104 protein-coding genes and 5 tRNA genes (2 of these 109 running past the window's edge) are annotated in these 115343 nt (G+C 33.9%); 50 read left to right on the top strand and 59 right to left on the bottom strand.

What is annotated here, in order from left to right:
• Together ASM33_RS04745 and ASM33_RS04740 are read right to left on the bottom strand one after the other, a co-directional pair.
• Positions 1–14, bottom strand: the beginning of a protein-coding gene (locus tag ASM33_RS04745; RefSeq protein ID WP_110410156.1) for a hypothetical protein. Its footprint begins 631 nt before the window's first position; 14 of the gene's 645 nt are visible here — the first part of the coding sequence; its start codon is at positions 12–14; its stop codon lies off the left edge, out of view.
• Between the two features lie 219 nt (positions 15–233).
• A complete protein-coding gene (locus tag ASM33_RS04740) occupies positions 234–1613 on the bottom strand; it encodes a hypothetical protein (RefSeq protein ID WP_110410157.1) in 1380 nt (459 codons plus the stop codon).
• A 238-nt stretch (positions 1614–1851) separates the two neighbouring features.
• Here ASM33_RS04740 and nuoE point away from each other — a divergent pair, with 238 nt between their 5' ends.
• The 5 genes from nuoE to ASM33_RS04720 all read left to right on the top strand — a co-directional run bounded on the left by nuoE (position 1852) and on the right by ASM33_RS04720 (position 5510).
• Entirely contained in the window at positions 1852–2352 is a 501-nt protein-coding gene (nuoE, locus tag ASM33_RS04735) for an NADH-quinone oxidoreductase subunit NuoE (RefSeq protein ID WP_110410158.1), read from the top strand.
• Positions 2345–2611 carry a hypothetical protein gene (locus ASM33_RS04730; RefSeq protein ID WP_237342878.1) on the top strand — a complete coding sequence of 89 codons (267 nt, stop codon included), beginning with the start codon at positions 2345–2347 and terminating at the stop codon, positions 2609–2611. Before nuoE ends, ASM33_RS04730 begins: the two co-directional genes overlap by 8 nt.
• The gene (locus ASM33_RS08825) at positions 2608–2736 is read left to right on the top strand and encodes a hypothetical protein (RefSeq protein ID WP_257790990.1); all 129 of its coding nucleotides are present in this window, start codon (positions 2608–2610) and stop codon (positions 2734–2736) included. The genes ASM33_RS04730 and ASM33_RS08825 overlap by 4 nt, the downstream gene beginning before the upstream one ends.
• Complete coding sequence (gene tgt / locus ASM33_RS04725; protein ID WP_110410159.1) at positions 2733–3944, top strand: tRNA guanosine(34) transglycosylase Tgt; 1212 nt, start codon at positions 2733–2735, stop codon at positions 3942–3944. Before ASM33_RS08825 ends, tgt begins: the two co-directional genes overlap by 4 nt.
• A 99-nt stretch (positions 3945–4043) precedes the next feature.
• The gene (locus tag ASM33_RS04720) at positions 4044–5510 is read left to right on the top strand and encodes an ankyrin repeat domain-containing protein (RefSeq protein WP_110410160.1); all 1467 of its coding nucleotides are present in this window, start codon (positions 4044–4046) and stop codon (positions 5508–5510) included.
• Positions 5511–5559: 49 nt separating this feature from the next.
• Here ASM33_RS04720 and ASM33_RS04715 read toward each other — a convergent pair whose 3' ends face one another.
• The gene (locus ASM33_RS04715) at positions 5560–8625 is read right to left on the bottom strand and encodes an efflux RND transporter permease subunit (RefSeq protein WP_110410161.1); all 3066 of its coding nucleotides are present in this window, start codon (positions 8623–8625) and stop codon (positions 5560–5562) included.
• Positions 8626–8805: 180 nt separating this feature from the next.
• Here ASM33_RS04715 and ASM33_RS04710 point away from each other — a divergent pair, with 180 nt between their 5' ends.
• A complete protein-coding gene (locus ASM33_RS04710; RefSeq protein WP_112477220.1) occupies positions 8806–9396 on the top strand; it encodes a hypothetical protein in 591 nt (196 codons plus the stop codon).
• Positions 9397–9468: 72 nt separating this feature from the next.
• Here ASM33_RS04710 and ASM33_RS04705 read toward each other — a convergent pair whose 3' ends face one another.
• The 4 genes from ASM33_RS04705 to ASM33_RS08715 form a co-directional block, all read right to left on the bottom strand.
• On the bottom strand, positions 9469–9744 hold the full coding sequence (locus tag ASM33_RS04705; protein WP_237342877.1) for an FtsB family cell division protein: 276 nt from the start codon (positions 9742–9744) through the stop codon (positions 9469–9471).
• An 88-nt stretch (positions 9745–9832) separates the two neighbouring features.
• Positions 9833–9961 (bottom strand): type B 50S ribosomal protein L36, encoded by a 129-nt coding sequence (gene ykgO, locus ASM33_RS04700; protein ID WP_006279631.1) that lies wholly within the window; start codon positions 9959–9961, stop codon positions 9833–9835.
• Between the two features lie 77 nt (positions 9962–10038).
• On the bottom strand, positions 10039–10857 hold the full coding sequence (locus tag ASM33_RS04695; RefSeq protein WP_110410163.1) for a pyruvate, water dikinase regulatory protein: 819 nt from the start codon (positions 10855–10857) through the stop codon (positions 10039–10041).
• 189 nt (positions 10858–11046) lie between these two features.
• Complete coding sequence (locus ASM33_RS08715) at positions 11047–12627, bottom strand: sugar phosphate nucleotidyltransferase (protein ID WP_237342876.1); 1581 nt, start codon at positions 12625–12627, stop codon at positions 11047–11049.
• 208 nt (positions 12628–12835) lie between these two features.
• Here ASM33_RS08715 and ASM33_RS04685 point away from each other — a divergent pair, with 208 nt between their 5' ends.
• Positions 12836–13558 carry a P44/Msp2 family outer membrane protein gene (locus ASM33_RS04685; protein WP_110410164.1) on the top strand — a complete coding sequence of 241 codons (723 nt, stop codon included), beginning with the start codon at positions 12836–12838 and terminating at the stop codon, positions 13556–13558.
• Between the two features lie 28 nt (positions 13559–13586).
• Here ASM33_RS04685 and pdxH read toward each other — a convergent pair whose 3' ends face one another.
• Entirely contained in the window at positions 13587–14180 is a 594-nt protein-coding gene (gene pdxH, locus ASM33_RS04680) for a pyridoxamine 5'-phosphate oxidase (protein WP_110410165.1), read from the bottom strand.
• Between the two features lie 166 nt (positions 14181–14346).
• On the opposite strand from pdxH, the gene ASM33_RS04675 reads away from it, so the two are divergent.
• Positions 14347–15510 carry a SurA N-terminal domain-containing protein gene (locus ASM33_RS04675; RefSeq protein WP_110410166.1) on the top strand — a complete coding sequence of 388 codons (1164 nt, stop codon included), beginning with the start codon at positions 14347–14349 and terminating at the stop codon, positions 15508–15510.
• A gap of 87 nt (positions 15511–15597) precedes the next feature.
• Positions 15598–16155 (top strand): methylated-DNA--[protein]-cysteine S-methyltransferase, encoded by a 558-nt coding sequence (locus ASM33_RS04670; RefSeq protein ID WP_110410167.1) that lies wholly within the window; start codon positions 15598–15600, stop codon positions 16153–16155.
• Positions 16156–16217: 62 nt separating this feature from the next.
• On the opposite strand, the gene ASM33_RS04665 is transcribed toward ASM33_RS04670, so the two are convergent.
• Together ASM33_RS04665 and ASM33_RS04660 are read right to left on the bottom strand one after the other, a co-directional pair.
• Positions 16218–17081 carry a hypothetical protein gene (locus ASM33_RS04665; RefSeq protein WP_157956381.1) on the bottom strand — a complete coding sequence of 288 codons (864 nt, stop codon included), beginning with the start codon at positions 17079–17081 and terminating at the stop codon, positions 16218–16220.
• A 206-nt stretch (positions 17082–17287) separates the two neighbouring features.
• The gene (locus ASM33_RS04660) at positions 17288–17803 is read right to left on the bottom strand and encodes a pyrimidine dimer DNA glycosylase/endonuclease V (protein WP_110410169.1); all 516 of its coding nucleotides are present in this window, start codon (positions 17801–17803) and stop codon (positions 17288–17290) included.
• A gap of 250 nt (positions 17804–18053) precedes the next feature.
• Between ASM33_RS04660 and ASM33_RS04655 the strand changes: the two genes are divergently transcribed.
• On the top strand, positions 18054–22271 hold the full coding sequence (locus ASM33_RS04655) for a DEAD/DEAH box helicase family protein (RefSeq protein ID WP_110410170.1): 4218 nt from the start codon (positions 18054–18056) through the stop codon (positions 22269–22271).
• Between the two features lie 85 nt (positions 22272–22356).
• On the opposite strand, the gene ASM33_RS04650 is transcribed toward ASM33_RS04655, so the two are convergent.
• The 8 genes from ASM33_RS04650 to ASM33_RS04615 form a co-directional block, all read right to left on the bottom strand.
• Positions 22357–22429: transfer RNA gene (locus tag ASM33_RS04650), tRNA-Val, on the bottom strand.
• 105 nt (positions 22430–22534) lie between these two features.
• Complete coding sequence (locus ASM33_RS04645) at positions 22535–23542, bottom strand: NAD(P)/FAD-dependent oxidoreductase (RefSeq protein WP_110410171.1); 1008 nt, start codon at positions 23540–23542, stop codon at positions 22535–22537.
• A 76-nt stretch (positions 23543–23618) separates the two neighbouring features.
• Positions 23619–24173: a hypothetical protein gene (locus ASM33_RS04640; protein ID WP_162297607.1), complete on the bottom strand. Its 555-nt coding sequence runs from the start codon at positions 24171–24173 to the stop codon at positions 23619–23621.
• Between the two features lie 19 nt (positions 24174–24192).
• Complete coding sequence (locus tag ASM33_RS04635; protein WP_110409534.1) at positions 24193–24921, bottom strand: IS4 family transposase; 729 nt, start codon at positions 24919–24921, stop codon at positions 24193–24195.
• Positions 24915–25316: a hypothetical protein gene (locus ASM33_RS04630; protein WP_110409715.1), complete on the bottom strand. Its 402-nt coding sequence runs from the start codon at positions 25314–25316 to the stop codon at positions 24915–24917. Before ASM33_RS04630 ends, ASM33_RS04635 begins: the two co-directional genes overlap by 7 nt.
• Before the next feature lie 33 nt (positions 25317–25349).
• Positions 25350–27638, bottom strand: a complete 2289-nt coding sequence (locus ASM33_RS04625; protein WP_110410173.1) for a hypothetical protein — start codon at positions 27636–27638, stop codon at positions 25350–25352.
• Positions 27639–27756: 118 nt separating this feature from the next.
• On the bottom strand, positions 27757–29019 hold the full coding sequence (gene nuoF / locus ASM33_RS04620) for an NADH-quinone oxidoreductase subunit NuoF (RefSeq protein ID WP_110410174.1): 1263 nt from the start codon (positions 29017–29019) through the stop codon (positions 27757–27759).
• Between the two features lie 19 nt (positions 29020–29038).
• Positions 29039–29111: transfer RNA gene (locus ASM33_RS04615), tRNA-Lys, on the bottom strand.
• A gap of 175 nt (positions 29112–29286) precedes the next feature.
• Here ASM33_RS04615 and ASM33_RS04610 point away from each other — a divergent pair.
• From ASM33_RS04610 to ASM33_RS04595, 4 genes are all read left to right on the top strand, one after another.
• Entirely contained in the window at positions 29287–29577 is a 291-nt protein-coding gene (locus ASM33_RS04610) for a hypothetical protein (protein WP_110410175.1), read from the top strand.
• A 65-nt stretch (positions 29578–29642) separates the two neighbouring features.
• A complete protein-coding gene (locus ASM33_RS04605) occupies positions 29643–29927 on the top strand; it encodes a hypothetical protein (RefSeq protein ID WP_110410176.1) in 285 nt (94 codons plus the stop codon).
• 182 nt (positions 29928–30109) lie between these two features.
• Positions 30110–30400: a hypothetical protein gene (locus ASM33_RS04600; RefSeq protein WP_110410177.1), complete on the top strand. Its 291-nt coding sequence runs from the start codon at positions 30110–30112 to the stop codon at positions 30398–30400.
• Between the two features lie 117 nt (positions 30401–30517).
• Positions 30518–30790 (top strand): hypothetical protein, encoded by a 273-nt coding sequence (locus tag ASM33_RS04595; RefSeq protein ID WP_110410178.1) that lies wholly within the window; start codon positions 30518–30520, stop codon positions 30788–30790.
• Positions 30791–30931: 141 nt separating this feature from the next.
• Here the strand turns inward: ASM33_RS04595 and ASM33_RS04590 are convergent.
• The 13 genes from ASM33_RS04590 to yihA all read right to left on the bottom strand — a co-directional run bounded on the left by ASM33_RS04590 (position 30932) and on the right by yihA (position 39650).
• Positions 30932–31003: transfer RNA gene (locus ASM33_RS04590), tRNA-Cys, on the bottom strand.
• Between the two features lie 10 nt (positions 31004–31013).
• Positions 31014–31916, bottom strand: coding sequence for a class I fructose-bisphosphate aldolase (locus tag ASM33_RS04585; RefSeq protein WP_110410179.1), 903 nt, complete (start codon positions 31914–31916; stop codon positions 31014–31016).
• Positions 31917–31976: 60 nt separating this feature from the next.
• Positions 31977–33104: an ankyrin repeat domain-containing protein gene (locus tag ASM33_RS04580; RefSeq protein WP_110410180.1), complete on the bottom strand. Its 1128-nt coding sequence runs from the start codon at positions 33102–33104 to the stop codon at positions 31977–31979.
• 148 nt (positions 33105–33252) lie between these two features.
• Positions 33253–34203: a malate dehydrogenase gene (gene mdh, locus ASM33_RS04575; RefSeq protein ID WP_110410181.1), complete on the bottom strand. Its 951-nt coding sequence runs from the start codon at positions 34201–34203 to the stop codon at positions 33253–33255.
• A 214-nt stretch (positions 34204–34417) separates the two neighbouring features.
• Positions 34418–34612: a hypothetical protein gene (locus ASM33_RS08470; protein WP_162297593.1), complete on the bottom strand. Its 195-nt coding sequence runs from the start codon at positions 34610–34612 to the stop codon at positions 34418–34420.
• Between the two features lie 61 nt (positions 34613–34673).
• The gene (locus ASM33_RS04570) at positions 34674–35225 is read right to left on the bottom strand and encodes an NADH-quinone oxidoreductase subunit C (RefSeq protein WP_110410182.1); all 552 of its coding nucleotides are present in this window, start codon (positions 35223–35225) and stop codon (positions 34674–34676) included.
• Positions 35218–35733, bottom strand: coding sequence for a NuoB/complex I 20 kDa subunit family protein (locus ASM33_RS04565; protein WP_110410183.1), 516 nt, complete (start codon positions 35731–35733; stop codon positions 35218–35220). Before ASM33_RS04565 ends, ASM33_RS04570 begins: the two co-directional genes overlap by 8 nt.
• Before the next feature lie 4 nt (positions 35734–35737).
• Positions 35738–36091: an NADH-quinone oxidoreductase subunit A gene (locus ASM33_RS04560; RefSeq protein ID WP_110410184.1), complete on the bottom strand. Its 354-nt coding sequence runs from the start codon at positions 36089–36091 to the stop codon at positions 35738–35740.
• 20 nt (positions 36092–36111) lie between these two features.
• Entirely contained in the window at positions 36112–36471 is a 360-nt protein-coding gene (locus ASM33_RS04555) for an HIT domain-containing protein (protein ID WP_110410185.1), read from the bottom strand.
• Between the two features lie 19 nt (positions 36472–36490).
• Positions 36491–36844, bottom strand: coding sequence for a hypothetical protein (locus ASM33_RS04550; RefSeq protein WP_110410186.1), 354 nt, complete (start codon positions 36842–36844; stop codon positions 36491–36493).
• A gap of 16 nt (positions 36845–36860) precedes the next feature.
• Positions 36861–38021 carry a hypothetical protein gene (locus tag ASM33_RS04545; RefSeq protein WP_110410187.1) on the bottom strand — a complete coding sequence of 387 codons (1161 nt, stop codon included), beginning with the start codon at positions 38019–38021 and terminating at the stop codon, positions 36861–36863.
• Between the two features lie 116 nt (positions 38022–38137).
• Positions 38138–39052, bottom strand: coding sequence for an acetylglutamate kinase (gene argB, locus ASM33_RS04540; RefSeq protein ID WP_110410587.1), 915 nt, complete (start codon positions 39050–39052; stop codon positions 38138–38140).
• Between the two features lie 4 nt (positions 39053–39056).
• Positions 39057–39650: a ribosome biogenesis GTP-binding protein YihA/YsxC gene (gene yihA, locus ASM33_RS04535; RefSeq protein ID WP_110410188.1), complete on the bottom strand. Its 594-nt coding sequence runs from the start codon at positions 39648–39650 to the stop codon at positions 39057–39059.
• Between the two features lie 127 nt (positions 39651–39777).
• Between yihA and prfA the strand changes: the two genes are divergently transcribed.
• The gene (gene prfA / locus ASM33_RS04530) at positions 39778–40857 is read left to right on the top strand and encodes a peptide chain release factor 1 (protein WP_110410189.1); all 1080 of its coding nucleotides are present in this window, start codon (positions 39778–39780) and stop codon (positions 40855–40857) included.
• A 41-nt stretch (positions 40858–40898) separates the two neighbouring features.
• Here the strand turns inward: prfA and ASM33_RS04525 are convergent, their stop codons facing one another.
• Positions 40899–41786, bottom strand: coding sequence for a hypothetical protein (locus ASM33_RS04525; protein WP_110410190.1), 888 nt, complete (start codon positions 41784–41786; stop codon positions 40899–40901).
• A 131-nt stretch (positions 41787–41917) separates the two neighbouring features.
• Positions 41918–42928 (bottom strand): phosphoribosylformylglycinamidine cyclo-ligase, encoded by a 1011-nt coding sequence (gene purM, locus ASM33_RS04520; protein ID WP_110410191.1) that lies wholly within the window; start codon positions 42926–42928, stop codon positions 41918–41920.
• Between the two features lie 133 nt (positions 42929–43061).
• Between purM and ASM33_RS04515 the strand changes: the two genes are divergently transcribed.
• The 5 genes from ASM33_RS04515 (at position 43062) to ASM33_RS04495 (ending at position 45695) form a co-directional block, all read left to right on the top strand.
• A complete protein-coding gene (locus ASM33_RS04515) occupies positions 43062–43352 on the top strand; it encodes a hypothetical protein (RefSeq protein WP_110410192.1) in 291 nt (96 codons plus the stop codon).
• Between the two features lie 32 nt (positions 43353–43384).
• Complete coding sequence (locus ASM33_RS04510; protein ID WP_157956380.1) at positions 43385–43714, top strand: histidine phosphotransferase family protein; 330 nt, start codon at positions 43385–43387, stop codon at positions 43712–43714.
• A 59-nt stretch (positions 43715–43773) separates the two neighbouring features.
• Positions 43774–44583, top strand: coding sequence for an enoyl-ACP reductase FabI (locus ASM33_RS04505; protein ID WP_110410193.1), 810 nt, complete (start codon positions 43774–43776; stop codon positions 44581–44583).
• Between the two features lie 331 nt (positions 44584–44914).
• Complete coding sequence (locus ASM33_RS04500) at positions 44915–45274, top strand: IS630 transposase-related protein (RefSeq protein ID WP_157956363.1); 360 nt, start codon at positions 44915–44917, stop codon at positions 45272–45274.
• Entirely contained in the window at positions 45228–45695 is a 468-nt protein-coding gene (locus ASM33_RS04495) for an IS630 family transposase (RefSeq protein WP_110409220.1), read from the top strand. The genes ASM33_RS04500 and ASM33_RS04495 overlap by 47 nt, the downstream gene beginning before the upstream one ends.
• On the opposite strand, the gene ASM33_RS04490 is transcribed toward ASM33_RS04495, so the two are convergent.
• Positions 45686–47161, bottom strand: coding sequence for an IS4 family transposase (locus tag ASM33_RS04490; RefSeq protein WP_157956338.1), 1476 nt, complete (start codon positions 47159–47161; stop codon positions 45686–45688). The two genes, ASM33_RS04495 and ASM33_RS04490, sit on opposite strands and share 10 nt — an antisense overlap.
• Positions 47162–47526: 365 nt before the next feature.
• Here ASM33_RS04490 and ASM33_RS04485 point away from each other — a divergent pair, with 365 nt between their 5' ends.
• Both ASM33_RS04485 and ASM33_RS04480 read left to right on the top strand, forming a co-directional pair.
• Positions 47527–48513, top strand: a complete 987-nt coding sequence (locus tag ASM33_RS04485; protein WP_157956349.1) for an integrase core domain-containing protein — start codon at positions 47527–47529, stop codon at positions 48511–48513.
• A gap of 176 nt (positions 48514–48689) precedes the next feature.
• Positions 48690–49010, top strand: coding sequence for a hypothetical protein (locus ASM33_RS04480; protein WP_110410194.1), 321 nt, complete (start codon positions 48690–48692; stop codon positions 49008–49010).
• Here ASM33_RS04480 and ASM33_RS08710 read toward each other — a convergent pair.
• The 6 genes from ASM33_RS08710 to ASM33_RS08380 form a co-directional block, all read right to left on the bottom strand.
• The gene (locus ASM33_RS08710; RefSeq protein ID WP_237342874.1) at positions 49004–49240 is read right to left on the bottom strand and encodes a hypothetical protein; all 237 of its coding nucleotides are present in this window, start codon (positions 49238–49240) and stop codon (positions 49004–49006) included. The genes ASM33_RS04480 and ASM33_RS08710 overlap by 7 nt on opposite strands.
• A 331-nt stretch (positions 49241–49571) precedes the next feature.
• A tRNA-Gln gene (locus tag ASM33_RS04470) sits at positions 49572–49646 on the bottom strand.
• A gap of 4 nt (positions 49647–49650) precedes the next feature.
• A complete protein-coding gene (cutA, locus tag ASM33_RS04465) occupies positions 49651–49980 on the bottom strand; it encodes a divalent-cation tolerance protein CutA (protein ID WP_110410196.1) in 330 nt (109 codons plus the stop codon).
• Between the two features lie 103 nt (positions 49981–50083).
• Positions 50084–50389, bottom strand: a complete 306-nt coding sequence (gene ftsL, locus ASM33_RS04460) for a cell division protein FtsL (RefSeq protein WP_110410197.1) — start codon at positions 50387–50389, stop codon at positions 50084–50086.
• Positions 50386–51315, bottom strand: coding sequence for a 16S rRNA (cytosine(1402)-N(4))-methyltransferase RsmH (gene rsmH, locus ASM33_RS04455; RefSeq protein ID WP_110410198.1), 930 nt, complete (start codon positions 51313–51315; stop codon positions 50386–50388). The genes ftsL and rsmH overlap by 4 nt, the downstream gene beginning before the upstream one ends.
• A complete protein-coding gene (locus ASM33_RS08380) occupies positions 51312–51575 on the bottom strand; it encodes a hypothetical protein (RefSeq protein WP_157956379.1) in 264 nt (87 codons plus the stop codon). The genes rsmH and ASM33_RS08380 overlap by 4 nt, the downstream gene beginning before the upstream one ends.
• Positions 51576–51736: 161 nt before the next feature.
• On the opposite strand from ASM33_RS08380, the gene ASM33_RS04450 reads away from it, so the two are divergent.
• The 4 genes from ASM33_RS04450 to ASM33_RS04435 all read left to right on the top strand — a co-directional run bounded on the left by ASM33_RS04450 (position 51737) and on the right by ASM33_RS04435 (position 55955).
• Complete coding sequence (locus tag ASM33_RS04450; protein WP_110410199.1) at positions 51737–53032, top strand: MFS transporter; 1296 nt, start codon at positions 51737–51739, stop codon at positions 53030–53032.
• Positions 53033–53177: 145 nt separating this feature from the next.
• Positions 53178–54383 (top strand): succinyl-diaminopimelate desuccinylase, encoded by a 1206-nt coding sequence (dapE, locus tag ASM33_RS04445; RefSeq protein WP_110410200.1) that lies wholly within the window; start codon positions 53178–53180, stop codon positions 54381–54383.
• A gap of 113 nt (positions 54384–54496) precedes the next feature.
• Positions 54497–55123 (top strand): L-threonylcarbamoyladenylate synthase, encoded by a 627-nt coding sequence (locus tag ASM33_RS04440; protein WP_110410201.1) that lies wholly within the window; start codon positions 54497–54499, stop codon positions 55121–55123.
• On the top strand, positions 55101–55955 hold the full coding sequence (locus tag ASM33_RS04435; RefSeq protein ID WP_110410202.1) for a DNA polymerase III subunit delta': 855 nt from the start codon (positions 55101–55103) through the stop codon (positions 55953–55955). Before ASM33_RS04440 ends, ASM33_RS04435 begins: the two co-directional genes overlap by 23 nt.
• Positions 55956–56001: 46 nt before the next feature.
• Here ASM33_RS04435 and prmC read toward each other — a convergent pair whose 3' ends face one another.
• The 3 genes from prmC to surE all read right to left on the bottom strand — a co-directional run bounded on the left by prmC (position 56002) and on the right by surE (position 59060).
• Positions 56002–56841, bottom strand: a complete 840-nt coding sequence (prmC, locus tag ASM33_RS04430) for a peptide chain release factor N(5)-glutamine methyltransferase (RefSeq protein ID WP_110410203.1) — start codon at positions 56839–56841, stop codon at positions 56002–56004.
• Between the two features lie 59 nt (positions 56842–56900).
• On the bottom strand, positions 56901–58163 hold the full coding sequence (locus ASM33_RS04425) for an MFS transporter (protein ID WP_110410204.1): 1263 nt from the start codon (positions 58161–58163) through the stop codon (positions 56901–56903).
• A 144-nt stretch (positions 58164–58307) separates the two neighbouring features.
• A complete protein-coding gene (gene surE / locus ASM33_RS04420) occupies positions 58308–59060 on the bottom strand; it encodes a 5'/3'-nucleotidase SurE (protein ID WP_110410589.1) in 753 nt (250 codons plus the stop codon).
• Positions 59061–59267: 207 nt separating this feature from the next.
• Here surE and lepA point away from each other — a divergent pair, with 207 nt between their 5' ends.
• Together lepA and ASM33_RS04410 are read left to right on the top strand one after the other, a co-directional pair.
• Positions 59268–61064, top strand: a complete 1797-nt coding sequence (gene lepA, locus ASM33_RS04415; RefSeq protein ID WP_110410205.1) for a translation elongation factor 4 — start codon at positions 59268–59270, stop codon at positions 61062–61064.
• 100 nt (positions 61065–61164) lie between these two features.
• On the top strand, positions 61165–61587 hold the full coding sequence (locus ASM33_RS04410) for a hypothetical protein (RefSeq protein ID WP_110410206.1): 423 nt from the start codon (positions 61165–61167) through the stop codon (positions 61585–61587).
• Positions 61588–61780: 193 nt separating this feature from the next.
• Here ASM33_RS04410 and trhO read toward each other — a convergent pair whose 3' ends face one another.
• The 3 genes from trhO to def all read right to left on the bottom strand — a co-directional run bounded on the left by trhO (position 61781) and on the right by def (position 64087).
• The gene (gene trhO, locus ASM33_RS04405) at positions 61781–62593 is read right to left on the bottom strand and encodes an oxygen-dependent tRNA uridine(34) hydroxylase TrhO (protein WP_110410207.1); all 813 of its coding nucleotides are present in this window, start codon (positions 62591–62593) and stop codon (positions 61781–61783) included.
• Positions 62594–62700: 107 nt separating this feature from the next.
• The gene (locus ASM33_RS04400; RefSeq protein WP_110410208.1) at positions 62701–63561 is read right to left on the bottom strand and encodes a uracil-DNA glycosylase; all 861 of its coding nucleotides are present in this window, start codon (positions 63559–63561) and stop codon (positions 62701–62703) included.
• On the bottom strand, positions 63554–64087 hold the full coding sequence (gene def, locus ASM33_RS04395) for a peptide deformylase (RefSeq protein WP_110410209.1): 534 nt from the start codon (positions 64085–64087) through the stop codon (positions 63554–63556). The genes ASM33_RS04400 and def overlap by 8 nt, the downstream gene beginning before the upstream one ends.
• Before the next feature lie 146 nt (positions 64088–64233).
• Between def and ftsA the strand changes: the two genes are divergently transcribed.
• The 3 genes from ftsA (at position 64234) to map (ending at position 68874) form a co-directional block, all read left to right on the top strand.
• On the top strand, positions 64234–65472 hold the full coding sequence (gene ftsA, locus ASM33_RS04390) for a cell division protein FtsA (protein WP_110410210.1): 1239 nt from the start codon (positions 64234–64236) through the stop codon (positions 65470–65472).
• Positions 65473–65597: 125 nt separating this feature from the next.
• Positions 65598–67931: a hypothetical protein gene (locus ASM33_RS04385; protein WP_110410211.1), complete on the top strand. Its 2334-nt coding sequence runs from the start codon at positions 65598–65600 to the stop codon at positions 67929–67931.
• A 163-nt stretch (positions 67932–68094) separates the two neighbouring features.
• Positions 68095–68874, top strand: coding sequence for a type I methionyl aminopeptidase (gene map / locus ASM33_RS04380; protein WP_110410212.1), 780 nt, complete (start codon positions 68095–68097; stop codon positions 68872–68874).
• Here the strand turns inward: map and tkt are convergent.
• A complete protein-coding gene (gene tkt / locus ASM33_RS04375; RefSeq protein WP_110410213.1) occupies positions 68846–70840 on the bottom strand; it encodes a transketolase in 1995 nt (664 codons plus the stop codon). The two genes, map and tkt, sit on opposite strands and share 29 nt — an antisense overlap.
• A 114-nt stretch (positions 70841–70954) precedes the next feature.
• Between tkt and rpsD the strand changes: the two genes are divergently transcribed.
• The 3 genes from rpsD to iscX all read left to right on the top strand — a co-directional run bounded on the left by rpsD (position 70955) and on the right by iscX (position 71891).
• Positions 70955–71569, top strand: coding sequence for a 30S ribosomal protein S4 (gene rpsD, locus ASM33_RS04370; RefSeq protein ID WP_110410590.1), 615 nt, complete (start codon positions 70955–70957; stop codon positions 71567–71569).
• Positions 71570–71578: 9 nt separating this feature from the next.
• Positions 71579–71665 (top strand) — tRNA-Leu (locus ASM33_RS04365).
• Between the two features lie 31 nt (positions 71666–71696).
• Positions 71697–71891, top strand: coding sequence for a Fe-S cluster assembly protein IscX (gene iscX / locus ASM33_RS04360; RefSeq protein WP_110410214.1), 195 nt, complete (start codon positions 71697–71699; stop codon positions 71889–71891).
• Between the two features lie 31 nt (positions 71892–71922).
• On the opposite strand, the gene ASM33_RS04355 is transcribed toward iscX, so the two are convergent.
• On the bottom strand, positions 71923–72225 hold the full coding sequence (locus ASM33_RS04355; protein ID WP_157956378.1) for a hypothetical protein: 303 nt from the start codon (positions 72223–72225) through the stop codon (positions 71923–71925).
• Between the two features lie 396 nt (positions 72226–72621).
• On the opposite strand from ASM33_RS04355, the gene ASM33_RS04350 reads away from it, so the two are divergent.
• Complete coding sequence (locus ASM33_RS04350) at positions 72622–73581, top strand: IS5 family transposase (protein ID WP_110410216.1); 960 nt, start codon at positions 72622–72624, stop codon at positions 73579–73581.
• On the opposite strand, the gene ASM33_RS04345 is transcribed toward ASM33_RS04350, so the two are convergent.
• Together ASM33_RS04345 and ASM33_RS04340 are read right to left on the bottom strand one after the other, a co-directional pair.
• Complete coding sequence (locus tag ASM33_RS04345) at positions 73559–74065, bottom strand: hypothetical protein (RefSeq protein WP_110410217.1); 507 nt, start codon at positions 74063–74065, stop codon at positions 73559–73561. The two genes, ASM33_RS04350 and ASM33_RS04345, sit on opposite strands and share 23 nt — an antisense overlap.
• A gap of 158 nt (positions 74066–74223) precedes the next feature.
• Positions 74224–75273 (bottom strand): OTU domain-containing protein, encoded by a 1050-nt coding sequence (locus ASM33_RS04340; protein ID WP_110410218.1) that lies wholly within the window; start codon positions 75271–75273, stop codon positions 74224–74226.
• Positions 75274–75417: 144 nt separating this feature from the next.
• Between ASM33_RS04340 and ychF the strand changes: the two genes are divergently transcribed.
• The 7 genes from ychF (at position 75418) to ASM33_RS04305 (ending at position 82084) form a co-directional block, all read left to right on the top strand.
• Positions 75418–76512, top strand: a complete 1095-nt coding sequence (gene ychF, locus ASM33_RS04335; protein ID WP_110410219.1) for a redox-regulated ATPase YchF — start codon at positions 75418–75420, stop codon at positions 76510–76512.
• A gap of 80 nt (positions 76513–76592) precedes the next feature.
• The gene (locus ASM33_RS04330; protein WP_110410220.1) at positions 76593–77798 is read left to right on the top strand and encodes an ankyrin repeat domain-containing protein; all 1206 of its coding nucleotides are present in this window, start codon (positions 76593–76595) and stop codon (positions 77796–77798) included.
• A gap of 56 nt (positions 77799–77854) precedes the next feature.
• Positions 77855–79087, top strand: a complete 1233-nt coding sequence (locus tag ASM33_RS04325; RefSeq protein WP_110410221.1) for an ABC transporter permease — start codon at positions 77855–77857, stop codon at positions 79085–79087.
• Positions 79088–79302: 215 nt separating this feature from the next.
• A complete protein-coding gene (locus tag ASM33_RS04320) occupies positions 79303–79773 on the top strand; it encodes a P44/Msp2 family outer membrane protein (protein ID WP_110410222.1) in 471 nt (156 codons plus the stop codon).
• A gap of 20 nt (positions 79774–79793) precedes the next feature.
• The gene (locus tag ASM33_RS04315; protein WP_157956377.1) at positions 79794–80237 is read left to right on the top strand and encodes a hypothetical protein; all 444 of its coding nucleotides are present in this window, start codon (positions 79794–79796) and stop codon (positions 80235–80237) included.
• 463 nt (positions 80238–80700) lie between these two features.
• A complete protein-coding gene (locus ASM33_RS04310; RefSeq protein ID WP_110410224.1) occupies positions 80701–81594 on the top strand; it encodes an RNA polymerase factor sigma-32 in 894 nt (297 codons plus the stop codon).
• Positions 81587–82084, top strand: a complete 498-nt coding sequence (locus tag ASM33_RS04305; RefSeq protein ID WP_110410225.1) for an invasion associated locus B family protein — start codon at positions 81587–81589, stop codon at positions 82082–82084. Before ASM33_RS04310 ends, ASM33_RS04305 begins: the two co-directional genes overlap by 8 nt.
• 6 nt (positions 82085–82090) lie before the next feature.
• On the opposite strand, the gene ASM33_RS04300 is transcribed toward ASM33_RS04305, so the two are convergent.
• A complete protein-coding gene (locus tag ASM33_RS04300; RefSeq protein ID WP_110410226.1) occupies positions 82091–83155 on the bottom strand; it encodes an ankyrin repeat domain-containing protein in 1065 nt (354 codons plus the stop codon).
• A 122-nt stretch (positions 83156–83277) separates the two neighbouring features.
• On the opposite strand from ASM33_RS04300, the gene glpX reads away from it, so the two are divergent.
• The gene (gene glpX, locus ASM33_RS04295; RefSeq protein WP_410543243.1) at positions 83278–84201 is read left to right on the top strand and encodes a class II fructose-bisphosphatase; all 924 of its coding nucleotides are present in this window, start codon (positions 83278–83280) and stop codon (positions 84199–84201) included.
• Positions 84202–84466: 265 nt separating this feature from the next.
• On the opposite strand, the gene ASM33_RS04290 is transcribed toward glpX, so the two are convergent.
• Positions 84467–85591: an IS4 family transposase gene (locus ASM33_RS04290; RefSeq protein WP_110409390.1), complete on the bottom strand. Its 1125-nt coding sequence runs from the start codon at positions 85589–85591 to the stop codon at positions 84467–84469.
• Positions 85592–86049: 458 nt separating this feature from the next.
• On the opposite strand from ASM33_RS04290, the gene ASM33_RS04285 reads away from it, so the two are divergent.
• The 3 genes from ASM33_RS04285 to ASM33_RS04275 all read left to right on the top strand — a co-directional run bounded on the left by ASM33_RS04285 (position 86050) and on the right by ASM33_RS04275 (position 93894).
• A complete protein-coding gene (locus ASM33_RS04285) occupies positions 86050–91434 on the top strand; it encodes a DEAD/DEAH box helicase family protein (RefSeq protein WP_110410227.1) in 5385 nt (1794 codons plus the stop codon).
• A gap of 256 nt (positions 91435–91690) precedes the next feature.
• Entirely contained in the window at positions 91691–92446 is a 756-nt protein-coding gene (locus ASM33_RS04280) for a BAR domain-containing protein (protein ID WP_162297606.1), read from the top strand.
• Positions 92447–92532: 86 nt separating this feature from the next.
• Positions 92533–93894 (top strand): CCA tRNA nucleotidyltransferase, encoded by a 1362-nt coding sequence (locus tag ASM33_RS04275; RefSeq protein ID WP_110410229.1) that lies wholly within the window; start codon positions 92533–92535, stop codon positions 93892–93894.
• 8 nt (positions 93895–93902) lie between these two features.
• Here the strand turns inward: ASM33_RS04275 and ASM33_RS04270 are convergent, their stop codons facing one another.
• A complete protein-coding gene (locus ASM33_RS04270) occupies positions 93903–98012 on the bottom strand; it encodes a hypothetical protein (RefSeq protein WP_110410230.1) in 4110 nt (1369 codons plus the stop codon).
• A gap of 223 nt (positions 98013–98235) precedes the next feature.
• Positions 98236–98769 (bottom strand): HK97 family phage prohead protease, encoded by a 534-nt coding sequence (locus tag ASM33_RS04265; protein ID WP_110410231.1) that lies wholly within the window; start codon positions 98767–98769, stop codon positions 98236–98238.
• Between the two features lie 225 nt (positions 98770–98994).
• Between ASM33_RS04265 and ASM33_RS04260 the strand changes: the two genes are divergently transcribed.
• Complete coding sequence (locus ASM33_RS04260) at positions 98995–99981, top strand: integrase core domain-containing protein (RefSeq protein ID WP_157956349.1); 987 nt, start codon at positions 98995–98997, stop codon at positions 99979–99981.
• 220 nt (positions 99982–100201) lie between these two features.
• Here the strand turns inward: ASM33_RS04260 and ASM33_RS04255 are convergent, their stop codons facing one another.
• Complete coding sequence (locus tag ASM33_RS04255) at positions 100202–100705, bottom strand: hypothetical protein (protein WP_110410232.1); 504 nt, start codon at positions 100703–100705, stop codon at positions 100202–100204.
• A gap of 226 nt (positions 100706–100931) precedes the next feature.
• Here ASM33_RS04255 and ASM33_RS04250 point away from each other — a divergent pair, with 226 nt between their 5' ends.
• Together ASM33_RS04250 and ASM33_RS04245 are read left to right on the top strand one after the other, a co-directional pair.
• Entirely contained in the window at positions 100932–104189 is a 3258-nt protein-coding gene (locus ASM33_RS04250) for an ankyrin repeat domain-containing protein (RefSeq protein ID WP_162297605.1), read from the top strand.
• Positions 104190–104303: 114 nt separating this feature from the next.
• Positions 104304–107225, top strand: a complete 2922-nt coding sequence (locus tag ASM33_RS04245; RefSeq protein WP_110410234.1) for a PD-(D/E)XK nuclease family protein — start codon at positions 104304–104306, stop codon at positions 107223–107225.
• Between the two features lie 21 nt (positions 107226–107246).
• Here ASM33_RS04245 and ASM33_RS04240 read toward each other — a convergent pair whose 3' ends face one another.
• The 4 genes from ASM33_RS04240 to ASM33_RS04225 form a co-directional block, all read right to left on the bottom strand.
• Positions 107247–109790 (bottom strand): ankyrin repeat domain-containing protein, encoded by a 2544-nt coding sequence (locus tag ASM33_RS04240; RefSeq protein WP_110410235.1) that lies wholly within the window; start codon positions 109788–109790, stop codon positions 107247–107249.
• A gap of 25 nt (positions 109791–109815) precedes the next feature.
• Positions 109816–111291, bottom strand: coding sequence for an IS4 family transposase (locus ASM33_RS04235; RefSeq protein WP_157956338.1), 1476 nt, complete (start codon positions 111289–111291; stop codon positions 109816–109818).
• A gap of 127 nt (positions 111292–111418) precedes the next feature.
• The gene (locus tag ASM33_RS04230; RefSeq protein ID WP_110410236.1) at positions 111419–112252 is read right to left on the bottom strand and encodes an EndoU domain-containing protein; all 834 of its coding nucleotides are present in this window, start codon (positions 112250–112252) and stop codon (positions 111419–111421) included.
• Between the two features lie 57 nt (positions 112253–112309).
• Positions 112310–113512: a phosphoglycerate kinase gene (locus ASM33_RS04225; protein WP_110410237.1), complete on the bottom strand. Its 1203-nt coding sequence runs from the start codon at positions 113510–113512 to the stop codon at positions 112310–112312.
• Between the two features lie 309 nt (positions 113513–113821).
• On the opposite strand from ASM33_RS04225, the gene ASM33_RS04220 reads away from it, so the two are divergent.
• Positions 113822–115343, top strand: partial view of a hypothetical protein gene (locus tag ASM33_RS04220; RefSeq protein WP_110410238.1) — the 5' portion only. The gene runs 191 nt beyond the window's last position; the window shows 1522 of its 1713 coding nt (coding positions 1–1522); the start codon lies at positions 113822–113824; the stop codon falls past the right edge of the window.

Here is a 115343-nt window from a genome sequence, read left to right as displayed (position 1 = left end):
GTTTTTTCAGTCATATATATATACCTATATTTATTAATATACAGGCAATATAATGTTCTTTTTAATGAAAGTCACTAATAAAATATATATATTTATTAAAAATTTTATTATTTTATCTATAAGAAAAAATAGCTCCTAATCACGGTGTGTAGCTAAATAAGATTTACCGACATGATTCTATTATTAAGCTAATGGATCTCTTGGCATACAACCATTGTTTTAATAGCAGTAAACTACTTTTCGTGTTCTAGTGGTTTCAAAGAAGTTAGCTGAACTCCATCCACCTCTGCGCGTGGCCCTTGCGATTGCAATATTCTAATCCCAGCGATAAGTAAGGTGATGTCATTAGAAGTGAAATCCTTCAATCCTTTAGCTAGTGTTGCTAATGCATTACTATCATTACCCTCCAATACTGAACTGTCTAATGCATAAGACTCTCCTTTTAATTTACAAAGTTTATCTAATTCTTGATAAAGCCCTTGACTTCCTTCCCTAAATGGTTTTGTGAACCCAGAAGCTCTGTCTAATAAATTTTTCACATCTTTACGTGTATTCTCAGGAATTTGTAACAAGAATTCAGTATTTGCATTCGAACCAGGGTATAACGCTGAACTTGGTAAAGGTGTTTCTAAGTTGTTTTTTGTGTGGATCTTATCTTGCTCTGCCTCAACTTCCTTTCTAATCTCTTCATGTGCTTCACTCATTATTAATTTAAATTTGCTTAATTCTTCTGTAAGCCCAGCCTTATCAGTACTAAGTTTACTATCTCCTTTTTCTTTCAATCTTGTTAAATCTTTTAATGTTAACTCAATATCTGTATCATCTAGTCGAATTTTTCCATCTTTTTCCTTAATGAGATTTGTTAAAGCCTTAAATCCGTCCTCATTCAAAAGATATTGCTTTATAAAAGCTGCATCATCTGGAAGTGGCTCACCTTTTGCTATTCTTCGATTATTTGTGTCATTGTTAACATAACAGTTTGATACATGTTCTACTGCATTTGACGGTCCTGGAGATAACATATCAATAAAATTTTTGAGTAAATGCACTACTCCTTTTCCTATATCTTCTACTTTCTCTCCTACATACTTAGCACCACCTTTTATATTTTCTGATATTGCCTTTCTCTTATATATAGCAAGAGCGATAAGAGCTATTGCTAATAACACTGCTGCACCTATAGCAATGAATGGTGCGGCAGCTGCTATTCCAGCACCTGCCGCTCCTAAGCCTGCACTTATTGCGCCAAAGTTTGCACCTATTGCCCCACCAAGTATTCCACCGGCAATAACACCAGTAGCACCTATAGCAATGTTTCTACCTAAGTTATCAGCTTTTTGTATTATAATCGGATCTTTACTAAATTGCTCAAGTAAGCTTGTGATTTGTTCCTTGGATAATTTATTTTGTATACCGTGTAAAAGTTTCTGACCTTTATCACCTTGGAATAACTCAAGTATATCGGCTACATTTGTTAAATCTTTATCTGTTATTCCTTCAGATTGTACAAAGTCTTCTGCTGCTGTCTTAAAATCTTCATTTACTTCAGCGAGTTTTGCTATACTTTCAGCGACTTTACTATAGTATGTTTTTGCTATACCGCCTTGTCCCATCTTTAACTCCATTAATAGTAAATATGCTTAATTATATATAATAATTGTTAATTATTTTATAATTGATGTAAGATATTCAGTAAATCTCTAATGGTATGTTTATAAATGTATCACTTTAATTTATTAATTTTTTGTGGAACTTGTGTTGATTAGCTCTTTTTATTCCTATAAAGAACCAACAATTGCAATTATTAGTTCTTCAGATATAATCTCTTCAAATTCACACGAGTCTTAATGAATGGCAGAAAAAGAAGAGTTATTTAGTTTTACATCAAAAAATCTTGACTTGGCGAAAAAGTTTATAGAGATGTATCCAAAGGGTAGGAAAGGCAGTGCTGTTATGCCTTTATTATATTTAGTTCAAGAGCAATGTGGGTGGGTATCTGAATGCGCTATGCGTTATGTTGCTGACATGTTAAGTGTTCCGCATATTCGTGTATATGAAGTGGCAAATTTCTATACTATGTATAATCTCAAACCTGTTGGTAAATATTTGATACAAATTTGCAGGACTACTCCTTGTTGGCTCTGTAATAGCGAAGAAGTTTTAAATACATTCAAAAAAAAGCTAGGGATTGACATCGGGGAGACTACTGAAGATAATCTATTCACTTTAAAGGAGGTAGAATGCCTCGGTGCATGCGTTAATGCCCCTGTTGTGCAGATAAACAATGATTTTTATGAAAATCTCACTTCTGAAAAAGTGGAAGAAATCATAACGAAACTTTCAAATGAATAATAATAGGCCTATTGCAAAACCTTCTGTACTTGCAGATGCTACTCAAAATTTGTCATCCCAAAAACCACAAGGTGTCATCCCCAGTGCCTTTTTTCCTGTCATCCCAGTGCGTGACACTGGGATCCATCTTATTTTCATCATGAACATTATTTTAACGTATGCTCATAGAGTCTGTTGTCTATTGTATAATTTGCAAATATTTTTATACCTAGATCCCAGTGTCACGCACTGGGATGACAAAAGGGGGCTACTTGGATGACAGGCAAGAGCGACAACCAAGTTGCATTTGAAATACAACGTTTGTACAGTTGTGTATCACGCGCTGGAATGATGCCAGATGGGGCTGCTGATCTTTCACTAAAACAGTGGTTATGCAAGAGATGAAAGAAGAATTTTCATTTGAGGTAAAAAAACAGTCAGGCTCTGCGAGAGTTGGCACAATAAGAACACCACATGGTAATATAGAAACACCAGCATTTATATTCTGCGCAACGAAAGCTGCAATTAAAGCTGCAGACATTGAAAGAGTAAATGAAGCTGGCACTCAGATAATACTTTCTAACACTTATCATTTAATGCTCCAACCAGGGGAGGATACGGTTGCAAAACTTGGCGGTTTGCACAAGATGATTGGATGGAATAAACCAATGCTCACTGATTCAGGTGGATATCAAATATTCAGCTTGGGTCATGGATCAGTTTCAGAGGAGATTAAAGGAGTAAGAAAGAAACAAAAAACGCTTATTAAAATTAATGAGGATGGAGCAGTTTTTCGCTCATATATTAATGGTAAAACTTATTATTTAACTCCTGAAAAATCTATACAAATTCAGCAAAAATTAGGTGCTGATTTAATAGTGGTTTTGGACGAATGCACCCCATTTCACGTAAGCAAAGAATACACAGAGAAATCTATGCTTATGAGTCACAGATGGGCTGAGCGTTCTTTGAAAGAATTTGAAAAGAACCACTGCGGTAAACAGAAATTATATGGAATTAGCCAAGGAGGAGTATATCAAGATTTGCGCAAAGAAAGCTGTGATTTCATCAATAGTTTGCCATTTTTTGGTCAGGCAATAGGCGGGTCACTTGGACAAAGTAAACAGCAGATGCAAGATGTAGTTTCTTTTACAATGGAGCGCTTAAAGAAAGATAGACCTACACATTTGCTTGGTATTGGCGGAATTGTGGATATTTTCAATGGAGTAAATCTTGGAATTGATACATTTGATTGTGTCCATCCAACTCGCTTGGCAAGGCATGGCGGAGCATTAATAAAAGTGAAAAACATGAATTCTATTTCTTCAAAGTGCAAAGAACATATTAATTTGCGAAACCAGCAATTCGAGTTGGATGATAATCCTATTGAAAGTGATTGTTTGTGTTTTACATGTAAAAAACACTCAAGAGCTTATATCCATCATTTACTGAAAGCCAAAGAATTATTAGCCCATACGCTCATCACTATTCATAACGTCTTCTTCATGAATAAGCTGATGGAATCAATAAGGCAGGCAATATTAGATGATAGGCTTAATCAAGAAAAAAATAACTGGGTTAGTGAATTGCAATTACAGGAAACCTTACTCTAATCATAAGTTTATTGAAATTTTATGCAAAGATAATTAATATTTTATTGAACATATTAATGTATATTATTTAAATATTAAACTTACTGATGCCATTTTACAATGAACATTCAAAGGGATAGTCAAAACATTATAAGTAACTTACATGCACTGATTCAAAACAATCAAGTTGATAAGTTTACAGATGAGTTGCAACATGCGCTGGAAAAAAAAATAGACGTCAATACTCAACTACTAAAACAATTTGGTAGTAGATTATTACACTTTGCTTTTCTCAATAATCAATCTTCAGAGTTTGCTAAGTTACTTCTTCGCCATGGAGCTGATATTTATGCTGAAAATGATAACAAACAAATACCATTAACTCTTGCTATTGAAGATGGTAGATTAGACGTTATATGTTTCCTTTTAGAAAATGAATATGTAAAAGCAGATGATATTTTACAAATCATGGAAGGAATCTTTATATATGATGATAGGCGTTTCCATGTAGAACAAATATGTAAAGACCCTAATCTATGGAAAATTCCAGAGTTAGATTTACATAAAAAGCTTGAGTATAAAAGAGCATTTTATAAAGAATTTGGAGTATCTAGTAGCCTATTAGAAATCAAAGAATCTGATAGAGAAAACACCTATACAGCAGAACTATATAAAGAATTATTTGAAGGCGAACAAGCCAGCAAAAATGCTGACTTTCATGATAATATAACTAACTTTATTTCAAGAATTGAACCAATACAAACACTGTCAGAAAAAATCTTAGGTCATTCCCCTAACCTTGGAATATGTAACGCATTATGCAGCTTCATCGCTGCGGTGAAGCCTGAAAATAAAAAAGATTTCGATGAAATTATGGAAACATTTTCTAATGAATCTCATGAGAGAATCACATTTTATAACAAGGTAAATGAGAAGGATTTTTCGGATTATCTTCAAGGTAATACGCAAGATTTGTCAAAAGAAGATATATTTTTGTTTGCAACAATGATAGTAGAAAATTTATCCATTCTTAACACTAAGAATGCAGAAACAAGAAAAGAACTTTCTCTTGATGATAACGTTTTATTTTTTGAAACGTTGAATGAATGTAATGAAGATAAGCAAGTTCAAATTAACTTGAAAGTGCTTAAAGAAATTTTAGAAAAAGCAAGTATAGGCGATTATGTACAGTTTGGTTTTGGAGTTGGTGCTGATAATACAAGTTATGCAGGACACGCAGTACTAGTAAACAAGTCAGCAAATGATAGATACCTGTTTTTTGATCCTAATGTAGGTGCTATTGGCTTTGATAAAAATGGAACTCCAGACTTAACATTAGAACAACTTAGTGAAGTAATGGAAAATTTGTTTAATACTTTAAAAACTCTTACATACAAGAAAAATGATAGCTTGCAAAATGCATATGTAGGAGTAGTGGTTGAAAATACTACTAGAAGTTTAGATAAAATTATAGAATCACATAGGGAAAAAAATCAAGATTGCTCTGGTCCGAGATTCACTTTTCAAGATATCAAAATTGAAAATATTATTGATAAAAAAGCTACACCTGATATACATAAAAGGTAATATTTTCAAATGTATAAGTTTATGCACGATGCTTAAGAAAATGGAGAAGCTACCGCTTTTGCATCACAAGCAGTGCAGGTGTGAAGAATAAAGTTAGAGCTGTTGCAACTAACACTCCGCATGCAATAGTTGTTGAAATGTCAACCCACCACTGGCTTGATGGTGCATCATACGTGATTTGCAGCGTGAAAAAGTTGATATTGAGTCTGGTTATCATAGGTATTAACCCAAGAACTGTAGTTGCAACGGTGAGTAATATTGGCCTTACACGAGAAATTGAAGCATTGATTACACATCGTTTAATGTCATTTTTATGCGCCTTAATTTGGGTGTGAAAGGCATCAAGTAATAGTATGTTGTTGTTTACTATAATTCCAGCAAGTGCAATGATTCCAACGCCACACATGACAATTACAAAAACTTGATTGGTAAGAAAGAAAACAAAAAACACGCATGTGGTAGATAAAAAGACTGCTGTCATTACAATGAATGTGTGATATACATTATTAAATTGTGTTATTAACACTAATACCATCAACGTAATTGCTAATATAAAGGCTTGCAACAAAAATGCTCCTGATTTCTGTTGATTTTCTTTATCACCCTTAAAGACAATTTTTACTCCTTTATCCCAGTCCTGTGCAATACTATTTTGAATAAATTTAATTCTTTCATCGACAAGATAGCCAGTATCAACATCAGAGGAAATTGTCACTGTCCGCAACCCATCAATCCTACTCAACTTATTTATCTTTTTTTCTGGTGCATACTTTACTATGTTGCTCATAGGATATGGACCGTTCACTGTGTTGATAAAAAGATTATCTATAGTCTTCATGTTACGATCCTTTCGAGGAAAACGCAGTACAATATCGATTTCTTCATCCAGATTATTAGGCCTATATTTTCCAATTAACACGCCGCTTGTAACCATTTTTATAAAGTCGCCAATGGTTGCAACACTTACCCCAGAACTTGTGGCCTTACTCTTATCAACACTCATATTCCATTCTATTTCAGGTGATGATCTACTATCTTGAATATTTATGAACCCAGATGAAGGCTGATTCATCATTTTCAGCATCTTTTCTACTGCTAAATTTAAGCTGAGTGCATTTCCACTTAGATTAATTTGTATTGGCTTATCAGATGATGGTCCTGACTTTTCTTCCTGAACATCAATTATTATGCCTTTCATGTTCTGCAGACTGCTTCTTATATCGCTTAATATATGCTTAGCTTTTCGCCTGAAGCGCCAGTCCATCAGTTCTAATTGAATTTTGGCAATGACATTATCTGAAAATGCTCCTGATCTGGAATATGATACGCCAATTTCTTTTTCAACGCTTAAAATACGCTCTTCTACTTCTTTTAGTATCAAATCTCGTTCTTTAGCTGATAAGCTTTCTTTTGCTTTAACGCTAACTAAAATATTATCTGGATCAACTTTCGGAAAAAATTTCACTCCAGGGCCAAAGCTAAAGTACAATATACTAAACGAAAACAAAACAGATACGACGATACAGACAAATTTTTTAGGATGATCTAAGACCTTCTCTAGCATGCGTACATAAGTTCTTATTATTGGCCCAGCACTTTTTATCTCACCACTTTCGATAGCATTCATTCTTTCAATTTCTTCTTTTGAAGTTACCGATGGCTTTCCAAAAATTGCACCAAGTGTTGGTATAAAAACTAAAGCCATAATGAGCGACCCAGTTAAAGTTAAAATTATTGTAATTGGTATATACTGCATGAATTTTCCTACAGTATCAGGCCAGAGTAGCAAAGGAAAAAACACTGCCAATTTAGTCAGTGTTGATGATACAACCGGATAAAACATATCACGAACTGAAGTGTGAAAGGCCTCTACTTTATCCATGCCAGCAATCATTTTTCTATCGGCATATTCGCTGATTACAATTGCATCATCAACCAGCATACCAACAGCCATAATTAAACTGAAGAGTACAACTATATTTAAGGTAATACCCATCGAATAAAGAGCTATTATTCCAATAAGAAAGGAACCTGGTATCGAAAGTGCCACAAGAATTGCTATTCTTGTTCCCATAGAGAACATTATTATAATGAGTATCAATAACACAGCAAATATTATGCCGTTTTCTAAGTCATCAAGCACATCACGGACATTTTTTGACTGGTCGTTTAAATATACCACTTTTAAATTTTCAGGTAATTGATCTTTTGCCTTGTCCATTAAATATTTCACTTGATTTACTGTATCTATTATGTTTTTTCCATTACGTTTTGAAATTTCTAATACGACACTAGATAGCCCATTAATGCGGGCAAACCCTTCATGATCCTCAAACCTAGGGTACACTTTTGCTATATCTTTTATTCTCAAAACTGCATCATCTTGAGATCTGATTGGAATATTCATAATATCTTCTATGTTTTTCAATAATCCTGATATTTTAATTGAATATTTGCCTGTATCATTTTCTAGTGACCCGGCTCCCACTAATCTATTATTGTTTGATATAGCATGAAATATTTCATTTGATTGAATATTGTATTTTGTCAGGACTGTGGGCTCAACTATGATTTCCACTGTTTCTTTACGCACGCCTGCCACTTCAACTTTAAGAACGTTTGGTAAAGACTCGATTTCTTTCTTTAATTTTCGTGCTATTTCAGCTAAGGCTCTTTCCGGCAAATTACCAATTAATCCAACATTTAATATGGGAAATAAACTCAAGTTTATTTCGTTTATTATAGGAGATTCTGCTTCTATAGGTAGCTTTGTTTTTATGTTTGAAAGCTTTGAACGAACGTTGTCGAGCACTTCTTTATTATCATACTCTGTTGCAAATTTGAGTATAATATGAGCGCCATTATCAGTTGCGATCGCCTTTAGCTCTGTTACACCTTCTATGGATCTTAGCTCAGTTTCTATAGGAATCACTAATAACTTTTCACTATCTTGAGCAGAAATACCGGGAAGTCCAACGAATACGCTAATTATAGGAATTTGTATATCAGGGTTGCTTTCTCTTGGCATTTTCACATAAGCATATGAACCGAAGATGAAAATCACTATAAGGAGTAATATCACCGCCCTGTTTCTTTCAAGAAGTAAGCTTTGCATTTTAGGATGTTACACTGAATATATATATTGTACTACTCTATTATAGCTGACATAGATTATATATTAATTAACCATTATATAACTTTTAGAAATCTACATAAAGAATGAAAATTTTCACAAAGTTGCAAATATACGAAAGTTTGTATATAATAATACTAGGTATAACATCTGAGGGTTATCATGATGAAGTTTTTAAACAATATCACACAAGGAAAGAATAAATTTGTTACATCTGCTTTATTTGCAGTTTTAGCAACTCCGATACTTTTTGCAACCATTGCTGTTGCTGTAAAAATAGCTATTATTCTTTCTGTTGCTGTAGTCAGTTACTTATTACTTTCAATATTTCCGTTCATTCAGAAAATACGAGCTAGGAACAATGATGTTTCTACTAAAATTGAAGAGCAATCTGATGTTTCTGAAGATGAAGGATATGATAGCGTTGATGAAGGTAAAGAAAAGGATAGTGAAATATCTGCAGCAGAACAGGAAGAGATTGAAGCTGAACTAGAGGCAGAAATTATAAGTGCAAGAGTAGAAGAAGAAATGAAAAATGGACTGCCTAAAAATATGGATTTGAACGGCAATGCGCTTTGTGATAAGGGTAGGGCTCAGTGTCCAGCTAGCTATATGGATTTAATGAAACCTTTGCCAGAGCATATAGATGGATTTTACCAAGCTTTTAATGTTCCTTCTACTATTGTTAATGAGCCTAAACCTGAGGGAAAGCTCTATCCTGCAGAATGGCTAGCACGGTATGGTAATATTTAGTAAAAATGCTAGAGCGGTTAACTATGGAAGATATTTTCAACCAGAGGTAGCTTTTATTTTTCAGTGGTTCTATTATTGCTTAGTGTCAAGAATAACCATAAGTTCATTAGGACTTACATAACCTAAAGAATTTTTTGCTTGCTCGTCAAGTAAATCTAAATCTAAGCTTTTTTCATATAAACCTAATATTTTATTACTTAATTTTTCTTTTTCATAAGAGATGCCCTTTAGCAAAAATTTATTGTATTCTATATCCTTATTCAATTTCATTAATGTTAATAGGCCACGGTTACCTGTGACGATGCTAACGCTGAAATATAACGTAATGAAAGAAACTAGCAAAGCCATACATAAATAGAGCAGCTTCTTTTTCTTTTGAGCTGTAAATATCACACCTTCAAATATAGGAATTGAAAAATATATGATATAAAAGGTGCTAAGAGCCCTGGCGTGCTTTGCACCTTGGCTTCACCTTGTTTATAATATAAATCTTACCACCCCTTTTCACAACTTTACAATTTTTATCTCTGTTGCGGTGAGATTTTAGCGATCCTTTTACTTTCATATCTACAGTAAGAATTAAATTACTTTACATTATGATCACTTATAAGAGGTTAGTCAATTGATAAGTTTTTTCTCATCTCATATTTTATTAAAATATTGTATAATTGTTGCAGATACTTCCTCTATTGATTTTTGCGTAACATCGATAATTGGCCAATTGTTTTGTTTAAAAAGCTTCTCTGCTTCCTCAATTTCTTCTTGTACTTTGTCGTAATTAGCATACACGTTATTGCTTTCATTCTTGATTGAAGTGAGTCTATTTTTACGTATTTCGATTAGTCTGCTTACATCTATTGTTAACCCTATTGTTAGCTTGTTTTTTAATTTTACTAAATCTACATAAAATGGTATTCCGCTAACAAAAGGAATATTTGCAACTTTATAGCCTCTGTAAGCTAAGTACATACTAGTGGGAGATTTTGATGTACGCGAAACTCCAACCAAAATTATATCTGCCTTTTCAATGTCTTGGATATTTTGTCCATCATCATGGTTAATAGTATAGTTTATTGACTCAATACGCTGAAAATATTCATCACTTATTTCAGTATGTAAATCAAGCTTTTCATCCTTTTCAATTTCAAGATAGGAGGAAATTTCTCTGATAATGTGTGATAATATAGCTCTATACGGGATTTCCAACTTTATGCAGTTATCTTTTAGATACTTCCTGAGATTGTCATCAGTGATGGTGCATATAACGAAGTGGTGCTCATCGCTTTTACTTTTCATCTTTTCTAAAATGCCATCAACCTGTTCTTTTTCTTTTACAAAAGACCAAACATATTCGACCGTTTCTACAGCACTAAAATGTTTCAGTGCTGATTTTGCAACTGATATAACAGTTTCACCACTTGAGTCAGAGACTAAGTGCAGATTAAGCTTTTTAAGAGTCATGTTTTATATGAAGCTATGCTTAAAAATAATAGTATGAATTTAAGCAATCGGCTACTGTTAATTCATTAGATTCATTGTATTGGGAATATAGCTAAAATGGATAAGATTTACCATTTTTTCTGTCATATTATTTATATAGGATTCAGTTGTAAAAAAATCTGGACTCCAGTTTCCGCTCTTGCTAGATAACTATATCCTTCCGTATACATCATCCAATCTTACTATATCATCATCAGATAAATGCTCTCCAATCTGAAATTCAACGATCTCAAGTGGAGAATTTTCACTTCTGTTTTCAATTCTATGAGAAACGTTTCGTGGAATTTCTATCATATGACTTTGGGTTATAGAATGCACTTTATTGCCCACACTAACATATCCAGCTCCTGACAGTATTATGTGATATTCATCTCTATAATTATGAAACTGCTTAGAAGTGCAGCTTAGTGGATTTATAAAAAGATATTTTATAAGAAAATTTTTGCCTATTAAAATGATACTATAAAATCCCCATGGCTTGATCTCTTTTTTAACTACTGTCTCTTTTTTGATTTTATTAATAAATGACATTAGACTCTTGCTTGGAACATTAGACCTCTTGCATAACCCGATTTCTGAAGGCAATTTTGTCGTCGAAGCTCGTCTGCGCTCCTCAAATACATTCGAGTATTCTGTGGTGCTCATCTTCACTCCTCCTAAAAATTCCTCATCACAAACAGGTTTTGCAAGAGGTCTATTTTGCTGCGTGTAAGTAGATTTTACACTACTTAGTTCATTAGACTTCTTTCGAAACTCTACTTCTGTGGGAAATTGCGTTGTCGCTTCGGTGCTCAAATCCTCATGTATGTTCAATACACTGCGGTTTTCCGCTCCGTGTGCTCCTAGCACTTGCCTCTCACAAGCGAGTTTCGAAAGAAGTCTATTTGAATTATCTTCCCGCAGAGAATGTTGTGCAGGTTTTATCTCACACTTCGCATTTAGTTCTAAAATTGCACTCCATGTTCCCACGTCCATCCAATCAAAATCAGATTCGATCATTGAGACATTTTTTGCTTTTTCCATCACTAAGTAGTCAACAGATATATCTTCTATCCCCTTAAAATCCTGCTCTTTCAAATAAAGAAGTTTTTCCTGCTGTGTATAATGTGTTATACTGTTACAGCATAAATTATAAAGATTTGGGGCGAGTTTTTTGATCTCGCTGATGTAGTGTTTTGCTTTAAATACAAATATACCTAAATTCCAATAATGATTGTTATCCATCTCATACGCGGGTTTTTCTATGAAATTCTTTACTGTATGATACTTTTTTTTGTGATCATAGATTGTATCGATATACCCATACTCAGAATTAAATTCGTGTGGCTTGACTCCAAAAGTCACTATAGTGTCGTTTTCCTTGGCTACCTCAGATGCTTTTTCAATTGAATTATAAAAATTATTCAAATTGCCTATAAAATGGTCTGAAGGCAGAATTAACATTATTTCATTTTCATTGGAGAGGAGTGTAGAAATTAATATTGCTGCTGCTGTTCCAATTTTTACTGGTTCAAAAATTACTTTATACTCCTGTAAAGCATGTAATTCACTTATCACTAATGACTCGTACTCTATATTTGTAGCAATGATTGGAGGCATATAACTACTTTTCAGCCTCAGTAAAGTGCTCTGAAACATAGTGTGATTGCTAAATATTTTTTGAAATTGTTTTGGTTGTGATAAAGGCCAAAGTCTACTGCCACTACCACCACACAGTATTACAGGGCGCATATTACTTACTAATTAATAATATTAATTAAATAATTAGTAGTTTATGTTGGATCAAAAATATACGCAAGTTTTTATTTTAGATGCACAGTCCAAAGAGTGAAGTATAGGAGGCTACCATCTAAGATAGAACTGCACTGTTAAAACAAAATAATAGTTGACAAAAATTCTATCCTGGTTACTTATATGCTATGTTAGTAATGGGAGTTATATGTATGCCAGATTTATTCTATTTACGGCATTTTCTCTCTGTTTTTTATTATCCACTGTTTGCTTTTCTAATGAAAGATTTGAATCAATAGGGAAAGGATTTTATACCAGGTTTGCTGTTGGCAGAGCCATATCCAATAATTTTCAAGATGCTGTTAAAACACAGGCTAATACAGTGCACGCAGGTCTAAGTGTTGCTAAAGGAGCTTTAACAGGTAATACCATAAGTGTTCTGAAAGCATTGGGAGAAGAAATTGCAGGTATCAGCAATTCCAATCTTGAAGCTGATTTTCAATTTTTATACAGCTCTAGCTGGGGAATATATAACTCTAATAGATATTTTACCGAAAGGTATGAAATTGAGATGGTTCTGAATAAAATCAAGCTTTTTGATGGCACAAAGTTTTATGATAGAAATATGGTTTCATTAATGTCAAACATATATTATGAACCTGTAATTAAAAGCATTCCCTTAATCCCATACTTTGGCTTCGGGGGCGGTTTAGTCGCTATGAAGCGAGATTCTGATTTTCTCCTTACTGATATTATTGCTGATTATAGACTAGCCATTCAAATTAAGCTTGGCGTTAATTATTCTATTGCGTCATCATTAGAGTCACCAAAGATTAGCGTGGGTTATTGCTATTTTTCTTCTATACCTCCATTTGGAGAAGATGATCTCAAACTTCATAATATTGAAGTGGGTTTTATTCGCAGCTTTTAGATGTACAGTGATGAGAAGTATTAAAATACTAAGGGTATAATTGTTCTAGTGTCCAATTATTTTCCTCAATCAAAGTATATCTAAATCTAATATGCCTCCTATATTCACCCTCTTGCCAAAATTCGATTACTTTTGGTATTACACAAAATCCTACCCAAAAATCAGGACGAGGAACTTTTTGATCACAAAATTCGATGCTTTTTAATTCAATATGTTGTTCAAAATCTTGCCAATTTTTTAGAACACTAGATTGTTTTGAGCACCATGCACTAATTTGACTATCACGTGCACGAGAGGTAAAATATTTATCAGCTTTTCCACCATTTATGAGCTTAACATCTCCTTCAATTCGTACTTGCTTAGAAAATTTCATCCAATGAAATACTAATGCAGCTTTAGGATTTTCAGTTAATTCTTTTCCTTTTCTACTATTTACATTAGTGAAGAATACAAACCCTTCTTTGCTATATTCTTTGAGCAATACCACCCTTGCAGATGGAACGCAATCTTTGCTACAAGTTGCGAGTGTCATTGCATATGGTTCTTTATACGATGAGCTCAGCACTTCTTCATACCACTTTGAAAATAAATCAATCGGATCGTTTTCAGGTAAAAATGTCATACTTTTTGATCAAAAAATAAAATTTTCATACACTGCGGAAATGTGGCAATTTTGTCGTACCAGTGTTATGGCGTTATTACAAATTTTGCAAGTTTTTTGAGTCCTAGCATACCACTAGCGTTGATTAAGTATTTACTGTATAATTGATTGTTCGTTGAATAATATTATGTTTAGAATACTGATTTTACTATTAATGGTATGGATATTGCCAGTTACGTCATTTGCAGTAGGAATTCAAATTATTGCAGATGTAGATGGCGAGCCAATTTCAAGTTTAGATATCGAGAAACGGATTAATTTGATAAATTCATTGTTTGGAAATCAAAATATTGACAAAAATGAAGCGAAGCCTCAAATTTTGAGGCAACTAATAGATGAAGTCATAATCTTCAATGAAGCGAAGAGATTAAATATAAACTTAAGCAGTGAAGAGTTAAATAGCGCCCTTGTGTTATTTCTAACCCAAAGTTTTAAACTTAAGACAGATGAAATTGATCAGTACATAAAAAAGCACAATATAGATCTTGGTATCTTGAGAAAACAAATAAAATCCCAAATACTCTGGAGTAAAATTATTGAAGCAAGAATCGTGCCATTTATCAATGTAAGTGCTAAAGAAGTGGATGATGCAAAAGGACAAACAGAAAGGCCGGATTATCTTATCGCGTTTGAGGAGTTTATAATTTCCAATCAGAAAGACAAGGATGTTTATGCTGTGGCTGAAGATTTAGCGAAAAAATTACGTAGTAGTAATAATGACTTTATTATAGAACCTTCAATCAAAGTGCGTAAAACAACGGTTAATTTAAATCAATTGAAGGGAAAATTTAAGAGCGTTTTAGAAAGCTTGGAAATTGGGGATGTTGCTGATCCAGAAAGTATAAGGGAAGGTTACTCTATTATAAAAATAATTGATAAGGTACAGCTTAATCATGCACTACTCACAAGTACTTTAAAATTAAAACAAATTATTGTTGAAGATTCAGGAAGTTTATTAAATAGTCTGAAGGAACAAAAAGCTAATTGTTCCAATTTTGGTGAGCTGGCAAGTAATTTAAAATTGCCAGACACAAGAGAATTTGAAGTAAAAATACGAGATTTAAATCCCGATTTACAGATTTTATTCAGCAAAGCAAGTGTCAATGAGATAGTAGCATCAAAAGATAATGGTACTTCAAGGTTAATGATGGTGTGTGATATCAAAAGTAATGTGGCAGATGTAGAAGCAATTACGCAGCAGATTTATCAACAAAAGATTATGATTCAAAGCAACTTGCTACTGGATAATATGCGTAAAAATGTAGCTGTTAGTTATAGTGGAAATAAGTAATTACGTCATACCGTAATTTCATCCTACAACTGGTTAGTAAAATAAGAGGATTTCAAGGATTTTTGTTAGTAGAGTTAAATCAAACATATGATTATATTTAAACCTGCGGTTCCTAGAGAGTACAAAAGTAGTTTGAAAATCTTTTATGGGCTTCATTCTACTTTATTTGGGAAATGTCTTATAGGAGTTGCTCAAGAAGGTATCTGTCATCTATCTTTTGTTGATACTGAAGTCTCATCCATTGAGGTGCTTAAAAAAGCATGGCCACAAGCACAACTCAAACAAGACATAGTAATTACTGGAAGTATAATACAAAATGTTTTTATGGGAGACAGCACGAGCTCTGAAAAAATGTTTTATTTATTTGTTAAGGGGACAGACTTTCAAGTTAAGGTGTGGCAGGCGTTAGTTTCAATGCCTAAAGGCATAACAACAAGCTATGAAAATATTGCACATATGGTTGGTAACCCAAAGGCCGTACGCGCTGCCGCAAATGCAATTGCCAATAATCCTATTGCTTACTTGATACCATGTCACCGTGTTATTAGTAAATCTGGAGCAATACACAAATATCGCTGGGGAGTAGAGCGTAAGAGGGCTATTTTAGCTTATGAGCAGCCAAGAAAAACTTACCATATAACATAGGTATAACAGTTTTGCTTCAATTTTCCCTTCTTTACGCTCCGTGGTTGTAAAACTCATTGGTGCTAAAAATAACGAAACCCCAGATCTTCTTGCTCTGCTTGCTCTATTTCTACTTCAGTGAGTATTGTTGATTGTGGCTTTTCTTTATCTTTTTGCTCTTCTTCTACTTTATTCAGTAAGCTTGATTGTTGTTCTTCCTTTTGCTCTGCTTGCTCTATTTCTACTTCAGTGAACGTTATTAATTGTTGCTCTTCCTTATCTTTTATAGTGGTTATTATTTCAAAACTTTGTACTGATAAAGCTTCAACTAAAGACTTAGATTTTTGTATATTACCCATTCTTACATCCTTGTTTTCTGCCAAATCTTGGTCACTTACACCGTTACGCTCAATAATTCTTACATTATTTTTAGTACCAAGCTCTATCTTAATAGTACATTTTCTTTCACCTACATACCAATTTAAGGTCATTATTATAGGTAAATCACCCTCGATGTTATAATACCTTAGATTATTTTTATCAATTGTGCAGGATATTGCATCTTTCTCATCACTTGTCATTAACGAAAATCTTGAAATTTTATTTTCCTTACAAAAATCACTAGTTAAAAACTCACTTACTTTTACCTGTTCATTGTTTTTTACCTTAGCTCTTACATTGTAACTTGTTTCTCCATCTTCTATTTTTTTTACAAATGTTTTCTCTACTTGTCCTACATAATTATTAATTTTAATCTTAACTTGTTTAACTATTTCATGATCATCACTTAGATAACTAGAATCACATTTAGAGTTATCTATAGCAGAGTTACTATTTCTATTGACAAAATTCTTTAAGTAATCTAGTAAACCAGCTTGCTTCTTATACTCTTCAGCAAGTTGACTGAATGTTTCATTAGATATAGTTTGTGTTTGTGCCTCAGTCATTTCAATACTCCAAATAAGCTCATTGTCGCATACAAGCCTCATATGTGAATACTAGTATATTGTGTGTTGCTAAACATATTCCTGGCAGTTAAGGAAAAGTTAAGAAACTTTCACCAGGTCTGTTTTCCTACGATATTGTAAATTAATAGTTAAAGAGTATTTTCCTCTAGCAGTTGCTTTATTTGATCAGTAGAAAGTTCAGTTATTCAGCTTGGATACTCTATTATCCAGTCTGGTACTTCTCTACCTTTTTCCCACTTAGCAAATCTCATTTTGTCTTGCAGATAATATTTCCTGTAAGCTTCTACAGCATCATTACATTTATGTTGCTCTGGTAGTGCTTGTACAAAAGCTTGCATATCAGTTGATTGAAAAACAAGCAAGTCCTTATTACTATCACACCAATCTATTACTTTTTCTGACTTATGCTTTTTTTTATACCGGTAAGTGTACTCTTTACATAATTCTTTTCCATGGCTTATCAACCAATCGAATTTTTTTGATTGTCTTGCCCATACAGAACAAGGGTGATTTCTATGAGTAAGTTTATATGGAACTGATATATTCTTATCTGTAATGCTTACTGAAGGACATGATTCTTTTGCTACCCAAAAAACACTACTCAATAATTGAGCAGTTTCTAATATCATTTTTACCACATGCTTGTCACACAACATCTGTGCTGCAATTATTGGATCTTCATGTAATATAAAAATGTTCATCTGGATAACAAATACCTTTCTCCTGTTTAGCTACTCATAGAAATCCGTACTGCTTTACATAATTTAGTTAGCTTAGAGTATATTATAATATTTATAGATTGTAAAAACGCTTTAACTATACAGTCTTATTAAATTATCATATGTAGTGTTAAAATCAAGCCACTTCAAGTTAACTTTATTGTAATATTATCAACATCACTTGCATTTTTAATATTATCTGTCTATAATATAAGTTAATTATGGAGGAGATATGTTAAACATTGAAGAAAAGTCTAAAATTGTTAAAGCAGGAAAAAAGGTATATCTAGGATACCTTTTATTGGATATGCTTAATGATAAAAAAAACAGTTATTTTAGTATAAATGACAAGAGGGGCTTATCACTAAATGAGTTTGTAACAGAGTTAATCAAAGAAAAAAAAGTAGATGAATTTTCTGAAAAAGTAAAAATAGGAAAAAAGGATTATGAAATTCATATAGAAAAAAGTTCCGATGGTAAATACAATGTAAAAATTGTCAGCAATGCAGTATCTGACGACAAAGATTCAGGTTATGAAAGCGACGATAATCAAGAAATTCAAACTCAGGACATAAAATTTAAACCGAAAAATGAGTATAATGGTGAGGATTTTTCAAATTTATGTAATAAGCATGAGTTAATCCTTAGTTGCAACAATAACGGCAATTATGCTTTTAGTACTAACATAGATAACCATACAATCGGTGGTCCTGATAAAATCGATTTATATCCAATACATATATCCAACCTTTATCAAATGATCAATCATGCAAATGATGGTACAAAAAATCCTGACGTGTTAATTGCTATGGCAACAGGATCTGGAAAATCATTCACACAAGCGTTGTGGACTTTTGTATTGGATTTAGCAGGTTATCATGGAGTTTGTGCAGTTCATCAGGATGCTTTAGCAAATCAACTAAGAGAAGATTTTTGCAGACTACTGCCAAATAGTATTACTGATAAAGTAAAGTTATGTGATAAAGGTACAACTAATAATATAGATCCTAATTCACATATAATAACTACTCATGATACTCTCTTTAAAGAAAAGTTAGGTGAGTTTAAACATTTATTTGCTAAAAATAATAAATGGTGGATTAGTGTTGATGAAGCACATAAGGCAACTGAGGTAGAACTATATAAAAAAAGTATTGAAGATTTGAAAAATCCCATTGCATTTTTAACTGCAACACCTTCGGAAGTTATTGCTGAACGAGCTGGTTGTGTTATAAATCTTTCTCTGAGAGAAAAAGAAGAACAGGGTCTTTCCAAAGCACCTGTTGTAAAAACTAAAATAGCAAAAAGCCGTATCGAGAGAGCTAAGAAGAAATCCAAATTTAATTTTGGAGAAAGGATAGCATTATGGTTTGCTAGCGTTATCGAGAAAGAAAGATTGAGCTCAGCACATAAATTCATTAGCAGCATTGAGGAATCTGTGATTTATAGAAAAGTTACTGACCCTTTTTATGTATCAAGTGCTGATAATAATAGTGAAGATGATATCAGGAAAAGCTTGAGATGGAATGTTCATCTTCCAATAGGGGAAAAATTTTTAGGTTTGGTTGGGCGTGGTAATCATGACGCAGTAGTCAATTTTCACCTTATGCTACATGGTGATCAGATTGGTAGCGCATACGAAAATGGAAATAAAGTTTCTCGTGAAAATGTATATAATTTTTTTGGATTAAGCGTCTTATCTACTCATCGAGAAAAATTAGATGAAGCTTATTTGCAAAGATATGAAAAATCGAAACAGGAATTGAGGGAAGCAGGTTTATGTAATTATTTAATGGATCATCACGGGTATGATTCAAATAAAGCAAAAGATTTTATAGAACGTAATGTAGATTATTCTAATAATGCTGCAAGATATCAAGAATTTCATGTTCTGCATGGCATCATTGAAAATACCATTTCAGACCTTACTGGTTATGATAGTATCACCTTAGATAACAAAAGACGCCACGATTTGAACTCATTAGTTGAAGAAGTTAAGGTAAAATTATCATCCAAAACTATTGAAGAATATAAAACTCAAGTATTAGGCAATCTTATTAGTGAAGGTATTCCAGAGAGTATAGCTGAAGATATAGCAGAGCAGGAAGCTATAGTTTTAAATACTTTAATGAAAAACAAGGGTGACGATAAATTCCTTAAAATGATCGTTGATAACTGGTCACTTGATCAAAAAATTCATGATGAGTATAGTAGCCGGAATTTGTTATCAGATTTACAACCATTTTGTAAAAAACATAAAACTATCTTTTTAGTTAAGGGGTTACAAAAGAGTGCTACAGAAATTGAGGATAATAGACCATTTTTTAATTTAGAAGAAAAATCATTTAAGTTATCTGAGGATGGTCATGATGAACTAAAGAGTAAAATAAAACATAAATTAAGTACTATAGAAGCACTTGATGATACGACGAAACAATATTATTACGAACCTAACTATTGTCCTCCAGAATACACCGAAAAAGTGGTTGATAAATTATCTAAAAAGAGGCTGATAGGTAGCTATATCACCAGTGAAAAGACTACTGGATTTAATGATCTGAGTTTATGCAATGTTGGCATTATCATAGATGAAACGGATGAAAATATTAATGATCCAGCTGAAAGTATACAGGGTTTTGGTAGGAATAGAGCACTAAATTGGGCACAACAGCCAATTTTTCATCTTGTTACAAAATCAGGAGTAAAGGTAAGTTTTAATGTTAATGAGTTAACAAAAAATGGCTACATTAAAGCTCTGAATAAAGCTAATAAGAAACATCATAAAGAACTAGTAAAAAGACTTGGATCTAAGATTGCAAAACAAATACAAGGTTATATTGATATAAATACTGAGCCATCAGGAAAAATTGATTCTAGTCATTTAGAAAATCAATTAATTGAAATTATCTGGAATGAGTACGAGGATTTATATAACCAAAACAATCATGATAATCAAAAAACAAAAGATGATTTTATTAATGCTCTAAATGATACATATAAGATACTTTATTCTTATAAAGATGATATAAAAAAGAATTATCAGCTGCCTATGTCAGCTCACGTGATAACTTTCATTTTGGAGTTGATTACAAAAATTGTCTACTGGTTCAAAACACGTTCTTCATACAAAGAATTTAAGCAAGAAGCGAAAAAGCTAGAAAATAATGAAAACAAAGATGAATTAATAAATGAAAGAACATACGCGCATATAATTCAAAATTATAAATATAAAGACATTATTAGCAATGGGTTAGCACTGAAAAAGCTTCTTAATTTGGTAAAAGATAAGGGTAAAAGTAGTGAAGGCTTTATGATGGTAAATCTACATGAATTTGTAACAGAAGAAAGAAAAGAAGAATTTAACAAATTGAACCAAACTATAAAAACTTTATTGGATAAGTTAGTTAAAACTACTACTCTAAGTAGAGAGCAGAAAGAACAAATAACACAGTACATTAATAAAAAAAATTCATGGGTTAAAGAGATATATGATCATAGACAATCATTAAACAAGCAAGATTTGAGTAATATATCTAGTGTAGTATTCAATATAATTTCAAGTGATTATGCAATTAAGCAGTACTTGGAGAAGGAAAAAATTATAAAAGAAAAGCTTGATGTTGATGTTTCCAAAGATCCATCTATTGTATTGCTATTTGAGCAATTGCAAAACTCTGCTTTTATAAAAGAGTTAGCTAATGGTAATTATGAAAATATTGTAGATAAAGATAAGGCAGAAACATACATTGAAAATAGTATAACTCACTATTTTCAGTCTAAGACTTACCAAAAATTACTTAATTATTTCATATCACCACTTAAGGAAGAGCACCTACTTGCTATTTTAAATGCAATTTATCCAGAAAACAGTGCTCAAGAAGCAGAACCAAATGATAAAAAGTTAAAAAAGATATTAGAATTTAAGAAAAGTGTAGATAATCGGGAACAATTTACAGAAATAGTCAAAAAATGTGGGGGTATAGAAGAAATATACAAGATCCAAAAGCATATATATCAAACATGTTGGGAAATCTTACGTTGTCATTGTTATTATCGCAGTATGAGTGAGAAAGGTGGATACATTTGCGATAGAAAAAACAGTGAAGTAAACCCAAAGCTATACAACAATCAGACTAAAGAACATCAAATATGGAAAATGAAGGATGCTAATCTTAGTGGTTTGATTGCTATGTGCAATAAGGTTCAATTTATTAGTGGTAGTATTCAATCATTTAACGATGTTGCTAAGATAGACTGTTTAGATCGTCAACAAGAAGCTGAGCATATGGAAAAAGCTGCAGAAAAGCTCAAGTTATTCAAAATAGCTCTTGGCTCTAGTAGTAACAAGGAAAATCCTCAAATGGTAGAGGAAGTAGCATCAGAATTAAAAAAATTGAAGCCATTAACAAGTCAACACTATAATGCCGTTCAACAAGCACGAAGCAGATAATATCAGGATATGACGGATTAAAATTGGCTATCCTAGGCAGACTTTCTAGTTATGCTAGAATGAATGCAGAAAAACTTGCAAGAAATGGGCGATGACAGACTTGAACTGCCGACCTCCTCGGTGTAAACGAGATGCTCTACCAGCTGAGCTAATCGCCCTTTTATGATCTAATTCTATAGTTCAATATCGTAGTTGTAAATAAAAAGTAGAAAATATAATTTGTCTTCTTAAAATAACTCTATACTTAGTATACTTTTTCTTGTTTATTTTTCCCCATGAACTCCTTTTGAAGTTGAATATTGAAAATTAACTGGGGAGTTGTAAATAATCCTGTATATATCATAGCAAGCCATGGCGCTTTCAGCAAATCCGTTTAAGATTAGCTTTAATTTTCCTGAATAAGTAGCTATATCTCCAATTGCATATATTTTGTCTCTACTTGTTTTTAGCGTGGCAGGGTCAACAACTATGCGGCTATGTTCCAACTGTATTCCCCAATTATTTATTGGACCAAGATTCATTGATAATCCAAAAAATGGTAGTAAAAAATCAGCAAATATTTCTTTTTCTTGCTTAGTTGTAATGTCTTTCACTATTACTGAACTCAGTTGTCCATTGTTTCCAACCAGCTCATGCAACTGATATGGTACTACGAGCTCTATTTTTCCAGCGTTTACCAATAATTCTAATTTATTTTTGGTTTCTGGGGTACAACGAAATTCCTTTCTTCTATGTATCACATAAATTTTCTTTGCAACTTTAGAAAGCTCTACCGTCCAATCCGCTGCAGAATCACCACCGCCTGCGATAACTATAGTTTTGTTCTGAAAATTAGAAATTTTATTTATACTATAAAATACAGATTTATTTTCATACTCTAATATAGAATCCAAAGGTGGACGATTAGGTTCAAACATTCCATTACCTGCAGCAATGATAACAGCTTTACATTTTACCTCTGTGCCTGTACTAGTCATTACAGTAAAATTTCCACAGTTATCGTCCAAGATTTTTTCTACTTTTTGACCAAAATGATAAATAGGTTTAAATGGTGAAGCTTGCTCCATTAGCTGGTCAATGAGCTTTTGCGCAGTGATAATAGGATAACCTGGTATATCATATATGGGCTTTTCTGGATAAAGAGCAGTGCATTGTCCACCTGCTTGGCTCAGAATATCTATTATATGGCACTTCATATCAAGCATTCCTGCTTGAAAAGCAGTAAATATTCCAATTGGTCCAGCGCCTATTATTACTATGTCAGTTTCCACACTTTCAACTTAGATAATAATTTATTTATAGATGTTTTTACTAATAACGTCAATTTAATGAACGTGTGGCACCATACTAAAGAGTTTGTTCTACATTAACGTGAGCATTGATATTCGTAGATTCCATTTTAGTCGAAGGAGTTAAATACGATGTAATTGCTGCTCCTATAATGAGCAATGCTCCTATACCCAGCAATACTAGTGATTGCATTATTGCTGCTGCAACAAGACACCCAACCGCAAGAAAAGCGCAACCTATTGCAATTGTAGTGTAAGATGTTTTGTTACTTGATTGTTTTGTAAGTAGAGTACATTCATTGTTATCTTCATTACTTAGGGTTGCTTGTTGTTCTATTTGACTTTCATTATCCTCATTGTCTGGTGTTTCTGCCTGAGGGAGTAATGTCATTTGACTTCTAGCATTGTCCTCATTGTCTGTGGTTTCTTCCTGGGTGGATAATGTCACTTGATCTCTTGCATTATCCTCTGTCATTCCAGCGTCAGCTTGTATCTGATTTTCTTTTTCCTGGAGTCCAGTGTTATGCGCTTGAGTGACATCAGATTCTAGTGCTTTTTCCTGCGGAATTAATGTCATAATAGTATCAGGTAATGTCATCCCAGTGCGTGACACACAAGTGTACGAACGTTTGTTATGGAAAGTGAAAAAGGTAATAATCGTAGACTTTTTCTGGGTTTCCACCACAATATTCAATGACAGGTTTTAGGATTTCAAGCCTGAGTTCATTCATAAAAGCTCTCCTTGCAAACTTATAACTCTTGATTTCGCTGCGTTTTCTGTATTCTGTTAATAAAACCGAAGCAATAAGAATCATGTATAGTGTGACCAAAATTGTGTTTTTGCTATGTCCAAGAAAATGCTTCGTGTTGAGCTCCTGCTTGATAAATTTGAAGAAAACTTCTATTGACCAGCGCCTTTTGTAAAGAGCGCAGACTTCTTCAGCAGACATTTCATAAATATTAGTCAAAAATGTGAGAACTTCGCCATTCTGTCGATTTTGCGCTTTAATTAGCCTGATTTCAAACGACAAAAATCTTGAACCTTTTTGCCCCAGCCTGACTACTACATCTTCCATTAGCTCAAGCGTTCCAGTCTGCATGCCTGCAACTTTTCCGTGGATACGCACAATTTGATAACGAATATTATCGTTGCCACGTGTGATAAAATGTATGCCTTTATCTATAAACTCCTCGAAAGTTGCACGTTTTTGCAGTCCTCGATCAAATATGCAAATCGACTCTTGACCGTGATTTAAAATCATTTCCCGGAACGATGTGCTGTCAGAGGAGCCCTTGGCTTGAGTATACAAGTTCAGCAACTTTGCAAACCTGCCGTCAGTGGCAACGGTGCACTTTACCATATTCTTTGCACCACCACGCCATGGTATGCAGATTGCAGTAATTTGCTCGATAACTGCAGGGTTGTGGAATCTATAATTAATAGCTTTTCTTGGTCTTTTTGGTTACAAAAACTTTGTAAAACGAACGAAAAAATTCTTTCGAAGTACTTAATTGGTATCGTTTTTAAGCGGCTTGCCACCGATGAATGGCGCGTATTCAGGCAAAACATCCGACGATAATTTTCCTCGATAGTCCGCAAGCTCAGCTCGTTTTTCTCCAATATGCTGTACAGCAGTAAATTAAATATATTTTCTCCCGTAAGTTTGCCCACTTTGTAATCAACGCCAACCGCTTTGCCTATTTCATCTAACACTGCTTTCGGCAATTTTGATATTATTTCTTTGTAATAAAACACACTTCACACCCTAATTTTTTTCCTATCTTATCGCTAAATTAGACGTTCGTACAGTTGTGTGCTTGACACTGGGATCTGCATGTTTTGTTCTTCCTTAATTCTAGTGTCAGCTACTCGAACGACAGCAGGTGTTGGCTCTTTTTTAATTTGATCTTTTGCAGCTTCAGGTACTAGGATAATAACAGGTTCTAGCTCTTCTTTAATTGGTACTTCAGGTTTTTCAGAACTAGTTAATGTCATCCCAGCGCGTGACGCTGGGATCTTATTTTGATCTTCCTGGATTTCAGCGTCAGGCACTGGAATGACAGCAGGTTCCTGTTCTTTTGTGACTTGCTCTGGAACTTTTTCAGTATTAAGTGGTAGCTCTTTCTTATGTGTATTATCTTCAGTCCCTCCTAAGAATTGATTATGGTATTTAGAAGGAGGTCTTTGTCTACTTGGTCTTTTAGATCTTGTTTTGGTTGGATGATTTAGTCTCATCTTTTCTTCATACTCTTTTGATCCTGATTTTTTTTTAGGTGAATCTATTCCACTATCTTGTTCATCATCAGGCTGTTTTTGTAAACTTGCTCCTAGAGCTGGAGCAGCAGGATTTGGTTCAGGTGAACCCATTCCACTATCACCACTAACTCCTTTAGGTTCATCTAAGTTCTTACTTAGTATAGGTGATTCTGTAGGGGTTTGTGGTTCTGTTTTTGTTTTATTTCCTATTTGTGATCCTTCCATAGTTATGCGAAAATTGTCAGCCTCCCTTTCAAGTTGTCGCACACTTTCTTCCAGTGATTTACTATCAGTCTCCTTATTACCACTTTCCTCAACAATCTCCGCTGATGTTTCTCCTTCATCTGGAAATTGCAATCGTGTTGAATAGTGAATTGTATCAAATTTTTTATATTTTTGCATTAAGCCATCACCTATGATTGATGTACGATATAAAGTAGATAAATGTAAAGTAGATAAATCTGGACAAGACTGAACATAATTCCCTTTCTGTTCATTGTACATTTCATCTGATGTATCATCTAAAATAGATAAATCTGGACAAGAATGAATAAAACCCTCTTCCTGTTCATTGTACATTTCATCTGATGTATCATCTAAAGTAAATAAATCTTGATAAAACTGAACACAACCTTTTTTCTGTTTATTGTATATTTTATCTATTTTTTTTAAGTCATGAAATTTTTCATATGCATTTTGTACAATGTCTAGAAACTCTGATATATTTAACCTTTTAGCAATTTTGTGAGTAGTTTCTCCTGTTGATTTATTTTGCACATTATGCGCTGCTTGGAGTATTAGCTCCATAATACTAATATTACACGAATCAATTTCTTCGTTTATTGTTTTATCATTCGTTTTTACTAAATATATGATACTATGTAGAGTGTTGTCATCAATAACACCTTTTTTATTAATCAAATTTTTTAAATTTAACTCAATGTCTTCTATAGTCATCGTTGTTGATTCTGTAGGTTTAGAATCAGATCTCTTTTGTTCAAGTGCATCATCTACAACTACTAGAACTTTCTCCTTTTCCTGTTCTTCAGCTTCTTCCAGTTTTGCACGTGCATCATCTACAACTGCTGGAACTTCCTTCTTTTCCTGTTCTTTAGCTTCTTCCAGTTTTGCACGTGCATTATCTACAACTGCTAGAAATTCCTTCTTTTCCTGTTCTTTAGCTATTGCATAAGCAGTTTTGCTTTGACTTTCATCTTTCACATCAGCTGCTTTATCTACTAAGTCTATAATTTCAGTATTATTTGAACCAATTTCGCTCTCTATTGTTTTATCATTATTACTGATTATACTTATAATATGCGGAATACTCTTTTTATCAATTGCTATTCCCAATGAATACTTGGTTTGCTGTATAGTCATTGGTCTTATTGGTCTCTCAGATATTAGATCCTCAGATAATTCCATCGGTTTCTTTTGTTCCTTATTCTCTAGCCTTGGCTGAATTTGTTCTATAGTCATCGTTGTTGATGATACTAAAGTATTTTTACCTTTATGTTTAATCTTCTCAGGTTTCTCTTGTTTCTTTTTTTCCGGACCTTTAGAGCCTTGACTAAATACTTGTTTTGCACCTTGTGCTAGTTTTTCACGCAATCTTGAAGCTTTTGTACCCTTAGGCTCACTGGAATTTACAGCAGGGCGTACAGTAGGTTTAGAAGTTTTATTACCATTATTAAGCCCACTCACATCTTCAGAAAATTCACTTTTCGACGTGACTTTTCCAGGGTTACCTCTTCCACCAGCAACTACATCTCCTATGTTAGTGTTTTTTTTAGCTATCGCGCCTTTTATAGTTGTCAACATAGCACTCTTCCATACACAATTAAATGCATGGATACCTTTATAAAGTTAAATTTTTATTAAAATCAGTTTTGATATAAATAACCTTTAATAAAATTTGCAATTAAGATTATTCTATGAATTAAGCTATTGATCTCTCCTCAATAACGTGGCGAAAATGTCTGATTAGCCCTTGGACTGGCCACGCTGCAGCATCACCAAGTGCGCAGATGGTGTGTCCTTCTATTTGAGTTGTAAGGTCAAGTAATTTGTCTATTTCACCTGGCTGAATATTTCCTGCTACCATCCTTTTCATGATTCTCCACATCCATCCGGTGCCTTCACGGCATGGTGTGCATTGCCCACAGGACTCATGCATGTAAAAATGCGATAACCTCTCTATTGCAGCTATTATATCAGTTGATTTGTCCATCACGATTACAGCAGCGGTACCAAGCCCTGATTGAACTGCCCTTAGTGAGTCAAAATCCATTTCAATGGTATCGCATATAGATTTCGGAATTAATGGCACTGAAGATCCACCTGGTATTACCGCAAGTAAGTTATCCCAACCACCACGGACTCCACCTGCATATTTTTCAATTAATTCACGTAGTGGAATTCCAAGCTCCTCTTCAACGTTACATGGATTATTTACATGTCCTGAAATGCAAAATATTTTAGTACCAGTATTATTTGGCTTACCAAGAGATGCAAACCATTCACCACCACGTGTTAGAATATCTGGTACCATTGCTATAGTTTCGACATTGTTTATCGTAGTGGGACAACCAAAAAGTCCAACTCCTGCAGGAAATGGAGGTTTCATGCGAGGAAAGCCCTTTTTTCCCTCAATTGATTCAAGTTGAGCTGTTTCTTCTCCGCATATATAAGCGCCTGCACCTCTGTGAATAAACACATCAAGATCATAACCTGATTTGCAGGCATTTTTTCCTATTAGACCTTCTTTATAGGCTTCCTCAAGTGCTTCTTTTAGAATTAAATATTCGTTATAAAACTCACCTCTGATGTAAATGTAAGCAGCAGACGCATTTATCGCTTTGCCAGCCAGCACAATCCCTTCAAGTAACTTGTGTGGTTCATGTCGCAATATGTCCCTATCTTTACATGTACCAGGTTCTGACTCGTCCGCATTTACTACTAAATATGTTGGCTGCTCTTTTGGAAGATTTTTGGGCATAAAGCTCCATTTAAGGCCAGTAGAAAACCCTGCACCTCCTCTTCCTCTTAAGCCAGATTTTTTCACTTCATCAATGATTTTGTCTGATCCTAAATCCAAGAAATCTTTAGTTTTCTGCCAAGAGCCACGCTTTTTTGCGCCCTTGAGCAAAGGACTTTCCTTACCATTTAAATTAGTGAATATTTTGTCCTGTTCTTTTAGCATGTTTTTTTAAATTTGTGAGTGATCCCGACGCGATTCGAACGCGTGACCCACTGATTAAAAGTCAGTTGCTCTACCGGCTGAGCTACGGGATCATTTCATTTTCCAGCTATACTAAACATTGATACAGCTTTTATCTGTTTTAATCAAACTAAAATTTTTATACGTGGTTAAATAAATTGTACAATATACTGCATTAGTTATAATTTAGTTAAAAATTTCTTAATAATCTTTATGTATAATATAATTTATATTTTTTAGGAGTTATTTATGGCTATTCAAACAAAATGCGCTGAATTCAAGCGCTGTGACACGTATGGTGAAAAGATGCGGGTTTATTTAAAAGCAATTTTATATAAAGGCCATGAGCAATTTACTTACGATGTGGATGATCCAGCGAAGCAACGGGAATTATGTAATCTTCAAACAAGTAATAGGTATGTAAAGGTTGTATACGACACTCGTGATTGTAACGGTAATCTATGTCCTGTAATGATGGCTGAGCCAGTGAAAGATCGTGATTATTATGACGAGTATTGTGATGTATTTATAGATCATTAAATAATAGTTAAAATTTCTTAGTAATTTTCATATATAATATAATTTATATTTCTTAGGAGTTATTTATGGTATCTCAAACAAAATGTGCTGCAATCAAGAATTGTAGATTGCTGGATGATGGAGAGGTGCTGTATTATGCTGACGCATGTAAAGGTAATGAAAAATTTACTTATGCCCATTATGAAGACCTTTTCCCTGCGAAACCAGAGAAAAACTGGATATGTCCAAAGGGTCGTTATGTAAAGGCTGAATACTTTAGTGATAATTGTTCATCAGAAGGTGAATGTTATCCACATGAGATGAATCCAGCGAAAGAGATTGGGTATGTTCAAGGGCATTGCTGGACATAAGAAGTAATGTCTAATTTATAATATATTAAGATTGATGTTACTTCAAAATTTTACTTTTAAAGATCTGTGATAGTTGTGTTAACCACCAAAATGGCTTATTTGTACTTATTGCAAACTAAATAGTTAAAAATTTCTTAATAACTTTTATGTATAATATAATTTATATTTTTTAGGAGTTGTTTATGGTTATTCAAACAAAATGTGCTAAAATTACGGATTGTGATGTACATGGTGAAAATGTGAGGTATCATGCTGCAGCATCTAGAGGTAATGAACAATTTACTTTCCCTAATCATAAATACATGTTCCCTGCACAACAAGGGGAAAATTGGACATGCCCAAATGGTAATTATGTAAAGGTTGAATACGATATTAAGAATTATTTAGGAGATAATAGATATTTTGCATTTAATATGGAACCAGTGACAGATTCTGTGTGTGATCCTATATCTATTGATAATGAGCTCTTTTAATTCTACATCTAAATATAAGAAGTAATGCCGAATTTATAATACGTTAAGAATAATTAAAAATTTCTTAATAATTTTTATGTATAATATAGCATGATTTATATTTTTTAGGAGTTATTTATGGTAAATAAAACAAAATGCGCTGAAATTAAGTATTGTGATGTGGAAGGTGAACGTGTGCTGTATTATTCTGAAGCATGTAGAGGTAATGAAAAATTTGTCTTCGCTCATTCTAAAGATATTTTCCCTGCACAGCCAGGGGAAGAGTGGAAATGTCCAACTAATTATGTAAAGGTTCAATACGCTCCTGAGGGTTGTTCAGGAGATAATAGATGTTTTGCACTTGAAATGAATCCAGTGACAGATTCTAATTATTTTCACGAGCATTGTTGATAATTCTACATCTAAATATAAGAAGTAATATTGAATTTATAATATATTAAGATTGACATGATTTTAAAACTTTACTTTTAAATATGTCTGTAATTGTTATGCCAACCACTAAAATGGCTTATCTGTACTTATGCAAATAAGAGGCCGGGACCGGAATTGAACCGGTATAAAAGGATTTGCAGTCCTCCGCATAAGCCATTCTGCCACCCAGCCATTTTTATGATTACTCGCTGCTATAGATATTCATTATATCTTTTAACATAAATAAAGCTTCTTCTTTTTTACGCTGAAAAGTATTACGTCCAATTATTGAACCATTACCACCACCTTGCTTAATTTCTTTTGTTTCATTACATATATCATCTACTGCTTTTGACTCACCACCAGAAAAAACTACTATCCTTCTGCCAGCAAAGCAAGATTTTTTAACATACCCAATTCTTTTAGATAGCGAGTCAATATTTTCTGAGTCTATCTTTTCTTTTTCCAAATGCTGAGTTGGAAGTTTTACTTTTATGATATTAGCACCAAGCAAAGCTGCTATATGTGCAGCATAAGCAATAACATCAACCGCAGTTTCGCCTTCTTTCGAAATTCTCTCGCCACGTGGATAAGACCATAGCACTACTGCAAGTCCATAAGACTTGGCTTCAGCTATAATGTCACGAGCTTCTTCCATCATATCAAAACACTTAGCAGAACCAGGATATATAGTAAATCCAACAGCTACGCACCCCAAGCGGAGCGCATCCTTCACAGAAGCGGTTATTGCTTGGTCAGAAGTTAGATTTTTTGAGTGTAAAGAGTTGGAGCTATTAAGCTTTAAAATAAGTGGAAGCATTCCAGCATAAGTTGAAGCACCAGCTTCAATCATACCAAGCGGAGCAGCATATGCACTGACTCCTGAATCAACTGCAAGCTGAAAGTGGTAATGTGGATCATAAGCATCAGGGTTAACTTCAAAACTTTTAATTGGACCATGCTCAAATCCCTGATCTACAGGAAGAATTACCAATTTACTAGTGCCACCAAGCTTTCCATGCATTAAAATACGAGTGAGGTTTGCTTTTACCCCTGGATTTTCACTTTCATAGTAGCTTAGAATTTGTTTTACTTTCATTAACAGTGTGACTCATTAAAACTCGCTTAAAGTTTAACAAAAACAATAGTCGAGGCAAAGATCTTTTTAAGCTTCGCAGCGTATATGTGTATTCAATGTAACTTCATTACCGTAAAACTTATTTATTGCTACATTGGCAAAGAAGTATCCCACTCCGCCACCTATCACTGCACCTGCAGCTCCTAATGCTAACTTAGTACTCAATCCAACGCTAGTGCCTAATACTAATGGAAGAAAATATAATGTTAGTGCTAGTGCTAAAGCACAAGTTACTGTGGCTATTCCGATAATTGCCCATTTTCTTAATGAAAGGTTCAGTGGGTTATGTTTTGTATTGTCTGTAGGTTGTGGCTGAACTTCTAGCTGTGCACTATTGTGAGCGACATCTTCTTTAGGTATTTCTTGAGTTCTGCTAATTTCTTGTTGTTGAGCACCACCAGTTGCATCTGTAGGTTGTTGTTGAACTTCTAGTTGCGAGTAATTGTTCTTTCCATGAGCCTGCTTCTGAGTAGCACCACTTACTGTTGATTGTAAACCATTCTCCAGCATGGTGATCAATTCTTGTTTATTTTTTCCTTTTCTAGCCTTATCCAATGGAGATTGTCCTGTGTTATTTTTTATATTAACATCTGCCCCGTTTTTTATTAACAGTTTTGCTATTTCTGGAGCATTGAATAATGCAGCATTATGTAATGGAGTGTTTCCATGCTCATTTTTAGCATTTACATCAGCTTTTTTTTCTATTAAAAGCCGTACTAATTCTAAAATTTGTTTATATTTTTCGTGTTCCATTAGCGATACACAATAAGCTCCTTTTGCGATAGCAAAATGTAGAGCAGCTTCATTTTTAGGATAATCTCCTGTATTGTTCTTGTTTTTTATATTTACATTTGCACCATTGCTTATGAGCGCTTGAGCACCTTTTAAGTGACCATGATTTATTGCACTATGTAGTAAGAAGTAACCATCATAGGATCGAGCATTAGGATTCGCACCTTTTTGTATTAAATAGCTAACTATTTCATCACAAAAAAACGCATCAGTAATCGCAGAATATAATGGAGGTATGCCATTGCTTGTAGTATTGAGAATACTTTTTATTTCAAGTATATTCTCACCGCTCTCGCAAAGTAATTTTAATTGTTTTATATCGCGGTTTCTAATAGCACTAAAAATTTTTCTTGAAATGTCCATGTTTTATAATCTTGCTTTGATATATTTATTATATCTTAAATCATGCTAAAAAGCAATTAATATATTAGGAACTCTCTCTAATGTAGTTTGATTTTGTAGATATTAACTTACCTAAAGATTAATTTATTATACAATCAGAGTTGCAATTTTAAAATTTTATTAACCCTACTAACTCTCTCACTGCATTTATAGAGTTATCAAACATTTTTCGCTCATCATCGTCCATTTTAACTTCTAGGATCTTTTCAATTCCATTTTTGCCAATAATAACAGGGACACCAATGAATAAATCTTTTACTCCATATTCACCATTTAGGTAAACAGCGCATGGTAATATGCGCCTTTTATCTTTCAAATATGATTCTAGCATACATATAGCTGAAGATGCAGGTGAATAATATGCAGATCCAGATTTAAGCAAATCCACTATTTCCTTTCCACCATTACGAGTGCGCTCAACTATTTCATCGACTTTTTTTTGTGTAATTAAACCCATATCAATTATTTGGGTAAGCGGAATGCCAGCAACAGAGGCACAATTAATAAGCGGTACCATAGTGTCACCATGTCCACCAAGCACAAAAGCAGATATATCTTCAACAGAAATATTTAGTTCACTTGCAAGAAAATAACGAAAGCGTCCAGAATCAAGTACTCCAGCCATGCCAACAACCATATTAGTTGGAAGGTTTGAAAACTTGTGTACCACTGAAACCATAGCATCGAGTGGATTGGTAACCACTATTACAAACGCATTTGGTGAATATTTTTTAATATTTTCAGCAACATCTTTCATTACTGCAGCATTAGTTTGCAGAAGGTCATCTCTGCTCATCCCAGGTTTTCTAGCAATACCTGCTGTTATGATGATTGCATCAGAATTTTCTATATCTTTGTACTGATTAGTGCCAGTTAAATTAACATTGAACCCATCAATAGGAGCTGACTCTGCAATATCCAGTGCTTTACCTTGTGGAATTCCATCGCTAATATCAAGCAAAACAACATCACCAAGCTCCCTTAGTGCAATCATATGAGCAAGAGTGCCACCAATATTTCCTGCACCTATTAAAGATATTTTTTTTCTTTGTATTGTCATTATATACTCCTTTTATTTATTTTAATCAATAGTGGTGTCATGCAAGTAGCCTTTCTCTTGTCATCCCAGTAGCTGTACGAATGCTATGTTTCAAAGGCAATTTGGTTTCAGCTTCGTTTGTAATCCAAGTATCCATCACCTTGTCATCCCAGTAGCCCTTTTCCTGTCATCCCAGTGCGTGACACTGGGATCCAGGTATAAACATATTTGCAAATTATATAATAGGAAACGGACCATAGGAACATATATCAAAAACAACGTCCATGATGAAAATAAGATGGATCCCAGTGTCACGCACTGGGATGACAAAGAGAAGTGCTGGGATGACAAGGAAAAAAGCACTGGGATGACAGGGAAGAAAATACTGGATCCCAGTGTCACGCACTGGGATGACAAGAAAAAAAAGCACTGCGGTGAAAGGAAAAAAAGGCACTGTGATGACATTCGTGTGTGTTCTTGGGAAACCCTTATCATTTCTTACCTTCCCAAGGGGATAGGCTATCAAACGTACGGAAATCTTGTGGTAAGTCTATAGGATTGTACACAACTTTTTTTGCTTCTATATCGTACCTGACTTCCTCATAACCAGTAAGAGGAAAATCCTTGAGCATTGGATTACCTTTGAACCCGTAATCCGTAAGAATTCTACGCAGGTCTGGATGAGAAGAAAACTCTATTCCATACATATCAAACACTTCACGCTCAAACCACGAAGCCGTACTAAATATCTCCGATACGCTTGTAGGTATATCACCCTCGTATAATTGAAGCTTTACATAAACTCTAATATTATGCACAACGCTAAGTAGGTTATATATTAGCTCAAAACGTTTCTCTCTATCTGGATAGTCGACAGCAAAAATATCGACCAATAACTCAAATCTACATTTTTCATCATCACGTAGAAAGAGTAGGTGCTTTTCAATATCTCCAAGAGTCAAATGTGTTGCTATAGTGTACTCATCTACCTTAACACACTCACACTTAAGTTTTTTCTGTATATACTTTTTAATTTTATCCATGCTTAATATTTTCAGTGCGTTTTATTTTATTTTGTAAACATAAGAGTCCATACAGCAATGCCTCAGCAGTTGGTGGACACCCAGGAACATACACATCAACTGGTACAATTCTATCGCAACCTCGAACTACTGAATAAGAGTAATGGTAATAGCCACCACCATTTGCACAGCTTCCCATAGAAATAACATATTTTGGGTCTGCCATTTGATCATAAACTTTACGAAGTGCGGCTGCCATTTTATTAGTTAATGTACCGGCAACAATCATCACATCTGATTGGCGTGGACTCGCGCGAAACATTATGCCGTATCTGTCAAGATCATAACGGCTGGACGCAGTGTGCATCATCTCCACTGCGCAACATGCAAGACCAAATGTCATTGGCCACAAAGAACCAGATCTTGCCCAATTCATTACATAATCTGTCAAATCACCAAATTTAGTTATAAGAAATCCATCTTTTTTATAACGACCCCAGTCATCATTAGATAAAATTTGATCTGTCATAAATTTACTCCCATTCCAATGCACCTTTACACCACTCATAGATAAAACCTATAGTGAGTATTGCAAGAAATACCATCATAGACCAAAATCCATTGTAGCTTATCTTAGATAAAGACACAGCCCAAGGGAAAAGAAAAGCAATTTCTAAGTCGAATATTATAAATAATATTGAAACTAAGTAAAACTTAATATCAAAATTTTTTCTTGCGCTGGATAGTGGGTTGAAGCCACATTCATATGTGGAAAGTTTTTCACTATCTGGTTTGTTCACTGCAAGAAACATAGGTAGCACACCTAAAGCAAGAGATATTACAATTGATACACAGATAAAAACTACTATGGTTAAATATTCACTCATTTAACAAAATTCATATAATATTATGAATTTACATGCTTTCCTAATTTTTTACCACCTAAAATATGCACATGAAAATGCGGCACAACTTGCTCTCCATTTTCGCCGTGGTTAGTAACTAATCTATATCCTGTTTTTTCTAAATTATACTTATGTGCTATTTCTCTCACAGTCTTGAAAAAGCTGAGTACCTCTTTTTCAGGAGCTTTTAGAATGAAGTCGTCATATGAGATATACTGACCCTTTGGTATAACCAAGATGTGAACTGGGGCATCAGGATACTTATCATGAAACGCCAATACATCCTCATCCTCATGCACTTTCTCAGAAGGCAGCTCACCCCTTAATATTTGAGCAAAGATGTTGTTACTATCATAACCCATACAATATTACTGAAGGTCTTTACTTGCCAATGGTAGAACCTTTACTATTTTTAGGTGCTGTAGCCGATGGAAATGATACTTTACTACCACTTACATCTTCACAATTTGAAGCATCTTCCAATCCAATACCGAGCTCTTTTGCTTTCTCTTCTACACTCTGCGAAGCTCCAACTTCAGCCGCTTGATTGACTTGTGCATCACGACCATTAGACTTTCCTTTTAAATTCTCTATGTAATATGTTCCAAATGGAGTAGCCATTGCTCCTAACAGCGCAAGCTTTTCCTCTTCGCTTGTTAACTTTACATCAAACAAACCTTTAATTGAAACTTCCTTTAAAATTTCCTTTATATTAGCATTTATATCATTACTCATTATACTCCTCCTTAAATTATATACCAAAACCTTTTTGTTTTTCAGAATCTTGCGATTCAATTTTTTGTTCTTCTCTTTCTAGCAATTTTGCAGTTTCTTTACCACAACTTGCAGGTGGTCGTTGCTGCAAAGCTTCCGATAATTTTTTCAAATCTTCAGAGTTTATTCCAACGTTTTGCGGTGACTGCTTTTGACGTTCTTTTGCTTCTTCTATAGCTTTTCTTGCCGCTTCCCTACTGCTACCCACAGGAGGCTCCTTGGCAACCTCTTGTGGTTCAACTTTTTGCTTTTTGTGCAATTGCCCATCATCTTCTGATGATTCCAATGTTCTCTTACCAGAATTAACGAATGGTCCAGCCACCCTTAATATTTCTTCTTTTGAAGGCATATCGATAGGCTTCACAGCTCCTGATGATTGTCCACCCCTAGACCTTAAAGTATCTGATGAACTTGGATCTTGAACCTGGTCTTTAAGTTGTGTTACAACCTCTGATGCCTTTTTTTCAAGATCTTTCTTATGGTCACCATATCCTTGGTACAACTTCTCTGCAATACCGCTTGTTATTTTTGGATCTTCAGTAACAGACCTACCACCGGCTTTCATCACTGCTCCAATGCTAAGCTGAACTTCTTGAGCAATTCCTTTAAGAACAAGTCCTTTTATCTCTTTTTCACTCTTTCCTTTATTATCAGGATGGTCTTTAATATCGTTAATTATTTTTTCAACATCAATTTCAATTGAGACCTTATTTTGTCCACGGTCTATGGATATATTAGAATACTTACTGTTTTTATTGAATTCTTCTATTTCATCTAATTGCTTTTGAGTAAAATGAGCTATATCTCCAATAAGAGACCTCGGTGCTAGGAACGTTACCTTTCCTTTTTTATATCCTGTTATTTGAACATCAAGATCTTTACTAGATTGCGTCATGTCTATAGGTAAATTGAATTCCTCTTCTCCTTTAGGAATTGTCATACCAACAGCTTTCTTAACTGAAACAATTGCATCATGTTTTGCTTCAGCAGCTTTAACAAGTGGTTTTCTTATCGGGTAAATAAGAGCTTTAGGCACAAGAAGAAGCACTCTGCCTCCACCTTTTGCAACTGTTTTAGCTACACCGCCAACCTTAGCCCAGAAGGACTTTTTGTTTGGTTCATTTCCTACTTCTGCCATGATATACCCCCAAGGTACTTCCACAATTAAACGCTATAGTACGTTTAATTATAGCTGAAAATATTTAAACTTCTATATCCATTATAAGATGAAATTGTGGAGATTTCAAGTATTATTTATAGATTGTCTAAAACAATTGATATACTTGAGTTATTCTCAGTAAATAAGTCAAGCATAACATTAGGTATTCTACCATCAATTATGTGAGTGATTCCGGCACATTCTTCAACCATTCTAGTATAATCTGCAAGCCTTTCAATGAATCTTTCTCCTTTGATTTTGCCACAGTCAATTGATGCATTTAAATTTTTAACAGATATTTTCTTGTTGCCAATTTTATTCATTTCTTCATCTGTATCGCTAAAGATTATCATTTTAGACGCAGAAACTGCAATTGCTATTGCACTTGCAGCGCTGTCGGCATCTATATGATACGTTTCTCCATTTTTTCCATGACCAATAGGTGCAATAACTGGTATAAAATCTGATTCCTCAATAAAAAATAATATATCAGGATTTATTTCAGTTGGTCTTCCAATGAATCCCATATCTAATATTTTTTCGATGTTATTTGATCTATTTTCCCTCAGTGTAGCGGTTATTTTTTCAGCTTTCATCAGATTACCATCTTTTCCACAAAGCCCAATAGCTGAACCACCAGCAGAATTTATATGTTGAACAATTTTTTTGTTAACTGAACCACATAGCGCCATTTCAATGATTTTCATAGTATTTTTGTCTGTAAGTCTGATATCATTAACAAATTTACTATCCATACCAAGTATTTTTAGTACTGAGTTAATTTCATATTCTCCGTCATGAACTATTACTGGGTTTATACCAAGCTGCTTTAATAAAACGACATCATGAACAAAAAGGTTGAGCAATGTTTCATCTGAGATTGTTATGCCACCACATTTGATAACAAAAGTTTCACCTACAAAATTAGGAATGTTCGATAACACTTCAAGTAATATTTCTGCTTTTTGCTTAAACGGTACCTCACTCTTTGAAAATTCGCTACTTTTCATTTTTTTATCTTGTAAACCTGAAAAATTCATCTCTTACCTTGATTATTTTATGTTTGACACGAGTGCTTATTTGATGAAATGACACAGTTTCATTATTAATCCATTCTTGAGTATGTTGTACAATATCATCTAAGCTCTTTTGACTCACTTTATCTGTTTTTGTTAGCACGATGTTAAAGTTTATGTTGTTATATGTTAACCAATAAATAAAGTCTTTGTCTATTTCTTTTAATCCTACCTTACTATCTATCAGAACAAACACTCTTTTTAAGTTGCTTCTTTGAATCAAATAATATTCAACAAGCTTTAAATATTGTGCAATTTCTTCCTTGCCTGCGTAAGAATAGCCATAGCCTGGCAAATCAACAAGTCTAAATTTATCCTCATACATAGAGTAAAAATTTATTTGCCTAGTGCATCCAGGTTTAGATGAAACTCTGGCAGCTTTTTTGCTATTTATTAGCAAATTAATCAAACTGGATTTTCCTACATTTGATCTGCCAGCAAATGCGATTTCTGGAACTAATTCATTCGGTAATGATTTGATATCCGTAGCTCCAAATATAAAATTGCAGTTCGATGTTATTTGTTTTGCCATTATATTCAAGTGGAAGTATCAAAAGTAATAGATATAGTATAATGTTATTGCTTGATATAAGAAATTTTTTATTTCAGTATATATTACTTGCTTAAAATGAACAGTTGAAATATTAAATCTGTGTTATATGGATATAGAGAATAATTTACAAGACTTAAAGAAGAAATTTAATGATATAGATAGGAGATTGGAAAATCCTGGAAGCCTAAGTCAAAAGGAGTTCATCACCCTTTCAAAAGAATACTCTGAGCTCAGACCAATTATCAAAATAATCGATGAGTACGGCATTCTGAAAGAGGAAATTTCAGATTTAGATGAGATAATAAAAGATGAAAGTAGTGACCATGATATTAAAGAGTTAGCAAAAGAAGAATTTTTTGAAAAGCAAAAAGTATTATTACCAAAAGTCAAAGCAAAACTAAAACTAGCACTATTGCCCAAAGATGAGGACGATTCAAGAAATGCAATATTAGAAATCAGGGCCGGTACTGGTGGCGATGAAGCAGCATTATTTGCAGCAACCTTATATCGCATGTACCAAAGATATGCAGAAAGAAGAAATTGGAAATTCGAGCCGATTAGCATCTCCAATACAGGCATAGGAGGATATAAGGAAGCTTCAGCACTCATTAATGGAACAGAAGTTTTTGCAAGGCTAAAATTTGAGTCGGGAGTCCATAGAGTGCAGAGAGTGCCTGAAACTGAATCTTCTGGAAGGCTTCACACCTCTGCAGCTACTGTTGCAATATTACCTGAAGTAGAAGAAGTTGATTTCAAGATAGAAGAGAAAGACTTACGAATAGATGTCTATAGATCTAGCGGACCAGGTGGGCAGTCAGTGAATACAACTGATAGTGCAGTAAGAGTCACACACTTGCCAACAGGGATAGTGGTTATACAGCAAGATGAAAAATCGCAACACAAAAATAAAGCTAAGGCACTAAAAGTCTTGAGAGCAAGGCTATACGAGATTGAAAGGCAAAAAAGGGAGCTGGAAAGATCAACAATCAGAAAAAGTCAAATTGGCTCTGGAGATCGATCTGAACGTATAAGAACGTATAATTTTCCACAATCAAGACTCACTGATCACAGAATTAATTTCACTTCGCATAGGCTAGAGCAGATTGTCAAAGAAGGCGAATTAGATGAGTTTATTGAGGCGCTAATTTCACGTAATGAAGCACAAAGGTTGGCTGGGGAAAGTTAATAGAACTTTTGCATAAGTTTTATAACATGCTAACAAGCTTGCTATTTTGATTGTCCCGCATTTATTGCATCAACTTTTGGATGATTTACAGTAGTACTTTGTTTTTTGTCTGCTAATTCCCATATATTATTAGAAGGATTAAGCACAACTTGTTTATTACTTTTCTCCAAAATAAAATCGGCTTTCAATGCTTCCTCTATACCTTTTACATCTAATTGCTGCCAGAAATAGAGTGCATTATGCGTGATAGAAGCATCATGACGCTTAATAAAATAGAGTGCTCGGCTATCGATTATTGTTTTTATTGCGTTCATATCTTGAGCTGTATCAATTCTATTTCTCACACCATCTGATGATTTTTTATAAAGAGGATTTGATTTTATTATTTCTTTTGCATATTTTAGATATTCTTTATTTAAATTATCAACTATTTTATTCGCACTAGCTGTTTTTTCTTTTTCGTCTATAGCTTTACTAATTCTATCTCTTTCACCTTTAATAAAGCTTCTTGCATCATTTTTGCTTATTTTTCCTTCCTGTAATTTTTTATTTTCTACAAGCCTTTTCAAAATTCTTATCTCATTCTCTAATGGCTCAAGTTGTTTTATTGCATCTTCTAGTTTCTCTAATTCCTTTTCTTCTTTATTGCCATTCTCATCTATTTCATCAAACTGAAGACCTTTAAAACCTTCTTTTTGCAAGATCTCTTGCTGCTTCTCATCCTGAATTTTCAATTGTGCTAATATTTCTTCTTGTCTTGACTTGATACCACCGTGTAAAGCATTAAAGGTTTGAACAATATCGTCTAAGTCTTGACTTAGTTTTTCTATTGGCTGCTTGGTGTTATCTAATCCTGTACGGATAGTTTTTATCTTTGAACTTAGCTCGTTTAGCTTGTCACTTATCATGTTTTTTTTAGTCTTTGTCATATCAACTTCCTGAATGCTTTTATACTAATATATTAATATGAATTATTAAGCATAAGTATTAATTTGTCAATATTTTAAATAGAGCCAAAAAATCATATTTACTGAAAGTTTACTTAAACACCGCTTTTTAATTAAGCAATTTTGCTATTAAGGCTTCCTATCACGTCAATTTTTTCTCCACGCTTTTTAAAGTGATCTTCTACATCTTCCATACTTTCAGGATCTACAATTAAAACCATGCCAATACCACAATTGAATGTCCTTAGCATTTCTTTTTTTTGTACTTTGCCTTCTTTCATTAGCCATGAAAATATTTCAGGCCATTTCCAGGAATCAATATCTATGTTTGCAAATAAACCTTCAGGAAGAATTCGCGAGATATTGTCTACTAACCCTCCGCCTGTGATGTGTGCAATTCCTTTTGCCTTTTGCATTATGGGTAACAGAGAATCAACATATATTTTTGTTGGCTCGAGTAATACTGTGCTCCATGATTTATTATCCCATGGAGATTGTTCATTATAATTTATATCCAAGTTTTTGAAAATATGACGTACTAAAGAAAACCCATTTGAGTGTATTCCAGTTGATTCTAAACCAACTATATAATCACCTTCTTTCATAGCATTACAATTTGGAAGAATTTGCTTTTTATCAACTACACCAACTACAAATCCTGCAAGGTCATAGTGATTATTACCATACATTCCAGGCATTTCAGCAGTTTCTCCGCCAACCAATGCTATTTTAGCTTGCTTGCACCCTTCTGCGATGCTACGCACTACAGATAATAACACGTCTTTACCTAAAACACCTGTTGCAAAATAATCGAGGAAAAATAAAGGTGTTGCTCCTTGTGCAAGTAAGTCATTTACACACATTGCAACCAGGTCTATGCCTATAGTATCATGCTTGTTTACCTCTTGGGCTATTAATAATTTTGTACCTACTCCATCTGTTGAGGAAACAAGAACTGGATGATCATACTTCTTAGCTAATGCAGCAAAGTCAAACAATGCAGAAAATGAGCCAACTTCACTTATTACTTCTTCCCTGTTAGTTTCTTGAGCAATAGGCTTGACTTCCTTTATTAGTTTATTATATAATTCAAGATCTATTCCTGATTTGGCATAAGTGCTCATAACCCTTTTATAAATTATTAATACTATATTAATGCCTTAGTGCAAAAAATGCAACGAAACTTTCTAGCAATTGACTATCATATGCCTACCGATATAGGGTAACTTAAATTTTGTCATCATTTATAATCATCAAATGAACAAAGATATCAAAAACACAGTGTTAATAATGGAGTTGTTATCAGGGCGTCTACTTCATGACTTTGCGAACTCTATGAGTGGAATAATGTCCAGCGTAGAAGAGTTTGAAACAGGTGATAAGAATGATGCTGATGCGCAAAAGGACGCATTTTCATTACTTAAAGAAAGTTCCGATGATTTGATGTCTAAACATAAAGTAATGAAGCAGGCATATTCTTCTTCAGGAGATAATAGTAGCTTTGATCTGACTAAATCAAATATCAAAAATTATTTAAAAAAAAAATAGAACTCACATGGGAGACAAGTACCTCAAACTCTATGGAGCTCAGCACCGATCTAGTTGAAAAGATAAATAAAATAATTTCTAATATGGTGCTAACTATATCAAGTGCTGTAGCGGGAGTTGAACAAATGTCTATTTCATTGAGTAGAGCAGACGATAAAACGCTGTTAACCATAAAAATTTCTAATGAACATAAGCAACTTAGCAGATCATTAATAGAGAAATTAACTAAAAAAAGTGAAATCGATTTAAATGCAAAAGACATCAATATTTATCTAACCTCTTTACTATTAGATCATTATAATGCAAAAATGAATTGTATTTGTGAAAATAATCTGCTGGAAATAGGTTTAGTTATAGCTTGAGGTAACTTGACTTTATTCGGTTCATATCTCAAATTATATTGAGTGGCACGAATGGTCTTATGGCAACAAATCTATTACAAGGTAAAAAAGGATTAATAACTGGAATAATAAATAAGAGGTCAATAGCGTACGGCATAGCAAAAACGCTTTCAGAGTATGGAGCAGAATTTGCTATTACTTACCAGAATGAAACAATAAAGGAAAAATTATTACCTATAGCAGAGGAGTTCCAAATTGATGAAAAGCTGCTGCTCAAGTGTGATGTTTCAAATGAAGAAACAATAGATGAAGCTTTTAAGACAATAAAAAAGGAATGGGAAAGTATTGATTTCCTGGTGCATGCAATAGCATTTTCCGATAAAAATGAATTAAATGGTAAGTATGTTAACACTTCACTGAATAATTTCTTAAGTGCAATGCATATATCATGCTATTCTTTCACCGCTTTAGCGCAAAGAGCTGAAAAGATGATGGAAAATGGAGGTAGCCTGCTTACTTTATCTTACTATGGTGCTGAAAAAGTTATGCCAAACTACAATGTTATGGGTTTATGTAAAGCTGCACTTGAAGCAAGTGTAAAATATTTAGCATGCGACTTAGGGACACAAAACGTAAGAGTAAATGCCATTTCTGCTGGTCCTATCAGGACATTAGCGTCCTCGGGAATAAGTGATTTTCATTCCATTTCAGAATGGAACAGAAACAACTCACCACTCAGACGCAACACCACTATTGAAGATGTAGGAAAAGCAGCTCTATATCTACTAAGCGACTTAAGCAGTGGTACCACAGGAGAAATTTTGCACGTTGATTCAGGATATAATGTGGTTGGAATGAAAGTAGTTGAAACTGATAAAGTGGAAGACTAGAAAAAAAATTGCAACAGTGAGCTTTTTGAGCCTTACGTTAAAAATATACTAGTTCAGAATTGAATTCTGGACGAACAGTAATCCTCGACAATAGACTTCTTGCAAATTTGAAGGCAAAAATGCGAAAAATGGTGTCATTCCAGTGCGTGACACACAGATGTACAAATATCTCGTGAAGCGATAGGACTTGTGTTAAGTATCAACTACTGGTGTCATCCCAGTGCTTCGACACTGGGATCCATTTTGCAGTATATAGCTAACTAAAATAAGCTTTCCCTAGACTGGATTTTATGATAATAAAGGCATGTTGAATAAAAAGCAGAGGTTAAAAATGCCAAAACCATACAGCGAAGATTTACGTGAACGTGTTTTAAAAGTGGTAGATGAGAAAAAAATGAGCATGAAAGCTGTGAGTGAGATGTTCAGTATTGACAGAAAAACACTGTATTGGTGGAGAAAAAGAAGGGAAGAAACTGGAAGCGTAAAGCCAGCCTATGGCTACCAAACAGGTCATAGGAGCAAGATTAAAGACATGGGCAGTTTTTTTAAATTTCTGGAAGATAATCAAGATGTTACGACTGATAAAGTAATTGAAAAATTTGGGAATATGTGCAAAGAGACAGCATACAATTATCTAAAAAAAGCTGGCTATACATATAAAAAAAACCTTTCTTTATCAAGAGAGAGATGAAGGAAAACGTAAAGAATTCAAAGAAAAAGTAGCTAAAATAAACAAAGAAAACCTGGTATTTATAGATGAATCTGGAATTGATGACAACGAATTTTACGCATATGGATGGGCTCCGAAAGGGAAGAGATTGTTTGCTGAAAAACCTGCATTTAAGAAGAAAAGGATCAGTATTATTGGAGCTTTAAATCAGGGAAAAGTTGGTGCACCATGTGCATTTGAGGGATATTGCAACAGTGAACTTTTTGAGGCTTATGTTGAAAATATACTAATTCCTGAATTGAAAATTGGACAGACAGTCATCCTTGATAATGCAAGCTTCCATAAGTCCGTAAAAATTAGAAAACTGATTGAGAATGTAGGGTGTAACGTATTGTTTTTACCGCCATATTCACCGGATTTGAATCCTTACTTTTACCCATAACTTTGAGAAGTTATTATGTGAAGCATAACCATGCTCTCTCTAAGATTTTCATAGCCTCGCCATAGAGTCATACTTCCTGGTAAATTATCACCTTTTCTATTCATAAACCCACCTAATTTTCCTAACCAAATAATAGCTTGTTTTATGTTTGGAGGTTCTTCGGGCAATGTGGCCACTTGATGCTCACGTATGTAAAGAGCTTTCCACTCTTCATTGCTTAGAACCTTAGTGCAAGCCTCCATAGGATGCGATAAAGCCACTTTTGTTAAATATAAAATTTTAAATGTAATAATGCTCTTTATAGCAATTAATTTCTGTAGCCTTTCCTTTGTAGTTAAACGAGAGCTTTCTATTTTACATCCTGATTTTAAAATTCTAAAGTATTCTTCAATTTTCCATCGTAGCTTATACCAATTTATCCTTTCTATGGCATCTAAAGTGCTATTAACTGGTACATTAGTTAACAAAGTCCAATCGATAGCTTCAACTCCTTTAGGAGGATCCATTTCCTTTGCGCTTACCACATATACAGCGACTTTATCACTTATTTTATGTGCTGTATCTTTTGACCCATAAATGTAAGGCGCTCTGATAGGTATATAGCCTTTCATATATTTTACTTCAATATTTGCTTTTCTTGACTTCTGGTGCCCGTTTTTAGCAACTTCCAAGACGATTTTCTCTTTTACCGGAAGTTGAGCTATGCGTGTTTGCAAATCTGTTTTTCCCTCTTCAGTACAGATAAATTTTCTATTAGCTCGGTTACGGATTACATAAAAACTACCCAATGATTCAGCTATCCATAAAAATTTGAAGATATCTGCTTCCCTATCACCAAGAGTGACAAGTTGTACATCTTTGGAAACGTTATTTATGGTTTCTTTTAGTGCTGCTATCCACTTATAACTTTCTTTCTCCTCTATAGAAGTACGGTATTTCCTATTTGCTTTTTCTTTTGCTGTTTCTTCTTTTCTAGCGGGACGCGCCCAGCACTGTTGAGAAGATAAACCTAAAGGTAATCCTTCTTTACTGACCATTAAGGCACTATGCAGCAGCAAACCCTTTTTATGCTTTGTATAAGCTTTAGAAATACTGCCTAGCCCTTTGGTATTTATATGAGAGTCAAAATCCAAATAACTAGTATCTTGGATTGAAAATATAAGCTTATTTCCTTTTATCCTTTCCGCTGTTTCTTTATGATGAGAAGAATAAATTTTCTCGGCCTCAAGCTTTTCATTACTAAACAACCTGTACGCGCCCTTAGCTTCTTTCCATCCACCACAACTTTGATTAATTGATCCAGATGCCTTACGCTCTATAAGATAACTTGTTGTAATAAGCCTCTTATTAAGCCTTATATCTCCCAGATTAACATGTCTCAACTCTCTTTCTAGCCATTTGTCCCCTAAGCTATCAGTATATTGCGTATTTGTATTTACTCCGTACATTTTTAAACCCTTTATCAAATATATGAATTTGCTATTTTACTAGCTTTTTTATATTTGTGGGTAAAAGTAAGATTTGAATCCAATTGAGCATTTTTGGTTTGCAATTAAACATGCTGTGAGAAAAATACTGCCAATTTTCTGGCCAGATGTTAACGCTGCTATTGATTTTATTTTTCAAAAATCGGGGAAAGCTTATCTGTGTTAGCTATAACTTCCCTAAAAACACTGTGTTTAGTATGAAGTAAGCTATTTTTATTGTTATCCATTATCCGTGTATTTGTTTTCTAGTATAGTAATTAAGTGCTGGATCCAAGTGTCTGGGCACTGGGATTGTAAAGGTCAACTAATTCGATGACAAAAATGTTAAGATAAAAGAAACATTTTTGAGGGAGTTAGGTATGAGAAGAAACACAGAAGATAAAACTTTAGAGAGAAATTACCAAAGTAAATGGAGATTTTTGATCAAAGAATATGAGCAAACAAAGGCAAAAAAGCATCCATTTTATAGATTTGTAGGCGATTTTTATCACGCTAATGGAATCAACAGACAAACATTCTGTAAATATTATAATAGGTATAGAAATAGCGGATTAGAAAAAGAGTTTTTACCAAGAAAAAGAGGTCCAAGATGGGAAAGTAGAAGAACAGATATTGAAATAGAAAAAGCAGTTATAGAGGAGCGGAAAAAAGGGATAAATAAATATGAAATTTGTGCTATACTAGCAAAAAAGTTGGGCAACAAAACACCTTCTCCATCTGGTATATATAATATTATTAAGAGAGCCGGCATGAATAAGTTGAGCACAAAAGAAAAAGAGGTGAAGAGAAAGATAATCAGGGAAAAAGCTGGAGAATTGGCACATATAGACTGTCATTATTTGAGTAAAGATATGATAATAAATGAGAGCAAAAGATACTATTTAGTGTGTGTAATAGACGATGCAAGCCGTATAGCATGGGCAGAAGTTTTAGAAAATATTCAGAGTCTGAATGTAATGTTTGCAGTGCTCAGATGTTTTAATTATATAAAGCAAAGTTACAGTATTCAGTTCAAAGAAGTAATGACAGACAATGGACCAGAGTTTGCATCAAGAAGTAATTTGGATGGACATCCATTTGAAAGAATGTTAGTTGAAATTGGCTTAAAGCATTTATATACAAGGCCATATAGACCACAAACAAATGGAAAAGTAGAGCGCTTTTGGCGGACTTTAAATGATGATTTGATTGAGGGAACAACGTTTGAGACCGTTCAAGAATTTAAGGATGAATTGTTTAGATATTTAATTTATTACAATGAACACAGGCCGCATCAAGCTCTTGGAGGTATTACTCCTTTGAGCTTTTTGCAAAATTTGTCAATGAATTAGTTGACCTTTACAGGGATGACAGAAAGAGGATACAGGAATGACAGAAGGAGGGCTACTGAGATGAAAGAAGGAGAGCTACTTGCATGACAGATGGTTTTGCAGGTTTATTTTTCAGAAATCGATGAAATCTTATCTGTCTTAGCTATATATTCACAATTTTAAATCGAGGTATTGTTATGCCAAATAACTTCAATTTTACTAAAGAATTTTTTAACCATTATGATGCAAATAGTACATTAGATGATATACAAAGATATTATATTCTATGGAAATCAGTTATAGCTCAGGCAATGATTGATTCAGCAAGCAATTGTAAAAAAACAGGGAGTGTGGTAGAAAAACGTAAAGCGATTTCTTGGTTATCAGACTTTAGTCAAGACTTTGTACATACGTGTATATTAGCAAATTATGACCCGGTCTATGTAAAAAATAAAATACAGCCGATTTTAAAACGCAAGACTGAAAAATTAGATAGGGATTTAGTATATTCTCAATGAGATCTATTTTTTTCACCGAAAAAGATACTGTGCAATCTTTTATCTATAGCTTGTTCTATATCTTGTATTAATAATTGCTTTATCATCTTTACTTTCTGTTTTGCATCTTCATCATGATTGTAACTGCTATAATTATTACTTTTACTGTAACTATTGCTACTGGATTTACTGAAATCATTACTCTTTTTTCCTCTAATGGATTTTAATATTCGTATTATTATTTGTTTCATAAAAGGCCTCCAATTTATGCTAAGAATTGATTTATATAAGAGATACGGTGTAACGAACGCTACCGATATTCTGAAAGAGATTCCATAACTCAAGCCATCTTTATTTTCCCAATACCACTTGAAATATTGATATAAATAATAAAATGCGCTTTTGAAGGAACTAAATTCCACAGCATACTGAAAACCGTTACTGAGAAACATAAGTACAACGCTCGATATGTAAAGATATCCCGTAAAAAGGAATAATTTCACAGCTATATCTTTGAAACTGCTTAATACGTAATTAAATAACCTTAATTTATAAAAAAGCGATATCATTCCACAATTTTAATGGCTGGGATGGAAGGATTCGAACCTTCGCGTGTCGGTATCAAAAACCGATGCCTTACCACTTGGCTACATCCCAATTACTAAATACTATGCACATCAATAACATTATTAGCCCAATTAGTAAAAGACTTATTTGCTTTTTCAATTGGTATAACCAAAGCAGCAGGTTGATCATAAGAGTGCATTGCTTCGATTTTTTCTATAACTTTGTCAACTTGATCACTTTTGCTTTTCATAATTGCAACTACTTCAGAGCTATTATTTATTTTACCTTCCCAAAGATATATGGAATGTACTTCAGGAAATGTATTTACACATAGAATGAGCCTATCATTCAACAATTCTTCAGCAACGACCTGAGCTTCCTCAAAATTTGAAAAAGTTGTGTAAATCAAAACTAAACTACTCATAGCAGCAATATAAACGCTTAGTTATTATAGTTTACCAAGAATTATTCATCAAGGGAAAATAGAGTAGACCTTGTGAGCTTTTGCACAATAAGGTCCATTTTCATTATTCTTCAGTTTTAAGACGCGCTAACGCGCTGCGGCCATGCAAATAGTCAAGATTTTTAACCTGACTAGCCAATATTAAAGAGTTATTTTTCAAGTATTTTTCTACGAGCTTTGCAAGCCTTTTTGGATTGTTTAAATAACTCCACTCCGCTTGTAAAACTTTTATATCGCTTTGTACTGAATTAATCTCACTTTTTATTTTTATTAGCTCTCTATTTAATGATTGAACATATAATTTTACCTTAAATAGTCCTATAGTGCTGAAGAAAAATACTACTATCGAAACAATGCAGAAAGTTTTCATGACAGCCTTTCTATAGCTCTTAACTTTGCTGAGCGTGAACGTGGATTTGCATTTACTTCTTCCTCACTTGCTTTTATTACTTTTTTATTCAAAAGAGAAAACTTCTTACAATTAGCAGATTTTGGCTCACATAAGTCCCTAAAAAAAGTTTTGACTATACGATCTTCCAAAGAATGAAAGGTGACAACAATTAATTTACCGTTCTTATTTAACATGTCAGATGCAGCTTTAATACCCTTTTCCAGTTCACCGAGCTCGTCATTTACCCATATTCTTATTGCCTGAAACGTTCTGGTTGCAGGGTCAATTTTACTTTTTCCACGAAACACCACAGAGCGTATAATTTCTGCAAGCTCAAATGTAGTTTTGATAAGCTTTTTCTTGCGTGCATTTACTATCGCTCTTGCAATTTTGCGAGAATGGCGCTCGCCGCCGTAGTTATATATGGTATTTGCAATCTCTTCTTCACGCAAAGCATTGACAAACGTTGAAGCGTTTATATGAGAAGAATTATCCATGCTCATATCAAGCGGACCATCGTGCAGAAATGAGAATCCTCTATTTCCATTATCGATCTGCATAGATGAAACTCCGATGTCAAAAACTATTCCATCCACACCGCTTGATGTCATTCCAGTGTCAAGTACTGGGATGACTGAAGGTTGTCCAATTCCGCTTAGTATGCTTTTAATGTTACTAAATTTTTCAATGAATAGTTTTATTTTATCTGGGTATTTTGCGCTCAGGTCATCATAAAATTTAGTAACAGTTTCATCTCTATCAATTGCATATACTTTGCAATCGGCTGAAGTCAATATACTGTTGCTGTATCCACCAGCTCCAAACGTAGCATCTACATATAGCCCGTTATTTTGTGGTGATAGTAGTGATAGCATTTCTTTTAGTAAAACTGGAGTGTGTGTCATCCAAGTAGCCCAAAAGGTGTCATCTGAGTAGTGGACACTTGGATCCAGTATTCACATTTGTTATCCAAGTGCGTTTCTCCCATGTCATCCCAGTGTGTGACACTGGGATCCAGACGTAAAAATATTTGCAAATTATGCAATGGATACCTGGCTTTGGGAGTGTATGTTAAAAGTAATGTCCATAAGATAGATCCCAGTGTCACGCACTGGGATGACAACCAAATCACCTTTTTATTTGTGTATGTAGATTTTCTTACCAAAACATGGTATCTTACTGGAATATAAGGGTAATAATACAAAAATACTAAATATAGTCAATAATATAAAAATTAAGGTTTAGTATTGTTAATATTACATTTATGTAATGTTCACATTTTTTTTGTATATAATGTCAAATATGTTATAGGGAAATTATGAAGCAATGAAGCAAGTAACCAAAGTAATACTATCAAGTTTGATCTGTAACACTTTATTGTGGTATGACCACATGCTTTTTGGTCACTTAATCAATATAATTGGCAGTATATTTTTTCCATCGGATGATCAATTAACTAGTGTATTAAAGGCTTTTGGAGTGTTTGCAGTAGGTTTTCTAATGAGGCCAATTGGAGCTGCTATATTTGGTCACATTGGTGATAAGCATGGAAGGAGAGTTGCTTTATTGATCTCAATCATATTGATGACTCTATCAACCGTCTTAATTGCTTTTGTACCAGGTTATGAAAGTATTGGAATACTCGCATCAATACTGGTAGTTTGTTTAAGGTTGCTGCAGGGTATATCTCTTGGTGGAGAAGCAGGAAATGCGCCATTTTTAATAGAACACGCTCCAAAAAATAAAAAAGGATTTTTTGGAAGCATCGAGGTTTTAAGCGCAATTTTAGGGTCAATATTGAGTCTTATAGTGGTATTAATATGTAAGAAAGTATCTGATTTTGAATCTTGGGGATGGAGACTACCTTTTATCTTTAGTTTAGCAATGGGATTAGTCAGTATATATATGAGATATATACTTGATGAAAGCCCGGAGTATAAGAAACAAAAAAAAACATCCACACTGCCACTAAAAGAGCTGCTGAGCAACTATAAAAAACCTTTTCTGATATCAGTCGGAGTGGATATAGTTGAAAATTCATCTCTTTATATATACCTAGTATTTTTCAATGTGCTTACGGAGAAAATGTCAGTAATAAGTGGTCATTTTAACCACATAGTGGAAATACTTAGTCAAATCACGCTCGGAGTATTGACAATATTGTTTGCAATACTTTCTGATAGAATCGGAAGAGAAAAAGTTATGAAATTTGCGTTTATATCTTTCATAATAGTGAGCTACCCAGTTTTTTCAATGTTATGTAGTGGAAATTATTTGCCAACTATCATAGCACACGTTCTTTTTATAATTCCAATAGCTGCATCGCTTGGTCCTGTTAGTGCGTTGATGTGTGAATTATTTCCAACAAAGGTGCGCTATAGTGGTTTTGGTTTATCAAGAAATATAGCTGCTGGATTTTTTGGTGGTCTTGCTCCGTTTATATGCACAACAATTATCAAAATTACAGGGCAAGAAACTTCAGCTAGTTTCTATATGATCTTCTGCGCATCAATTGGGCTAATTGCTATATTGCAGATTAAACAAAAAGAAGAGTATTCTTCAAGCCATTCTAAAAACCCCAATTCTGGATTAGGGATTAAAAAAACAGAAGAATATCAATAGGCCATGTGAGCAAAATTTATACAAGAGGCATACTCAAGGGACAATTATGTAAAATGTGCGATGTTTGTTTTAAATAATTCATAAAATGTTTACAATATAGCAGTAAATGTTTACAATATAGCAGTACCAGTGTTTCAAAATTGACATGAAAATTGATCCTGTAGAGCTAACTAAGAAATTGATCTCCTTTGAGAGCATAACACCAGGGGATGGCGGGGCAATAGAGTATATAGCAACAATCCTAAAGAACAGTGGTTTTGATTGTAAGATTTTAGAATTTGGTGATGGAAAAGCTAAAGTTAAAAATCTCTATGCAAAACGTATAAATGGAGCGCCAAATTTATGTTTTGCTGGGCATGTTGACGTTGTGCCGCCAGGTGAACTAAAGGATTGGATATCAGATCCATTTAAGCCAGAAGTCAGAAATGGAATGTTATATGGAAGAGGGGCAGCTGATATGAAAAGCGGAGTAGCTGCGTTTATTGCTGCCATGGTAAACTTAATTTCAGAAAAGTTTCAATTTAGTGGCTCAATAAGTGCATTGATTACCAGCGCAGAAGAAAGTACAGAAGAATATGGAACAAAAGCAGTTTTAGAATGGATGCAAAGCAAACAAAAAAAGATAGATTACTGTATTGTTGCTGAACCAACCAGCAGTGACAAACTAGGTGATACTATAAAAGTAGGCAGAAGGGGATCTGCAACATTTGAACTCATGTGTTACGGAAAACAGGGACATGTTGCTTATCCAGATTTAGCTGATAATCCGATATATAAAATTATATCTATATTAAGTAAAGTAAAAAATACTACCTTTGATAATGGTAATAAATATTTTCAGCCTTCAAATTGCGAAATTACTACTATAGATGTTGGAAACAATACTGGCAATGTAATACCTGGAGCAATTACTGCACGTTTTAATGTTCGATATAATAATGAACAAACGCCAGATGGTTTGTATAAGCTTATTGATGGAATTTGCTCCAGTGTCACTAATGATTACAAGCTTTTTATGCATAACAGCAGAGACGTTTTTCTGTCTACTCCAGATAGAAATACTGATATTCTGCTTGATGCGATAAACAAAATTACCAATGTTGATGCTATGCTAAGCACAAGTGGTGGCACATCAGACGCTGCATTTATAAAAGACTTTTGTCCAGTGATTGAATTTGGTATGATCAATAAAACCGCACATCAGGCAAATGAATGTGCAAGAGTAAATGATATACACAAATTAACAGCTATATATAAGGAATTTATAGAAAATTATTTTAATCCAACAAATAGAGTGGTAGGTCAGATTAATGTAATAAGCAATATATCTGGTGGTCCATTATTAGCTTAGCTGCAGATAAGCTCTGGTGGTATTTTAAGTGTTTATAAAAAACGTGAAACTCTTAATGATCTTGTGTTATTAGATTTTTATGATGATAATGGATCAAGTAATATTTACTAAAGATGACAGCAGAAAGCTTTGCAAAGACTGCAATACAGAACAATTTGTTGGTGTGTTTTCCAACAGAAACAGTGTATGCTTTGGCATGCAATGCTCTGAGCTCTGAGGCAATAAAAAAAATATATGAGATAAAAAAGCGCTCTTACAATAAACCACTCTCTATATTTGTGCGCAGTATTCACGATTTGGTAAAAATAGCAAAGGTAAACGCAGAATACGTTGATTTAATAAAGCACTTTTCTCCTGGACCAGTTACATATATTCTACCGCTTAAAAGTAATAACGCGTTACCAAGCGAATTCTTTAAAGGCAGTGTAGGTATCAGAATTCCTAATCATCCAATTGCAATTTCAATATTAAATGAACTAAAAATTCCAATAGTTGCAACAAGCATAAATATTTCAGGAAAAAAGAGTATATGCAAGGCAGGTGATATACCTCAATCTATTAAGCAGCATTTATCTGCAGTAATTGAAAGTGATGAATTAGTTTCAGGTATAGAATCAACTATTGTTGATTTAACTGGAGACAAAATTAAAATTTTAAGGGAAGGTGCAATTTCGCTGCAAGCAGTAGATGAATCACTTTTAAGCTATAGAAAGAAATATGAAAAAAGTGATAGGTCATAATCAAGCTAGAAAGAAATTAATGAGCAACTTATCTGTTCAATCTTGGCTAATCTGTGGCAAAAAAGGTATAGGAAAAGCAACGCTTGCAAAATCTTTTTCTAATTGGTTACTTGTAAAAGACTGTGGTTCGGCAGCATTGGATTTACACATTGCTCAAGGCGATACAATCGGAATAGAAAAAGTCAGAGAAATGAAAAATTTTCTGCACTTAAGCCCTATCCAGTCAGAATACAAGATAGCTATAATAGATAGCTTGGAAGCGATGACCAATAACGCTAAGAACGCTATATTAAAAATATTAGAAGAGCCGCCGAAAAATTCTAAAATATTTATAATTAGCCATAATCCATGCGATATACAAACCACTATTCGTTGCAGGTGCTTTCAGCTAAATTTATTGCCGCTCACTTATGATGAAACAAAACAAATTGTTTCTTTACAGTGTGAGTTTGACGATGAAATATTTAATGAGATCGCTACTCTGTTTCCTGGAATGCCAGGGAGGATAATAAGCGCAATGAATAAGAACACTTATGAAGTATATAAAAGCTTTTACACATTCTTTCACAATTTAAACGACCCGAGTGCAATTAACAAATTAATTAATAGCGAAATTGAGCTGGAATTGGCATCTCATATAGTTCAGAGTTTTATTTTAAAAGGTATAAAGAAAGATCCAAATAATACTGAAACTTTGCTTAGCCAATGGGAAAAAATAGATCAGCTTTTTGCATCTGCAAGACAATTCCACTTAGATAAAAAGCATGTTTTGGCTAATGCAATCAATATCATAAGCCCTACAACAAAGCAAGTTGCCGATAAAGCCTGGTAAGAAATCCAAAACCCAAAAACTATTTACTTATTAATTGATTTGTCAGCTATGTCTTCTTAAGAACAATACACCTCTTCATTCCTGCCAAATCATATATGTATTCCTGAAAAGCTAATTCGAATGAGGGTATTATTTTATCAATGTCATTTTGATCTTCACCTATTTCCAGTACCGCAAATCCATTTTTTTTAAGGCACTTTTTCAATATTGGGAAGATACTTAAATAACAACTTAAACCATCAACGCCACCATCAAGAGCAAGTCTCGGTTCTTTTTGGACTTCAGCTTGCAAGTCTTTCAATTTACTTGTTTTGATATATGGAGGATTGCTAATTATAAGATCAAATAAACCTATGCATTCTGTCCACGAGTTTGGAAGTATTTTAGCTCTGCTAAGTAAATCATGTTTTTTGATATTCTGGCATGCAACTTTATATGCTTCAAGACTCTTTTCAAAACCAACACCAACAGCATATTTATACTCATTCAGCACGGATATCAACAAACAACCTGTACCTGTACCAAAATCAGCAATTTTTAGCTTCTGCTCTTTGTTTTGGTAATATTTTAGTACTGTTGATATTAGTGTTTCACTATCTGGCCTTGGATCTAAAACATGCTGATTCACTATAAAGTTACCACTCCAAAATTCACGATTGCCTATTATTTGTGATATTGGATATTTTTCAGTTCTTTTTTTTATTAATTTCCAAAATAGAGATTCCTTGTCTATTGGAACATGATTAGCGTGGTTTATAATTATGAATGACCTTTCCACACCAAGTACGTGCTGCATAATGATTTCAGAGTCCATATATGGCGAATCAATTCCGCACGATGATAATAGTTTTGATCCATCTTGGATTAAAGCACTAATAGTTTTCATTATTACTGACTAAACAAATAAGATACATTACAGGCATGCTTCAAAAGTTTAAAAAAGTTTTACCAATCAACTTTTTTATCTTCTGTTTTAACTTGTAGTATAGATATTAAACTAACCAGTCCACATATGGTAAGATAAATACCTGCTGCAAATTTTGTCTCAGTTTTTTCTATTAGGAACATGCATATGGACGGAGAGAGACCACCAAAAATCCCTGCGGATATGTTATGTGCAAGACTAAGACCAGTGCACCTAACTTTTGTTGGGAATAGTTCGCAAACAAGAGAACTATATATACCAAAAGATGCAGCTATTGGTATGCTTATCAACAAATACGTTGGCGTTATAATGTAGTGGTTATCATGAGATAATAGTGAAAGCACAGGTAAGCTAACGCAAGATAAAACTATTAATATAGGAACCATCACGTTTTTTCTTCCAACTTTATCAGAAAGCATTGCAAACAGCACTGCAGAGGTTCCAAATATAATTTCACTTGCAATCCTTACTGTATTTTTAATATCAACACCCAACAAGGTAAGTTCTGTTACAGATATGTTGTAAAACATAATCATTGAATAAACAATTGCATTTTGGGCAATACCAAGTCCAATTGCTATCATAAACGGTCTTTTATAGCTTTTGATCAACTCTAAGAATGGTGAGCTGGATAAGCTTTTATTTTGATTATGTATTTTATATGCTAAACTTTCTTCCATTATGTATCTTGTAAAAAAACCTATTATGCCCATAATAAAGCAAAAATAGAAAGGCAGCCTCCAGCCCCAAATCTCGTAATTTTCGCCTGTAAATTCTTTACAAATACCAAGCATTATAAAACATAAAATTGAACCAAGCGCTCCACTAAAGGCTTTCATACTACCTAAAAACCCAAGGTTTTTTTTATCACTTGAATGTTCGATTAAAAAAGCTGTATTGATACTTGTTTCTCCACCCATTGCCATCCCTTGTGTGATTCTGCATAACAAGAGTAATATAGGAGCAAGGATGCCGATTTCTTTATAGCCTGGTATAATTCCGATTATTGTTGATGATATTGAAACTAATATTACAGAAGTAAGCAAAACTTTCCTTCTGCCGTACTTATCTCCAATGTAGCCAAAAATAAATGCACCAAGTGGTCTGAATCCAAATCCAACTGCAAAGGTACCGAGAAATTTGATTGTACTTAAGTAATCACTTTCTGATGGAAAAAAAATGTTACTTATTATATGTATCAAAACTCCAAATAGAGTGAATTCGTACCATACTATCATGTTGCAAATTATACTCGATAATATTGCTTTTTGCATGTCAGTCATAATCTTTCGATTTGTCATAATTTAATATGCTACTATTAATTGGAATATTTGTCTATAAATGGTCACCATACTAATAAACTTCTTTTGAAATTATGCTACCTTGGTTTTATTTTGTGTAAAATAGTTTCAAAAGAGGCATAAAATTTAATCTGTTATAGAGAAAAATTTGTCAGCATATGAATTTTTCATAGTATTCAGTGTATCATAATCTGTGAAATCTAATTTTACTGGAGTGATAGTAATAAATCCTTCTTTGATTTTACCAACGCTCCCACTTCCAGAGTGTTCTCGAGACCAATTTAAATTAAAAGATCCATTAGAATTTTCAGTGAAAGTTAAATCACCATCAATATTATATTCACCTTGTTCAACAAACTCTACTCCTTTTACTTTTTCTGTAGCAGGGAAATTTACACTCATTACGATATTTTTATCCCAGCTAACCTCGACTAATTTGGCAATAACTTTTTGTGCAAAAGCCTTTGTATTGTGCCAGTTTATCTCATTATGATACACTTGGCTTAGCGCAATAGAGGATATAGATCTAGCAGCGCCTTCCATTGCAGCACCAATAGTGCCTGAATAGCAAACATCATCTCCAACGTTTGATCCGATATTTACTCCAGATAATATTAAGTCTGGCTTTTTATTCATAATCTTGTTTAGTGCAATAATGACACAATCTGCAGGAGTGCCAGAAACGCTAAACTCTCTTTCACTATGTTGGTTTATCAGAATAGACTGCTTCACTGGATAATCAAGAGATCTTGCTGCTCCGCTTCTATCGGTATCTGGTGCTACTACCCATATTTCGTTTGCAAAATTTGATGCAATCTCTTGCAGTAGCTTTATCCCTTCACTTTTAAAGCCGTCGTCGTTTGTTATTAACACTATCATATAAAGAATTCCATTATTTAGCTTATTATCGTACCACATCTAATTGAAAATAACAGCAGACCTATTTCAAAATTTGATTTCTGATGGTAATTTCGTTGTTGATCTTGCTTTTCATTCAAGTAATTCATTGCGAATTATATAAACAATTGCTCTTATTACACTTAAAATGTAAAATGATTTTACTTAAATAAAATAAAACTAGCATCAATGAAAAATATAAGGAATTTTGCAATAATAGCGCATATAGATCACGGTAAGTCAACGCTTGCTGATCGTTTGATAGAAGAATGTAACGGTCTTGAGGCAAGAGAAATGACAAATCAGATACTTGATTCAATGGATATAGAGCGTGAACGTGGTATTACGATTAAAGCACAAACTGTTAGGCTGAGCTATACAGCCAGCGATGGTAATAAATATTGCTTAAATCTTATGGATACTCCGGGACATGTTGATTTTTCATATGAAGTAAGCCGAAGTTTGGCTGCATGTGAAGGTTCACTTTTAGTGGTAGATAGTAGTCAGGGAGTTGAGGCGCAGACTCTTGCAAATGTATATAAGGCAATTGACAATAATCATGAAATAATAGTTGTACTTAATAAAGTCGATTTGCCTGCTGCAGATCCAGAAAAGGTAAAAATTCAGATCGAAGAGGTAATCGCTATTGATGCAAGTGAGGCAGTTTTAATATCAGCCAAAACTGGGTTTGGGATAAAGGATGTGCTTGAAGCGATAGTAGCAAAACTTCCAGCTCCAAAAGGTGATCCAAATGCGCCACTGCAAGCAATTTTAGTTGATAGTTGGTATGATACTTACCTTGGAGTGGTAATTTTAGTGCGAATTAAAAATGGAGTGCTAAAAAAAGGCATGAAGATTGTTATGATGTCGAGTAATGCTACATATCAGGTGGATAATATAGGTATCTTTACTCCTAAAAAAGTAATGACTGGTGAACTTTCAGCAGGTGAAGTTGGATTTATCACAGCTTCAATGAAGGAAGTAGCAGACTGCAAAGTTGGTGACACTATTACTGAAGAAAAAAGGCCTTGCAGCGCAGCACTACCAGGGTTTAAAGAAGTTCACCCTGTAGTATTTTGTAGTATTTTTCCTAATAAAACTGATGATTTTAAATATTTAAGAGAAGCACTGGAAAAATTACATTTGAATGATGCAAGTTTCACTTTTGAAGCTGAAACTTCAAATGCGCTTGGATATGGATTTCGCTGTGGTTTTTTAGGAATGCTACATTTAGAGGTTATTCAAGAAAGACTCGAGAGAGAATTTGACTTGGATCTAACGGCAACTGCACCGAGTGTTATATACAGAGTGGCAGTACGAAGTAGCGAAGTTCTTAGCATTCATAACCCAAGTGATATGCCAGATCCAACTAAAATTGAAATGGTGGAAGAGCCATGGATTACTGCAACAATTATGGTTCCTGATCAATATTTAGGTGAGATCATATCTTTATGTGAAGAGAGAAGGGGAGGGCAGGAGGATTTGTCATACGTTGGTAATACAACAACAGCATTATTAAAGTATAAGCTACCATTATCTGAGGTCGTCTTTGACTTTTATGACCGTTTAAAATCAATTTCCAAGGGATATGCGAGTTTAGATTGGGAAATTTCAGGCTATCAAGAAAGCCAAATAGATAAGTTAAGCTTTTTAATTAATGGAGAACCTGTTGATGCACTGGCTTGTATAGTTCATAAAAGCAGAGCTGAAAAAAGAGGTCGTGAAATATGTGCACGTTTACAGGATTTAATACCGCGCCAGCAATATAAAATTGCAATTCAAGCAGCAGTTGGTGGAAAAATTATTGCGAGAGAAACAATCAATCCATATAGAAAAGATGTAACAGCTAAACTCTACGGTGGGGACGTAACACGAAGGATGAAGCTACTAGAAAAGCAGAAAAAGGGTAAAAAGAGAATGCACTCTGTAGGAAATGTAAATATTCCACAAAATGCCTTTATTCAAGCTTTGAAGTTAAGCGATTGAATAATTCTATATATCTTCCATTAATACGCTAATTATTTTCTTGACTGATGTAATTGATGTGTCAATATATGTGAATGTTAATAAATAGTTAGGTAAAATTATGAATAAAGAAATTAGTAAAAAAGATAAGCAAGACTTTTCTGAACATACAAAGAATGGTGAATTCAATAAAGCGCTAATGATTGTATATCGTTTGACTGATGGGATAAAAATTACTCAAACAGTGGAATATAAGGAGGCAAGAGAATCTTTTCTGGAAGGCCTCACAAAAGGTGATCTTGAACTTTGTGTTGCAATGATTCAGCAATATCCTGATGTTTTTAATAGAGAAAACAAGTTGGAATTCATAGATAACCATTATCAAGGCGAATCAAAACGTGAAGTTGATGATGATTTTGAGTTTGTAGAAAAACCTAAAGTGGAAAAACCTAAAGTAGAAATATCTAAAGAGGGACTTGATCTTCTAAGTGAGGAACTAGATGAGCTTGATATTTCTCGTCCGGATAATGGACCAAAGAGATAATATTATAAAGGAGATATAGCCTGAGCTACGTCATACCGCTGCAGTCTACTAATAAGCAGCGGTATGTCGAGGTTTTTCGATTATTAATCAGTAAATCTTACCTGTCTTAGCTATACAATATTTTATTACTTTTTCAATGTTTGTACAATTGTAGCCAAAGTCCATAGGATGACGAGTAGTGGTTGGCTTTCTATTATACCGCAGACTTACACTCAAAGCAAATCACTTGACCACGTGGAACTGATTTCAGCTCATCTGTTGAAACTTGACTTGAGCAGAATATACATTTTATCTTGTCGCTTGGAGTGAGTGATTTATCAACAGCAACTCTATCATCAAAAACAAAGCACTCACCTTCCCAATTACTATTTTTATTATGCGTTTTTTCAAGGTAAGAAAGAATGCCTCCTTTAAGATGATAAACATTATTAAATCCAAGTTTTTTCATATATGCTGTTGATTTTTCACACCTAATTCCTCCAGTGCAATACATAGCAACTTTTAGGTCTTTACTTTCAGAAAATGACTTTGCCCACTGAGGAAAGTCTCGAAAATACTCGATATGTGGATTAATCGCATTTTTAAACTTGCCGAGCTTCACTTCATACTCATTTCGTGCATCTATTACTAAAACATCAGATCCAGATGTAAAATCATCCCAATGTTCTGGATCAATGTATTCGCCTCTTTGAGATGGATCAAGACCACGTACATCAATGTTGGAGATTTCTCTTTTTAATCTTACCTTCATCTTGCTAAATGGTTGATATTCCGCTGTGCTTTCTTTCCATGCAAGATCTTTTAGCCTATAATCAGAACGTAGAAAGTCAAATGTTCTATTAATTGAGCTTCTTCCACCTGATATAGTTGCGTTTATGCCTTCTTCTGCAAGGAGGATAGTACCTTTCAACTCTACATCGTCACATGTAGCTTTTATCTCGTCTTTCATGTCATAATAGTTAGAAAGCTCTACAAAATGGTAAAAAGTTGCAATGACAAAACTCATAGTATTTTCTTTACAGATTTAAAACATAATATATACGAAATTGTAAGAATGTTCAATAGAGGAGCTGCAATACGCAAAATTACAAGACATTTATTATATGCATAAAATTAGACGTTCGTACAGCTACGCGTTCCATCAAGATATTCCTTGATTTTTTTTAAGTCTTCCCAAGCTAAACGTTTTTGCATTGGTTGGCGTAACAAGTAAGCAGGATGAAATATAGCAGATGTAGTAATTGGATTGGGTAAATATTGGTTAGTATATGTATGAAATTTCCCACGTAAATTCGATATGGTTTTTGTATTGTCAAGCAGGCTATAGCATGCGATTCCTCCAACTAAAACTAAAATCTGTGGGGAAATAAGCGCTATATGCTTTTCTACAAATGGCCTACACATGTCAAGCTCTAGGTTTGTTGGCTTTCTGTTACCAGGTGGGCGCCAAAATACGGTATTGCTTATATAAACTTTAGTGCGATCAAGGCCGATTGCATTTAGCATTTTGTCGAGCAACATTCCGCTTGCACCACAAAATGGTATGCCTTTTAGATCCTCATTTGCGCCTGGTGCTTCACCAACAAGCATAATTTTTGCATTTGGATTACCATCGGAAAACACGGTATTAGTTGCAGTCTTTTTTATTTCACAACCCTCAAACGATTTAACTGCATTTCTTAATTCATCCACACTATTACATCTACTTGCAAGTTTTCTTGCTTCAATTATCCAGTCACTTGGAAAGAAATTTTTTGGTTCTTTGTCAACTTTGGTGTCATTCCAGCGCGTGACGCTGGAATCTACATCTTCATCTTTTTTTTCTGGATCTGAGTAGTCTGCTACTCGGATGACAGATTCAATAGGTTCACCGGACTGCGCAACACTATTATCTTCCTCTTCACCTTCTGTTAGCGTACAATCAACACCAACTTCATGATAAAACTTTAGTAACTCCAGATCATCCTTACTCATATTGCTTTTTAATTTTTTGTGCCTTTTTCATGGCCATATCATACTTTAATTTAGATAGATGTCTAATATATAATATGCCATTTAAGTGATCTAGTTCATGTTGAATGCACCTTGCAAGCCAGCCACTTGCTTTCATCATTTGCTCCACATTATCTAAGTCTTTATATTTCACAGTTAAGTACTTTGGACGTTTAATCTCGTGACTCTGTTCTGGAATTGAAAGACACCCCTCTGTAAGCACTACTTGCTCTTCGGACAATTCTGTAATTTCTGGATTAATCATGCAAAAAGACCCTATTGATTGATATTGAGGTTCTTCATCTTGATATTCCTGTGGTATGCGTGTAACGAAAACTCTCTTCAAGACCCCAATTTGCACTGAAGCAAGACCAAAACCATCTGCATACTCCACAGTTTCGAACATGTTGTTTACTAATTCTTTAATTTTATCAGTTATTTCTGTTATTTCACTTGCGCGTGTGACTAGTCTTTCATCAGGAGCAATGACAATTGGTAATTTAGGCATAATATATTTGGCAGAAAAATCTTAATTTTATGTTTTATTTTTTCTTTTGTCCATAATTTAGGGTATATTAAAGTGTTGCTGTATTTTTATAATAGAAATATAAATTATTTAAAGGAAGCTAGAATTTGAATGAGTAAGGTTAACCAATGTACTCTGCAGTAATAGTAAAGCCAAAGAGAAGCGTTTTTGCTGTCTTAGATATAGGTACAACAAAGATTATCTGTCTAATTGTTAAAATGAATAGCAACTTTAGCTATAAAATAACAGGAATAGGTTACAAGATTGCAGAAGGCGTAAATGCTGGATCAATCACTGATGCTAAACATGCGAGTTACTCGATTTCATCAACCATAGGTTTAGCTGAACAAGTATCAGACGAAACAATAGACCAGATATATGTTAATGTTGCTGGATGTAGCATCTCATCTTTTAATGTATATAATGAAATCATCGCTGCTCATCATGAAATTTCTGAACGAGATATAAAACGTGTAGTTTTTCAAACATTTGAAAAATATATTGAAGAAAATGTTATTATTCACAATATACCATTAAAGTATCACTTAGATGACATGACTGATATAAAGGAGGTTAGTGGGCTCTATGGAAAAAGATTATCTGCTGACGTTAATGTTGTCACTGCTTCACGTCCAGCACTTACCAATATTGAAAACTGTATTAGCAGTAATGGTGGGTTAAATATGGCAGGTTGCATTGCTTCTTCATATTCTGCAGGTCTTGCTTGCCTCAGTGAAGATGAAAAAGAGCTTGGAACTGCTATTGTTGACATAGGTGGTGGGTACACTGCAATTGGAATCTTCAAAAGAGGAAAACTTGTATATGCAAACGGCGTTCCAATTGGTGGAATTCACATAACAAGAGATATTGCTTACGGATTATGTACAAGCATAGAACATGCAGAGCGCATAAAAATACTATATGGTAGCACTATTGTAACTTCGATAGATGAAAACGAGCACATTACAGTGCAAAATAATGAAAATGATGAACCTACTCAAGTGTTAAAATCTGAGCTTATCAATATTATAAGACCAAGAGTTGAGGAAATACTTGAGATGGTAAGAGACCATTTTCAAGAGCAAAAAGATCCAATTAATAAAGTAGTGATCACAGGTGGCACCAGTCAGCTCACAAGCATAAAAGAGATTGCAGGCTATATATTTAATAAACAAATACGAATCGGATACCCAGAACCAGTAAATGGCCTTGATGGAGAATATGATAAAAATCCGGTATTTTCTGCTGCAATAGGTTCTATAAATCTAATAATTGAAACTTTTTATAAAAATAATTCTGGTATGCTGAGTCAAGATGGTAAAATAAGTAAGCTGTACCATTGGGTTAAATCGAAAGTCACAGTTTAACCTTACCCATTACAAAATAAGCCTCCAACTTTAACTGCTAATTCAAGAACGTATAAAATAGGAAAATTGACTTTTGTTTATCGAATATGATATACTAAATTAGTAATTAATGTGAGGCAAATTAAATGTTATCTTTACTCAATCCTTTTGCAATCAAGCGCATTTGGTCTAGCTATGATAGGGAGCTTTGCAACTATATGCTTCTTCAGAAGAAAGATGATTATCAATGCTATCACTATCTAGATGTTATAAATTTATTTTCTCGATCATACTTCACTAGTGCTAACAAAGAATTATTAAAAAATTTAATTACTGCGAAAGTAAGCATTAGTGATATTGACGCATTATTTTCTGACCAAGAGCAAGTTGATAGGTTAAATAGCGTTAACCAAAATCTTCTTAAGTTATTAGTGAATAAAGAGGTCACCATAGGTTATGCAGGTTATACCAGTTCAGTTTGTTTTTCGTTATTTGCATTCACAAGCATTTTGCATTATGCATTTAATCTTGATCTATTTCGTACTCAAGAGCAGGTTGATAGATTAAATAGTATTGATCTTACCTTGCTAGAATTCCTTCTAGATAGAAAAGTTATAGATAGTAATAAGAGGCTTAAGAGTAGGTTTTTTGTTCTACTATCAGAAAAAGAAATCATTGATGGCCTTAATAATGTGAATTTTGACTTATTCAGCGCTCTAATTGATGGTATTATTAAGCAATGTCACTCAAAGGAGTATGAACATTATCACGGTGATAATTTAGTGAACAGCGATGTATTCTATGAGTTTCTTGCTTTTTTCAAGACTAAAGAAAATGTTGAAAAGTTTAATGGTATTAGCTCTAATTCGCTTGATGCTTTGATGAGCTATGCAACTATACCTAAAGGCATTATACTTAAATCGAAAAGAACTCTTAATTATTTAGAGGAAAATAAAATAAATGATCTGCGCGGAAGAGAGTCAACTAGAATTTGGTTTGAGTTTCAAGGCACTCTTAGTATAATAAAAAGCTTTTTTATTAACTTAACTAAAGGAGAGATTGAAAACTTAAATAAGTTGAGTGGTGCTAATCCTGCTTTGTTAAAGTTGTTTCACAACAAAGGAATTATAGGAGGAGCATTTATTGAAATTTTCGAAAATGAAACAAGATTTGATAACCTTAATCGTATTGATGCAAATTCAATTAGTACTTTAATTGACAGTATTATTGATGAGCTTAACTTAAGAGAGGTTGATAAATTAGCTGAAGAAAACCTAAATTATGGGTATAATCCCATATTATGCTACTTAGGTAAAGTTTTCACTATTTTTGACATTAAAGAAAATGCTGAAAAGTTTAATAGCATGAATCACGAGCTAATTAATGTCTTGGTTAATGTTGCTACAAGAAAAGCTGTAACAATGCGAAACTTATGGAGTTCTTATGAAGGTGAAGAATGTGACAAGTATTATAGAACTTGTAGTTATCTACAACACACAGTTGATTTAATACGTGAGCTTTTTCCTCGTCTTACTCAAGATACTATTAATACATTAAATCTTAATTTAGATTTACTTAGGGCTTTGATTAATAAAAATATAGTGCAAGATATGCAAGATATATTGCATTGCTTTAAGGATAGAGAACAAGTTGAGATGCTATGTAATCTTGACCTAGATTTAGTTAAAACTTTACTTGATAAGCAGATAATAAGATATAATCTCATAAATTACATAGTTAACACTAACGCCATATTTGTAGTGCGTAATGGTACACGTGGAAGAGAAAGCATATATAGAATAGATCGCAAAGGTAATAGCTTATATACAATTCTTTCTCTTAAAACCATAAAAGTTCTTGTTGATACAGAAATCATAAAAAGTTGTGATGATATTGAATCACTTTATACGACTATATCTGATATTAAAAAGGAAGTTAGTGACCTTGACATTATTGGCTGTGATTTGCTTGAAATCTTAATCAGCAAGAGGTTTATACAAAATATTAAAGATATAGGTGAGTTATTAAAAAAAGAAAATCTTATAACAAATATACAAAATAGCCCTTTCTTAACTAAAATAATATTAAATATGGAAGGCTTAATAGAGGTACTGGGTACTAGCGGTATAATAGGTCTTATAAATAATCCTAAATACATAGAAAATTCAGGATGTCTTGTAAGAAATTGCAAGTTAGCTTTAGCATTGTTGAGCAAAGGGATCATCGAAAATATAACAGTTGATTATTTGTTTGATAGTGAAAGAATAATAAATGATCTTAAATATGGTAAGTTTCTTAAGAATGTTGAATTGACTGATAAAGGAAATAATACAACAGTAACTATGGACGATGTAATTGATGGTGTATTTATAGAAAGTCAAAACGTGGAAAGGGAAAGTAGTCCAATGCCAAAATTAAAGGATCTTTCATTAATAGAATTTACTAAAACGATACCTTCTGTAGGAACAAGAAAGACTTAAAGTAAAGAGTAATACCAATTTTTGGGTAGCAACGTGAATACCTTAATGCTATCCTTAAATTTATTACTGAGCAGTTCTTGATACTGGAATTTAATAAATTTATTTATACTATAGATAATAAACTAAAATTCCTTATTTTTCTTGGAAATTAGAGACTTGAAATATGAGCATAACTATACACTCACAAGAAGATTTTGAATTTATGCGCAAAGCTGGAAAGCTCGCTGCTGAAACGCTAGATTTCATTGCACCGCATGTAAATGTAGGAGTAACAACTAATGAATTAAATGACTTATGTCATGACTTTATTATCAAAGCAGGTGCAATTCCAGCACCACTAAATTACAAGGGATATCCCAAGTCAATTTGTACTTCAAAAAACGCTGTTGTATGCCACGGTATCCCTGATGATATACCGCTTAAAGATGGAGATATTTTAAATATTGATGTCACAGTGATCTTAAATGGCTGGTATGGTGATACAAGTCGTATGTTTTGGGCTGGTAAGCCATCAATAAAAGCAAAACGCTTATGTGATGCCACATACAATGCATTAATGGAAGCAATAAAACAAGTTAAACCTGGAAATAAATTAAATGAAATAGGGCTTGCTATAGAAAAGTATATTAGTGACTTTGGATATTCTATTGTGCGTAATTATTGTGGACACGGCATAGGAAAGGTCTTTCATGCTCCACCAAATGTAGTGCACTTTTATGATAAAGATGAAGATGTGATTATAAAAGAGGGAATGTTTTTTACAATAGAGCCGATGATTAATGCTGGAAAGTGTGAAACATTGCTCAGTAAATTTGATGGCTGGACTGTAACAACGCGTGACCTTTCACTTTCCGCTCAATTTGAGCACACAATTGGAGTCACAAAGGATGGCGCTGAAATATTCACATTATCGCCTAAGAATTGGCATTTTCCACCATTCTAAAACATACACATTCTACTACATGATCAGCATTGATATTAAAATGCTCATACAGTGTTTTATAAGGTGCAGATTCTCCAAAACTTTTCATGCCAATAAATATACCGTTTAAACCTATATATTTATGCCAACCCATTTCGCTTCCAGCTTCAATTGCAACTTTAATGCTGTTATTATTCAATATTGATGCTTTATAATCATCACTCTGCTCATCAAAAAGCCTCCAGCATGGCATTGAAACAATCCTCACGCCTATACCTTTTTCCTGCAATTTTTTTCCTGCCTCAACTGCAATTTCAACTTCGGATCCTGTAGCAAATATTGTAACATCCAATTGTCCTGAGTATTCACATAAAATATATGCACCGCATTTTGATAAATTAGCAGATTGATCAACACTAAAGTGGAATTTACGTACGTAATTTAAATTTTGCCTTGAAAGCGCAAATAGTGCTGGGGATTCTTTTTTTTCTAATGTGATACTGATGCACTCTAAAGTCTCAATCGCATCTGCTGGTCTAAAAACATACAAATTTGGTATTCCGCGCAAGGAAGCCAAATGTTCCACAGGCTGATGAGTCGGCCCATCTTCACCAACACCAATTGAGTCGTGAGTCATAACATAGATCACCTGTTGTTTCATCAAAGCTGAGAGACGTATAGCAGGGCGACAATAATCGGAAAATACTAAGAAAGTTCCACCATAAGGAAGGATGCCACCATGAAGTGCCATTCCGTTCATACATGCTGCCATGGCATGCTCTCTTACACCATAGTGAACATAAGAGCCATTATAATCACTGCTATTTATTACCTGCATGTGCTTATATTTTGTGCAGTTTGATCCGGTAAGGTCAGCAGATCCACCGATAAGTTCTGGCATAGACTTTGTTAAAAGTTCCATTACTCTTCCAAAAGAAGATCTGGTTGCTTCGTTTGGCATTAACTCATGTATTTGTTTCTTTAGGTCAGCCAAAACACTATTGATATTATCTGGTAAGCGCTTATCGAGCCTTCTCTGAAGCTCTTCATCTTTTTCTCTAGATTCCAGTGTCACGCACTGGAATGACATCTTCTGTTTTGTTCTTTCAACAGTTTTTTTCCATTCATTTTTTACATCTGCTGGTACATGAAATGGTTCATAGTCCCAGTTTAATTCTTTTCTCATTTTTACTATGTCTTCCTCTGTAAAAGCACCACTATGAGCAGAGGATGTGCCAGCGCGGCTTGAAAATTTTCCGATAATGGTTTTGCAGCAGATAAGCGAAGGCTTTGTGGATTTTTGCGCTTCTTCTATTGCAAGTGATATAGCATTGAAATTGTGTCCGTCAATTTTGTTAACATTCCACCCATACGCCAGAAAGCGTTTTTCTACATCGTCAGAGCAGGAAAGGTGAGTAGCGCCATCTATAGAGATATCATTATCGTCAAAAAGGGCTATGAGTTTATTTAATTTAATGTGCCCAGCAAGTGATGCTGCTTCATGGCTTATTCCCTCCATAAGGCATCCATCACCCAGCATTACATAAGTGTAGTGATCTATTACATTATCACCAAACTGCTTTTTAAGTATTGACTCAGCAAGTGCCATACCAACAGCAGCAGCAAATCCCTGTCCGAGCGGACCTGTTGTTGCTTCAACACCTGGAGTAAGGCCAAATTCTGGGTGACCCGGAGTTTTGGAGCTGAGTTGCCTAAAGTTTTTTATCTCATCTATGCTGATATAACCTGTAAGATATAATATTGAGTATAAGAGCATTGAACCATGGCCGTTTGACAAAACAAAGCGATCTCTATTGAACCATTTAGAATCATCAGGGTTATGATTTAGATACTTAGCAAATAAAACAGTTGCAACATCTGCCATTCCAAGCGGCATACCTGGGTGCCCAGAATTTGCTTTTTGTACTGCATCAATTGATAAAAAACGGATGGCATTTGCCATGGATTCTAAAGATAAATGATTCATGTATTAATAAAGAAATTTGAAAACGCAAGTATAAGGCATTACACCAGCAAAAACAAGTTGACAGTGAATGCTAAAATACTTAATAATCTAGAGTTGAATCGTGAGAATTTTTATATGACAACCGTTATCACTAGGAAGTATAGAATTAGCCGTAGGCTTGGTATAAATTTATGGGGTAGGGCTAAAGACCCAGTAAATAAAAGGAAATACCCTCCAGGTCAGCACGGTAGCCTTGGGTTTAAGAAACTATCTGACTTTGGTAAGCAGTTTGCTGCGCATAAGAAATTTAAGTTTTACTACGCAATCTCAAGTAAGCAACTGAGGCGTACGTTTTTAGATGCTTATAACAGAAAAGGTTATACGGCTGATAATTTTATTGGTATTTTAGAATCAAGACTCAGTTCTGTTTTATACCACTCTGGTCTCGTGCCAACAATTTATGCAGCAAAGCAACTTGTATCTCATAAGCATGTTACAGTTAACGATAAAGTGGTTAATATATCAAGTTATCGAGTGAAGCCAGGTGATATAGTCAAAATAAGGGAAAGAGCGGCAAAAATTCCTATAGTAGTAGAGGCTGCAGAAAAACAAGAGCGTAAAGCTCCGGATTACTTAGAAGCAGATGCTCAGCAGCATTCAGTAAAGTATTTGAGATCCCCTCAATACTCTGAAGTTCCTTACTCAGCAGACATGGAAGTTAATTTAGTAGTAGAATTTTACTCTAGGTAAATAAAAAAAGCCCGTGTGGCGGAATCGGTAGACGCAGCGGACTTAAAATCCGTGGGTTTTGCGACCTTGGGAGTTCAAGTCTCCCCATGGGCACCAACTTAATTTTGAAATAAACGTACAGAAAAGTATGAAATGGCTTGATATAGAAGACATCGCAGAAGCACTGGAAGAAAAATTTCCTAATGAGGATATAATGAGCATCAGGTTTACTGAACTTAAAAAAAAGGTTTTGAGTTTAGAGGATTTTAACGACGATGAAAATCGCTGTAACGAAAGAATACTTGAAGCTATTCAAGCAGCTTGGATTGATGAAAGGTTGTAAAAGTAGCCACCGCGTTGCTGTGGCTTTTATTTTATAAATCAGTATATCGTCCTAGTTCATTAACTTCCGTTCTTTCTTCATTGACTGCCTCTCCCCATGATGTACTACATCTTGGCGGATATATTGCACTCCTATTAGTACTTTCTTGGGGGTTACCAAGTGCTGTGTGTTTCTGACCTGCACTTTGATTACTTGCACTAGCTAAATGATCTAATGTTATTATGTAACTTGATAGACCCACTTTGTTACTACTAGTTTGTGATATTTCGTCACCGCTAGTTTGCGATCTTTGTTCTGATAATTGAACATTATATTCACCTCTACGCCAAGGCATAGCTGACTTAAAGAGAGTAGCGATAAGATTAAATAAGTTGCTACATTTTTTAATAAATTTCATATTTTACTTCGCTAATTAATAATATAATTAAATTATAAACCATATTATTCAATGTGCAATTGAATGCGATATCTGTTATTAGCAATAATATCACGTATTAATAGAAAATAAATATTTTAATAAAACTGATTTGAATATGGTTATTTGATGAACTTTCAAAGTGTGTGATACTCAAAGAGAGCTATTAAAGTTGCTTGGATTAACGACAGATTGTGATTTGTAAAAGGTAGCCACCGCGTTACGGTGGCTTTGTTGCATAGCTAGGGAGAAAAAAGCTGGAAGTTACTGACTAAATTCATTATAAAATGGCCATTTAACCGCCAAAGGAAAAATATGCCAGTCAAAATGAAAGTCAGTAACCAAAGTGAATATAACAAATTTCTTCAAGAAAGGGGAAATATTTTTCATTACATCAACGACGCCATTGAAAATTGGCACGAAAATAGACCAAAAGTAGCAGGTGGCAATAATATTTACACCGATAAAGTTGTGATTTTAGTTCATATAATAACTTATCTATTTAGGATTGGCCTGAGGCAAACGGTAGGATTTATAAAAGGATACCTCGAGCAAATAGGAAAAAGCCTACAAGTCATCAGCTATTCACAGGCCTCAAGAAGATTTAAAAAACTGAATATTAAGATTAATGACAACAGGGTTGATAAAAATAATATGGAAAATATTGAAATTGCTATAGATAGCACTGGTATTGGCATCTATAACACTACTGCTGGCCATAACAAAAAAAATAATGAAGTGAGACAATACAGAGGGAGAGAACAAGCAAGAAAAATGCATGTAATGTTAGATATAAGCAGCAAAAAAGTTATGGATTTAAAATACACTGAACTATATTATCCTGACCACTGGGCAGCTAGTAAGCTGATGAAAAATGATTATGGTAAAATAGAAACGTTATATGCAGATGGTGCATATGACAGAGCCATGATTTATCAGCAATGCTACAAGCTTAGAATAAAAACGAAAATACCACCAAAAATTGATGCAGTAGAGCATCAGAATTTGGATTATATGGCCCAAAGAAATACTGCAGTTAGGTTAATAAGATCGTTTGATGGAGATACAATAGAGAAAATAAAGCAATGGAAAAAGGAGGTAGGATATGGAAAAAGATCCTACATAGAAGCATTCTTTTCGCGATTAAAGCAAATATTTGGGTTTAGTTTTAGGAATAAATCTGAGGTTAATCGTGAGAAGGAACTGCTACTCAAGTGCTATTTGCTGAATAAATTTACTGATATAGGTATGGCTACATTTGAAATGGTTGCATGAATTTTTGTAGCTTGCCTACTGTATAATGTGCTATGCAACAAAGCCATTCTGCTCCTGGAAATGCATCGTAAAATATTAACGACAATCTTTCCTTAAGAGCTTTTGGCATTTCCGAGTCGTTTAACGATTTAAACTGACCTAAAAATTCACACCACTCTTGCCTCATTTCTTGAGCTTTGTCAGTTTTATATGCACCAGAACCATTATTGCCAAAGACAGAATGGAGCAAGCAATTTCCATCTCCCACAGTGTTAAGTGTTGTAACTACTTGATTGCCAAAAACCTTACTCCAATCGTACTCTAACCCTAATCTTCTACTTTCTGCTTCTGCTCTATTCACTATTTCTTTTTCAGAAACATCTTGTCTGCCATCAAACAACCGACTTAAAGTCTTGAAGATTTTCATCAAAATAGTTTTTAATTTAAAATCCCCTTCACCATTAATTGTTTTCGCTTTGATTTTTTGTAAGTTTTTCAGATCCATAACATTTACCTTGTATATATAAGCTACTTATCATTGTTTAATAAGAGTATTAACTAATAGTTAATTAATTAAGTATAGCAAAAATTTTTAAATTATGCAAATTCTATAAAATATTAGTATTTTTGCAAGACGCCCTATAAAATATATAGGGCTAAAATCTAGAGCAATTGACTAGGTATTTTTGATGTAGAACTTGGCTCTTTCATAACACTCTTTGGTTTTAATATGTGTTGCTTTACCAAATCAATACACTGCCTTATAACGTCAACAATTCCCTTATTGGGGTTTTTTACTAATAACCCATCAAGTATATTTTGAACTTCTTCTCTTATAGGATCATCTTTTTTCCTCCCACAATGCTCCAAAATCTCATCCACCTGAAGCTCTTTTGCTAATAAACAATCGTCTTTTTCTTGTATCCTTCTTGCAACCAAATGATCGTTTTGTTCTTGTATTTGCTCTTTTTGTAGCTGTTCTATTAAATCTCTATTTTTATCAAGTAGTGGTTCAAAATGACTCATACCATCATTTATTATATGTATGGTATTTTGATCATTATAGTCTAGGTTATCTAGCGATAAGCTACCTGAAAAGCTAATAAGATTATGGATTGTGGTTTCTCCAAAATCTTCCATTCTGTTTAATAATTCAGATGCTTCTTGTGATATTTCAGGATCATATCCTTGAGAAATAATTTCGTTTAATCTTTCAACAAGTTCTTCTTTAGAATCAGATTGGTTTCCAGTATAGGAGTGGTTTATTGCTGACAGAACCACCTCACTCAAGTTATTTGTACCACTCGGCAATTCTCCATTTATTTCTTTTTGTGCTTCTACAAGCAAATGCATATAGCAGGATTGCTCCTCAATGAGATGCAATTTTACTTTATATTTTTGGCAAAGTACTCTACCTTCAACTTCAGGATCACCCCATTCATTATTATTCAGAATAGATGCTATATAAGAATCCACATCGTGACACAGAGGTTGACCATGCTGATTGGGCTTATTGAAAATAGCTGGTGCAAACCATTTTGGCGGATTCATTTGTGCAAATTCTTGGCAATCTTTCCGCAACTGCTCTACAGTCACTTTTATTCCCTTCTGCTTCTCTAGACCTTGCCCAAATGAATCAAAAAAACAACTTCCATCGCCAGGTGAAGTGCCCTTATAAAAATAATTAGGATAAGTATTATTGTTCTCAGTCATAAATTTTGCCTCACAATATAAAGTTACATACTATTGTTGCAATAAACATATTTAGAAATAGTTAATAAGTTAAATATAGTATATGCAACTAAACATAGCAAAAACTTTTAAATTATGTAATAGTTGTAGCTTTACATAGCAAATATGAGTTTTAACTGTGGTATAGTTGGGTTGCCAAATATCGGAAAATCAACTTTATTTAACGCGCTTACAGAGTCAAGTGCTGCTGAAGCTGCAAACTACCCTTTCTGCACAATAGAGCCAAATGTGGGTAAAGTGGCAATAAAAGACTCACGCTTAAAGCAGATTGCGGCAATTGCTGGATCAGAGAAGTCAATCTACAATCAACTAGAAATTGTTGATATTGCAGGTCTTGTGAAAGGTGCAAGTAAAGGAGAAGGCCTTGGTAATAAATTTTTGAGCCACATTAGAGAAGTTGACGCTATTGTTCACTTGCTTCGGTGTTTTGTTGATGATGATATCACTCATGTGCACAATCAAATAAATCCAATCTCAGATGCTGAAGTGGTTGAAATGGAGTTAATTATAGCTGATATTGATAGCATAGAAAAAAGGCTTCCTCAGATGGAAAAAAAAGCAAAGCAAGGCGATAAAGAGCTAAAGAAGCAGCTTGATTTGATGCAAGAGGTGCTGACTGTGCTAAAATCTGGTAAACCTGCAAGAAGCTTAAAAAACGTGGACACAGAAGAAATGAAATTGCTTCAACTGCTAACAACAAAGCCTGTGATGTACGTCTGCAATGTTGATGATACGAATGTTATAACTGGCAATGAGCTATCTAAAAAAGTAAAAAAAATGGCAGAGGAAAATCAAAGCAAATTTTATTGTATTTCAGCAAAGCTCGAGGAGGATATTGCAAATCTCGAGAATGAAGAGGAAAAACAGAGTTTTTTATCAGAATTTGGCTTGCAAGAGTCAGGACTTGAGGGAGTAGCGCGTATTATGTATGAAGTGCTAAACATGATAACTTTTTTTACTGTAGGTCCAAAAGAAGCGCGCGCATGGCCAGTGAAAATAGGATCAACAGCTGACAAAGCAGCAGGTGTTATTCACACTGACTTTGAAAAAGGCTTTATAAAAGCAGAAACTATCGGTTTTGCAGACTATATAAAATATGGAAGTGAAGCAGCTTGCAAGGATGCAGGCAAAATGAGATTTGAAGGCAGAGAATACGTCGTTAAGGATGGAGACATAATGCACTTTAGGTTTAATGTGTAGCTAATATTTTAAGATAAGCTTGATTTTTTCACTAAAATATGTAATAATTATACTATATATTTTAAATAGGAGAAAAATATATGAATGAAAACAAGCTAAAACAAATATTAAAAAAATTAGATAAACTTTCAAATTTAAGTGGTTCCAATGTAATTGATAATCTAAAACAGATATTACAAAAAGAAGATCCTAAAACATATGCTATATGGGAAGAAGCGAAGTTTGATAAAAACTTCAATTTTCCTAAAGATTTTGGCTTCTTAGAAGGCTCTAGGAAGGAAGAATTTTTCAGCCTCTTACAGGTAGCTGCTTCTAGTGGCTATACTAATACCATGAAAGCTTTAATAGACGCAGGAGCAGACATTGTAAAGGTAGGAGCAAGTCTAGAAAATTTACGAGCGTTTGCAGCAAATACCTTATTCAGAAATCAGCATAAAGAATACTACACTCAGCAAATGAGTAAGAACGTAATCAAAAGACAGAATTTGTCTGGTGATACTCTTTTACACTTTGCTGCTCAAAGTGGTAATACAGAAACAGTAGAATTTCTACTAAAAGAAGTGGCAGAAGTTGATGTAAAAAATGGTATAGGAGATACACCTTTAATTATTGCTATTGAAAATGGTCATAGAAATATAGTGCAACTTCTACGAAGAAATCAAGCAGATATTCATATACAAAATGATGATGGTCAGAGCCTATTACATTTGGCTGCCAAAGGGAATAATATTGTTGCAGCACAAATTCTACTAGAAGAAGGGTTAGATTCTTATGCACAAGATAACAGTGGTGCAACGCCTTTAGATTTAGCTAAAAAACGTGCTCAAAATAGTTGGTTGGATGGTATGACGGTGTGTTTAGAAACTTATATACCAAATAAGTTATTCTGGGCTGTTTTAACAAGAAATTCCAAAACTGCTAATAAAATTTTAAATGACTGTAAAGAGAATGGAAATACTGCTAAAATTCTTGGCAATTTAGTACTTAGACCAACAGAAGCAGCCAAAAAAGAAAATAAAGATATAATTAAGAGTATTCAGCAAGCTCAAGCATTCGGATTTGGCTTTGCTACCATTATGGTGACATTATTTCTCATTGCTGTGACAGCAGCAGTAGTATTTACTTCTCCAGCTTGTACTGTTACAGGAATAGTTACTGCTGGAGTTATAGGTGGTTTAGGATTAATTGGTTTTGGTCTTGCAGTCTATCATGGATGTAAGGAAATTCCTTCTGAGCTTAGTGAACCTATATCTACAGAAGCAAAACCAGCATTAGTGGAAGTATAATATATAGCAAGTAGCCTAATTTTTGGGCTACTTATTTTCATGTAGGAGATGGATATATGCCATATAACCGAGAAGAAACAAAAAAACTATTTGATAGCATTGATAGTGCTAGCGAAAACTCAAAACAAGCCTTAGAAGATTTTAAACAAGCCTTGCAATTCGCAGATGTTAATGAGTTTGACATGGATGGTAATACACCTTTGATCTGTGTTGTTAATGCAATTGGTTATGTGCGTGCTAGCAATGAATATAATATTAGCACTGGCAATACTTTCGATGATAAGCCATTATCATCGTTAAAAGAAATGCTTACACTACTCACGCAACATAAAGATATTGATATAAATACCCAAAACAAAGAACAGTTTTGCATAAGACAGCCAAAAATTGGTGGAAAGGGAGGTTCTATATTTTTACATAATGGTAAAGAAATAATAGCAGAATATAAAACTCTTAAAAATCATGGTAAACTTGAGTGGCATTACACATATTTTGATTATAATAGCGGAGAAGAGGTGATTTTTGAGGACGAACTTCCAAAAAATAAATTACGCTTTTCACCTTTCTATGATGGAGTGTATGAAGAAGAAAGAATTTTTGATTCAGAAGGTAATCCCGTATATATAGGCAACACAGCCTTACACATTGCTTTCATGTTAGGCGATGAAGATGCGATATCAATTTTATATACAAAGCCAGATATAAAAGACGACATAAAAAACCTTGAAGAAGCTACACCTAAAAACATCATTCCAAATAAAATAAAAAAGTTAAAGGACAAAATCCAAAGAAATCTTCAACGCATGGATAAAAGTGAAAAATCTGACCTAGAAAAAACAATTAAAGATTTAGAGGAAAAAAAATTGCGAATAGAATCACAGATAACATCGATAAGAGCAGATAGAAAATCAAGTAGTGATGCAACTGTTAATGATGAAGAACAAAACCAAAATCATAAACTAAGCACAGGTTCTAGTAGTCAAGAAACTCAAGCGGAAAATAAGCATGGATATTTGATTAAAACTGGCAATAAGATTAAAAATTCAAGCCAAACAAAAAATAACACAATTAATCCAAAATATACAGCTATTGGGATGGGTATTGTTAGTATGTCATTTCTAGCAGTTGGTATTTCTACTGGAGCATTAGTAAATCCTTGGTTTCTTATAATTGCTGGAATTGGAGCACTTGTAGGTGGGTTTGCAGTCTATCATGGACTTAAGGAAATTCCTTCTGAGCTTAGTGAACCTACATCTGCAGAAGCAAAACCAGCATTAGTGAAAGTATAATATATACAAGTAACCTAATTTTAGGCTACTTATTTTCATGCGCGCTACTTAAATGGTAGATTTCAAAATAAGGCAATTTATAAAAAATATAAAGAAAAAGATATCTCTTTCAACCGAAAAAAAGAAAATAAAGTAATTCAGTTGTATCATATAATTATGTTATTTTTAATATTTATATGTGTATATATGCATATAAATATTTAGAGGGTAAAATAATGAAAAAATTACTTGCTTTAGCTGTATTATCTACTGTTTCTTTTGCAGCACCATGTTTTGGAGTTGATTTTATTAGAGACAAAATCTACACTTCCTCATTATATAGCGCTGGCAATGTTAGTTATGCTATAGGTTATCACTACACAGACAGCATAAAGATTTCAGTTGAGCCTATGCTTTCAGCTGAAGATTTAATTGAACAAAAACTGCAAGGAGGAATTTTAGTAAATTTACATTATCGTTATGAGTTTACAAACACAGATATCACTCCATATATTAGTGCTGGTATAGGTTCTAATATAGGTCGAAATGCTAGTGGTGGTCTAGAATATGGTTTCTCATATAAAATAAGTTCTGGTATTAACCTTCCACTCTCTTCAAGAACAAATGTTTTTGCTGGCTACAGTCTGTTGAAAGAATTAAGAGAACATGACCATGGGCTAGAGTTTGGGATAAGTTTTAATTTGTAAGGCCATTATATATGGGAGGAATGGCCGGTTTCGGCTCAGCAGTTTCTTTTGCATCGTTAGCTAATTTGGGATTAGCAGCGTACTTATATATAGCTGGAGGTGGATTTGGAATGCTTGCACCTGTGATTGGTAGCTTAGCGGTTGCAGGACTAGTGCTTGGAATATTTGCAGCAGTTCACTTTACCAAAGCATTAAATAAAGACAATAGAGAAGTATGCACCGAAAATCTCGTCAAAACAACTCAGTTTTATCCTGCAATTATATTATTTTTAACGTTTAATGTGTATACATGCATATATCAATATTTAGAGGGTAAAATAATGAAAAAATTACTTGCTTTAGCTATATTATCTACCTTCTCTTTGGCCAAGCCATGTCTTTGGCCAAGCCATGTTTTGGAGTTGATTTTACTGAAGATAAAATCTTCTATACGGCTACAACGTACGGCAGCAACAGCCTTGTAGGTTGCGCTTATGCTGTTGGTTATCACTATACAAACAACACTAAAATTTCAATTGGGCCTATAGTTTCATTTTCACTTTCGGATTTAGCAAAACATGGAGAAACGAAAATGGGAATTTTGGCAGGTTTAGATTACAATCATAAGATTGATGGTACGAGTATTGCTCCATATATTACTGCTAAGATTGGCGTATTATCCTAAGATTTTTCTGGTTATAATTTTGCATACCGGGCAAGTTCTGGTGCTAGGTTTCCACTTTCTTCAAAAACAAATCTTTCTGTTGGCTATTACCTAGAGAAAGGGCTATCAAAGCTTGGTTATCTTTATGGGCCGGAATTGCTAATAGATTTTGACTTTTAAAACTTCAACTGAATAGAAGCAAATTGCACTTTTTTAAAATTAAAGCTTGAATTTTTGCTAGATAATTAATAAATTATATATATAGAGTTTTTAATTATGTTGTTATGTTGACTCCAATGGCAAGCTTATGTGTTGATAGCGGCACTAATCTCATGCAATACATTGCTAAAGTGCAAAAATTTCCTATATTATCTCATGAGGAAGAAATACGATTAGCAAAAAATTGGCACCAGTATAAGGATGTTTCTTCTGCTCATAAACTAATTACTAGCCATTTGAATTTGGTGGTAAAAATTGCAATGAAGTTTAAAAATTATGGTTTGTTGCTCATGGACATGATCATGGAAGGAAATATGGGCCTGATGCATGCGGTAAAGAAGTTTAATCCTGATTTAGGATTTCGTTTTTCAACTTATGCGGTGTGGTGGATTAAGGCTTCAATAAAGGACTTTGTATTGAAATCATGGTCATTCGTAAAAATAGGCACAACACAAGCACAAAGGAGATTATTTTTTAGTTTACGTAAAATAAAAAAAAGAATTTTACAATATACAGATAGAGAAGCTTTAAGTAATGAAGAAATAAAAGCTATATCTGAAGAACTTTCTGTATCTGAAAGTGACGTTGTGCATATGAGCTACCGTTTGGCTTCTAAGGATAAGTCACTAAACGACTGTGTAAAAATAGGTGATGACTCTGGAAAAGAATTGCAGGATATGATCGCATGTAATTCAGTAAGCCAAGAAATAGTTTGCCAAGATTATGAGGAAAAGGAGCTAAAAGAAACGATTTTAAATAATGCATTGGCAAATTTGAACGATAGGGCAAGAGATATCTTTATTAGTAGATATTTGTCTGAAAATCCCCAAACTTTGGATGAGCTTAGTAAAAAATATTCTGTTTCAAGGGAAAGGATAAGACAGCTAGCTGAGCAGGCAATGGGAAAGGTGAAACAATATATACAGTCTGAAAGTTTAAAATTTGGTTTGCATGCGTAATTTTTTTCTATTTTTAATATTTTTTTCAATAAGTACTTTTGCATCTGTTGACGATGTACAGTTAAAGGAAAAATATAAAGATTGGCTTGTATATACTGCAGTGGAAGATGGGGAAAAGGTATGTTACATTGTGTCTTACCCTAAACAGAAGAGCGAGCATTATACAACAAATCGCAAACCTTATGTAATGGTTAGTTATGTTGATAAAAAAGCAGATGAGGTGAGCGTCACATCTGGTTTTCAGTATGACAAGGAGTCTGTGGACCTCAGCATTGATAAAAGGATCAAATATACATTGCCAATAATACAGGGAAATTTTGCATGGGCAGATAATGTAAAAACAGACCAAGATCTAATTTTAAAAATGAAGCAAGGGTTATCAATGGTGGTTAATGGAAAAATAAAAGCAGCAACTATTGACGATACTTATTCTCTGCTTGGTTTTCAAAAAGCATATCAAAAAATGCATGATTTGTGTCATAAAAACTAGAATAGTTTAGTTATATAAACCTTGCTGCTTATTACTGGCTCCAATACACTCAACTTTATTTTCTTTCATCTCTTTATAACTTGGCCATGTGCTATTTACCACATGTATTAAAGTACCTGCTGCTACACAAGCAGCTAAAAAGCCAAGAACTATATTACCTGGTAAAGGTATAAAAATAGTAGCAGTTGCTAATGATAATGTGAAAATAACTCCAATACAACCTATCACTAATTGAATAAAAAAATCTTTGTTATTTTCTTTATATTTAACTCCTGCATTTGGTGGAACAAATTGTTCACTAATAAAACTATCAGCTACTGGTTTTTGCGATTTCATGAATCTTTTATTTGCTTTGGTACTTACTTCTGTATGCTCTGATGGTTCTAATATTGCAGGTTTGCTATCGTTATCGCCTGGTATAGTAATTAATAAATTAGCATCTGTTTTCTTTGCTGGAGTTACTACAGATTCGACAGTAGGGTTTATTGCATCGCTCACGCCTATTGGTGTCACAGGTTTACTACCTGTGCTTCCATTGCTACTGATGGGTTCTATGCTGTTTCCTTCTACATTAGGTGCATCTTTTAATGCTGATTCAAGTAGTGTTATTACTGCTTGACGATGAGTTGCTTCTTCATGTGCAAATAAAATGGACTTAACAAGTAACAATACTTCACGCATAACCTCATTATTCACTGCCTTATTTTCTATAAATACTTTCAGAAGATCTGTATGACCTTTCAAAGAGGCATCTATAACAAGAGAAATCGGCGATTCAAAAGTTTCATCCTTTTTGCCTTTATAACAGATATTAATGTCTGCACCATTATTTAACAGTAGCTTTATAATCGTTAATACGTTTTTTTTATTGTTAGGTTCATTATTAAATTTATAAGATTTATAAATGGCAAGGTGTAAAAGGGTAAAACATTCCAAAGTTGTAGAATTGACATCAATACCATTATTCTTTAGTTCCTTACCAAACTCCTCAGCGGTTACATCAGGGTTCTGAGCTACAATCTCTTCTATTTTTTTATATGCATTGATTAAATCGCTGTAAGTTTTTGCCATATAGAATACCCAAATAGTGTTACTATCATTATTGATTATATTAACTTTTTCAAAATTAATCAAGATATATTGCAGTTTTGGATGATAAGGTATATATTGAGTTCTTTATCCATGACCCTTAAATGATAGAAGATTTAGCTTACAAATTGGTAAAAGTGACCGAATCTGCAGCGCTTGCTGCATATAAATTGGCAGGCCTTGGTGACGAAAAAAAGGCTGACCAAGTTGCAGTTGATGCAATGCGAACTATTCTAAATTCCATGGAAATAAATGGTACGATTGTTATAGGTGAAGGTGAGCGAGATTCTGCACCGATGTTATATATTGGAGAAAAGGTTGGCACTGAAAGTGGTCCTGAAATCGATATTGCTGTTGATCCACTTGAAGGTACTACGCTTTGTGCCCACTATAAGCAAGGCGCGATGTCAGTTCTTGCTGCAACAAAAAAAGGTAATTTTTTGCATGCACCTGATGTTTATATGGAAAAAATAGCAGTAGGAAAAGATCTTCCTGAAGGTGTGGTCTCACTCAAAAATAACATTGAAAAGAATTTAAATAACCTAGCTGCAGCCAAGAAGTGTAAAGTAAGTGACCTTACAGTAACGATACTAAAACGCGAAAGACACAATGAATTAATATTGAAAATCAGGGAGTTAGGAGCAAAAATTAAACTAATAGATGATGGTGATGTTGCTGCTGTGGTTTCATTAATAAATGGCACTCACGATATGTACATAGGAATAGGAGGGGCACCAGAGGGGGTGCTTGCAGCCGCGGCACTGAGTTCAATAGGCGGACAGATGGAAGGGAAATTAATATTTGACACTGATCAGTCAAAAGAAAGAGCAAAAAATTTAGGTATTGCGGATACAGAAAAAATCTACACCGTAAAGGATATGGCAAAAGGTGAATCAGTCTTTGTTGCAACTGGAGTAACAAGTGGAGAACTTGTGGATGGTGTCAAATATGATCAAAACAAACATCTTACGATTAGCTCATTAATAATATTACCCAATAAAACGGTAAAAATGCAGGTAGTTATCTGATTCATTCAAGGAACCAAAAATGGTGTCATTCCAGTGCGTGATACTGGAATCTAGTTTTCTTACTTAACAATTTCATCATATAAACCTTTCCTATCTTGGTTTTCTTGTTCAATCAAATCAATTTTCCAAATTCGCTTAACTAAATTTGATGTCATACCTACATCCATTACGCTCACTTGCAGTTATATAAACATAATAGTTTTTTATATGTAGTTAATAAATTAACTGGATTCCAGTGTCACGCACACAAGTGTACGAACGTTTGTTATGGAAAGTGAAAAAGGTAATAATCGTAGACTTTTTCTGGGTTTCCACCACAATATTCAATGACAGGTTTTAGGATTTCAAGCCTGAGTTCATTCATAAAAGCTCTCCTTGCAAACTTATAACTCTTGATTTCGCTGCGTTTTCTGTATTCTGTTAATAAAACCGAAGCAATAAGAATCATGTATAGTGTGACCAAAATTGTGTTTTTGCTATGTCCAAGAAAATGCTTCGTGTTGAGCTCCTGCTTGATAAATTTGAAGAAAACTTCTATTGACCAGCGCCTTTTGTAAAGAGCGCAGACTTCTTCAGCAGACATTTCATAAATATTAGTCAAAAATGTGAGAACTTCGCCATTCTGTCGATTTTGCGCTTTAATTAGCCTGATTTCAAACGACAAAAATCTTGAACCTTTTTGCCCCAGCCTGACTACTACATCTTCCATTAGCTCAAGCGTTCCAGTCTGCATGCCTGCAACTTTTCCGTGGATACGCACAATTTGATAACGAATATTATCGTTGCCACGTGTGATAAAATGTATGCCTTTATCTATAAACTCCTCGAAAGTTGCACGTTTTTGCAGTCCTCGATCAAATATGCAAATCGACTCTTGACCGTGATTTAAAATCATTTCCCGGAACGATGTGCTGTCAGAGGAGCCCTTGGCTTGAGTATACAAGTTCAGCAACTTTGCAAACCTGCCGTCAGTGGCAACGGTGCACTTTACCATATTCTTTGCACCACCACGCCATGGTATTGCAGATTGCAGTAATTTGCTCGATAACTGCAGGGTTGTGGAATCTATAATTAATAGCTTTTCTTGGTCTTTTTGGTTACAAAAACTTTGTAAAACGAACGAAAAAATTCTTTCGAAGTACTTAATTGGTATCGTTTTTAAGCGGCTTGCCACCGATGAATGGCGCGTATTCAGGCAAAACATCCGACGATAATTTTCCTCGATAGTCCGCAAGCTCAGCTCGTTTTTCTCCAATATGCTGTACAGCAGTAAATTAAATATATTTTCTCCCGTAAGTTTGCCCACTTTGTAATCAACGCCAACCGCTTTGCCTATTTCATCTAACACTGCTTTCGGCAATTTTGATATTATTTCTTTGTAATAAAACACACTTCACACCCTAATTTTTTTCCTATCTTATCGCTAAATTAGACGTTCGTACAGTTGTGTGTCACACACTGGAATGACACCAAAGGTTGATGCTTTTAGTTTGCTTTCTCGCTAAATTAGACGTTCGTACAGTTGTGTGTCGGAGCACAGGGATGACACCTTTGATTGAAACTTAACACGCATCCTATCGCTTTACGGGATGTTCGTACAATTGTGTGCCAGCTACTCAAGTGCAATCGAACCAAGATGCTAACACTAGCCATGATTTTAAGATGATTGTTTAGTTATCAAGTTATGCTTTAAAAGCCTCCTATAAATTCTTCCTAAAATACATATAATATCCTTAGTATATTTCTTTGTATTTCAATGCTAAAAATGAAATATTTAATGATTTTGGTTGACATTTAACGCAGTACATAATATTATTGAAATATTAATATTCTATTAAAGGTTATTGTATGACAGCACACACAGGACAAAACATTCATGTAAAAAAAATGACTAATCTAGTTGGTAAGCCAGTTGGCGAGCCAATCACTGATCCAGTTATTGCAGAGGAAACTAAAGCAATTGATAGAAAAAAGCTTGAGGAATCTATTAAACAAAACACAAAGTTATTAAAGCATACTGTTAATATACTTAATATAATACAAAAAGGCAGAAACGATAATATTAATAATCTTGCAAAAGAAATTAGAACAAAGATCCGTGAAGGAATAAATGAGGAAAAAATAAAATGTGAATCAAATGGTGTAACATTTGAGATAACAAAACAATCTAATAACGATGAATATGATATTGAATTTTTGAATACTGATAATTGTAGTGATAAAGAAGTAAAGTCACTCCAAGGACTAAAATTAACTGTACAAAAAAAAGACAAAGCATATAAATTTGGAGCAAGATTTGGAGAAGGAAAAAAAGAATTTCGCATAGGAGGGCTGAACGAAAAGCTACCACGTCCATCACAAGTAAGTGCTTTGGAATATCTCATGAGGCCTTTGGTATTGATTGCAACAGCAACGGGATCTGGAAAAACAATCACAAAGCTAATGTTTGCTCTTGCAGCAAGGTTATCTGGGATGAAGGTTGTGTCGGTTGATTCTCGTGGTGATTTGGTACCCCAAGAATATAATGATCAGCAAGGAGCGTTTTCATCTAGTAGTACTAGTCACATTTCTCGTAAGAATCAGCACGAAGATAATAAAGATCATCACATATTGAGTCTTGATAGATTCTTTGCTGCTTCAAACAAAATATTAAATCTCGATACACTTTCTGAGTTGCTAAAAAAGCATAATGCTGAAAATGAAGAGTTCAAAGTGGACCTAAAGAAAAAGAAAATAATAATCGGAAAAAATATTGAAATTTATCAAGATCATTACAAAGTTAATGGCACAGAATTTAAAGGAAGCATTTTTGATCAGCAGAATTTGCTTGTGATGTTGGATGAAGTACAAGACATGGTAAATCAAGGTCATGCATACTCTGTTGAAATTGACTTGCTTTTGCTACTTGCAAGTTGGAAAAAAATAAATTTAGTAGTAACAACAGCAACGCCTACTAAGAAGGTATTAGATTTTATTAAAGAAGAAAAGAAAAATGACAATGCATACATTGAAGCACAATCACTAAAAGAAAAAATAGCTTTAGGAATTGGTGCAACAACTCGTATTGCAGTTCGTAAAAATCTTCAACCTAAACAATCCATAGAAGATTATGTGAAATATCGCAATAGTGAAATATTAGAAAGGTTTGAAGGTGAAGATTACTATTATGATCATAACGCAGATAGTGAAGCTGATATAGGGGAACAAATAAGAAAGCACATTACGTGGAATTTACAAAGTTTGCGTAATAGGATGACGCTTGTATGCAGTGATTGCGATGAGTCCACAAAATTGCTTAAAGAGAGAATAGCAAGTCCAGAGCAGCAGATTAGAACCTTGTATAATGAAAAAAGTAATAGTTTTAATGAAAAAATTCACAACAGATGCGATTTTTACCTACCATCTAACTGTGGTAATTTGAGAGAGAGTATTAGAGACAAACTTATTGATACATTTGGAGAAGGTCAAGAAACCGCAATAAATGAAACTCTTAAGGAATTTGATCTGACGAGCGGTATAGCTGATGATCCTATACTTACTGTTACGCATGGTTTAATTAATAACTTCATATCTTGTGTAACTGGAGTGCCACTTTATCAACTGAATAAAGAAAGATTTTCAGGTCATGAAACACTTCAGGAAGATGGATCAATTAAAACTGTATCACTTTTAAGTCACTTTAAAGAGGCTTTTGCAAAGACTGGGACTGGTGGAATAGCCGAATACATTACCTCGGTACTAAAGATTGAAGATCATGACGCAGATAATAACCTTCGTAAGGGAATGGAGATAGTGGGTTGTCTTTTTGAAAAATATAAAAATGATCCAAAAAAGTTAGACATGTTAGTTGCTAATAACAACTTAAGTAGGGAAATTCATGAAATGATACCGCCTAACTTTAGTGATCTAGATGAGAATATTGTTTTTGAGATTTTTAATCAAGGTCGGGATCATCGTGTTTTTAAGTATCTAGAAAGTAATTATGGACTGAAATATTCTCAAGAAATACAGGATGAATTCACTACACTCTACACAGCATGGAAAGACGCAAATGAAATTGCGGGAAAATATAAACGTGAAAATGTCGATCCAGCGGATGCAAAATTGAAACGTGCATCAACAGCAGAGTTCAATAGCCTTTGGGATCAATTTTATTCACACAAGCAAAAGCATCAGAGGTTAGAAGATGAGGCAGATAGCAAGAAAAGAGCATTAGCTGAAAAGTTCAATGAAGTAGTAGCTGTTTTTCAGAATGATGATGAAAAATATCCATTACGCAAACTAAGACCAATATGCATTGAGCTTGCATCTGATTCTATAGAGGAATGCCTTAGTGATGAACTTTCACAAGCAAGTGTTCGTGGCGCCTTCTTCAAGGGTGAAACCTCAGGGTTTGATAACAAAAATCTATATAATGTTTTTGTTATAGAGACAACAAAAGACGATCCAAAACGTAGGCAGCAGGGTGTTGGTAGAACTGGACGTGAAAACGGGCCAATTATATCATCATCTTTCGTTAGCTCTTCTAAAATTAGCAACCCTGATAAGACGAAAGATCAGCTTGAAAATGGTAGCCCTATTGAGATGGGTGAAACAGAAAAAGGTAAAATTGATCTACAAGAATTTGCTAAGAGAATGACTGAGAAGGTGGAGGAGATTATTAGTGCACATCACAGCGAAGGAGAAAGTGAAATTGCAGATAGAGTTATTGAATTTATTTGTTCTACATACCGTGAGTTACATAAGAATGAAGAATATAAAAATGGTAAAACACACAAAGCTTTGATTCAAACTTTGCAAAACGTTACTTCCGCGCTAAAGAAAGAGTGCAAGAAGAACCACATAATAGTAGGGGATAGCGTACTAATGTTTAACATCAGAGGTATTGAGTCAAAGATAACTAATGTTCTGGACGAATTAATGATTCTCTCTGGTGAACTTGAGCCTTATGAGAAAAACAGAGATAAAATTAACGAAAAGCTTAAAATTGAGAGCAATTTTCTTAAACGCTTAGCCATAGAACTGTTTACTTTAGTGGTGCACTTGTGGAATTGGAGACTTAATCCTACAGAACAAGAAATTTCTAAAGCCTTGGAAAAAAAAGATGAACTTACTTTCATAGAGAGAGTGATTCTTAGAAAGGCAAGAACAAAAGTTGAAAAGGAAATGGCACCTTTAAAGAAAGAAGAAAACAAACTGAAGGCTGAAGAGAAAAGCTTAATTAAGAAGAAAAAAGAATTTCAAAACGAGTACAACGAAAAAAACAGATGCGTCGGAGTAGTAGAAAGAAAAAATGGAGAGCAAAAAGAAATCACTGAGAGTGAAAAGAATAGCGTCATAAAAAGGCAATTGAGTGGCATTGAAGAAGAGTTAAATGAGACAAACAGGTCTTTGAATGAATTCAATAAAAAACATGGCAAAGATTTGGGAGCATTTGAAACTCAAGATTTGAAAGGCAAAATTGGTAACCTGGGATTAATTATAAATGGACTAAAAAGTGGATTAGAAAAAGTTGTTGAGACAGAAGATAAGCTAACAGGTCTTGCTCAAATGCTACATAATGTGCAAGAAATCCTACAAGGTAATAGAGATAATATTGAGGTGGGCTCTTTAATAAATTATGATCCTGATAGTAGAAAAAAAATTGAATCCTTACAAGAAACAACAAAGAAGATAGAAGGTATTATTTCTGAACAATATAAAGATTTTTTCAACAAAGAGGATAGTAGCAGAATCAAAAGACACGTAGCTAAATTATATTCTTTATGCGAAAAGTGCATAGACTCACATAAATACAGCGAAAACGATAATATACAGAAAGAAGCAAAAGAACTTGAAGAAGCACTTGAAGAAATTACTAGGCATATAAAAATGATGCCAAAAGAGAAAGATATTCAAAAAAGTGTGAAAGAATCTCAGGAAAGTATAGAAAATTACAAAAATCAAACTCAAATTGAAGTATTGTTTAATTTGATATATAAAGGTATTGCTGATTACAATAATAGTGAAGTACAGACAACATACGCTGATGTAAAGAGACTTCTTTCACACATAAATCAATTTACAGAAGAAAAGACAAAGCTTGAAAAATTACAAGGAGAGCAAGCAAGGTTGGTAAAAAGAATAGAAGACCTAGGTAAAGAAGAGCGAGCATGGAAAGATTCTGATAGTGATAAGCAAATAGACGTATCTAAGAGGATTTCAGTATATAAAAGTATTACTAAGAATTACGACCTAAAATGCTTTATGTGGTTATTTCAGGTATTTCCAGGGTTTGTTGAGAAGGTAAAAAATCTTGAAGATTATAATAGTTACATCTCCAGTACAGAATTTCTAGAGTTATTCACTAATATAGTGGTACCGCTGATGGATAAGGAAGGGTCAGAACATCTAAGGTTAAAAATGCTATTTGATGTGATGGAACCTGGTAGTAATAATTCAGAAGAAAAAGTAAAGAGAATCACTAAATTTCATGAAAATTTAGTGAATAGAAATTTTGATGAAATAGAACCAGATGATGTTACTGAGGCTTTGGAACATATGGAAGGTATGTTCAAGTATATTATGTCAGCAAAATTTAACCATTATACTAATGGTTTAAAGAAAGATTGTGAATTAATAAAGAATATCACTTTTGGTAAACTCGATCTAGCCAAGGTTATTGGAGAGAGGTTAGGTGGTAACTCAGATAGCAATGAAGTTGATCCTGTTACACTACTTCAGCAGCTATTTGTAAAGACTTTAAATGATAAAAACATTGATATAACAGAGGCTCTGTTTGCTACTCAGGGCATTCGTACTAACGATATTGATAGCGGAACAACCGTATTTTCTTCAATTAAGTTCGCTGCAACAGCTTTCCCTTTTATATTAGGTAAGTTCGCTGGAGGAGGTGAAGGTTTTCTCGATCGAATTATCACAACGTTTACAGACACCAGTCCACAGAGGGCACAAAAAGCAATTGAACATTTTGGTGAGCCAAAAGATCAGGATCAGATGACAAAATATGTTTGTGAAATGTTAACAATATTCCTTAAAGAATTAAGAGGATGTGGTGATAAAATTACTTGGAGTGACAACCCAACAATAGAGGAAGTATATGCTCAAGTATTGCAAGAATTTGGAAAAGGAGCAAGATTAGAATCTAAAAAAGAAGATCTTCCTGCTACTGCATTTACGCATCCGAAACCAAGTCTTGTAAACAGCATAGAGATACTGGCATGTGCGGGGTAATTCTTTATCCCGCTGCTTGTTAGCGGGATCTACTACGAGATACCGCGAATAAATCCACAACTCTACGAACATTCCAACTTTAAGGCAAAAGTGTAAAAAATGGTGTCATTCCAGTGCTTTTGACACTGGAATGGCTTTGTTGCATCGCTCAAAAACACTACACGCCTTTGTCATTCTAGCGCGTGACGCTAGAATCTGTTTATATATTTTCAATGCCAACAACGTGTTATATGCAACCTTCGCTTGTTAGATCCCAGTGTCCGCTACTCGGATGACGAAAAAAGGGAAAGTTTTATTAATAATTTCAAATCTTTGCGTAGCGATGCAACAAAGCCGAGCAGAATCAGAATTCAACACCAGTGCTCTCTACAACATATACTTGAATAAGATAAGTCAACAAGGCTATTTTATTCGTGCTGATGAAATTTCTATTTTAGCATCTTTGGCTAATATTGAGATTGACCTTTTTATTGGAAACGATAATCCTATGGTCTTTAAACCAAGTCCAGAAATGATAAATGAAGGTTACGAGAGAAATCAGCAATTATGGGGTAATAAAGAGCGAGAAACGATATATCTTGGAGGAAATCATTACTCTAGAGCTAAAGTTGTAATGCAAGAACAAATGGAGCGTCAAGCACAAGTGATTAGCTCATTCATGATAAATGCTTTTCAGGAACATTTAGCAAAACAACCAGAAGAGAAAGCAAAACTTCAGCAAGAAGATGAAGATCGTGAACTTGCAGCAAGATTGCAACAAGAGGAAGATGATTATGAGTTAGCAATGAAGCTTCAAAAGCAAGAATATAACTCTTTTATGATAGAAAATATAAAAAATTTTAAAAAAGATGCCAAATGCTATGTAGATAAATTGTCAGCGGAAATAGTGCATGGAGGAGGTGCTAATCGTCTTGCAAATGAGATTATGAAAGCTTATTTAAAGCCAAGCTGTAGTATGCAAGAAGTAAGGTTAAGTCCTCATCAACAACATATACAACAACTTATAAAATAAGTTTTTAAAGCCCTATATATTTTTGTAGGGCTTTTGCAAAAATGCTTATATTTCATATAATATGAACTAGAGAGCAGTATATCCAAATGCAAATTGACCATGAGACTAATTTAATAATTGATGCAATAGAGGAATTTGGTGGCACAGCAAGGCTTGTAGGCGGGTGTGTAAGGGATGCAATACTAAATAGAGATGTTCACGATATCGACTTAGCTACTAATCTACTTCCTGAGCAGGTAATTAAGGCTTTAAAACTCCATAATATAAAAACTATTCCAACTGGTTTAAAGCATGGAACTATCACTGCAATCTTAAATCAGAGATCTTTTGAAATTACAACACTAAGGCATGATACTCAATGTGACGGCAGGCACGCGAAAGTAGAATTTACTGACGATTGGCGGATGGATGCTTCTAGGCGCGATTTTACATTTAATGCCCTGTACGCAGACAAGCACGGCCATATATACGACTATTTTGATGGTATTAAGGATCTGAAAGCGAGGAGATTAAACTTTATAGGTAATGCTGAAGATAGAATTAAAGAGGATTATTTACGTATTTTAAGAGCTTTTCGGTTTCACGCGAAAATATGCATAGGAGATTTAAGTAGCGAAGTATTGGAAGTATGCAAAAAACATTCACATAAAATTTTCAACCTCTCTGGAGAGAGAATAAGGGATGAAATATTTAAGTTGCTAGAGTGTGATAATCCTGTCTCTACACTCAAAAGCATGCAAAAATCTGAGGTTTTGCAAAAAATCATACCACAAGAAGTAAAATGTGAAATTTTATCTTCTGATATTTTTGCAGGTGCTGGGCAATCATCTGTCATTCCAGCGCGTAACGCTGGACTCTCGTTTTCTCTAGATCTCAGTGTCAGCTACTCTGATGACACCAAACAAACAGATCCATTAGTAAAATTAGCATTACTTCTCAGAACTACTGATATTGCAGAACCATCTGTTATCCCAGTACCATCTGTCATCCTAGTAGCCTTCCCCAGTGTCATCCCAGCGCGTGACACTGGGATCCAGGAAAATCTTGGGAAATACATATGCAAATTCCTCCGCCTTTCAAATAAGCAAAGTAAAAAGCTATTATTTTTATTGTCTAACAATATTCCAATAGAGCTTTCAGAAAGCGAACAAAAAAAGTATATCTCTCTATATGGTGCAGAATTTTATTGTGATTTAGTAAAAATTTGTGGTGCTGAGTCCGGAGAAAATGTTGACGTGATAAATCAGTACATTTCATTTGCTAGTACATTTAATATTCCAAAATTTCCTTTGTCTGGTGACGATTTAATAAATATAGGATATCAGCCAGGAAAAAATTTAGGTAGGAGCTTAGAGTTGATAAAACAACACTGGGAAAACAGCTCCTACACTTTAACAAAAGATGAGTTAATGCTTTATGCTAAAAAGTTGACTAACTCTGCATATTAGTGATGGTTCTATGACATCAGTGTACTAAGCCGTCCAAGCATAGTACCTTTTTTCTTTTCTACTGAAGCTGTATGTGATTCATTAGCAGCTGATTTGTCACTTCTTTTTACTGAAGCTGCATGTGATTTATTAGTGCTTAGTTCGCTTACAGAAGTATTAGGTGTATTGACCTTGTCTTGTTTTTTTTCAACATTCTTATATTTATCTATAATGCGTTGGTTGAGTTGGTATGTATCGCTTTCTGCTGGAACTTGACTTTGACTGCACTTTTTTTCCGAAGATAGAAATTTATCTCTTATGCTTGACGCAAGCATATTTCCACCATCCTCACGAATTATACTTGAAAAAGTATTCATTCTAGCTTCTACTAATTCTTTTACTACAATTGCTTTAAGTAATTCTCCCATAACAATTGCTTCAAGTGATCCTGCTAAACCTTTGTTATTTTTCTTTTTCGTAAATTTTTGTAAAGCGGAATTCTTAATTGCAACTGCATCTTCTTCATTCATCTTTAATTCACTTGTACACTTTTTAATTGAAGATAATAATTCTTCTTCTAACGTTCCATTGTTTTTTGGAACATTTAGTAATCCTTCATTTTTTATTTTCATAAATTTTTGTAAAGCAGAATTCTTAATTTTCACTGCATCTTTTCCATCAAATTTTAATTCTTTCATGCATTTTTCAATAGAAGATAATAATTCTTTTTCTAACATCTTCTTGTTTTCAGTCACATTAAGTAATGCTGCATTGATTGCTTTTCCACTGTCATAATACTTATTCTCCTTACTGTGCTCATTTTTTTTATTAATAACTTCTCTAACACTATTGCCTATAACTTTCTGTGCTGATTCTCTCAAGTTATATTCTAACAATTCAAGTAATCTAGTGTTTTTAAATTTTCCACCATTTTCATTTGATAGGCATTTTTGAACTTTTTTAACAACTTTATGACAAAAATGTTGCTCTTCTAATTCAGGAAAGCTTCCTTTTAACTCTGCATTTTTATCGGTTAAAAAGTCTTTCACACTTTGAAACGGCAAAAATTTACCAGGCTTGCGATAGAGTTTTAATAAGCCTGATTTAATAGATCTGCTACTTGATTTTAGAGATACTCTATCTGGCTCTTGAACTTTCACTTGTTGTAGTTCTTGAATTTTTCTTTGTAATTCTTTATTTTGATCTAATAGCTCATCAGTAATTTTTTGCGCATCTTGATGGTGTCTTGTTACGTCTGACAAATTGCTCCGTGTTATCTCAAGTTCATCTTTTACTCTCTTTATGTCAGCTTCTAATGCATCTTTTTCTTCTTGTACTTGCTTAACTTTAGCTTCACCATCTTTCAGTTTAATTTGTAGACTTTCAACTTGCTTCTTTACTTCTGATAACCTCTCTCTCGTTTTATCTCTTTCAGATACAATCTTTTCCAGTCTCTTAACATCACCTCTTTCACGCTTTAATTCTGCATTTAAAAGGTCATTTTGTTGAGATAAATTAATTTCAACTCTTTTTAACTTGTCGATTTCACCTAATAACTCCTGATTCCCTTTTACAGCAGTAGTTTTCCATGCTTCCACACTTGCTTTATTCGTTTCTAATTCTTCTACTTTTTTTTGCGATTTATCCAATTGTACATTTAATCCAGCAATTTGCCCTCTTAGCCTAGTTTCTTCTTCTTTTGCTTCTTTGAATTCCTTGTTCAACTTTGCTAGCACTATTTCATGCTCAGCTTGTTCCTCTTCTAGTTTGTCTGTCAATTCATTTATTTGATTGTTTAAATCAAGCTTTGTAGCTTCATGTGCTTCTCTTGAGGACTTTAATTGCCCATCAAGATCAAGATTTTTGCCTCTCATCTCTTGAAGTATTTTTTTCTCTTCTGCCAAATCACCACGTAAGATTTCTAGCTGACTATTTAAGCTTTGAATACTAGTTGTTAATCCATTATTCTTTTCTGTGCTATGTCTCAAGTTATCAAATAATTCTTCATTTCTGTCTTCTAACTCCTCCATTCCTTTTAACTTAACTCTTAGCTCATCCTGTTGTAATAGCAGGCCTGATATTTCATTATTTAGATTTATAACTTTTTCTGCATTTTCCCTTCTAACTTGCTCTAATTCTTGTTCTTTTTCTTCTAGAGATTTAGCAAGTTCATCGTGGTTTTCCTGAAGTCTGATTTTTTTTTCTTCTAACACTCTATATTCTTCTTCTTTCTTATCTAACTCAATATCTTTTGCAGTTAAATCTTCTAGCAGTTGCTTCACTTCAAGATTTTTATCACCAATATCGCTCTGTAGCTCACGAATTTTTTCTGCTAATTGTTCCTTTTCCATTATAACCTGATCTAATTCTTGTTGTTTTTTCCCTAAAGATTCTTCTAATTTTCTTTTTTCTTCTTCTAATAATCTAAATTTTCCGTTAAGCGCATCAATCTCTCGCCCTTTTGCAGTTAAATCTTCTCGTAGTTTATTCACTTCAGCATCTTTAGCACCAATCTTTCCCTCTAATTCACTTTTAATCCTCTCTAGTTCTTCTCGTTTTTCTTCCAGATATTTAGAAAGTTCATCATGGTTTTCCTGAAGTGTGGTTTTTGCTTTTTCTAAATCATTCAACTTAGTATCTTTTGCAATTAAATCTTCTTGCAGTGCATTCGCTGCAAGATCTTTAGCGTCAATATTTCCATTTAATTCACTAACTTCACCTTCTAATCCTGCGTTTTTGTGTTTTACTTGCTCTAGCTCAGTATTCAATCTTTCAAGAGCCGCTTGCTCTTGTCTCAAGGACTCATTAATTCTATTTTCTTTTTCTCTTAAAGATGGCAATTTTGCCTGAAGCCTAGTTACTTTTTCTTCTTCCTTACCTAATTTTTCTTTTACTCCTTTTAGTTCAGCATCTTTAGCACCAATATCGCTCTGTAACCTACTAACTTCACCTTCAAGTTCACTTGTTTTCGTTTGCAAACGTTGATTTACATTTGTATTGTCATCAGTAAGTAGTGTAATTGTACCATCTCTTTCTTCCAGTTTTTTATTTGCACCATCTAAACTTTCTTGTAATTGCATCAAATTCCATTCTAGCGCCTTTATTTTTTGCTCTTGCTCAGATATAGTTTGCTGCTGCTCACTATTTTTAGTTTCTATTCCTTGTTTAACTTCATCTGATTCTTTACTTGATGCCATTAAGTTATTGATTTCCGTGTCTTTTGCTTTTATTTCTCCCTCAAGCTGTTCTATTTTATTTGCAAATTCCCTGATGCATATAACTAATTTTCCAGTTAGGATAGGTATCTTTTCACATTCTCGCTTTAATTTTTTTGAGAACTCTTCTTCTTTTTCCTTTATGGCTTTTTCTAATTCCTTGCAACTATTCTTAAGTTCATCAAGTGCAGAGTTTAATGTTTCATTTTTTGCTAATAGCAATTTATTTTCTGCTTGAAATTTTTCAAGCTGCTCTGCTTGCACTGCAAAATATTTAGCAAACACTTCTTTTTCATCTTCTAATGATTTCACTTGTGCTGTAAGCTCAGTAATTTTTCCATCTTTTGTAGTTGATTCTGTTTGTGAAGACTCCGCACCTTTTTTCGATTTCTCTCTTTCTTGTTTTAATTCTTGCTTTAATTTTTCCGTCTCATTTTCTAAACCTGGTAATTGCTCGCTCAACTTTTGCATTTTAGTTAATTCGGCTTTTAGCCCGTCTAACCCTAATTGAAGTTCTTTTTTTTCTTTTTCAATATCTTCTAGCCTCTTCTGTAATGCCTTAGTCTCTTGAAAATTCATTTCCAATTCATTCAACGATAACTCGGTTTGAACTTCTTGCTCTTTTTGTACAGGAGCAGCCTGAACCCCCATATCTTGTCCTATTACTTCTTCTACTTCGATTTCAGGCTCTAACCCATTAATTTCATCCGCTCTTTCATTGTTATTATGAAAATAATATCCAAGAACATTCATTGCCCATTTATCCAATCTTGCCAATCGAATTAATGCTCCAATTATTATTTTTGAAGATAAGTAATTGAGCAGATGAGCAAACTTTATAGTTATCCACCTATGCTTCTTTTTAGTGTTAGTCTCAGTAGGATTAATTTGATTAGTTGTATCAGTTGTAACGGAATTTCCCATAATATTACCTCATTATTAAAATTCAAAAAACTTCCCCTAATTTTAGAGGAAGCTGCGCTTTATTAACTACTATTTTAGGAGAGCTATTGATAAAATTAAATAGTAATAAAGTTATGTATATTAGTGTAAATCTTAATATACAATGTCAACTTTAACTTGGATATTTTTGATGTCAAGTAATATTTTGCACCTTTTGGTAGAATTCTCGCTCATCTCTTAGATTTTAAGGAGAAATACATGTATTTGCAAGCACATCATTTGCTTTTTCTATCGCACTAATTAATATTTTCTGCTCAGTATTTTGACCTTTCACATTAATTACCTGGGCAGCTGAATTTGCAGGAAAGGTGACTAAGCTCACTTCCCATAATTCCACTTGTTTTAACACTCTGGCTCCCGTTTCATGGTCAATATCATATTTAACAGGTATATAGCCAATCGAAAGTCCATCAATTGTTCCAGCCTTAAGCATTAAGTATGCCTCTTTTGCTTTTTGAACGCCTAAAAGCAAGTGCGCTGTTATATATAGACCAACATCGTTTTCATAAATATCTATAATATTGCCTATAGGTTCACTTGGATCGTGCTGCCAAAGGAGCTTTATCTTATTTTTATTCAAGCTTTTCCCAAACGCTCCGGGTAAAATCAGGTCATTTTGTTTGTCAACTATATTAAAAACGCTAGCATAACCAGAAAATAGGCCGTTTTCTTCTATATTTTTAAGTAATAACGGTAAAAATAGAAATTTTTTGCTCATAAAGCCTCCTTTAGTGATAAATATTAGGAACTTGTGTGGATTTTCTCTAAGTTACTCGCAATGTGCTGCGATATAAAATTCATTATACGTAGGACTTTGTATGTAGGGGAAGTATTTTTTTATAGAATAAAAAAAATAAATGGTGTCTCTCAGTGTCCTCCTCCTGTCATCCCTGTAAAGGTCAACTAATTCGATGACAAAAATGTTAAGATAAAAGAAACATTTTTGAGGGAGTTAGGTATGAGAAGAAACACAGAAGATAAAACTTTAGAGAGAAATTACCAAAGTAAATGGAGATTTTTGATCAAAGAATATGAGCAAACAAAGGCAAAAAAGCATCCATTTTATAGATTTGTAGGCGATTTTTATCACGCTAATGGAATCAACAGACAAACATTCTGTAAATATTATAATAGGTATAGAAATAGCGGATTAGAAAAAGAGTTTTTACCAAGAAAAAGAGGTCCAAGATGGGAAAGTAGAAGAACAGATATTGAAATAGAAAAAGCAGTTATAGAGGAGCGGAAAAAAGGGATAAATAAATATGAAATTTGTGCTATACTAGCAAAAAAGTTGGGCAACAAAACACCTTCTCCATCTGGTATATATAATATTATTAAGAGAGCCGGCATGAATAAGTTGAGCACAAAAGAAAAAGAGGTGAAGAGAAAGATAATCAGGGAAAAAGCTGGAGAATTGGCACATATAGACTGTCATTATTTGAGTAAAGATATGATAATAAATGAGAGCAAAAGATACTATTTAGTGTGTGTAATAGACGATGCAAGCCGTATAGCATGGGCAGAAGTTTTAGAAAATATTCAGAGTCTGAATGTAATGTTTGCAGTGCTCAGATGTTTTAATTATATAAAGCAAAGTTACAGTATTCAGTTCAAAGAAGTAATGACAGACAATGGACCAGAGTTTGCATCAAGAAGTAATTTGGATGGACATCCATTTGAAAGAATGTTAGTTGAAATTGGCTTAAAGCATTTATATACAAGGCCATATAGACCACAAACAAATGGAAAAGTAGAGCGCTTTTGGCGGACTTTAAATGATGATTTGATTGAGGGAACAACGTTTGAGACCGTTCAAGAATTTAAGGATGAATTGTTTAGATATTTAATTTATTACAATGAACACAGGCCGCATCAAGCTCTTGGAGGTATTACTCCTTTGAGCTTTTTGCAAAATTTGTCAATGAATTAGTTGACCTTTACAATCCCAGTGCGTGACACTGGGATCTATTTTTGCGTGTAATCCCGCCATAGTGTTATGTTTTGATATAAATTTTGATATTTATCCACTAGCTTAATTTGCGAACGAAGTGCGCTGGACTCCAGTATCAAGTACTGGAATGACATCAGTTAGGAGATCACATTATCTTGGATTTAGGGGTTTTATTTATGCTTAACCCTAATAAATAGAATCAGCCACCAAGTGCAGCTCCATGGTCATGATCATCACCAACAGATGGTGAAGGACCTGGTGAAAAAGATTGGCCTTGACTATAATCTTGTTCATGATGTGCACCACCGCCAGCAAAATCATTAAAATCATGACCCATTTGATCATTGAAATTTGGATGATTACTTGGATCATGTTCTCCACCGCCATCATCCTGTGGAGCTCCTCCATCACCACCTTCTCCTCCACCTCCACCTGAGAAAAATTCTGCTAGTGCCTCAAAAATTTTTATGCCAAACATATTGCCTGACTTTCCAAATAATGTTGCTAAGCTACTACCACTTACCAAACCTTCAAACACATTATTATAAGCAGCTATTGCTCCTTCAAAAAAAGTGAAAAACCATTTTAAACCTTCTGTAATTGTTGCAATAGAATCACTATGGCCAAGACCAAAGCCACCTTTTTCTCCAGCAGCTTCTTGATGTTGATCCATAGCTTGTAACATTCCGGTATCTGGACCCATAACTTTTCATTCTAAATCTTTAGTATTTATTTTACCATAAATATCAGAAAAAATCAATAGAAAAATGGTTCGTTCGAATCCAGTAATTAACCAGCAAACAAGTATAAATCTGATGGGTAATACAATAAAAGTAGATGAAAGATAGCTGTTACTTCTGTTTTAACTAAACGTTTACCATAAAAAATTATCATACTAACATGCTTATTAATTTATTATGGGTAATGATATGACAAACACAAACAATATATCAATTAATTCTGGCACTGGTACAACAAATCAAAATACATTAAGTGTTAATGAAGATCAAAGAACACGTAGTAGCCCTATTAGTGGGCCATCAAGTAATAACCGATTAGGTTCAACATTTAATCTAAGACGTAGTTCTTTTCTTAACTCATCTTTCAACCTTGCAAAACAGCAAAGTATTGACTCACAAGCAGATTTTTCCATAAGTAGTGAAAATTATATAACAAAAGAAGATTTAGTGAAGTTGTATGATCGCGTTAATGAGATATCACAAGAAAATTTTTTGATGCCTCTTGATGAAATCATACAAGAATTACAAAGTAACCCAAAAGATATACCATCCATGCTCATTGATCGCTTCTCAAATCAAGAATGGGACATTACAAGTAATGATGGGCATTCATTCCTCACAATAGCTGCTGAAAGAGATGATAAAGAAAATATACTTTATCTGCTTGGCTATATGGAAGAAAAATTGATATTAAATTATGTAGCTAAGCAAGGAAAATCAAAACCTTTAAAGATAATAGTAGATTTCTTAAAAAATCAAGGAAAATTAGAGGAAGAAATTAACAAAAAGGATAGATATGGAAAAACTGCACTACATTATGCTGCTCAATTTGGTAATAAAGAATGCTTTGAATTATTACTCAAAGAAGGAGCAAGGTTTTCTGATGACATATATAACAGAAGTGAACTGCACTTTGTTGCCCAAAGTGGTAATATAAAGTTCCTTAATTATCTCATGGATAAATTTAAGGAGAATGGAGTTTTTCAATTTGAAAATGAAATTCACAAGAAAGATAAATATGGAAATAACTTGCTACATTATGCTGCAAAATCTGGTAACAAAGAATGTATAAAGCGTATAATTGGCGATCACATAGCATTCACAGAAAACAATAATGGCGATACTCCGTTACATCACATAGCAAGTATCGAAGCAATTGAAAACAAAGAGAGGCATTCCGATGCCATAACATTTTTAATAGAAAAAATGTCAGCAACATTAATGACTGATGCATTAACTGTGGTCAATAAAAGTAATAAGCTCGGTTATACACCATTACATTTAGCAGCGATAAATAGTAACGAGGTATGCATTGGAGCACTAATATCAAAAGGTGCAGATATTAATACTCAAAATAGCGTTGATAAAAATACTGCATTACGTTATGCGGCTATGCATGGTCACGTAGAAGCTGTCAAAAAGTTGCTTGCTTTGGGTGCTGATAAGAATATCGAACATGATGATAATAGAACGTTAGTACATCTATCTGCTATGAGTGGTAATAAGGACTGTCTAGAATTTTTAATTAAAAATTTTCCTGCTGACATGATTGCAACTGATTGTGATGGAAACACGCCGCTGCATTTAGCTGCTCAATTTAGCGATAAAAAGTGTCTTGAACTACTTATAGAAGAAATAAAAAGTAATGGAATCGATCTCAGTAAATGGATTTTTCAAAAAAATAAAAATGGTGAAACTGCGATGCATTCAGCTACTTTGAGTGGTAATGTAGAGTGTCTGGAATACCTTATAGAGATAATCAAGCAAAAAAAATATGGCATCAAAGAAAATATAGAAGATGTCCTTATTCAGCAAGATGAGAATGGAGAAATGTTGCTACACTTGGCTGTGCTAAGTGGAAATGTAGAATGCTTTGATCTTATAGTAGAAAAAATTAAGAACACTAATATTGAGATTAAAGAATCAATACAAAGCGTAAATAAAAGAGGAAGAAATTTATTGCATTTAGCTGCCTTAAGCGGCAACAAAGAGTGTGTCAACTCTCTTATTAACCTTATAAAGGATCAGTTTGAGGTAGAAGATGAAAATCTTGTTTACCTTATTAACGAGGATATAGATAGCAACTTAATACTGCACATGGCTGCTATTAGTGGAAACACGGCGTGTATTGAATATCTCGTTGAAAAGATTTCGTTAGTTTTAGAGGTCGACTATATATCTCCTGTGGATATTTGTAAAAAAATAACTTCAGAAAATAGATATGGCCAAACGCCATTGCATCTGGCTTCTATGTGCTATAATGACGAAGTTATTCAATTTCTTTGTGACTCCATAAAAAAATCTGGAATATTGAAAAAAGAAATCAATAGTAAAGATCGCTTAGGAAGAACTCCACTGCATTGCGCTGTCATGAATGATAGTGAACTTGGTAATAGAGGGAGTGAATACATAATATCAGAGAAAAGACAACAAAATCAACATCTGAAGAAAAAGGTAATTAAATCACTGTTATATATAAAAAAAGAAAATGGAGAGCAAGTTGTAAATGAGGAGGTAAACTTTGATATAAAAGATAAGGGTGGCAAAACAGTTTTAGATTACGTTTTGGGCAACCCTGATACAAATATTATGCAATTGTTCCTAAATGCTTTTTGTGAAAAAAAGGAAAAGTTAGAACAAAAATATCACCTGCTTGAAAAGAAGGATCAATGGCGTCATAAATGGATTTCACGAATTAATAGCGTACTTTCATCAATTGCTGGTGTAATAGTAACAAGTTTGATACTTTCCGATATGGGAAACTCTCCAGGAAAAATAGCTGCAAGTTATGTGGCAATTTTTTGTTCTTGTGTTGCAATTTCGTTAGTATTCTTAAATTGTTACCTCGAGAGAAAGGAGGGCAAATTAAAGAGTGAGATACAAAATTATAATAAAAAAATAAATCAAATTGAAAATAAAATAGAAGAAATTACAGGCGAAAGTAAGAAAGGTTATATGACTGAAAGAGAGCGTGATGACCTTCTGCGGCAAGTCGTGAAAGAATTGGAAATTCTTAATGGAATTAAGAAATTAGATCTTAGTAACAGAAGCTCTCAAGAACGAATGGACGAAAGTACAAACACAACTGATACAGATGAACAAGCTGCAAAAGGGCAGTCTACACGTAGACATGGGATTGGAAAGTTAAGAAGGCAAAATCAAGTGCTTTCTCCAGAAACTTCGATGTCTTCTCAGGATACTAGATCTAGAACGTCCACTTTTTCTCAAGCGAACCCACCTACATTTACATTCACGGACCATTGTGAACAAAAAGTCACCAACGCTCGTGAGGAAACCAGTGCACATAATGGAGATTTTAGATCAAGAACTAGATCTGACCTTTCACATTGCCGAAGAGCAGTAGGTACAGATAAGGAAAAGACAGTGAGCAGCAGTATAACAGGAGTAAATGTTTCCCCCCTTGCCACTACTCCTTGCATTTTATAATACATAGCCGCCTGTAAAAAGGCGGCTTATTTTTTGTTTTAACCACAGTAATATTTTATTTCAAGAAAAAGTAAGTTCTGTACAATAAAATATCATTTCAATTCTTGTATTCAAATGGGTAAAGTTTTTACTATCAGCTTAGACGAATCTTTTTTCGATGTGCTGGTCAATCACATATTCTCTGAATATGAAAGGGATAAGATTCCTGAATTAAAAATAATACTGCCTTGCAAGAGGGATGTAGTTGCGTTACTCAGCGCATTTAAGAATAGATCCCTTGCAGAGCCTGTTTATGATGATAAATTTTTAGGAGAGGTGCAGGCGAGCACCGCAGAATACTCGAATGTATTTGAGGAGCAGAGACAAGCTTCGACAACAAAATTGCCTTCAGAAATCGCGTTATGCAAGAGATCTAATTATAACATTGGAAAATGTATTATCCTTCCAGAAATAGTGTCATTGGAGAATATCGATGAGGAAGATTTAATATTAAATCTTGACAGAATAAAAGTTATAAATCCAACTAAAAGGACACTGCTATTAATTGAATTTATATTAGAGTGGAACAGGACAAATAATGATAATTTTCCAATTGATTTAGCTTATAGCCTTTCGTCATTACTTGATAAGGCAGAGATGCATAAAATAACAAATTGTGAGCAATTCAATGGTTATTCGAAAAAAATAGAAAATTTCATAAATTTACTTGTAAAAACTTGGAGTAAAACCTTAAGAGATTTGGGAGTGGTTGATATACTTGAGCATAAGCATGATTACATAAACAATATGGTGCTTTCACTGCAAAAAGATCAACATGTAATCTTTGTTGGCGTTGGCAAGGACGAAAATTATAAATCGTTTATTAAGGCCATATATGACCTACCATTTGGAAAAGTAATTCTACCTAACATTAATTTCAATATTAAAGAGGGAGATTGGAAATCACTTGATAAAAAACACTACCAATATTGCATAAAAAGTTTATTGGATTATTTAAATGTTGATAGAAGTGATGTTGCACATCTTTTTGATGTCATTCCAGCGCGTGACGCTGGAATCCACACATTTTTTTCTGGATCCCAGTGTCATGCTACTCGGATGATATTGAATGATTATGTTTTTGATATAACGGCTGACCTCAGTGAGATTAATACTAAATATAGTGGCAACAGCGAGTATATTAGCGACATTGAGGTTATCACTTGCGATTCTGAGGAGGAAGAAGCGCAAGTGATTGCTTTGATTATAGAAAATGAAAGTTATGAAAAGGTTTCTTTATTCGTCACTAATAAATTACTTGCGACTCGTATAGCATGTTTATCAAAGCAGCACAGCGCTGTGTCGGAAAATTATCCTTATATAACGCTTCTACTTTATAGCATAGAAGTTTTGACATCTAATTGGAGTAGTGTGGCATTACTTTCGCTACTTAAACATAGTCTGGTAGCTTTTGGCTATACTGAAGAAAAGTACAATAAGATTTTATCTGAATTTGAAATAGAGATATTACGTAACTTTAGCACAAGTGGACTTGAAAGTATTATAAGTATAATTAATAGCCACAAAAAGCTGAAATATAAAGAAGATATATTGCTAATTATCAATAAGTTAGAAGTAATACTTAGTTCTTTGCTTGACTCTGTAAATCGTCCTATTGCCGGTGTGGTAGGAGCTCATTTGCAATGTATTAATATGCTATCTGGTATAAATTTTTCAGGACTAAATAATGAAGTGGGTAATTTTATCCATAATTTCTTAAGTGCGTGTGAAAGTATAAATATCAAATGCTCCTTAGAGTTATATAGCAGAATTCTAACCTTATTTTTAGAGAAAGATTTTTTTTCTGTAGCAAATGACCTAAACAAATTTAGCTTATACCACAATAAAGTTGTAATACTAGCTGGATTTAATGAAGGTAGCTACCCACCGAGCTTTCAAAGTCCGTTTTTGAATACACTTACCAGAGAAAAATTTAACCTTCCTTCCGTGCAAGAAGAGCAGGGGTATTTTTTATATACTTTGTATAATTTGTTTTGTGCAAGTAAGGTTTATATTACAAGATCAGTCAGTCATAGAAAGCCAATTATATTGCAACGCTTGGAAATGCTTCTCAAGAAAGGGGAGGGTGGTTTATCAAAACAGCCGTATCGTGATTGGCTAAGAATATTAAATACGCCTGAATGCGTTGTTCCATGCACTCAGCCTATGCCAAAACCTCCAATTGAAGTAAGAAAAGAAAAAATGCAGGTAATATCTTGCAGTGCACTTGAAAAACTAATTCGCAACCCTTATTCATTTTACGCCCAATACATACTCAGCCTTAAACAATTAAGAGACTTAAGTTTTAAGCCATCGATACTAGAATTTGGTACCATGGTACATAATATTCTTGAGAAATGCTCACATGATAAAAAATCGCCGGTCAGTATAGCACAAAAGGCATTCTTGGATAGTCAGTTTAATTTTTCAAATATGTGGTGGATAAGACTGCAAAGGATCATTCAGTCTTTTGTTGAATTTGTTGAGACTAGAAGCAATCATGCTCAGTTTGAAAAAAGTTTTTCCTATCCAGTTGGTGTCATTCAAGAGTGTGACCATGCTTTTCGTGATAGATCCCAGTGTCAAAGCACTGGGATGACATCTAAAGAAATTTTACTAACGGCAAAATGCGATAGAGTTGAGTATCTTTCTGGCAAGCAAGTAGCAATCATAGATTATAAACTTGGCTCACCACCTTCCAATGAAGAAGTTATGTCAGGATTTTTCCCGCAATTAATTTTACAAGCTTTAGCAGTGGAGCATATCACCAAAATGGAGGTTTTGGAGCTTGCTTATTGGAAATTTGATTATGATAAAATAAAAATCACTTCTTTACAAAATTATAAAGAAAAAATGCAAGAATTTCAAAATGATTTACCCGACTTTTTATCTACTTATTTAAGTAGTATCACTCCCTTTATTGCCTCTCCTTATTTAGATAGATTCTTGAGATTTAACAGTTATAAACACCTTGAAAGGGTAGGGGAGTGGTTGTAGAGCATACTATTTTCTCTACCTTTACGAGATGCCTTTATCTTTATCATTTGTTGGTGTTGTAGTAACACGTTCAACCCAAGGCTGCCGAATTTTTTTAGATAATTGTATGCCTTGATTACCACGTTTAACTCTATTACGGTCAAAACCATCGCCAATAGCAGAACCATCAGCAATAGCAGATTTTTCTGAAGTATCTTCTCCTTCTATTACTCCAATTTCTAGTTGTGCTGCATTCTTTTTTAGCAACTCACCTAGTTTGCTACCTTGAGGTATTTCTCTGCTATCTGGATTCAATGCTTCCTTTAATTCACTCATTACTTGATCAGCTGGAGCATTCTTTAATTCTGCAGTTGCAGTTTCTGAGTGAATCTGTTCATTTTTTTCCTCATCTTCAAATTCTTTACTTAGCGTTTCCAAGGCTTCTAATTCTTCCTCAAATCCACTGTCATCATGTAGTGGAAAATCATATGTAGAATCCCATTCTTCTGCTGTTTCTAATTCTTGATCAAAATCAATCAGGTTTTGTTCGACGATATTAGTTAATCTTTCCTCTAGCTCTTCTGTATCTACCTGAGATTCGCTATGGCTAGTGTGAGTAGGAGATGAGAAACCAGAGTCACTTCCACTGTTAGGTGATGAAGGCTGCTCACTATCAGTAGAAACTTCCTCTGTTTTTACATCTGTTGAAATTTCCTCTAGTAGTCCAGCTTCTATCAGGTGTTTCTTAGTCTGTTCACTCATACCATCAGTATTTACTGATTTTAATTTTGCTAGAAGTTCTGGCACATCTTTATTTTGTGGTGGCTCATTGATAGTAGTAATTGTTTTTAATCCATATTTTTCTTGGTCGAATTTTTTTTGTAACTCTGGCACACCTTCATTTTGTGGTAGCTCATTGGTAGAGTTAACTTTTCTTAAGCCTTTATTATCTTGATTGAATCTTAGTTGAAGCTCTGGTACATCTTCATTTTGTGGTGGCTCATTAGAGGTGTGAACTTTTTTTAGCCCTCTATTATCTTGCTTAGACCTATTTCTAATTTCTTCAAGAAGTATTTCAAGTTGATATGGATTGCTTTTTCCAACGTTTTCTCTTCCAGAACGTGGATTATTAATAAGATGATCATTTCCTTCGTCTTCGCTAGTTTGATTGCCTACAGACTGATGTTGGATTACAGGTTGCTGCAGATTTTCAAGTTGTCTCTGACCTTTTATAAGTGAGCTAACTCTAAGTGGCGTTGGTGGAGGGGTTTTAGGTCGCTGTACTACTGGTTGTTGCTGACTTTCAAGCCCAGAATTACTAGGGATAGGTGGAAAAATAGAATTATCTCTCTGGTTTTCATGTATACCATTATGGTAGTTTCCTTGATAAGATATTGGAGATACATTGCCAAAATTAGGCTGTTGTGCACCAGAAAGTGGTGTACTAGTCATTACATTATGAGGTTCAACTATTTCATGTGCATGAGTAGCAGCATTTTTCTGCACAGGATCTCTAATAGCACTTCTTATAGTTTCATTCTGTACTTCATTTTGTACTTGTTTTTCTTTCCATCTTCCTTTTGCTAATGCTTCAGCTAGAAATAAATTACCTAGTTTTACGTCCTTATTTGCAGCAACGTCTATTTCTCCAGCTTTATACTGATCTAAATATTCCTTATCAACTGTTACAGAACCTTCAGCATTAATATGTATTTTAATCGTGTGATTGACTCCATTTGCTGGCCAGTTTAGCATCATTTCATATGAACCGTCAGTAACAACGTAGTGCCTTACACCTTCAGAAGACACAACACCGTGCATTCCACTTTTTCCATTGTCGTGCAAAGTTGAAAATCCTGAAATTCCATTGCTTTTACAAAAGTCACTTTGTAAAAATTCGCTGATTTTAAATTCTTCTTTATTACCCTTTAATTGAATTTTTGCGCAGTTACCGTATATTGATACATCTTTGATATCTTGAATATTAGCACTCAATTCTTTTTTAACTTTTTCTTTCAAATCTTGTTGAGCTTTATATATGTCATCTATCTCTTTTTGAGTTAGGACTTTTTTACTTTTTAATTCGTCTATGAAATCTGAGCCAGAAGCCCATTCGCTTTCGTTGTGTTCATTTAGAGATGCACCACGTTCTATTAGAAGTTTTATTACGCCTGTAAGATTACTTGTACTGTATTTTTTTCCTTGCTTCGCTGCTTCACTTAGTAAATACATCAGAGGAGTATTACCCTGTTCATCAGGGTGATTAATGTCTATACCTGATTGTAGCACAGATTTTATCGTCTTTTTTATTGCATCTATATCTTTATTATTACAAGTAACTGCATGATGAAGTGGTGATAAGGATTTTTTTGGACTTGCTATAAATGTTCCATCATGTAAATTTCTATATTCCTCATAGTCACCCACTTTTACAGCGCTAATTATACGTGATTCATCTTCTTTTGATATACTTCTGAATAAAAATGAGAACTCCTTAGAGAATTCATCATTACTGAAATTAACATTAGAACTGGGATTAATACTAGAAATATCGAATTTGTTTTTGCTTCCATTGTTCTCTGCCATATTCCTCTACCTTTAAACCTTACTTTTACCCATAACTTTGAGAAGTTATTATGTGAAGCATAACCATGCTCTCTCTAAGATTTTCATAGCCTCGCCATAGAGTCATACTTCCTGGTAAATTATCACCTTTTCTATTCATAAACCCACCTAATTTTCCTAACCAAATAATAGCTTGTTTTATGTTTGGAGGTTCTTCGGGCAATGTGGCCACTTGATGCTCACGTATGTAAAGAGCTTTCCACTCTTCATTGCTTAGAACCTTAGTGCAAGCCTCCATAGGATGCGATAAAGCCACTTTTGTTAAATATAAAATTTTAAATGTAATAATGCTCTTTATAGCAATTAATTTCTGTAGCCTTTCCTTTGTAGTTAAACGAGAGCTTTCTATTTTACATCCTGATTTTAAAATTCTAAAGTATTCTTCAATTTTCCATCGTAGCTTATACCAATTTATCCTTTCTATGGCATCTAAAGTGCTATTAACTGGTACATTAGTTAACAAAGTCCAATCGATAGCTTCAACTCCTTTAGGAGGATCCATTTCCTTTGCGCTTACCACATATACAGCGACTTTATCACTTATTTTATGTGCTGTATCTTTTGACCCATAAATGTAAGGCGCTCTGATAGGTATATAGCCTTTCATATATTTTACTTCAATATTTGCTTTTCTTGACTTCTGGTGCCCGTTTTTAGCAACTTCCAAGACGATTTTCTCTTTTACCGGAAGTTGAGCTATGCGTGTTTGCAAATCTGTTTTTCCCTCTTCAGTACAGATAAATTTTCTATTAGCTCGGTTACGGATTACATAAAAACTACCCAATGATTCAGCTATCCATAAAAATTTGAAGATATCTGCTTCCCTATCACCAAGAGTGACAAGTTGTACATCTTTGGAAACGTTATTTATGGTTTCTTTTAGTGCTGCTATCCACTTATAACTTTCTTTCTCCTCTATAGAAGTACGGTATTTCCTATTTGCTTTTTCTTTTGCTGTTTCTTCTTTTCTAGCGGGACGCGCCCAGCACTGTTGAGAAGATAAACCTAAAGGTAATCCTTCTTTACTGACCATTAAGGCACTATGCAGCAGCAAACCCTTTTTATGCTTTGTATAAGCTTTAGAAATACTGCCTAGCCCTTTGGTATTTATATGAGAGTCAAAATCCAAATAACTAGTATCTTGGATTGAAAATATAAGCTTATTTCCTTTTATCCTTTCCGCTGTTTCTTTATGATGAGAAGAATAAATTTTCTCGGCCTCAAGCTTTTCATTACTAAACAACCTGTACGCGCCCTTAGCTTCTTTCCATCCACCACAACTTTGATTAATTGATCCAGATGCCTTACGCTCTATAAGATAACTTGTTGTAATAAGCCTCTTATTAAGCCTTATATCTCCCAGATTAACATGTCTCAACTCTCTTTCTAGCCATTTGTCCCCTAAGCTATCAGTATATTGCGTATTTGTATTTACTCCGTACATTTTTAAACCCTTTATCAAATATATGAATTTGCTATTTTACTAGCTTTTTTATATTTGTGGGTAAAAGTAAGCCTTTAAACCTAACCAATATAATTATTTGATAGCTAGGTTAAATTTTTACTAAAAGAGGTTGTATTACTACAGACTAAGATCCACTGCAACTGCAATGAGCATTTTCATCATTACATTTTGGATCTAAGTCAGCATAAAATGTCACTATAGCATCATTTTTTCTCACAAACACTGATTGATAATCATCATTTTCAATTTCAGTTTTGTATAGACACATTCCATCTTTTCCTAATTCCTTAAATGCCTTAGTCGCAGAAATTAAAATATCATCAGCATGAAGGTTATATGCGTATCCATTTGGGCATTTTACTTTTACATCTCCATCTTCACCTAAATACTTCATTCCAAATGAATAAACTGGAGGTTCTATATCTAATTTATTACATAGAGATTTATCATCCCAAATCGCACCTGCCCATTGATTTTCTTGGGCTTCAACATATCTACCTACAAAATGCATACCACCCAACTTTGGTTTATTGACTTCACCACAAAAAACATGCCTAAACCCTACAACATCATTGTGGCGTCCTGTCAGTGTAAACCAGATTTGAGTTAGTTCCTCTTTGAATAATTCTAAATTTGCATTAGGTGTTATAACTTGATGATCAAGCTTGTCATATATTTCTTGAACTGTTTTTTGATGTTTTGGACAATCAAGTAAAATTTTAAAATCTTCTTTATCAGGATTTGCTCCCCAATCTCCACAAACTTTTAGCACTCCTATATCAAAATTAGTTAACTCTGGAAGTGGTGGCATGTAGTCTGGTTGTGAAGAATCCGTTTTGAAAAATGGCTCAAAATTAACATTAGAACTTGTGTCATAAAAATAATGTTCGCTAGCGTAAAAAATAAACCCTATTACAGGTATTATTGAGCATAAAATAAGTTTGAACACCTTTGACATGATCACAATCCAATCTTTGTAAAAAGGCTAGGTTACAAAGAACAATTTAAAAAAGCTTTAATCTAGTGTAGAATGTTCTTGCAGTGCAGCGACTCCTGGCATTTCCTCACCGCTCAGCCAACTTAAAAATGCTCCTCCACCGGTTGAAACATATGTAAAATCTTTATCGGTAAGATTTGCAGCATTTATTGCAGATAAGCTATCCCCTCCTCCTATTACACTTGTTAATTTTCCTTCACGTGTTAAGTCTCTTATAACTTTCATAACTCCTTTAGTACCGTTTGCGAAAGCTGAGTGCTCAAAAACACCAATAGGCCCATTCCATAGCACAGTCTTACTATTTGCTATTATACTACTTATTGTGCTAAAAGTTTCTGGTCCAATATCTAAAATTACATCGCCGTCCAAAATAGAACCTGTTTTTCTTAAAATGCTAGTGCTATAATCAGAATTTACTGCAACAAGAACGTCTTCCGGCACAATTATTTTGCAATTGTTTTTGTTTGCTGCCTCTATAATATTCTGTAGTGAATCATTCACACCATACTGAAAGAAAGATTTGCCTATATTTACTTTATTAAACAATAAAAAATTATTAGCAATTGCACCGCCTAAAATTAAAAAATCAACTTTTTCTGCTAATTTTTCAAGCATTTTTATCTTAGTTGAGATTTTTGCCCCTCCAACTATTGCGGTAATAGGCTTTGCTTTAAATGACACAGCTTTTTCTAGATATTCGAGCTCATTTTGTAAACAAAACCCGGCATAGGAAGGTAAAAATTCTGTAATGTGTGAAATAGAGGCATGAGACCTGTGAGAGCAAGAAAATGCATCATTTACATATATATCTGCTATGGATGCTAATTGCTTGGCAAAATTTGAATCATTCTTCTCTTCTTCTTTATGAAATCTTAGATTTTCAAGTAGTATAACATCGCCTGAAGTCATACCATTCACAGCTTGTTGAACTTTTTCACCAATGCAGTCATCAACAAATTTTACTTCTTTACTTAATAACTGTGACAAAGTTTCAACTACGCTTTTTAATGACAAATTATCGTCATGAACTTTTGGCCGCCCAAAATGTGATATAATCACAACTTTTGCATTTGCGTTTACCAAGTGCTGAATAGTAGGGAGTGACCTCAAAATACGCGTGACATCGCTAATTCTTTCGTTTTTTATAGGAACGTTAAAGTCAACTCTAAGTAAAACGACTTTATTGTGAGGATCGCAGTTTTTTATATTAGGTATGTTCATTGCAAATCAAACTTTGTTTTTATAGATGATTACAGTCATTCCATATAAAGTAAAGGAGGCTTTTAGTCTTTCATCTTTCGAGTACGTAATACTTGAATCCAACCCTTATTCGTATTTTGGCTATATAAGATAATTACATAATATATATTATGGAAAATAAAATCACAACTTACAAAGCAAAGCCATAAAACTATTTAGACAAGCTTTTAAACAAATATAAGAACACACACAAAATATATAAATTAATGAATTATTATAATTTTTAATAAGATAATAGAATATTACAAGATTTGGTAGTGAGGTATCAAGATGGGAAAATACACTAACACATGGTTTTCTAAGAAAGCTAATCACGATTGTGCAAATGATGGCACTTGCGGAGAGTCTATAAGAGACTTTAGAATTGGTGGTTCTGATATTTCCTTTTATGATCACTATGGAAGGACGATTGCTCAAATGCCAAGATTACCTGGCGGAACCCCTTCTAAGCACTATAATAAACTATACGAGTCTGCTGACTCAAAGACATTTTATAGAGATCCAGAATACATAAAAGAAGTACTGTCTAACGACTTTGTCTTCGAACACGAAAGTATAAGGTACGTTATCAACTATGATAATATATCTCAACAAGAGCAAGAACAAGTCAAAAAGGATATTAAGAGTGCTTATGATGCATATAAAGCAAAGTTTTGCATTAGCAAATTAGAAGACAACCCTACTGTACAAATTTATATTTTTAACAACAGGAGCGATCTGCAGCATATAAAATTAATACCAGAATTTCGCAATGAGAAGAGAGATTTTTTGGGAATAACAGATGGGAAAAAAGTTCTGTGTTATAAGGCAAGCGATATGGATAATACTCTAGCGCATGAACTGGGTCACGTATTTCAATTTAGGTTTTCTACAGCAAAAGTAAAAGAATTAGATAAGCAAGGTGTTCAATTAATGGCAAATGCCATTGGACAAGAGGTAGAAGAAAAAAATCACAAAGATATCCTTGAACAAAAAAGTGTAGATGAATACAGAGAATTTAATGGAAGGTTTGCATTTAAACACGAAGGTATCGTATATGATATACGTTACGAGAATCTTTCAACAGAAGAAAAAGATCAAATTATGAAAGATATAAAGGATTCTCATGCATCCATTATAAGTAGAAGTAAACCTGAAAAAGAAGCAGAAGAAGAGCAAAATGAAGTGACGCCAACAAGTACAGCAGCAGAAATTATTTCTGAACAAGTCGTGCCTGAACAAAATTTCATAGAAGGGTATAATGAGGTTACTGGAGTGTTTGAATTTAAATACAAAGGTATCAAGTATAATATACAACACAAAGATTATCTTTCATCATCAGAAGAAAAAGCTCAATTTATTTACGACATCAAAAATTCTCATGAGTCACTTATTAGTGAATGTCATAGATTAAATAGTTTAAATGGAGCATTATCAAATGAGAATGCAACCATAATGATTTATGTTGATGAAAATAAAGATATAGATGGTATATTGTATTACAATCCAGGTATTATATCTACATGGTTGAATCAAGCACTGATAAGCAGAAGTAACACTGAAGAAGTGGCGGAAACAGGAGAGGAATCAGGGAAATCAAATGAAGTCCTGCCAACGATTTTAGAATCAGAAGAAGCGTCTAAAAACCAGGTAGCGCAAGAGGAAGAATCGAATGAAGTAGAACAGATAGACTCAACTGAAGAAGAGCAAAGTATTGTAGAAGAAGAAAAGAGCAACCATCAAGACACTCAGCAACCCTCTCAGCAACACAGTGGCTTCTTATCCAATATTATTTTCCCAGCAATTGAATCCA

Origin of the sequence: Wolbachia endosymbiont of Folsomia candida (assembly GCF_001931755.2) — a bacterium.
Classification (GTDB): Bacteria; Pseudomonadota; Alphaproteobacteria; order Rickettsiales; family Anaplasmataceae; genus Wolbachia.
Note: the sequence above shows the minus strand (reverse complement) of the source record. Positions and strands in the feature narration are given on the sequence as shown.

Bases quoted from the DNA above. Each gene is read 5' to 3' on its own strand.
- ASM33_RS04315 (WP_157956377.1), top strand. From the start codon at position 79,794: ATGGCCGGTTTCGGCTCAGCAGTTTCTTTTGCATCGTTAGCTAATTTG.
- rpsD (WP_110410590.1), top strand. From the start codon at position 70,955: ATGACAACCGTTATCACTAGGAAGTATAGAATTAGCCGTAGGCTTGGT.
- ASM33_RS04310 (WP_110410224.1), top strand. From the start codon at position 80,701: ATGTTGACTCCAATGGCAAGCTTATGTGTTGATAGCGGCACTAATCTC.
- ASM33_RS04730 (WP_237342878.1), top strand. From the start codon at position 2,345: ATGAATAATAATAGGCCTATTGCAAAACCTTCTGTACTTGCAGATGCT.
- ASM33_RS04255 (WP_110410232.1), bottom strand. From the start codon at position 100,705: ATGGGTCCAGATACCGGAATGTTACAAGCTATGGATCAACATCAAGAA.
- ftsL (WP_110410197.1), bottom strand. From the start codon at position 50,389: ATGAAAACTTTCTGCATTGTTTCGATAGTAGTATTTTTCTTCAGCACT.
- trhO (WP_110410207.1), bottom strand. From the start codon at position 62,593: ATGAGTTTTGTCATTGCAACTTTTTACCATTTTGTAGAGCTTTCTAAC.
- ASM33_RS04600 (WP_110410177.1), top strand. From the start codon at position 30,110: ATGGTTATTCAAACAAAATGTGCTAAAATTACGGATTGTGATGTACAT.
- ASM33_RS04505 (WP_110410193.1), top strand. From the start codon at position 43,774: ATGGCAACAAATCTATTACAAGGTAAAAAAGGATTAATAACTGGAATA.
- ASM33_RS04670 (WP_110410167.1), top strand. From the start codon at position 15,598: ATGATTATATTTAAACCTGCGGTTCCTAGAGAGTACAAAAGTAGTTTG.
- ASM33_RS04240 (WP_110410235.1), bottom strand. From the start codon at position 109,790: ATGGCAGAGAACAATGGAAGCAAAAACAAATTCGATATTTCTAGTATT.
- ASM33_RS04635 (WP_110409534.1), bottom strand. From the start codon at position 24,921: ATGGTAAAGTGCACCGTTGCCACTGACGGCAGGTTTGCAAAGTTGCTG.
- ASM33_RS04285 (WP_110410227.1), top strand. From the start codon at position 86,050: ATGACAGCACACACAGGACAAAACATTCATGTAAAAAAAATGACTAAT.
- ASM33_RS04230 (WP_110410236.1), bottom strand. From the start codon at position 112,252: ATGTCAAAGGTGTTCAAACTTATTTTATGCTCAATAATACCTGTAATA.
- ASM33_RS04300 (WP_110410226.1), bottom strand. From the start codon at position 83,155: ATGGCAAAAACTTACAGCGATTTAATCAATGCATATAAAAAAATAGAA.
- ASM33_RS04515 (WP_110410192.1), top strand. From the start codon at position 43,062: ATGAACAAAGATATCAAAAACACAGTGTTAATAATGGAGTTGTTATCA.
- glpX (WP_410543243.1), top strand. From the start codon at position 83,278: ATGATAGAAGATTTAGCTTACAAATTGGTAAAAGTGACCGAATCTGCA.
- ykgO (WP_006279631.1), bottom strand. From the start codon at position 9,961: ATGAAAGTAAAAGGATCGCTAAAATCTCACCGCAACAGAGATAAAAAT.
- ASM33_RS04570 (WP_110410182.1), bottom strand. From the start codon at position 35,225: ATGGATAAAATTAAAAAGTATATACAGAAAAAACTTAAGTGTGAGTGT.
- ASM33_RS04320 (WP_110410222.1), top strand. From the start codon at position 79,303: ATGAAAAAATTACTTGCTTTAGCTGTATTATCTACTGTTTCTTTTGCA.
- ASM33_RS04665 (WP_157956381.1), bottom strand. From the start codon at position 17,081: ATGACTGAGGCACAAACACAAACTATATCTAATGAAACATTCAGTCAA.
- ASM33_RS04550 (WP_110410186.1), bottom strand. From the start codon at position 36,844: ATGAGTAATGATATAAATGCTAATATAAAGGAAATTTTAAAGGAAGTT.
- ASM33_RS04525 (WP_110410190.1), bottom strand. From the start codon at position 41,786: ATGACAAAGACTAAAAAAAACATGATAAGTGACAAGCTAAACGAGCTA.
- ASM33_RS04245 (WP_110410234.1), top strand. From the start codon at position 104,304: ATGGGTAAAGTTTTTACTATCAGCTTAGACGAATCTTTTTTCGATGTG.
- ASM33_RS04325 (WP_110410221.1), top strand. From the start codon at position 77,855: ATGCCATATAACCGAGAAGAAACAAAAAAACTATTTGATAGCATTGAT.
- ASM33_RS04710 (WP_112477220.1), top strand. From the start codon at position 8,806: ATGATGAAGTTTTTAAACAATATCACACAAGGAAAGAATAAATTTGTT.
- ASM33_RS04385 (WP_110410211.1), top strand. From the start codon at position 65,598: ATGTTATCTTTACTCAATCCTTTTGCAATCAAGCGCATTTGGTCTAGC.
- ASM33_RS04270 (WP_110410230.1), bottom strand. From the start codon at position 98,012: ATGGGAAATTCCGTTACAACTGATACAACTAATCAAATTAATCCTACT.
- ASM33_RS04715 (WP_110410161.1), bottom strand. From the start codon at position 8,625: ATGCAAAGCTTACTTCTTGAAAGAAACAGGGCGGTGATATTACTCCTT.
- ASM33_RS04265 (WP_110410231.1), bottom strand. From the start codon at position 98,769: ATGAGCAAAAAATTTCTATTTTTACCGTTATTACTTAAAAATATAGAA.
- mdh (WP_110410181.1), bottom strand. From the start codon at position 34,203: ATGACAATACAAAGAAAAAAAATATCTTTAATAGGTGCAGGAAATATT.
- ASM33_RS04440 (WP_110410201.1), top strand. From the start codon at position 54,497: ATGACAGCAGAAAGCTTTGCAAAGACTGCAATACAGAACAATTTGTTG.
- ASM33_RS04625 (WP_110410173.1), bottom strand. From the start codon at position 27,638: ATGTTGACAACTATAAAAGGCGCGATAGCTAAAAAAAACACTAACATA.
- ASM33_RS04435 (WP_110410202.1), top strand. From the start codon at position 55,101: ATGAAAAAAGTGATAGGTCATAATCAAGCTAGAAAGAAATTAATGAGC.
- ASM33_RS04425 (WP_110410204.1), bottom strand. From the start codon at position 58,163: ATGACTGACATGCAAAAAGCAATATTATCGAGTATAATTTGCAACATG.
- ASM33_RS04225 (WP_110410237.1), bottom strand. From the start codon at position 113,512: ATGAACATACCTAATATAAAAAACTGCGATCCTCACAATAAAGTCGTT.
- iscX (WP_110410214.1), top strand. From the start codon at position 71,697: ATGAAATGGCTTGATATAGAAGACATCGCAGAAGCACTGGAAGAAAAA.
- purM (WP_110410191.1), bottom strand. From the start codon at position 42,928: ATGAGCACTTATGCCAAATCAGGAATAGATCTTGAATTATATAATAAA.
- ASM33_RS04695 (WP_110410163.1), bottom strand. From the start codon at position 10,857: ATGACTCTTAAAAAGCTTAATCTGCACTTAGTCTCTGACTCAAGTGGT.
- ASM33_RS08715 (WP_237342876.1), bottom strand. From the start codon at position 12,627: ATGCGCCCTGTAATACTGTGTGGTGGTAGTGGCAGTAGACTTTGGCCT.
- ASM33_RS04500 (WP_157956363.1), top strand. From the start codon at position 44,915: ATGCCAAAACCATACAGCGAAGATTTACGTGAACGTGTTTTAAAAGTG.
- nuoF (WP_110410174.1), bottom strand. From the start codon at position 29,019: ATGCTAAAAGAACAGGACAAAATATTCACTAATTTAAATGGTAAGGAA.
- ASM33_RS08710 (WP_237342874.1), bottom strand. From the start codon at position 49,240: ATGAAACAAATAATAATACGAATATTAAAATCCATTAGAGGAAAAAAG.
- ASM33_RS04330 (WP_110410220.1), top strand. From the start codon at position 76,593: ATGAATGAAAACAAGCTAAAACAAATATTAAAAAAATTAGATAAACTT.
- ASM33_RS04480 (WP_110410194.1), top strand. From the start codon at position 48,690: ATGCCAAATAACTTCAATTTTACTAAAGAATTTTTTAACCATTATGAT.
- ASM33_RS04675 (WP_110410166.1), top strand. From the start codon at position 14,347: ATGTTTAGAATACTGATTTTACTATTAATGGTATGGATATTGCCAGTT.
- ASM33_RS04685 (WP_110410164.1), top strand. From the start codon at position 12,836: ATGTATGCCAGATTTATTCTATTTACGGCATTTTCTCTCTGTTTTTTA.
- tgt (WP_110410159.1), top strand. From the start codon at position 2,733: ATGAAAGAAGAATTTTCATTTGAGGTAAAAAAACAGTCAGGCTCTGCG.
- ASM33_RS04545 (WP_110410187.1), bottom strand. From the start codon at position 38,021: ATGGCAGAAGTAGGAAATGAACCAAACAAAAAGTCCTTCTGGGCTAAG.
- ASM33_RS04340 (WP_110410218.1), bottom strand. From the start codon at position 75,273: ATGACTGAGAACAATAATACTTATCCTAATTATTTTTATAAGGGCACT.
- ftsA (WP_110410210.1), top strand. From the start codon at position 64,234: ATGTACTCTGCAGTAATAGTAAAGCCAAAGAGAAGCGTTTTTGCTGTC.
- cutA (WP_110410196.1), bottom strand. From the start codon at position 49,980: ATGAGTAGTTTAGTTTTGATTTACACAACTTTTTCAAATTTTGAGGAA.
- rsmH (WP_110410198.1), bottom strand. From the start codon at position 51,315: ATGACACACACTCCAGTTTTACTAAAAGAAATGCTATCACTACTATCA.
- def (WP_110410209.1), bottom strand. From the start codon at position 64,087: ATGCCTAAATTACCAATTGTCATTGCTCCTGATGAAAGACTAGTCACA.
- yihA (WP_110410188.1), bottom strand. From the start codon at position 39,650: ATGGCAAAACAAATAACATCGAACTGCAATTTTATATTTGGAGCTACG.
- lepA (WP_110410205.1), top strand. From the start codon at position 59,268: ATGAAAAATATAAGGAATTTTGCAATAATAGCGCATATAGATCACGGT.
- prmC (WP_110410203.1), bottom strand. From the start codon at position 56,841: ATGAAAACTATTAGTGCTTTAATCCAAGATGGATCAAAACTATTATCA.
- ASM33_RS04510 (WP_157956380.1), top strand. From the start codon at position 43,385: ATGGAGCTCAGCACCGATCTAGTTGAAAAGATAAATAAAATAATTTCT.
- ASM33_RS04565 (WP_110410183.1), bottom strand. From the start codon at position 35,733: ATGACAGATCAAATTTTATCTAATGATGACTGGGGTCGTTATAAAAAA.
- ASM33_RS04400 (WP_110410208.1), bottom strand. From the start codon at position 63,561: ATGAGTAAGGATGATCTGGAGTTACTAAAGTTTTATCATGAAGTTGGT.
- ASM33_RS04580 (WP_110410180.1), bottom strand. From the start codon at position 33,104: ATGGACATTTCAAGAAAAATTTTTAGTGCTATTAGAAACCGCGATATA.
- ASM33_RS04250 (WP_162297605.1), top strand. From the start codon at position 100,932: ATGACAAACACAAACAATATATCAATTAATTCTGGCACTGGTACAACA.
- prfA (WP_110410189.1), top strand. From the start codon at position 39,778: ATGGATATAGAGAATAATTTACAAGACTTAAAGAAGAAATTTAATGAT.
- ASM33_RS04560 (WP_110410184.1), bottom strand. From the start codon at position 36,091: ATGAGTGAATATTTAACCATAGTAGTTTTTATCTGTGTATCAATTGTA.
- ASM33_RS04345 (WP_110410217.1), bottom strand. From the start codon at position 74,065: ATGGATCTGAAAAACTTACAAAAAATCAAAGCGAAAACAATTAATGGT.
- pdxH (WP_110410165.1), bottom strand. From the start codon at position 14,180: ATGACATTTTTACCTGAAAACGATCCGATTGATTTATTTTCAAAGTGG.
- ASM33_RS04605 (WP_110410176.1), top strand. From the start codon at position 29,643: ATGGTATCTCAAACAAAATGTGCTGCAATCAAGAATTGTAGATTGCTG.
- ASM33_RS04740 (WP_110410157.1), bottom strand. From the start codon at position 1,613: ATGGGACAAGGCGGTATAGCAAAAACATACTATAGTAAAGTCGCTGAA.
- ASM33_RS04595 (WP_110410178.1), top strand. From the start codon at position 30,518: ATGGTAAATAAAACAAAATGCGCTGAAATTAAGTATTGTGATGTGGAA.
- ASM33_RS04705 (WP_237342877.1), bottom strand. From the start codon at position 9,744: ATGGCTTTGCTAGTTTCTTTCATTACGTTATATTTCAGCGTTAGCATC.
- ychF (WP_110410219.1), top strand. From the start codon at position 75,418: ATGAGTTTTAACTGTGGTATAGTTGGGTTGCCAAATATCGGAAAATCA.
- ASM33_RS04720 (WP_110410160.1), top strand. From the start codon at position 4,044: ATGAACATTCAAAGGGATAGTCAAAACATTATAAGTAACTTACATGCA.
- nuoE (WP_110410158.1), top strand. From the start codon at position 1,852: ATGGCAGAAAAAGAAGAGTTATTTAGTTTTACATCAAAAAATCTTGAC.
- ASM33_RS04610 (WP_110410175.1), top strand. From the start codon at position 29,287: ATGGCTATTCAAACAAAATGCGCTGAATTCAAGCGCTGTGACACGTAT.
- ASM33_RS04660 (WP_110410169.1), bottom strand. From the start codon at position 17,803: ATGAACATTTTTATATTACATGAAGATCCAATAATTGCAGCACAGATG.
- ASM33_RS04275 (WP_110410229.1), top strand. From the start codon at position 92,533: ATGCAAATTGACCATGAGACTAATTTAATAATTGATGCAATAGAGGAA.
- tkt (WP_110410213.1), bottom strand. From the start codon at position 70,840: ATGAATCATTTATCTTTAGAATCCATGGCAAATGCCATCCGTTTTTTA.
- surE (WP_110410589.1), bottom strand. From the start codon at position 59,060: ATGATAGTGTTAATAACAAACGACGACGGCTTTAAAAGTGAAGGGATA.
- dapE (WP_110410200.1), top strand. From the start codon at position 53,178: ATGAAAATTGATCCTGTAGAGCTAACTAAGAAATTGATCTCCTTTGAG.
- ASM33_RS04355 (WP_157956378.1), bottom strand. From the start codon at position 72,225: ATGCCTTGGCGTAGAGGTGAATATAATGTTCAATTATCAGAACAAAGA.
- ASM33_RS04350 (WP_110410216.1), top strand. From the start codon at position 72,622: ATGCCAGTCAAAATGAAAGTCAGTAACCAAAGTGAATATAACAAATTT.
- ASM33_RS08825 (WP_257790990.1), top strand. From the start codon at position 2,608: ATGACAGGCAAGAGCGACAACCAAGTTGCATTTGAAATACAACGTTTG.
- argB (WP_110410587.1), bottom strand. From the start codon at position 39,052: ATGAAAAGTAGCGAATTTTCAAAGAGTGAGGTACCGTTTAAGCAAAAA.
- ASM33_RS04410 (WP_110410206.1), top strand. From the start codon at position 61,165: ATGAATAAAGAAATTAGTAAAAAAGATAAGCAAGACTTTTCTGAACAT.
- ASM33_RS04555 (WP_110410185.1), bottom strand. From the start codon at position 36,471: ATGGGTTATGATAGTAACAACATCTTTGCTCAAATATTAAGGGGTGAG.
- map (WP_110410212.1), top strand. From the start codon at position 68,095: ATGAGCATAACTATACACTCACAAGAAGATTTTGAATTTATGCGCAAA.
- ASM33_RS04450 (WP_110410199.1), top strand. From the start codon at position 51,737: ATGAAGCAAGTAACCAAAGTAATACTATCAAGTTTGATCTGTAACACT.
- ASM33_RS04305 (WP_110410225.1), top strand. From the start codon at position 81,587: ATGCGTAATTTTTTTCTATTTTTAATATTTTTTTCAATAAGTACTTTT.
- ASM33_RS04655 (WP_110410170.1), top strand. From the start codon at position 18,054: ATGTTAAACATTGAAGAAAAGTCTAAAATTGTTAAAGCAGGAAAAAAG.